Source organism: Bordetella parapertussis (genome assembly GCF_020735925.1).
Classification (GTDB): domain Bacteria; phylum Pseudomonadota; class Gammaproteobacteria; order Burkholderiales; family Burkholderiaceae_B; genus Bordetella; species Bordetella pertussis.
In genome coordinates this window covers 3,635,559-3,748,208 of the sequence record NZ_CP085971.1, presented here as the reverse complement: position 1 = coordinate 3,748,208, position 112,650 = coordinate 3,635,559, and the positions used below count along the sequence as shown (strand labels likewise).

Sequence of the window (112,650 nt, the reverse complement as noted above, 5' to 3'; positions counted from 1 at the left end):
ACCACGGTCTTGCGTTCGCGGCGCAGGATGTCCACCACCTCGTCCGAGATCGCCAGGCGCGTCTGCGAGTCCAGCGCCGAGAACGGCTCGTCGAGCAGGATGACGTCGGGCTCGGTCACCAGCGTGCGCGCCAGCGCGGCGCGCTGGCGCATGCCGCCCGACAGCTGGCGCGGCGTGTGCTCCAGGAACGCGCCCAGCCCGCATTTCTCCAGCAGGTGCACGGCGCGCGCCTCGCTGCGGGCGTCGCGCCGGCCCTGAATCTCGGCGCCCAGCATGACGTTGTCCAGGATGGTGCGCCACTCGAAGAGATAGTCCTGCTGCAGCATGTAGCCGATGCGCGGCGAGGGCCGCGTGACCGGCGTTCCGTCGACCAGCACGGCGCCCGAGGTCGGCGGGATCAGCCCGGCGATCAGTGACAGCAGCGTGCTCTTGCCGCAGCCGCTCTGGCCTATCAGGCTGACGAATTCGCCTGGCGCGAGCGAGAACGACACCTTGGACAGGGCCTCGGTCTCGCCCTCGGGCGTGAAGTAGCTCAGGCTGACCTCGCGCAGTTCGATCTTGGCCGCGGCCGGCGCCGGCATCAGGTTGTGCACGACCGCGCTCATGGCTTGGCCTGCCTGGCGAACTCGGGCATCACCACGTCTTCGTACTTGACGCGCGCCGCGTCCTTCATCACCGCGCTGGCGATCAGCATGTCCTGCAATTGGTTCATGGCTTCGGGCGTCACCAGCGGCGTGGTCTTCCAGATCTGGTATTGCTTGTAGCGCTCGATGGCATCGATGATGCCCTGCTGCTCCAGGCCCGGGAAGAAGCTGGCGATCTGCGGCGCCAGCGTGGCCGCCGGCGTGTCCTGCACGTATTTCTCGGCGCGCGCCACCACGTTGGTCCAGGCCTGGATCACCTTGGGGTTGTCGCGGATGTACTTGTCGGTGGAGGTGAACACGGTGTAGTCGACCTGGCCGACTTCGTGCCCGACCGAGGCCACGATATGGCCCTTGCCGTTGCGCACCAGCTCGCCCGCCTCGGGCTCAAGGAAGATGCCGTACTCGCCCTGGCCGGCCATCCAGGCGCCGGCGCGCGCCGGAATGCCGATCTGGTTCAGCAGCTTGACGTCCTTCTGCGGATCGATGCCGTGCTTGCGCAGCACGGTCTCCAGGAAGACCAGCGGGTTGGACCCTTCGGAAGCCGATGATTTCCTTGCCCTTGACCATCGACCAGTCGAACTTGTCGATGGGCTTGCGCGACAGCAGGAAAAAGCCGTCGGTGGCGGTCAGGCCGGCGAATATCTTGGGCTTGACCGGCGATTCGCTGTTCTGCACGTAGATCGACGCTTCCGGGCCGATCAGCACGATGTCGGCGCTGCCCGAGAGCAGGGCGGTCATGCCCTTGTCGGTGCCCTGCGACGTCTTCATCGAGACGTCCAGCCCGGCGTCCTTGAAATAGCCCTGCGAGAGGGCCACGTACTTGGGCACGTACAGGATGGAGCGCACCACTTCTTCGTAGCGGACTTTGACCGGCGGATTCAGCGGCTGGGCGGCGGCCAGGCCGGACCCGAGCAGGCCGGCCAGCATGCCGGCGGCAAGCAGCCGGCGCGTGAAAGGCGAGAATGGGGATTTCACGGGCACTTCCTCCTACGTTCTGACAGCCATGCCCGGAGTCGGCGCATGGCCATACGGGGTAGAGGGATGAAACAGGAAGGCCTGGGACCGCTACTGAAGTAGGCCTGACTACATTTTGGATACTATATTCAAAAATGGCGGGCCCACAAGTGTTTTGGGATTAGCGTTTTCCTCTATGGAAACAGTCTACGTCTCTCGATGGAGGGACGGAGCAGTATTTCTTACTGTATACAGTTCTGGTTCAGCGCAGCACTTCCCGCAAGAACGCGCCGATGTCGGCGACTTCTTCCAGGCAGACCGAATGCGGCATGGGGTAGGTGTGCCAGCGCACGTCGTAGCCCAGCGCCTGCAGGTGCGCGCGCGAGGCGTCGACGCGCTCGGGCGCGACGACCGGGTCGTACAGGCCGTGGGCCAGGAAGATGGGCGTGGTCGCGTTGGCGGGATGGCGCTCGGCGGCGGCGCTGTCGAGCAGCGGCAGATAGCCGGACAGGCCCATCATGCCCGCCAGTTGCTGGTCCAGCCGCAGGCCCGTGTGCAGCGTCATGGCGCAGCCTTGCGAAAAGCCGGCCAGCACGATCTTCGAGGCGGGAATGCCGCGCTCGTTCTCGCGCGCGATCAGGGCGCGCACCGCGGCCTCCGAGGCGCGGATGCCCGCGGCGTCCTCGCGGCGCACCAGGTCCGTCACCAGGATGTCGTACCACGAGCGCATCGCCATGCCGCCGTTGATGGTGACCGGCTGCACGGGGGCGTTGGGGAACACGAAGCGCACGGCCAGGCCATCGAGCCGCAGCTCGGGCACGATGGGCACGAAATCGTTGCCGTCGGCGCCCAGGCCATGCAGCCAGATCACGGCATGGGTGGGGTTGGGCGCGGTTTCGAGTTCGATGCAGTCCAGGAGATCGGTTTGGGCGGTCATGGGTCGGGGCGGCTCAGGCCGAAAGGTTCTTGAGGGCCTGGAACAGGGCCCGGTACTGTTTGCGCTGCGGTTCCTGGCCCTGCGACAGGGCGGCGTTGGCGGCGGCTTCCTTGCGGGCGGCGCGGATCAGCGCGCGCAGGTGCTGGATGTCGGCGTCGGGGTTGCGCTGCAGCACGGCGGTCAGGGCGTCGTCGTCCTTGAGCAGCCGCTCGCGCAGCGCTTCCAGGCGGTGCATGGCGGCGGTTTCCTCGCGCGAGCCATTGCGCCAGGTATCGAGCTGGGCGCGGATGGCCTCGGCCGGCGCGCTGCGCATCAGCTTGCCCACGAAGTGGATCTGGCGCCGGCGGCCTTCGCGGCCGGTGGTGCGCTGGGCTTCGCGGATCGCCTCGTACAGCCGTTCTTCGAGCGGCAGCTGGCGCAGCCGTTCGGGCGAGAGCTCGACCAGCTCCTTGCCGAGGTCCAGCAGCGCGTGCATTTCGCGCTTGACCTGGGATTTGCTGGGGCGGTCGTATTCGGAATCGTCGAAATTTTCTTCGCCGACGGGTTCTTGGGAATGGGAACTCATGGGAAACTGCGTAGAGACGGACTTGGCTATGATAACCGTCTCAGCAAACTGGACAGCAATGGTCAATTCTTCAAACTCCTTGCCGATCGCGGCGAACCACGCGCGATTCTCCGAACTGGTCGAGCAGGTGCTCGCCTATGCCCGCCAAGCCGGCGCCAGCGACGCCGCGGCCGAAGTCTCCGAAAGCCTGGGGCTGTCGGTTTCCGTGCGCAAGAACGATATCGAGACGGTCGAGCAGACGCGCGACCGCTCGCTCGACCTGACCGTCTACGCCGGCCAGAGCCGCGGCTCGGCCTCGACCTCGGATTTCTCCGAGCAGGCCCTGCGCGAAACAGTCGAGGCCGCCTGGCACATCGCCCGCCATACCGCGGCCGATCCGGCCGCCGGCCTGCCCGACGCCGACCTGCTGGCCACCGAGTTCCCGGACCTGGGCCTGCACTATCCGTGGCCAGTCACCACCGAAGAGGCGGCCGAGCTGGCGCTGCGCGCCGAGCGCGCGGCCCGCGAAGTCGATGCGCGCATCACCAATACCGACGGCGCGTCGGTGGCCTCGTACGAAGGCCAGTTCGTCATGGGCAACACCCGCGGCTTCCTGGGCGGCTACCCCTATTCGCGCCACAGCCTGTCGGTGGCGCCGATCGCCGGGCGCGGCAACAACATGCAGCGCGACTACTGGTACACCTCCGACCGCAACCCCAACCGGCTGGCCGCGCCCGAAGTGGTCGGCCGCTATGCGGCCGAGCGCACGCTGTCGCGTCTGTCGGCGCGCCGCCTGCGCACCGGCAAGTTCCCGGTGCTGTTCGAGGCCCCGCTGGCGCTGGGCCTGCTGGGCGCCTTCACCCAGGCCGCCAACGGCGGCGCGCTGTATCGCAAGGCCACCTTCCTGGTCGATGCGCTGGGCAAGCCGATCTTCGCCGACCATATCGACGTGTCCGAGAACCCGCACATTCCGGGCGCCATGGGCAGTTCGCCGTTCGACGACGAGGGCGTGCGCACGCGCGCGCGCAGCGTGGTCAGCGCCGGCGTGCTCGAAGGCTATTTCCTGTCGTCCTATACGGCGCGCAAGCTGGGCCTGGCCACCACGGGCAACGCCGGCGGCTCGCACAACCTGACGCTGTCCTCGCGCCTGACGCGGCCCGGCGACGACTTCGAGGCCATGCTGCGCAAGCTGGGCACCGGCCTGCTGGTCACCGAGCTGATCGGCCAGGGGGTGAACTACGTGTCGGGCGACTACTCGCGCGGCGCGTTCGGCTATTGGGTCGAGAACGGCAAGATCCAGCATGCCGTGCAGGAAATCACGATCGCCGGCAACCTGGTCGACATGTTCCGCCATATCGTCGCCGTGGGGGCCGACGCGATCTCGCGCGGCACCAAGACCACGGGGTCCATCCTGATCGAGCAAATGTCGGTGGCGGGCACCTGACCGTCCTCCAGCGGCGCCGGCAGGGTGCCTGTCCCCGTGGGGACAGGCACTGTCTTGGCAGGCGTATGACGGGGTGCCTGTCCCGGCGGGGACAGGCACCCTCGCCATGCGGGGGCAGGCTTCTCGTCATGCGCAGGCGGGCTCCTGTCGTTCCCGCGCCATTCACGGCGCGCCCGCCCGGCGGAGAGACGGATTTTTGCGGCGCAGCATCGACGCGGCCTCGGCGGCGCAAGGCCGGCATCTTGATAAAACCCCATCAACAGGACGTATGACAACGTGTAATATCCGGCGGGTATTGCTTATTTCTCAAAATCCGTAGCATCAGGAGGAGCCTGAAGATGCAACGTCGTTCATTTCTCAAGCACGCCGGTCTCGGCGCGGTCGCAGGCAGCGCCGCGGTCGCCGCGCCGGTCTTCGCGCAGGACGCGCCCACGCTCAACTGGCGCATGGCGTCCAGCTTCCCGCGCAGCCTGGACACCCTGTTCGGCACGGGCGAAATCTTCGTCAAGTTCGTGTCCGAGGCCACCGGCGGCAAGTTCAATATCCGCCAGTTCCCCGGCGGCGAAATCGTCCCGGCCCTGCAGGTGATGGACGCGGTGTCGAACAACACCATCGAATGCGGCCACACCGTCTCGTACTACTACTACGGCAAGGATCCGGCCTACTGCTTCGACTCGGCCGTGCCGTTCGGCCTGAACGCGCGCCAGATGAATGCCTGGATGTTCGACGGCGACGGCATGAAGCTGACCCGCGAAATGTTCAAGCCGCTGAAGATCGTCAACTTCCCGATGGGCAATACCGGCGTGCAGATGGGCGGCTGGTATCGCAAGGAAATCAAGTCGCCGGACGACCTCAAGGGCCTGAAGATGCGCACCGCCGGCTTTGCCGGCGAGGTGCTCTCGCGCATGGGCGTGGTGCCGCAGCAGCTGGCCGGCGGCGACGTGTACCCGTCGCTGGAGAAGGGCACGTTGGACGCGGTCGAGTTCGTCGGCCCGTACGACGACGAGAAGCTGGGCTTCAACAAGGTCGCCAAGTACTACTACTACCCGGGTTGGTGGGAAGGCGGTCCGCAGGTGTCGCTGTACCTGAACGAAGGCGCCTGGGAAGGCCTGCCCAAGAACTACCAGGCCATCGTCGAGGCCGCCAGCCGCGTCGCCCACGTGGCCATGACCTCGCGCTACGACGCGCTCAACCCGCCCGCGCTGCGCAAGCTGATCGCCGGCGGCGCCGAGCTGCGCGCGTTCCCGCGCTCGGTCATGGACGCGTCCTATGAGGCCGCCCTGACCGTGTACAAGGAGTTCTCGGACAAGGACCCGAAGTTCAAGGCCATCTACGAGAACTACATGGGTTTCCGCGACAGCGTGGTGCCCTGGTTCCGTCTCGCCGAAGGGTCGTACGACCAATATCTCGGCGTGGCGATGGCCGGCAGGAAGTAAGCCGGCCGCCGTTTCGGTCCGGCCAGGGGCCGCCCTTCGGGGCGGCCCCTGCTGTTTGGGCGCAACGCCTGCGGCGCGCTTGCCCATTATTTGAGCAGCTGTGCTAGAATGGCCGACTTTCCCTTTGTTTGACTTTTTGCACGGGCGGGTAATAACGCTTAGGCGGGAAGGGCATGCGGCAGGGCCTTGGAGGGTTTGCGGGTGTTTCCCGGCAAACATTTCCGGCATCTGGCGATTTGGGAAAAAACTTTGCCGGATGTCCTGGCAAAGCAAATATTTTTATCTAGGAACCATCATGAAGACCTTTGTGGCCAAGCCGCATGAAGTCAAGCGTGACTGGTTTGTGATCGACGCCAAGGGCAAGGTCCTCGGTCGTGTGGCCAGCGAAGTCGCACACCGTCTGCGTGGCAAGCACAAACCCGAATTCACGCCGCACGTTGATACCGGCGATTACATCGTCATCATCAACGCTGCCGATATCGTTGTCACGGGCAACAAGGCGCAAGACAAGAAGTACTTCCGCCACACCACCTACCCCGGTGGCATCCGTGAAACGAACTTCGAGAAAATGCAGCAGCGTTTTCCCGGCCGCGCTATCCAGAAGGCTGTCAAGGGCATGCTGCCCAAGGGTCCGCTGGGCTACGCCATGATCAAGAAACTCAAGGTGTACGCCGGTGCCGAGCACCCGCACACTGCTCAGCAGCCCAAGCCGCTGGAATTCTAAGGAAACGCCATGATCGGTAACTGGAACTACGGAACCGGCCGTCGCAAAACCTCGGTGGCTCGTGTTTTCATCAAGAAGGGTTCGGGCAAGATCGTCGTCAACGGCAAGCCTGTCGACGAGTTCTTCGCTCGCGAAACCGGCCGCATGATCGTGTGCCAGCCGCTCGAACTGACCGGCCATCTCGAGTCGTTCGACATCAAGGTCAACGTGCACGGTGGCGGTGAAACCGGCCAGGCCGGCGCGGTGCGTCACGGCATCACGCGCGCCCTGATCGACTACGACGCGGCGCTCAAGCCCGCGCTGTCGCAAGCTGGTTTCGTCACGCGAGACGCGCGAGAAGTCGAACGCAAGAAAGTCGGCTTCCGCAAGGCACGTCGGCGCAAGCAGTTCAGCAAGCGCTAATGTCCCGCAAAAAGGCCGCGAAAGCGGCCTTTTTGCTTATGGCGCCCCGGTTTCGGGCGTCTTGCAGTGCGGCGCGGAACTCCGCGCCGGTCGTCCGGTCGGAAACGGGGTGGCGGCGCGTACCCATTGCGCGGCCTGTCTCCGTTTTTTGAGCGATACAATCGTTCTACGTTTTACGGAACCTCACCATGGCCCAAGCATCGAATTCGCGCATCAAGGTTGGCATCGTCGGCGGCACCGGGTATACCGGCGTCGAGCTGCTGCGCCTGCTGTCGCAGCATCCCCACGTAGCGTTGACCGCCATCACGTCCCGCAAGGAAGACGGGCTGCCGGTGGCCGACATGTATCCCAACCTGCGCGGCCGCGTGAAGCTGGCCTTCTCGGCGCCCGAGAAAGCCTCGCTGACCGATTGCGACGTGGTGTTCTTCGCAACCCCGCATGGCGTGGCCATGGCGCAGGCGGCCGAACTGCTGGCCGCCGGCACCCGCGTCATCGATCTTGCCGCCGATTTCCGCCTGCAGGACACGGCCGTGTTCGAGCGCTGGTACAAGATTCCGCATACCTGCCCCGACATCCTGGCCGACTCCGTCTATGGCCTGGTCGAGCTCAACCGCGAGGCCATCTCCAAGGCGCGGGTGATCGGCAACCCGGGCTGCTATCCCACCACGGTGCTGCTGGGCCTGGCTCCGTTGATCGAGGGCGGCAAGCAACTGGTCGACGTCCAGACCCTGATCGCCGACTGCAAGTCGGGCGTGTCGGGCGCCGGCCGCAAGGCCGAGGTGGGTTCGCTGTTCTCCGAGGCGAGCGACAACTTCAAGGCCTATGGCGTGGCCGGCCACCGCCATCAGCCGGAAATCGTCGCCCAGCTCGAGAAGCTGGCCGGCGGCAAGGTGGGGCTGACGTTCGTGCCGCACCTGGTGCCCATGATCCGCGGCATGTTCTCCACGCTGTACGCCCGCATCCTGCCGCAGGCTCGCGACACCGATTTCCAGGCGCTGTTCGAGGCCCGCTATGCCGACGAGCCGTTCGTCGATGTCATGCCGGCCGGCAGCCTGCCGGAAACCCGTTCGGTGCGCGCCTCCAACAACCTGCGCATCTCGGTGCAACGGCCGGGCGGCGGCGACCAGCTGGTCATCCTCGTGGTCCAGGACAACCTGGTCAAGGGCGCGTCCGGCCAGGCCGTGCAGAACATGAACCTCATGTTCGGCCTGCCCGAATCCGCCGGCCTGGACCAGGTCGCCATCCTGCCGTAACACCCAGGCCGGGCCGTGAGGCCCGGCCGTGCAGTCATGCCTGACGATTCCGCCTCCGCCCAGCCCCGCGCACCCGTTGCGCGGCCGCAGGGCCGCGCCCGGGCCTGGCTGGCCCTGGCGGCGGGCCTGGTGGTGGGCGCGGTGGCCGGTTGGCGCTACGGCCTGGCGCACCAGGGCCCGGATGACGCCGTCGTGCTGACCCGCCAGCAAGTGGCCGCGCAGGAAGCCGCCATGCAGCAGCGGGAAGCCGAGGCGCGCTTCCTGCGCGCCCAGCTCGATACGGCCGATGGCGAGATTGCCGTCGAGCGGGCGGCCCGCGCCGAGCTCGAGACCCAGTTGCAAAGCGCCCAGTCGGAAGTGGGGCGGGTACGCGACCAGCTGGCTTTCTACGAGCAATTGCTGCCGCCCGGGCCGGCCGGCTCGGTCGATATCCGCGGCGTGGCCTTCGAGCGTGAAGGCCAGGGCCTGCGCTACAAGGTGCTGCTGATGCGCAGCGGACGCGGCGAAACGCCGTTTTCCGGCGCGCTGCGGTTCCAGGCCACCGGCACGCTCAAGGGCGAGACGGTCACGCGCGACCTGGAGCCGCTGACGGTCAAGGCGGAAGGCGGGGGCGCCACCGTGCCCGAAGCCGGCGCCAGCCTGCTGGCCTTGCAGTTCGACCAATACTAGCGCAGCCAGGGCCTGCTTGATCTGCCCGATGGCTTTGTCCCCGAAACCGTGACGGTCAGTGTGCTGGAAGACACGACCGTTCGTGCGACGCGCACCGTGAAACTGGAATTTTGAGTCCTGTCGCGGCTGCGCTATAGTGATCTTATCCGGGCGGTATCGCTCCGCCCACTGGAATTCGGCCGCGATGGCCAGGAGTCAACCATGAATGCTGTTACCGAAACCGTCGATCTGCAGGCTCCGCCGCCCGTGCCGCTGGTCTTCACCGACTCGGCGGCCGCCAAGGTCAAGGATCTGTTGGCCGAAGAGGGCAACCCCGAACTGAAGCTGCGCGTGTTCGTGCAAGGCGGCGGCTGTTCCGGCTTCCAGTACGGCTTCACGTTCGATGAAGTGGTCAACGACGACGACACCGTGCTGGACAAGGCGGGCGTGCAGCTGCTGGTCGACCCGATGAGCTTCCAGTACCTGGTCGGCGCCGAGATCGACTACAAGGAAGACCTCGAAGGCGCGCAGTTCGTCATTCGCAATCCCAACGCGTCCACCACCTGCGGCTGCGGTTCGTCGTTCTCGGTGTAAGCGGCGCGCGGTCCGGTCCGCGATCGAGGCCCTTCGGCATGCGCCGGAGGGCCTTTTCGTTTGGGCGCTTCAGGCAGGATAGAGGGCGCCCAGCACGCGCGCGGCGCGCGCGCCGGTGACCGTGGGCAGGCCGGCAGGAATGCGGTCCAGGCAGGCCTGGGCCAGCCAGGCGAAGGCCAGCGCCTCGACCCACTGTGCCGGCACGCCGGCATCGTCGGTGGGGTGTACCGGGCGCTGCAGGCAATAGGCCAGCTCGCGCATCAGGCCCGGATTGCGGGCTCCGCCGCCGCAGACCAGCACATCGCGCGGCGCGGCCGCGCTGGCGTCGATGGCATTGGCGACCGTGCGCGCCGTCAGGCGCTGCAGCGTGGCCTGCACGTCCTGCGGTTGGGGCGCCGGGCCATCGAATGCCTGCAGCCGTGCCAGCAGCCAATCCAGGTTGAACAGGTCGCGTCCGGTCGATTTGGGCGGCGCCAGGGCGAACCACGGCTCGCTGGCGATCAGGTGTTCGAGCAGGCCGGCCAGCACCTGGCCTTGCGCGGCGAACCGGCCGTCGGCGTCGTAAGGCTGGCCGGTGTGGCGCTGGCACCATGCGTCCAGCAGGACGTTGGCCGGCCCGGTGTCGAAGCCGCGCGGCGGCCGGCCGGGTTCGAGCAGCGTGACATTGGCGATGCCGCCCAGGTTGAGCACGGCGCGCGCCTGGCCGCCGGCAAACAACGCGGCATGGAAAGGCGGCACCAGCGGCGCGCCCTGGCCGCCGGCGGCCACGTCGCGGCTGCGGAAATCGGCCACCACGTCGATGCCGGCCAGCTCGGCCAGCAGGGCCGGCGCGTTCAGCTGCAGGGTATAGCCCAGGTCGGGGCGGTGCCTGACGGTCTGGCCGTGGGCGCCGATCGCCGCCACGTCGCCGGGCTGCAGTCCGGCCTGATCCAGCAACTGGCGCACGGCCCGGGCATACAGGCGCGCCAGGCCGTTGGCGGCCAGCGCGGCGCGCTCCAGCTCGTTGGCGCCGGCATGGTTGAGCGCGAACAGCTCGTCGCGCAGGGCGGCGGGCATGGGCAGGCTGGCGCTGGCCAGTACCTCCGGCCGCGGCCCGTCCAGCCGTACCAGCACGCCGTCGGCGCCGTCCATGCTGGTGCCGGACATCAGGCCGATGAACAAACGGCCCGGCACATGGGTGCGCGGGCCGTGCGTCGTGCTGTCCATGCGGGTCAGCGGCTGGCCACGGTGGCCGAGCCTTCCGGCAGGGTCTGCTGGAACTCGGTCAGCAGCTTGATCTGCTGCTTGTACGGCTGCACCGCCTGCGTGAAGGCGCGCAGTTCGGCGGGTTCCAGCTTGCGGGCCACCGGCAGGTCGACCGCGAGCGGATCGATCGGCTGGTTGTTCACGCGGAACTCGTAGTGCAGGTGCGGGCCGGTGGCCCAGCCGGTCGAGCCGACGTAGCCGACCAGTTCGCCCTGGGCGATTTTCTGGCCTTTCTTGAGGCCGGCGGCGATGCGGCTCTGGTGGGCGTACAGCGTCGAGTACTTGCCGTGGTGCTTGATGATGACCACATTGCCGTAGCCGTTCTGCCAGCCCGCGAACTCCACCGTGCCGTCGGCCGTGGCGTGGATCGGGGTGCCCGTGGGGGCCGCGTAATCGACGCCCTTGTGGCCGGTCCAGGTCTTGTGGATGGGATGCATGCGCATGCCGAAGGTCGAGCTGATGCGGCTGAACTTCAGGGCGGTACGCAGGAAGGCGCCGCGCAGGCTGGTTCCGTCGAAGTCGTAGTAGGAGCCGCTCTTGCCGTCCGGGCTGAACCAGACGGCGTTATAGGTCTTGTCGCCGTTGATGAATTCCAGCGCCTGCACGCGGCCGGCGCCTGCATAGCGGCCTTCGTGGGTGCGGACCTCGTACACCACGCGGAACTGGTCGCCCTGGCGCAGGTCGCGCAGGAAGTCGATCTTGGAGCTGAGGATGTCGGCCATCTGCATGGTGACCGAGTCGGGGATGCCCGCCGCGTCGGTGGCGCCGAACAGCGAGGAGCGGATGGTGCCGACCGCGACGCGGGTCTGTTGTTCGGTGCCCTGGGTGACTTCCTCGGCCTTGTAGCCGTTGGCGCCGTCGGGCGCCACGTGCAGCAGCCGCGTGACCACCTGCCCGCCGGATTCGTTGCCGGGGGTGTGGATATAGCGCAGCCAGACCAGGTCGCCGTTCTCGTTGGTGGCGGCCTGTACCGAGCGGCCCGGGTACAGCTTGTAGATGCTGCGCGCGCTGGCGTCGTGGGTCAGGAAGTTCTGCAGCCGGGGGCTGTCGATGTCCAGGCGCTGGAGCACGGCGGCCAGGGTGTCGCCGGCGCGGATGCGGGTTTCGCTGATATACGGGGCGTTGCTCGCGTCGCTGACCTGCATCTGGCCCGCCTCGAGCGGCAGGACGCTGTCGATCAGGCGCAAGGGGGGCAGTTCGGAGCGGTCGGGCTGTTGAACCATGCCCAGCGCGGCGGCGCCGGCGAACAGGCCGAGCGCGGAGACTGTCAGGGTGCGGCGGAGCAGGGCGCCGCCACGCGAGGTAGGTTCGACAGGAGGGGCGAACAGGGCGGCAACTTTGCGTTTGAAGCTGCGCACCAAACTGTTGGGGCCACGATTCATCGTGAAAAAACCTTTCAGCCTGCGTGAGATTCAAGCAAACGCTGCGCGTGCGCGCCCTCCGGCACGTTCCGGTGCGAGGGGCATACGCCTGCTAGCGTATTTCGTGAAACAAACGGGTGGATTTAGCCGGGACAGCAACCGTACGATGACAGTTGCGTATGATTAGGGCAGTATCCTAGCGGATTCGGCTAAAATTTTCGACTTATTTCAGTAGTTTTTACACCTTTTTTTAGCCAAGATTCATCCATTTAGCCCATTGACATGTCTCACCCCGAAGCCCCAATCACTCCTGAAGTCGAGGCCGACCTGGCCATCGCACGCCGCGGCTGCGACGAATTGCTGGTGGAATCCGAGTTTGCCCGCAAGCTGGCCCGCAGCCGCGCGACCGGAGTGCCGCTGCGCATCAAGCTGGGGCTGGACCCCACCGCGCCGGACATCCACCTGGGGCACACGGTGGTGCTCAACAAGATGCGCCAGTTGCAGGACCTGGGCCACAACGTCATTTTCCTGATCGGCGATTTCACCTCGACGATCGGCGACCCCAGCGGCCGCAATTCGACCCGCCCGCCGCTGACGCGCGAGCAGATCGAGACCAACGCCAAGACCTATTACGCCCAGGCCAGCCTGGTGCTGGACCCGGCCCGCACCGAGATCCGCTACAACTCGGAATGGTGCGATCCGCTGGGCGCGCGCGGCATGATCCAGCTGGCCTCGCGCTATACCGTGGCCCGCATGATGGAGCGCGAGGATTTCACCAGGCGCTTCAAGGGCGGCGTGCCGATCGCGGTGCACGAATTCCTGTATCCGCTGCTGCAGGGCTATGACTCGGTCGCCCTGAAGGCCGACCTGGAGCTGGGCGGCACCGACCAGAAGTTCAACCTGCTGGTGGGCCGCGAACTGCAGAAGGAATACGGCCAGGAGCAGCAATGCATCCTGACCATGCCGCTGCTGGTGGGCACCGACGGCGTCGAGAAGATGTCTAAGTCCAAGGGCAACTACATCGGCATCTCGGAAGCGCCCGAATCGATGTTCGGCAAGCTGATGTCGATCTCCGACATGCTCATGTGGCGTTACTACGAACTGCTGTCGTTCCGTTCGCTGGCCGACATCGCGGCGCTGAAGGCCGAGATCGACGGCGGCCGCAACCCGCGCGACGCCAAGGTCGCGCTGGCGCAGGAGATCGTGGCGCGCTTTCACTCGCCGCAGGCCGCCGAGGCGGCGCTGGCCGCGTTCGAGGCGCGCTTTCGCGACGGCGCCATTCCCGAGGACATGCCCGAGGTGACCGTGGGCGGCGCTCCCCAGGGTATCCTGCGCATCCTGCGCGAGGCCGGGCTGGTTGCCTCCGGTTCCGAGGCCCAGCGCAACGTCGAGCAGGGCGGGGTGCGCGTCAACGGCGACCGGGTCGAAGACAAATCGTTGCAATTGTCCGCCGGCACCTATGTCGTACAGGTGGGCAAGCGCAAGTTTGCGCGTGTTAAGTTGGTGGGGTAGCCTCTTATCGAGGGGCCCACTTCCAGGAGCACGACATGAACTTATCGAGTCTGTCATTTTCCGATAACGAGTCGATCCCCGAGCGGTATGCATTCGGCAGGATCGACGCGCAATCGCACGTCGCGCTGGCTGACAACTTCAACCCCCAGTTTTCGTGGGACGACGTGCCCGACGGCACCCTGTCGTTCGCGCTGATCTGCCACGATCCGGACGTGCCCTCCCAACCCGACGACGTCAACCAGGAGGGCCGCACGGTGCCGGCCGACCTGCCGCGCGTCGATTTCTTCCACTGGGTGCTGGTCGACCTGGCGGCGGACATGCGCGAAATCCAGGAAGGCGCCTTCTCCGACGGCATCACGCCGCGCGGCAAGGGCGGGCCGCTGGCGCCCAACAACGCGCGCCAGGGCGTCAACGACTACACCGGCTGGTTTGCCGCCGACCGCGACATGAACGGCGACTACTTCGGCTACGACGGTCCGTGCCCGCCCTGGAACGACGAGCGCGTGCACCATTATGTGTTCACGCTGTACGCGCTGGATGTCCCCTCGCTGAACCTGCAAGGGTCGTTCACCGGCCTGGACGCGCTCAAGGCCATGCAAGGGCACGTGCTGGCCCAGGCGTCGCTGACCGGCACCTATACCCTCAATCCGGACCTGGCGCCGCGCCAGATCGGCGCCACCACCAGTTCGTGACCGCGGCAGCCGGGCTTGCTTGAGCCTGGCTCATGCTGACTTGAGGCATTTTTGCGGTAGACGGGAGGTTGCGCGGTTTTTGTGTTCCGAAGCGCGAATTTGGCCCGTTTCGGGGCGTCCGCGCCCCGGCGGGGGGGCGCTGTCGCTGTACACTAGCGCAATCGCAGCATCACGGCTGCCCTTGTTTTCCCTACCTACCCGCACCAGGAACTCCATGTTCAACCGCAACCTGACCCTCGACCAGGTGGATCCCGACGTCTGGGCCGCCATCCAGAAAGAAGACGTACGCCAGGAACAGCACATCGAGCTGATCGCGTCCGAGAACTACGCCAGCCCGGCCGTGATGCAGGCCCAGGGCACGCAACTGACCAACAAGTATGCGGAAGGCTACCCGGGCAAGCGCTACTACGGCGGCTGCGAGTACGTCGACGTGGTCGAGCAGCTGGCCATCGACCGCCTGAAGCAGATTTTCGGCGCCGAGGCCGCCAACGTGCAGCCGAACTCCGGCTCGCAGGCCAACCAGGGCGTGTACATGGCGGTGCTCAAGCCGGGCGATACCGTGCTGGGCATGAGCCTGGCCGAAGGCGGCCACCTGACGCACGGCGCGTCGGTCAACGCCTCGGGCAAGCTGTACAACTTCGTGCCCTACGGCCTGGACGCCGACGAGGTGCTGGATTACGCCCAGGTCGAGCGGCTGACCAAGGAACACAAGCCCAAGCTGATCGTGGCCGGCGCCTCCGCGTACGCGCTGCACATCGACTTCGAGCGCATGGCGCGCATCGCCCACGACAACGGCGCGCTGTTCATGGTGGACATCGCCCACTATGCCGGCCTGGTGGCCGGCGGCGCCTATCCCAACCCGGTGCCGCACGCCGATTTCGTCACCTCCACCACGCACAAGTCGCTGCGCGGCCCGCGCGGCGGCGTCATCATGATGAAGGCCGAGGTCGAGAAGGCCGTCAATTCGGCCATCTTCCCGGGCATCCAGGGCGGCCCGCTGATGCACGTCATCGCGGCCAAGGCCGTGGCCTTCAAGGAAGCGCTGTCGCCCGAGTTCCAGGATTACGCCCAGCAGGTCGTCAAGAACGCCAAGGTGCTGGCCGATACGCTGGTCAAGCGCGGCCTGCGCATCGTGTCGGGCAGGACCGAAAGCCACGTCATGCTGGTGGACCTGCGTCCCAAGGGCATCACCGGCAAGGAAGCGGAAGCAGTGCTGGGCCAGGCCCACATCACGGTCAACAAGAACGCCATCCCCAACGACCCGGAAAAGCCCTTCGTGACCAGCGGCATCCGCCTGGGCACCCCGGCCATGACCACCCGCGGCTTCAAGGAGGCCGAGGCCGAGCTGACCGCCAACCTGATCGCCGACGTGCTGGACAATCCCCGCGACGAGGCGAACATCGCCGCGGTGCGCGCGCGGGTCAATGAACTGACCGCCCGCCTGCCCGTCTACGGCAACTGACGCGGCCGGGCGCAGGCCGCCCGCCGCCGGCAAGACAGGCCCGTCAGGGCCTGTCTTTTTTTCATCGATGGGCGGAATTACCACGGTTTTGGCGCCGGTACGCCCGATGCGGGCCGCGCGTTATTACAATATCCGCATCATCCGTACGGGGAGCGCGCATGAGGTGTCCATTCTGCGGCAACGCCGATACCCAGGTTGTCGACAGCAGGGTTTCGGAAGAGGGTGACACTATCCGGCGTCGCCGCCGTTGCCTGTCCTGCGACAAACGCTTCACCACCTACGAGCGCGTCGAACTGGCCATGCCGTCGGTGGTCAAGCGCGACGGCAGCCGCACCGAGTATGACGCCGGCAAGGTGCGCGGCAGCCTGTCCCTGGCCTTGCGCAAGCGGCCGGTGAGCACCGACGAGGTCGACAGCGCCGTGGCGCGCATCGAGGAAACCCTGCTGGCCAGCGGCATGCGCGAAGTGCCCAGCGAGCAGATCGGCGAACTGGTCATGGGCGAGCTCAAGCGCCTGGACAAGGTGGCCTACGTACGCTATGCCTCGGTCTACAAGAGCTTCGAGGACATCGGCGAGTTCGTCGAGGCGATCCGCGAGATGCAAGGGCCCTTGCTGCCGGGCAAGAAACTGCGCAAGGACTAGGGCGCCGCGGCGTCAGGCGGGGTGCCGGGCGGCGCCGGGCGAGCCCGATTCGTGGCGGCGCCAGACCCGCCGCATATGGTGGGCCGAGCCGAATCCGGCGCGCTCGGCCACGTGTTCGAGGTCCAGCCGCGTTTCGCGGATCAGTTCGCGCGCCAGCGCCAGCCGCACTCGGTACAGGTAATCCATGGGCGTGTAGCCCGCGTGCTCGGCAAACAGGCGGCTGAGATGGCGCGCGCTGGTATGGGCCTGCGCCGCCAGGGTTTGCGGCGTCCAGGCCGCCGCGGGGTTGTGCACGATGGCGTCCTGCACCCGGTGCACGCCGGGATGCATGTGGTTGCGGCCGTCCAGCCAGGGCGAGATGGCCGGGTCGGTGCCGGCGCGGCGCAGGTAGACCACCAGGTCGCGCGCCACGGCGCTGGCCACGCGCGGCCCGCACGCGCGGCTTACCAGGTAGAGCGCCAGGTCGATGCCGGCGGTGACGCCGGCGCTGGTCCAGATGCCGTCATCCTCCACAAAAATGCGATTGTCGTGAATGCGCGCGGTAGGCTCGAGCCGCGCCAGGCCGGACAGGCAATGGTGGTGGCTGGTGCACTCGCGATGGGCCAGCAGCCCGGCCGCGGCGGCGAGCAGCGCGCCCGAGCAAACCGACATCAGGTCGAAGCGGCCCTGCGCGCGGCAGCGCGCCAGCCAGTCCACCACGGCGCGCAGCGGCGGGCGGTCGAGCTGGAAGGCGGCGTCGACCACGCCGGGCACCACCACCAGCGCCTGGGCCGGCAGGCTGGCGGGCAGAGGGGCGAGCCGGCTCAGGTGCAGCCCGGCCAGCCCGCATTCCACCTCGGGTTCGGGACCGCAGTAATGCAGCGCGAACGAGCCGGGGCGCAGCTTGTTGGCGATGCGGAATGCTTCGGCGGGCCCGGCCAGGTCCAGCAGGACCAGGCCCGCGGGCACCACGAAATAGACCGGGACCATGGCGCGCCGCGCTCAGGCGGCCAGCGCGGCGGCGGCCGGCAGGACTTGCGCGAAGCGGTCCTGCAGCACCAGCTCGGTGCGTTCCCGGATCTCGGCCGGCGTGTAGGTCTTGCCCGATGCGGCGCGCATGGCGAAGGTCAGCGTGGCGTCCAGCGCGAAACGGACCTTGAAGCCGGCGTCCGAGGCGTGGCGGGTGGTGGTTTCGCAGCATTGCTCGGTGCGGATGCCGCAGACGATGATCTCGCCGACGCCATGCTCGAGCAGCCAGTCGTGCAGGCTGTGGCCGGCCTCGTCCCGGGCGTACAGGGATGAGTGCACCGTCTTGTGGAACACGGCGGTCGGGGCGATGCGCAGTTCGCGCAGGGCGACCACGTGCCCCGAGGCCGGCGCGAACGGCGAGGCGGGGTCGTTGGCGGCGTTGACATGGAACACTTGCAGTACGGGGATATCGCGTTGCCGGCAGCCGTCGATCAGCGCCTGGACTTGCGCCAGGAATGCCGGCAGTTCGCTATCGTCCCAAAACGGACGGTGACGGAAGGATTCCTGGACATCGATGACGATCAGCGCTTGTTTCATGGCGAGGCTCCTGGGTAGCGGTTTTGGCGTGGCTGAAGCGCTATTCTGCGCGCCGGGCCGAGGCCGGGCGAGAACCGCCATGGACCTTCACCGGACCGATACGGACATGATTTTCCGCTGCGTGCTACTGTAGCCGGAAGCGCGCCTGCCCGCGCATACAATCTCGATCGTGAATACCTCCACGCCCACCGACGACGTTTCCTGGATGCGGCGCGCCCTGGCACTGGCGCGTTCGGTCATGTACAGCACGGCCCCCAATCCGCGCGTGGGCTGCGTCATCGTGCGCGACGGGCAGGTGCTGGGCGAGGGCGCCACGCAGCCGCCAGGCGGTCCGCACGCCGAGGTGTGCGCGCTGCGCGAGGCCGCCGCGCGCGGCGCTTCGCTGGCCGGCGCCACCGTGTACGTGACGCTGGAGCCATGCAGCCATTTCGGCCGCACGCCGCCGTGCGTCGATGCCCTGGCGGCGGCGGCGCCGGCGCGCGTGGTGGTCGCCATGGGCGACCCCAATCCGCGCGTCAACGGCCAGGGCCTGGCGCGGCTGCGCGCCGCCGGCATCGCGGTGACCGAGGACGTGTGCCGCGACGAGGCGCTGGAACTGAACGCGGGCTTCGCGGCGCGCATGAGCCGCGGCCTGCCGTGGGTCTGGCTGAAGCTGGCCGCCTCGCTGGACGGGCGCAGCGCCCTGCACAACGGCGTGTCGCAGTGGATGACCGGCGAAGCCGCGCGCGCCGATGGCCACCACTGGCGCGCCCGCAGCGGCGTGGTGCTGACCGGCATGGGCACGGTGCTCAAGGACGATCCGCAATTGAATGCGCGCGCGGTGCAGACCAGCCATCCGCCGCGCAAGGCGGTCATCGATGGCCGCTTCGAAATCCCCGAGGACGCGCGCCTGTTCGACGACGGGGCGCAAGTGCTGGTTTTCACGGCCCGCTCCGATGCGGCCAAGGCGCGCCGCATGGCCGACCGCAACGTGCGCGTGATCGAACTGCCGGGCGTGCGCCCGGACCGCGTCGACCTGCCCGCCGTGATGCGTTGGCTGGCCAGCCAGGAAATCAACGAAGTGCACGTGGAAGCGGGGGCCGGATTGTCAGGCGCGCTGCTTGCTGAGGATTGCGTGGACGAGTTGCTGGTGTATCTGGCGCCCGTCCTGCTGGGCGACGCGGCGGGCATGGTACGACTGCCCTTGCTCGAACATCTCGATGGGGCGCGCCGCTTCGAATTCGCCGAACTGGCTCCGGTAGGCACCGATGTGCGCCTGCGAGCCCGGGTGGCGTCGCGCTGGCGCGCGCTGCAAGACAGCGTGAGCGCCGCGTCGCGACAGCGCGGATAAACCATGCGCCCATCATGGCGGGCGCAATGAATTGTCCAAATGTGCAAAGGCGTTGCGCAATTGGAGCGCCGTGCGCGTGGTGCGCGTCTATCCGATGGGTTGTTAGCACTCGACGCTGGTCGCTGCCAGGCTCGCCATTGATGGCTAGAGCGCATGGCGGAGTGGAAATTTGGCGATATGCGGAACTTGTGCGCAGCGATGCAAGCCTAAACCTTACAGGGTCTGGTATCCCGTCTATTGTGTGTGGCGAAAGTACTACGTCAATATGCTGTGGTCACGCGATTTGCAAGTAATTCTGGCATGTGCGCGTCGCCGGGCACACAATGAACCAACCCGACCTGTTTAGTAGTACGTCAGGCACTGTAGGAGGGTTAGCCGTGCAAAGCATCCTCGAAGGCTTCAAGTCGCACTACGCGAGGGACCAGGAAACCGAACTTTCGCTGGCCAAGCAAGACCCCATGGCTTATGCCAGTCCCGCCGAACGCATGCTGGCGGCCATCGGCGAGCCGGAACTCATCGATACCCGCAACGATCCCCGGCTTTCGCGGTTGTTCTCCAACCGCCTGGTCCGGCGCTATCCGGCGTTCAAGGAGTTCTACGGCCTGGAGGATGTGATCGATCAGATCGTCGCGTTCTTCAAGCACGCCGCGCAGGGGCTGGAAGAGCGCAAGCAGATTCTCTATCTGCTGGGGCCGGTGGGCGGCGGCAAGTCCTCGATCGCCGAGCGGCTGAAGGTGCTGATGGAGGCCTACCCCATCTATGCGCTGAAGGGTTCGCCCGTCAACGAATCGCCGCTGGGCCTGTTCCATCCCGATCGCTTCGGCGATACGCTGGAGCAGGAGTACGGCATCGCGCGCCGCTACCTGAGCGGCATCATGTCGCCCTGGGCGGTCAAGCGCCTGCGCGAATTCGACGGAGACATCTCGCAGTTCCGCGTTGTGCGGCTCAACCCCTCCGTGCTGCGCCAGGTGGCCATCGCCAAGACCGAGCCGGGCGACGAGAACAACCAGGACATTTCCTCGCTGGTGGGCAAGGTCGACATCCGCAAGCTGGAGCGCTACGCCCAGGACGACCCCGACGCCTACAGCTACTCGGGCGGCCTGTGCCTGGCCAACCAGGGCCTGCTGGAATTCGTCGAGATGTTCAAGGCGCCGATCAAGATGCTGCACCCCTTGCTGACCGCCACGCAGGAAGGCAACTTCAAGGGCACCGAGGGGTTCTCGGCCATTCCGTTCAACGGCATGATCCTGGCGCACTCGAACGAATCCGAGTGGCAGACCTTCCGCAACAACAAGCACAACGAAGCCTTCCTCGACCGTATCTACATCGTCAAGGTGCCGTACTGCCTGCAGGTGTCGGAAGAGGTGTGCATCTACGAAAAGCTGCTGCGCCACAGTTCGCTGGCGCAGGCGCCGTGCGCGCCGGGAACGCTGGACATGATGGCCCAGTTCTCGGTGCTGACGCGCCTGAAGGAGCCCGAGAACTCCAGCATCTACTCCAAGCTGCGGGTCTACGACGGCGAAAGCCTCAAGGACGTGGACCCCAAGGCCAAGGCCCTGCAGGAGTACAAGGATTATGCCGGCACCGACGAGGGCATGACCGGCGTGTCCACCCGGTTCGCGTACAAGATCCTGTCGAGCGTCTTCAACTATGACCAGACCGAGGTGGCGGCCAACCCCGTGCACCTGATGTACGTGCTTGAGCAACGCATCGCCCGCGAAGACTTCCCCGAGGAAACCCGCCGGCGCTACCTGGAATTCATCAAGGGCTATCTGGCTCCGCGCTATGCCGAATTCATCGGCAAGGAAATCCAGACGGCCTACCTGGAGTCGTATTCGGAATACGGACAGAACATTTTCGACCGGTACGTAACATTTGCCGATTGCTGGATCCAGGACGAAGAGTTCCGCGACCCGGAAACCGGCGAGAGCTTCGATCGCTCCGCGCTCAACGACGAGCTGGAAAAAATCGAGAAACCGGCCGGCATCGCCAATCCGAAGGACTTCCGCAACGAGATCGTCAATTTCGTGCTGCGCGCGCGGGCCAACAACGCCGGGCGCAATCCCAACTGGACCAGCTACGAGAAGTTGCGCGAAGTCATCGAGAAGAAGATGTTCTCGAACACCGAAGACCTGTTGCCCGTGATCTCGTTCAACGCCAAGGCGTCGGCCGAAGACCGCAGCAAGCACCAGAGCTTCGTAGATCGTATGGTGGATAAGGGCTACACCGAAAAACAGGTTCGGCTTCTGTGCGAGTGGTATCTTAGAGTGAGGAAGTCTTCCTGAGCGAGGTGAATCATGAATTCGCTCATTGATCGGCGGCTCAACGGCCGCAACAAAAGCGCTGTCAACCGTGAGCGCTTTCTAAGGCGGTACAAGGACCAGATCCGCAAGGCAGTACAGGACCTGATCCGCGAGCGGTCCATCTCGGACATGGACCAGGGCGGGGAAATCAACCTTCCCGCGCGCGATATCTCCGAGCCGAGCTTCCGGCACGGGGAGGGGGGCGATCGCGAGATCGTCCACCCCGGCAACCGCGAGTTCGCCAAGGGCGATACCTTCGATCGCCCGCAAGGCGGCGACGGCGGTTCCGGCTCGCAGCCCGGCGAGGGCGAATCGGTGGATCAGTTCACCTTCAGCCTGTCGCGCGCCGAGTTCCTGAACCTGTTCTTCGAGGATCTGGAGCTGCCGCACCTGGCGCGCACGCAACTGGGCGATGTCAAGCAGCAGCGCTGGCATCGCGCCGGCTACACCACCACCGGCTCGCCCAGCATGCTGAGCGTCAACCGCACGCTGAAGGCGTCGCTGTCGCGGCGCGTGGCGCTGGGGGTGGGCGCGCGCGCGGCGCTGGATGCGGCCGAACAGGAACTGGAAGCGGCGCGCGACGCCGGCGCACCGCAGGCCGAGCTGGACCGGCTGCTGGCCGAAGTCGAGAAGTGCGCCGCGCGGGTGGCGCGCGTGCCCTTCCTGGACGACCTCGACCTGCGCTACCGCAACCGCGTGGCGGTGGCGGTGCCCATGGCGCGCGCCGTCATGTTCTGCCTGATGGACGTGTCCGGGTCGATGGACGAAATGAAGAAGGACCTGGCCAAGCGCTTCTTCACGCTGCTGTACATGTTCCTGTCGCGCAAGTACGAGCATGTGGACGTGATCTTCATCCGCCATACCGACAACGCCGAGGAGGTGGACGAGCAGACGTTCTTCTACGATCCCAAGAGCGGCGGCACCATCGTGCTGTCCGCCCTGGAGCTGATGCACGAGATCGTGCAGAAGCGCTATTCGCCGGCGACGTGGAACATCTACGCGGCGCAGGCCAGCGACGGCGACTCGTTTGGCGCCGATGCGGGCAAGAGCGCGCGCTTTCTGGCCGAGAACCTGCTGCCGGCCACGCGCTATTTCGCCTATATCGAGGTTCCCGACTCGCAGGAGGCGCGCAAGAGCAGCCTGTGGGCCGAATACGAACAAGAGTCGGCGTCGCATTTCGTGATGCGGCGCATATGCGAACGCGGGGAGATCTTCCCGGTGTTCCATGACCTGTTCAAGAAGGAAACCGTATGAATGCGATCACCGGTGGCGGCGAACTGCATGCGGTCGGCCGCGCGCAACCCATTTCGGAAGGCTCGGAATGGACCTTCGAGCTGATCCAGCGCTACGACGAGGCGATCTCGGAGATCGCCCGCGAGTACCGCCTGGACACCTATCCCAACCAGATCGAAGTCATCACCTCCGAGCAGATGCTCGACGCCTATGCCTCGGCCGGGCTGCCCATCGGCTATCCGCACTGGTCGTACGGCAAGGAGTTCATCCGCAACGAGCAGTACTACCGCAAGGGCATGCAGGGCCTGGCGTACGAGATCGTCATCAATTCCAGCCCATGTATTGCCTACCTGATGGAGGAGAACTCCATGGCGATGCAGGCGCTGGTGATCGCGCACGCCTGCTACGGCCACAATTCCTTCTTCAAGGGCAATTACCTGTTCCGGCAATGGACCGACGCCGACAGCATCCTCGACTACCTGGTTTTCGCGCGCAAGTACGTGATGGACTGCGAAGACCGCTACGGCATCGAGGCCGTCGAGGCGATCCTGGATTCCTGCCATGCGCTGGCGGCGCATGGCGTGGACCGCTACAAGCGGCCCACCCCCATCTCGTACCGTGAGGAGGCGCAGCGCCAGGCCGAGCGCGAGGAGCACGCGCGCCGGCAGTACAACGACCTGTGGCGCACCGTGCCGCGCCAGGAGTCCCCGGCCGGCGCCGGCGAGCGGCGCGCCGTGTTCCCGCCCGAACCCGAGGAAAACCTGCTGTACTTCATCGAGAAGTACGCGCCCAAGCTGGAGCCCTGGCAGAAGGAGCTGGTGCGCATCGTGCGCAAGATCGCCCAGTACTTCTACCCGCAGGGCCAGACCAAGGTCATGAACGAAGGCTGGGCCACGTTCTGGCACTACACCTTGCTCAACCGGCTGCACCAGAAAGGGCGGGTGACCGACGGTTTCATGATCGAGGTGCTGCAGAGCCACACCAACGTGGTCAGCCAGCGCGGTTTCGACGAGCGCGGCTATGGCGGCGTCAACCCGTACGCGCTGGGGTTTTCGATGATGCAGGACATCCGGCGCATCTGCGAGCGGCCGGACGAGGAAGACCGCCGCTGGTTCCCGGACATCGCCGGCAGCGACTGGCTGACGACGCTGGACTTCGCCATGCGCAACTTCAAGGACGAGTCCTTCATTTCGCAGTACCTGTCGCCGCGGCTGATCCGCGAGTTCCGCTTCTTCGCGATCGCCGACCACCAGGCCAACCCCAAGCTGGAGGTCGCCGCCATTCACGACGACGAGGGCTACCGGCAGATCCGCAAGCTGCTGGCTGCCCAGCACAATCGCGACAACCAGGTGCCCGATATCCAGGTGGTGCGCTATTTCCGCGAGTCCGACCGCGCGCTGGTGCTGCGCCACCAGCAAAGCCGCGGCCGCCCGCTGGCGGGCGAGGACGCCGACAAGGTCATGAAGCACCTGGCCAGGCTGTGGGGCTTTCGCGTGCGCCTGGAAGAGGCGGCGCCCGACGGCACGGTGCTGTCGTACCGCCAGATCGAGCCTTAGCGCGGCGCGGGACGCCAGCCGCCGGCGCCGGCCCACGCCACGCCGATGATCGGCCCGGCCGCCAGCACGGCCATGACATACGGCGCCGGCAGGGCGCCGGCCAGCGCGTCGAGCAGCTGGATGCTGACCACCGTGATGGCAAAGCCGATGGCGTTGACCAGGGTCACGATGCTGCCGACCTGGGCTGGCGGCGACTCCTGCGCCACCAGGGCCGCGAACTGCGGCGAATCGCCCACCACCACGATGCCCCAGAACAGCAGGAAGGCCAGGAAGGCGGGCGTGGGCAGGGCAAAGCACAGTGGCGAGAGCACGCAGCACAGGCCCGACAATGACAGTTGGGTCAACGCCACCGGCCGGCTGCCCAGCCGGCGCGACACGAAGCCGCCGTCCACGCAGCCCAGCGCGCCCAGGCCGATGATGGCGAACGCCCACAGGGAAACCGTCGGCGCCGCCATGGGTGCGCCCAGCGCCGCGGCGTGCGCGGCCACGTAGAAGGGCACGAAGGTCCAGAATGCGTACAGTTCCCACATGTGCCCGAAGTAGCCGATGGCCGCGGCCCGCAGGCCGGGCAGGCTGCGCCAGGCCTGGGCCAGCGTGCCGCCGCCGGAGGATGGGGCGCGGCGCGCGTAGGGGCCGTCCGGCACCCAGGCCAGCATGGCCGCGCCGCCCAGCACCGCGATGGCCGAGGCGCTGGCCAGCACCAGGCTGCCGTCGATCCGCGCGCCCAGGGCCCGCATCAAGTGGGGAAACGAGGTGCCCAGCACCAGCGCGCCGGTCAGGAAGCCCAGCGCGTGCCCCAGTCCGGCCTGGAACCAGCTCGCCGCGGCGCGGATGCCGACGGGATAGATGCCGGCCAGCGCCACGCCCACCAGGAACCGCAGGATCAGCACCGCCGCGTCGGGTTGCGGCAGCGTCGCCAGGGCGAGCATGGTCAGCGGATAGTTGCAGGCCGCGCCCAGCAGGCACGAGCCGAAGAACAGCCGGGAGGCCGCGTAGCGGTCGGCGATCCGCAGCCAGGCCGAGCACAGCGTGCCGACGATGAAGCCCAGCTGCACCGCGCTGGCTACATACGCCACGCTGTCGCCCATGCCCAGGTCGGCGCTGGTGGCGTTGCCGGTGAACCAGAGCGAGGTGCCGCAGAACTGCGCCAGTACGATGATGGGCAGGATGCGCCGCGGACGGGGTTCGCTCACGCCGCGCCGCCGGTGGCCGGTACCGTTACGGCCAGGGCGTGCAGGCCGGGCGCCGCGTCCAGGTCCAGGATGGCGTCGCGCAGCCGCCCGGCCGCGCCCACGCCGATCACCGGCGCGGCCAGGGCGTGGAACTTGGCCTGCAGGCAGGCGGCTTCGTCATCGATGCTGCCGGCCGGCACACCCGCGTCATGGCGCGCCTGCATGGCCGAGCCATCGTGGTGCTCGATCAGCATGCGCGATTCTATCATGGCGAGATCGTCGTGGAATTCGACCCGCATGCGGTCGCGCAGCTCGGCGATGGCGGGATCGGCCAGGCGGGCCGGCGTGTAGGCGTCGATGGCGCTGGCGTCCAGCCCGAGCAGGCCGAATGCGGCGTTCATGCGCAGGCTGAAGCGGGCTTCGTTGGCGGTGCGGGGCGTGGCGATATTGCACATGTTTTCGCTGCCGGGATGGGCATGCAGGGTGATCCGGGCGATGTCCTGCACGCGTGCGCCACGTTCACGCAGCATCCGGCCGCATTCGATCACGGCGTGGGTGCCATAGCAGGATGCATGGTACTTGAAGAGACGTCCGCCGAGGAAGAGTCCGCCGGGCGGCGTGGCGGTGGCCGCGGGCCAGTCGGGCGCCGGGCTCAGCACGGCCGCGAAACCCTGCGCCGCTTCCAGGCCCTGCTGGCCCGCGCCCAGTCCGCGCGCGGCCAGCCGGGCGGCCATCAGCCCGTTGCGCGCGGCCAGGCCGGCGTGCAGCGGCTTGGCCATGGTGCCGAACAGGGCTTTCAGGCCGGCGGCCTGCGTGCCGGCCAAGCACAGCGCGGAAGCGGTCTGCGCGGTGGACAGGCGCATCAGCCGGGCGCACGCCGCGGCCACCGCGCCGGCCGTGGCGGTGGCGTGATAGCCATGGCGGTAGTGGACGTCGCCCAGCCAGCGCCCCACGCGGCAGGCCGTTTCGTAGCCGGCCGCGAAGGCGGCCATCACTTCGCGCGCCGTGCTTCCGCGCGCCAGCGCCAGCGGCAGCAGGGCCGAGTACACGACCGCGGTCGGATGGCCGGTGATGGCCAGGTTGACGTCGTCGTAGTCCAGCCAGTGCGCCGCGGTGCCCTGGATCAGCGCCGCGGCGCCTTGCGAGACGCCGGCGGCGTGGCCGATCACCGGCGAGGCGCCGCCCGCGCCTTCCTCGAGCGCATCGTCGACCAGTGCGGCGACGGCGGGTTCGCGGCAGGCCGCCAGCGTGACCGCGTACCAGTCGAGGATGCAGTGGCGGACGATGCGCCGCGCATCGGCGGGCAGCATGTCGTAGTCGAATCCCAGGGCGTGCTCGGCCAGCCAGCGGGTGGCTGGCGGCTGGCTGGTGGCGTGGGCGGCGGGCATGACGGTCCCTCTCAATCGCCGGGCTGGATGCCGGCCTGTTTCATGACCTGGCCATAGCGGCCCAGTTCGTCCTTGATGAGCACGGCGAACTCGCTGCCGGGCATGCCGGAGATGTCGGTGCCCTGCGCCTGCAGCTTTTCCTTGACGTCGGGCATTTTCAGCACCGCGCCGACGTCGGCCTGGATCCTGGCCACGACCGCCTCGGGCGTGCCGGCCGGCGCCAGCAGGCCGATCCAGGCCGCCATTTCATAGCCAGGCAGGCCCGCCTCGCGCATGGTGGGCACGTCGGGCAGGGACGAGGAGCGCCGGGTGGTGGTGACCGCCAGCGGGCGCAGCTTGCCGGCCTTCAGGTGCGGCAGCGACAGCGCCACGGTGTCGAACATGATGTCGACCTGGCCGCCGAGCAGGTCGGCCACCGCCGGCGCGGCTCCCTTGTAGGGCACGTGCACCATGTCCACGCCCGCCTGCTCCTTGAACATTTCGCCGGCCAGGTGGATGGAACTGCCGGTGCCCGACGAGGCGAAGGTGTACTTGCCCGGGTTCTTCTTCAGCAAGGCGATCAGTTCCTGGACCGATTTCGCCGGCACCGAGGGGTTGACCTCCAGGACGTTGGGCGCCCAGGCCAGCAGCGTCACCGGCGCGAAGCTGCTTACCGGATCCCAGGGCAGCCTGGAGGAAAGATTGGGGCCCATGGTGTGGCTGCTGGTGGTGGCGACTAGCAGCGTGTGGCCGTCCGGCGCCGAGCGCGCGACGTAGGTGGACCCGATCGAGCCGGTGGCGCCGGCGCGGTTCTCGACCACCACCGACTGGCCCCATTTGTCGCTCAGCTTCTGGGCCACGGTGCGGGCGATGATGTCGGTGGCCGCGCCGGGCGGGAACGGCACCACCATGGTGACCGGGCGGTCCGGGAAGGAGGCGGAATCGGCGGCGGCCGCCGCCTGCGGCAGCGCGGCCGCGCCGGCCGTCAGGGCGGCGAGCGCCAGGCGGGCGGCGAGGCGGGCGCCTCGGGAGTGTAGTCGTGCATGCATGGTCTTGGTTTTCCCCTGTGGTGGTGGTCCATGGTCGCGGCCGTCCCGGCGCAGGGCCGGGCAGCGGCTCAGCGTTTGCTCAAGGTGCGGCTGATTTCGTTGGTCATGATCATCAGGCCTTCGTCGAAGCCCAGGCCAGGCTTGGTCAGCATGCGCCAGACGCCGAACGCCAGGCCCACGTGGATGGAGGCGCGCGACGAGATGTCGGTTTCGTTGCAGCTGCCGCCCAGGTAGGCCAGTGTGCCGTGCTCCTGGCAGCCCTGGATGGCGTCGATGGTGGTCAGCAGCGAGCCGTTGTCCGGCATCTTGATCTGCACGGCATGGGCCGCGCCCGATGCGGCGAACGCCCGCACGTTGCCCGGCCCGTTGGCCCATTCGTCGGCGATCAGGCGGGCATTGGGCAGGCGCGCATCCAGCTTGGCGCGCAGCGAGCCCATCCGCTCGCGGGCCTCGGCGGCGCTGCCCGACAGCATGGGATCCTCGAAGAAGACGGTCAGCCCGGCCGCGCGCTCGCAGATGGTGGCCAGATAGCCGAGGACGCGGTCCTCGTCGTTGTCCAGCATCCGTCCCAGCGAGGAATGGAAATCGAAATGCAGGTCGGGCCGGTAGCCCGCGGCGCCCAGCTTGCGGATGCGCCCGGCGATCCAGGCGGCGTAATCCGGCAGGCGTTCGCACTCGGCGCGGCTCTGGATGGCCGATTGCGGGAACATGTCCAGGCCGCGCACGATGGCCTTGTCCACATTGGCCTCCCACGCGCCGCCGCATGATCCGGCAAAACCCGGCCCGCGGGTGGGGCCGGGGCGGCCGAATTCGCGGCACAGCACGTCCACCATCCGGGTGCGGCTGGCCAGCGCCGCCGCTTCCAGCAGCGCCTGGCTCACGCCGTACTCGACCGGCAGGCGCAGCGTATCGGCCAGCGGCATGGCGTCCAGGGCGCCGGCGGCCTCGCGGAAACCGGCGAAGCTGCGCCCGGCCAGGCTTTCCTGCAGCACGGCCTGCACGGCCTGGACATCCTCGCGCCGCAGGGGCAGGGGGCGCCCGGCATAGCCGGCGTTGGCCACCGTGGTGCAGTCGCCATGGGCCGTCTGCCCGTCGGCGAGGTCCAGGCTGACCAGGTAGGCCACGCTGGGCGAGCGCACCGCCGGAAAGGCCGTCGAGCTGGTCGGGCCCTCGAAGAAGTAGCCGTCGGCCGTGGCGCCGGTCTGCACCGCCATCTGGTCGTTGATCCAGTGGCCGCCAATGCCCGCCGTCACGCGCACGGCTTCGATACGGATGGGGGGAACGTCCTGCTGCATGGGTTTCATTGCATCCTGCGTAAGGGAAGGGCTGGGAGGGGGCGGCGGCTCCGGCCGTCGGCCTAGTGATACGCTTATGAATCGTTTTCAGTACAAAGACTAGTTGACTATGCAACATGCGTCAAGCGCCGGGCGCCGACCCGCCGTGCCTGTCTATCTCAAGATCCGCAACGCCATCCGCGACGCGATCAGCAACGCCGCGTACGCGCCGGGCGACCTGCTGCCGTCGGAAACCGAGCTCGCCAAGCGCTACGCCACCACGCGCGCGACGGTGGTGCACGCGATCCAGCAACTGGTGTTCGAAGGCCTGGTCGAGCGCAAGCGCGGCGTGGGCAGCTTCGTCGCGCAGCCCAAGCTGTCGTCCACGGTGGACACGCACCGGGTGGCCTATTTCGAGCAGGATGCCTTCGCGCGCGATCTCACCTATGAGGTGATCGGCTACGGCAAGGCCGTGGTCGAAGACCACGTGCGCGATACGCTGCGGCTTGGGCGCGGCGAGCCGGTCTACCGGTTGCAGCGCCTGCGCCTACTTTTGGGCAAGCCGATCGCCTTCGAGCTGCGCTACCTGCCCGCGCTGGTGGGCGCGCGGCTGACCGCCGAGATGCTGGCGCGGCGCTCGGTCCAGTCGCTGCTGGACGAGGAGGTCGGCATGCCGATCACGCGCTTTCTCAATGCGGTGCGCGTCGCGCTGGTGCCGGCGGCGGTGGCCAGGCACCTGCAGCTGGAGAAGGGCCGGCCGGTCATGGTGCGCACGCATACCTTCCTGGACGCGGCCGACACGCCGCTGCTGTGGGGCGAGACCCTGTACCGCGAGGAGTACCAGATCAACTACGTCCTGACGGCCATGCAAGCGCCCGACGAAGCCGTGGGCGGGCGACCGCGCAAGGGTGCCGGCCGCGCGTAGCGGCGCGGCCACACGAGCCGGGACAAGCCCGCCCGAATCCTGCTAGAATCGCAAATTCGCTTTTCCCGCGTGCCTTGCCGCGCGGGCAAGTCGCGAATCCAGATCAGGACAGGTGGCCGAGTGGTTGAAGGCGCACGCCTGGAAAGCGTGTATACGTGATAAGCGTATCGGGGGTTCGAATCCCCCTCTGTCCGCCAGAAATTTATTCTACCGAAGCCGGTAGCGCCCCGGAAAGCCCGCATAAACTTCAGGTTTTGCGGGCTTTTCTCATCTGGACGCCCCGAAGGCCGCGAGCGCATGGCGCCGTTGCGGCAGCCGCCCCGCTGAAGACGCCGATGCCTGCATCGCCTTTTACCAACGGAGGAGCAAATGAAAGTCGAAGGTCGATGCCACTGTGGCGCGATTGCGTATGAAGCCGAGGTCGAGCCGGGCACCATTACGGTTTGCCATTGTGCCGATTGCCAGATGCAGTCGGGCTCTGTCTTTCGTGCAAACATTTCCGCGCCGGCGGATACGTTCGTGCTTCTGCAGGGAACGCCCAAAGAGTATTTGAAAATTGCCGCAAGCGGCGCCAGGCGCATGCATGCGTTTTGCGGCAATTGCGGCGGCCCGATCTATTCCTGCGCGGCGGAGAATCCGCAAAGCTATTCGCTGCGCGTCGGCGCGCTCGAGCAGCGCCATGCGTTGGGCAGGCCATTGCGGCAGATCTGGGCCAGGCGCCGGTTTTCCTGGTTGTCCTCGTTGGGCGACGTCGAGGAGTTCGACGGCCAGCCGTAGCTGAAGAACGCGTCAGCGAAGGCGGGCGCTATTGCATCGAGCCGTCACATCGCGCCACGCCCTAGCGTGTCTCCTTGGCGTGGTTGACCGTGTACTTGGGGATTTCGATGGTCAGGTCCTCGCCAGCCACGATAGCCTGGCAGCTCAGGCGCGAATGCGCCTCCAGCCCCCAGGCGCGGTCCAGCAGGTCGTCCTCGCACTCCCTGGCCTCATCGAGGGAGTCGAAGCCCTCGCGCACGATGCAGTGGCAGGTCGTGCACGCGCAGCTCATGTCGCATGCGTGCTCAATCTCGATGCCATGGGCGAGCAAGGCCTCGGAAATCGAGGTGCCGGACGGCACCTCCAGCACGGCGCCGTCGGGCGCCAGGTCGGCGTGCGGAAGAACGGTGATCCTTGGCATATCGGGTTCCAGGTGTTCAATAGGACAGCGTGCGCTTGGCCAGGCGCTTGACGTCGGCGCTCTGGCGCGACTGGGGGTTCCACGGATTCAATAAATCGCCGCTCTCGGCCACCGAGCAGCCGAGGTCGCGGGTGCGGCGGATGAAATGCAGCTGGTGCATGTCGGCATGGCCATAGGCGCGGTGGTCCGACGCGGTGCGTTGCGCCGCGGCGATCAGGCCGATCTGCTCGCAGCAGCGGATCATCTTGGCCGAGACCTTGGACGCCTTGGATGCCTCACCGATGTTCATGGCAGTTTCCCTTTTCAATGGAAGGGAAGCCTGAGGCTTGCCATTGTGGGAAGGTCAAACGTCTTGCCGTCATCCGGAGACGCCCGAGGCAGTCTGCCGCGGTGGTGTGCGACCGCATCGCGTGCATGTTCGGCGCATATGGTGCAATCGGCGGATCCCCCAGGGTGGCATGACCCAGGGCGGGCGGCACGCGGTTGCGTCGGCCACGATTTATTATTCGGATGGTAATAAAGAAACAGCGGCGGAGCAGGAATTTCGAATAATCGATATTGCAAATAATGGCGTATTGCGCGCCATTGCAGGAAGTAGGCGGCATATATTGCGCAGATTCGCCTATCCGACTGAAAACAATGAGTTTTTGCCGGCCTTGGTAGGCCTGCGGGTGACGGAATGAATGCCCTGGGTATTGTGATACCATGCAACGGTTACGTCATTTTGCATGCTTGCGGGAATATATTCAAAGGTTATGGGGCCGTTGTTTTTTCAGGTTTTGCCTTGGATGAGTTCTTGCCTGTTTTCTGCATTAATGACCGAGCCCGCGGCGGCACAGCCCGCGGGCGCGGCTGGCGCGGACGGCTGCCATGTCTGAGACCCTGGATCAGTGGCGCGCGGGCTTGACGCTGGGCTTCGCGCCCGGCCACGCGGGCCGCACCGTGCTGCGCGAGCGCGCGCACTACGGGCCCATGCTGGTGCAGCGGGCGCTGTATCCGGAAGGGCCGCAAGTCTGCCACGTCGCCATTCTTCATCCCCCTTCGGGCATCGCGGGCGGGGACGCGCTCGAGATCCGCGTCGACGTGGCCGGCGGCGCCCGCGCGGCGCTTACCACGCCCGGCGCCACGCGCTGGTACAAGTCGAACGGCCGCCAGGCCTCGCAGGACGTGCATTTGCGCGTGGCAGCGGGGGGCCGGCTCGATTGGCTGCCCCTCGAGAGCATTTTCTTCGAAGAGGCCGATGCCCTGGCGCGCAATCGGATCCAGCTTGAGTCGGGCGCGGCTGCCATCGGCTGGGACCTGATCCAGCTCGGGCGGGTGAACCAGTCCGGCCATTGGAGCCAGGGCCGCCTGCATACCGCCACCGAGCTGTACGTGGACGGCCGGCTGCTGTGGGTGGACCAGGGGCTGGTCGGCGCGCAGGACGACGTCCGGCGCCAGGTCTCGGGCCTGGCGGGCTTTCCGGTCCATGCCGCGCTGTGGTCCTTCGGCCCCCGCCTGGACGCGGAGCAGAACGAGGAGCTGGCCGGCCTGATGCCCTGGAGCGACACGCTGCGCGGCGCGGCCACCACGATGCCGTACGACGCGACGCAGTCGCTGTGCCTGGTGCGCTGCCTGGGCGTGCACATGGAGGATGTCAGGGCCGTGATGACCGATGCCTGGGCCTATTTGCGCCCGCGCGTGCTCGATACGCCCGCCGTCGTGCCCCGGCTCTGGGCCACCTGATACGCCGCGCGAGGGGCCGCGGACCAGCCATGCGGCGCTCGCTCGCGCGCCGGCCGGGCATGAACCGCCCCTGGTATGCATACACAAAGGAAGAACCGCCATGGAACTGACTCCACGGGAAAAAGACAAGCTGCTCATTTTCACCGCGGCCCTGCTGGCCGAGCGCCGGCGCGCGCGCGGCCTGAAGCTGAACTATCCGGAGACGGTGGCGCTGATCACGGCCGCGTTGATGGAAGGCGCGCGCGACGGCAAGACGGTCGCCGAGCTCATGAGCGAAGGCACGCGGATCCTGGGGCGCGATGAGGTCATGGAAGGGGTGCCGGAGATGATTTCCAACATCCAGGTGGAAGTCACGTTTCCCGATGGCACCAAGCTGATTACCGTCCACAACCCGGTTGTCTGAGCTCCGGGTCGGGATTTTCGTCATTCATGAATTGGGAGATTCGCATGAAAGCAATGTCTAAGCGCGCGATGCTGGGCTCGGGCGCGGCCGCCCTGATGCTGTTCTCGGGCGCCGCCCTGGCGCATCCGGGCCATCTCGGCCACGAGCTGCCGGGCAGCATGTTCGCGGCGGGCTTCTGGCATCCGCTGACCGGGTTCGACCACCTGCTGGCGATGCTGGCGGTCGGCATGTGGAGCGCGCTGACGCACCATACGGCGCGCCAGGCGGTGTGGCTGCCGGTCATGTTTCTCGCGCTGCTGTTCGCCGGCGCGATGATGGGCATGGCCGGCGTGCGCCTGCCTGCCGTCGAGCCGGTCATCATGGTCTCGCTGCTGGTGCTGGGCCTGCTGGTGGCCAGCCGCAAGGCCGTGCAGGGCTGGGCGGGTTTCGCGCTGGTGGGGGGATTCGCCCTGTTCCACGGCCTGGCCCACGGGATGGAGCTGCCCGGCAGCGAAGGCGCGCTGGGCTTCGTGGCGGGTTTCATGCTCGCCACCCTGGGGCTGCACCTGGCCGGCCTGTTCGCGGGGTTTCGCCTCAAGCACTGGAACCTGTGGCTGTCGCGGGCGCTGGGCGTGGGCATCGCCGGTTACGGCGCGCTGCTGTTCGTCGGCGCTCGGGTCTGACCAGGGAGGTGTCATCATGATTCCGGGAGAAATACTGACCGAACCGGGCCAGATCGAGCTCAACGTGGGCCGGCCGACCTTGACGATCGCCGTGGTCAACGAGGGCGACCGGCCGATCCAGGTGGGTTCGCACTATCACTTCGCCGAGGCGAACAACGCCCTGGTCTTCGACCGCGAGCTGGCAACCGGCTACCGGCTGAACATTCCGGCCGGCAACGCGGTGCGTTTCGAGCCGGGCATGCGCCGCACCGTCGAGCTGGTGGCGGTCGGCGGCGAGCGCCGCATTTTCGGTTTCCAGGGCAAGGTGATGGGGGCGCTGAAATGACCAGGATTTCGCGTTCGGCATATGCCGAGATTTACGGGCCGACCGTGGTCGGCGGCGTCGGCGACCGGGTGCGCCTGGCCGACACGCTGCTGCTGGCCGAGGTCGAGAAGGACCACACCATCTTCGGCGAGGAGGTGAAGTTTGGCGGCGGCAAGGTCATCCGCGACGGCATGGGGCAGAGCCAGCGCCTGGCCACCGATTGCGTCGACACGGTGATCACCAACGCGCTGATCATCGACGCGGTGACCGGCATCGTCAAGGCCGACATCGGCATCAAGGACGGGCTGATCAGCGGCATCGGCAAGGCGGGCAACCCGGACACCCAGCCGGGCGTGACCATCATCATCGGCGCTTCGACCGAGGTGGTGGCCGGCGAGGGGCTGATCGTGACGGCCGGCGCCATCGATACGCATATCCATTTCATCTGTCCGCAGCAGATCGAGGAGGCCCTGGCCACCGGCACGACCACCATGATAGGCGGCGGCACCGGGCCGGCCACCGGATCGCTGGCCACCACCAGCACCTCGGGCCCCTGGCATATGGCCGCCATGCTGCAGGCGCTGGACGCCTTTCCGGTGAACGTGGGCCTGTTCGGCAAGGGCAGTTCGAGCTCGCACGGCGCGCTGCTGGAACAGGTGCGGGCCGGCGCCATGGGTCTGAAGATCCACGAGGACTGGGCCAGCACGCCGGCTTCCATCGATACCTGCCTGAACGTGGCCGAGGAAACCGACATCCAGGTCGCGATCCACAGCGACACGCTCAACGAGTCGGGCTTCGTGGAGGACACGTTCGCCGCGTTCAAGGGCCGCACCATCCATTCCTTCCATACGGAAGGCGCCGGCGGCGGCCACGCGCCGGACATCATCCGGGCCGCCGGCATGCCCAACGTGCTGCCGGCCTCGACCAACCCGACCATGCCGTTCACGCGCAACACGATCGACGAGCACCTGGACATGGTCATGGTGTGCCATCACCTGGATCCATCCATCGCCGAGGACCTGGCTTTCGCCGAAAGCCGGATCCGGCGCGAGACCATCGCGGCCGAGGACATCCTGCACGACCTGGGGGCGTTCTCCATCATGAGCTCGGACTCGCAGGCCATGGGGCGCGTGGGCGAGATCGTCCTGCGCACCTGGCAGACCGCGCACAAGATGAAGCTGCAGCGCGGCCCGCTGCAAGGCGACAGCGAGCGCTCGGACAATGAGCGCATCAAGCGCTACATCGCCAAGTACACCATCAACCCGGCCGTGGCGCATGGCATCGCGCACCTGGTGGGCTCGGTGGAAGTGGGCAAGCTGGCCGACCTGGTGCTGTGGAAGCCCGCCTTTTTCGGCGTCAAGGTCAACATGGTGCTCAAGAGCGGCATGGCCGTCAGCGCCAGCATCGGCGACATGGGCGCCTCGATCTCGACGCCGCAGCCGGTGCAGATCCGCCCCATGTGGGGCAGCCACGGCAAGGCGCTGCGCACCTCGGTGGCCTTCGTCTCGCAGGTCAGCCTGAGCAATCCGGCGGTCAGCGAACTGGAGCTGAACAAGCGCCTGGAGGCGGTGCGCGGATGCCGCGGCGTGACCAAGCACGACATGGTGCGCAACAACTGGCTGCCGGCGATCTCGGTCGACCCGCAGACCTACCAAGTCTATGCCGATGGGCAATTGCTCAGATGCGAGGCGCTTGCCGAGCTGCCCATGGCGCAACGCTATTTCCTGTTCTGATCATGAAAATCGCCAACACTTTCATCAAACGCGGCGCCGCCGGCGGCCTGGACCTGAGCCAGGCGCCCGGCGTGACGCTGACCCTGGCCGAACGCCGCCGCAGCCGCCAGCGCCTGGACCTGGACGAGGGCCGCGGCGAGCTCGGCATGGCGATCGAACGCGGCCAGACCTTGCGCGACGGCGATGTCCTGGTTGCCGAGGACGGGACATACGTGGTGGTGCGGGCCGCGCTGGAAGACGTGGCCCGCGTGACGGCCGCCACGCCCTGGCAGCTGGCGCGGGCGGCCTATCACCTGGGCAACCGCCACGTGCTGCTGGAGATCGCCGAGCAGCATCTGCAGTTCGAGTACGACGCCGTGCTGATCGACATGCTGGCCCAGCTGGGCGGCGTGACCGCGATGCGCCTGCGCGCGGTGTTCGAGCCGGACGTGGGCGCCTACGGCGGCGGCCATCGCCATGGCCACGACGAGAGTTTCGGCGACGACTACGCGCTGGCGCAGGCGGCTTACCACGCACACGAGGCACACCCCCATGCGCACTCCCATGCCGGCGGACACGGCCACGTTCATTCCGGTCATGGCCACGGCGGCAAGCACGGCGAGCATGACGCCGAGTCTTGACGCCGGACAGCTGGCCGCGCTGTTGCATCTGTCTTCGCCGGCGCTGCCGATCGGCGGCTTCAGCTATTCGCAGGGCCTGGAGGCGGCCATCGAGCTGGGATTGGTGCACGACGAGGCCAGCACCCTGGCGTGGATAGAAAGCCAGCTCGTCACGGTGATGGCGCGCGCCGAGGCGCCGCTGTGGTGCCTGCTGTTCGAGGCCTGGCGCGCCGGCGACGACGCGGCGGCGCATGGCTGGAACCAGTGGTTCCACGCTTCGCGCGAGACCCGCGAGCTGCGCCAGGAAACCGAGCAGATGGGGCGCTCGCTGGCCAGACTGGCCCAGGAGCTCGGCTGGGGCACGGCGGCGACGAGGGCGGCCGTGGCGGCGCTGCGGCCGGCCACGCTGCCCGCCGTGCATGCCTGCGCCTGCGCGATGTGGGCGCTGCCGCGCGAGGCCGGGCTGGGCGCCTATGTCTTTTCGTGGCTGGAGAACCAGGTGGCCGCGGCCATCAAGGGCGTGCCGCTCGGACAGATGGCGGGCCAGCGCATGCTCGAGCGGCTGCGCGCGGGGCTGCCGGCCGTGCTGGCCGACGCCCGGGCGCGCGCCGGCGCGACCCCGCCCCGGCTCGACACGTTCGCGCCGCAGTACGCCCTGGTTTCAGCGCGCCATGAAACCCAGTTCTCCCGTCTTTTCCGTTCCTGACCTTGCCTGATTGGTGTAGACGCCATGCACGATATCTCTTCATTGACCACCCGTACCAAGACCCTGCCCCCCTTGCGCGTCGGCGTGGGCGGCCCGGTGGGGTCCGGCAAAACCACCTTGCTCGAAATGGTGTGCAAGGCGATGTACCCGCAGTTCGACCTGATCGCGATCACCAACGACATCTACACCAAGGAAGACCAGCGCCTGCTGACGCTGTCGGGGGCCTTGCCGCCCGAGCGCATCCTGGGGGTGGAGACCGGCGGCTGTCCGCACACGGCGATCCGCGAGGACGCATCCATCAACCTGATCGCCATCGACCAGATGCTGGAGCAGTTTCCCGATGCCGATATCGTGTTCGTCGAGTCCGGCGGCGACAACCTGGCCGCGACCTTCAGCCCCGAACTCTCGGACCTGACGCTTTACATCATCGACGTCGCCAGCGGAGAGAAGATTCCGCGCAAGGGCGGGCCTGGCATCACCAAGTCCGACCTGTTCATCATCAACAAGACGGACCTGGCGCCGTACGTGGGCGCGGACCTCGCGGTGATGGAGGCCGATACCCGCCGCATGCGCGGCGACAAGCCCTTTGTGATGTGCAACCTGAAGACCGGCGATGGATTGGACCAGGTGATTGCCTTCCTGAAGACGGAAGGCTTGTTCCGCGGCTGAGCCTGCCGCGTCCCGTGCCGGCCGGACCGCTGTGCGCGTTCCGGCCGCGCCAGCCCTTGCTTGCCGAAGATTCCCGCGCACGCGCTTGCTCGGTGCGGGCCGGCGCGCCTGCCGTTATATATAGAGGACCATAGTTTTCGTCGGACGTAGCCGAAAAACGGCGGAAATTCATCCGGAAACTGGCTAAAAAGAAATATATGGTTTCAAAATCGACGTAAAATCCCGCGTTGACTCTAGTTCTATATAGGACTATAGTTATCTCCATGGCAGCTCGCTAACAAGGGTTTTGGGTCATGGAAAATCTGGGATATCCCGCTCGGCTGGAGCTCTATGTCGCCGGCCAGTGGCGCGGCGTCGAAGGCCGCCGGACGCAGGTCGTCGTCAACCCGTCGACGCAGCAGCCGCTAGGCGAGCTGCCGCTGGCCTCGGCGGAAGACATCGACGACGCGCTGGCCGCCGCCGACCAGGCCTTTGGCGACTGGGCGCGGACCACTGCCTGGGAACGGGCCGACATCCTGCAGCGCGCGGCCGCGCTCATCGAAGCGCGGCGCGACCGCCTGGCGGTCGTGCTGACCCTGGAGAACGGCAAGCCGCTGGCCGACTCGCACGGCGAACTGGACCGCGTGGTCGAGACCATCCTGTGGTGCGCGGAGGAAGGCAAGCGGACCTACGGCCGCGTGCTGCCGGCGCGGGCGCAACGGTTGTCGCAGTCGTCTCTCAAGCGGCCGGTCGGCCCGGTGGCCGCGTTCGTGCCGTGGAATTTTCCCGCCGCGCTGGCGGCCCGCAAGCTGGCCGCCGCCATGGCGGCCGGCTGTACGGTCGTGCTCAAGCCGGCCGAGGAGACGCCGGCCATCTGCATCGAACTGGTGCGCGCCTTCGTCGACGCCGGCACGCCGGCCGGTGTGGTCAACCTGCTGTACGGCGTGCCCGCGCAGGTGTCCGAACGCCTCATCGCCTCGCCCATCATCCGCAAGGTCTCGTTCACGGGCTCCGTCGCCGTGGGCCGCCTGCTGGCGTCGATGGCCGCCGGGCATCTCAAGCCGGCCACCATGGAGCTGGGCGGGCACGCGCCGGTGGTGGTGTTCGACGACGTCGACGCCGACCGCGTGGCGAAGATGTGCGTGGGCTTCAAGTACCGCAACGCCGGGCAGGTGTGCCTGTCGCCCAGCCGCTTCTACGTGCACGAACGCATCGCCGATCGGTTTGCCGAATCCTTCGTCCGCCACGCGGGCCTGCTGCGCGTGGGCGACGGCATGGAAGAGGGCGTGCAGATGGGGCCGCTGAACAACGTCCTCCGGCTGCAGGCCGCCGAGCGGCTGGTCGAGCAGGCGGTGGGCGCGGGCGCCAGCCTGGCGCTGGGCGGGCGCCGTATCGGCCAGCGCGGCTATTTCTACCCGCCCACGGTGCTGGAGGGCGTGCCGGACGCTGCCGACATCCTGGCCGAAGAGCCGTTCTGCCCGGTGGCGCCCATCATGCGCTTCGGGTCGATGGACGAGGTCATCGGCCGCGCCAATCATCCCAGCCTGGGCCTGGCGGCCTATGCCTTCACCAACCGCATGGCGACCTCGGCCGAGTTCGCCGAGCGCATCGAGGCGGGCTGGATCGGCATCAACAATTTCGTGCCCGCGCTGGCCGACGCGCCCATCGGCGGCATGAAGGACAGCGGCCTGGGCTACGAAGGCGGGCCCGAAGGGCTGGACGCCTACCTGCATGCGCGCTTCGTCAGCCAGCTGAACGTCGAAGTCTAGCGGCGCGCGCGCCATTCGAAGTTGTCGTGACGCAAATCGGAACCTACACCGGAGGAGATCAACATGAGCACCACCAATGCCGCGTCCACGGAGCAGCCCTTGAAATTCGCCGGCTATCGCAAGCGCGACATGCCGGCCCACGACGCCGAACTGACCAGCACCATGCCGGGCACCCCGATGGGCGAATACATGCGCCAGTACTGGCAGCCGGTCTGTCTGTCCGAGGAGCTGCGGGACGTGCCCAAGGCGATCCGCATCCTGGGCGAGAACCTGGTGGCGTTTCGCGACAAGAGCGGCAACATCGGCGTGATGCACCGCCATTGCGCGCACCGCGGCGCCTCGCTCGAGTTCGGCGTGATCCAGCAGCATGGCATCCGCTGCTGTTACCACGGCTGGCACTACGGGGTGGACGGCACGCTGCTGGAGGCGCCGTGCGAGCACGACGACACGCGGCTGCGCCAGACGGTCTGCCAGGGCGCCTACCCGGCCTTCGAGCGCGATGGCCTGGTGTTCGCCTACATGGGGCCGCCGGAGAACCAGCCGCCGTTCCCCGAGTACGACACCTATACCCTGCCCAAGGGCACGAAGCTGGTGCCGTTCTCCAACGTGTACCCGTGCAACTGGCTGCAGGTCCATGAAAACATCATGGACCACATGCACACCGCGGTGCTGCACAACCACATGGTGGTCGAGGGCGTGGATGCCGAGGTCTCGGCCGGCGTGACGCTGGAGGGCTTTGGCGATATGCCGGTGATGCAGTGGCATCCCACGCGCAGCGGCAACGGCATCGTGTTCGTGGCCGGCCGCCGCCTGCCGCAGGACCGGGTGTGGGTGCGCATTACCGAGATGAACCTGCCCAACTACCTGCAGATCGGCTCGCTGGTGCCCACCGCCGCCCGCGAGCGCCATTCGACCTCGGGCTGCACGCGCTGGCACGTTCCGGTGGACGACACCAACATGATCATCTTCGGCTGGCGCCATTTCAACGCGGAAGTGGACCCCGACGGCATGGGCTGCGAAGCCGATTGCGGCGTCGACAAGATCGACTTCCTGGTCGGCCAGACGGGCAACCGCAGCTACGACGAGGCGCAGCGCGCGCCGGGCGACTGGGAAGCCCTGACCAGCCAGCGTCCCATCGCCGTGCACGCGCTGGAGAACCCCGGCGCCTCGGACGTGGGCGTGTACATGTTCCGCAAGCTGCTGCGCGACGCCCTGCACGGCAAGACCAAGCCCGACCCCGCCTATGCGCAGCTGCTGGCCAGCGGCCAATCGCTGCCGCTCTATGCGCAGGACTCGGTGCTGTATGCGAAGCAGCGCGAGGACACCGCCGAGGACCGCAAGCTGATCAACGAGCTGGGCAGGAAGGTGCTGGACATCATGCGCGCGGCCGACGGCCTGGCGGCCGCCGAGCGCGACGCGTTCGTGCGCGCCGAGCTCGACAGGATCGACGACGGCGTGGGCAAGCAGATCGTCGCCCAGGCGCTGGCGATGGAAGCCTGAGGCGGGAGCGCGGCCATGCTGAATCTATGCGTCCGATCGATTACCTATGAGGCCGAGGGCATCCGTTCGTTCGAGCTGGTGCATCCTCTCGGCAAGGATCTGCCTCCCTTCGAAGCCGGCGCGCATATCGATGTCAGCATTCCCGGCGGCTTCACGCGGCAGTACTCCCTGTGCGATCCCTCCTGGCAGCGCAAGCACTACCGCATCGCGGTGCTGGAGGATCGCGGCGGGCGCGGCGGCTCGGTGGCGCTGCACACGGCGCTGCGCGCCGGCGAGATGATCGAAGTCTCCGAGCCGCGCAATCTGTTTCCCCTGGACAGCGGCGCCGGCCACAAGGTGCTGCTGGCCGGCGGCATCGGCATCACGCCGGTGCTGGCCATGGCCGAGGCCTTGCAGCGCAGCGGCCACAGTTTCGAGCTGCATTACTGCACGCGTTCGCCCGAGCGCACGGCGTTTCGCGAACGGCTGCAGACGCTGGCGGCGCAGGACAAGGCGTTCTTTCACCACGACATGGGCGACCCCGCGCGCGGCCTGGACATCGCCGCCTTGCTGGCGCGGCCCGAACCGGGCAGCCAGCTGTACTTCTGCGGCCCGCCGGGTTTCATGAAGGCGGTGCAGGCGGCCTCGGCGCACTGGCCGCAGGGCTCGGTGCACTACGAGTATTTCGGCGTCAACCCGGCGCTGACGGAAAAGCTGGCCGGCACTGGCCAGGTGGCCGGCGAGGTGCGTCTGGCCAAATCCGACAGGATCCTGGCGGTGCGGCCCGGCCAGACCCTGCTGCAGGCCATCCGCGAGGCGGGCGTGGCTTGCGAGTCGTCGTGCGAGTCGGGCGTGTGCGGCACGTGCAAGGTGCGTTACTTCAGTGGCCAGCCGGAGCACAACGACTATGTGCTGTCGGACGAAGAGCGCACGGAATTCGTGCTGGTCTGTTGCGCGGGGGCGGGTCCGCAGGCCCTGCTGCTCGATCTGTAAAACACATTCGGATATGGACATGCGTACTTTCGACTACATCGTGGTGGGGGCGGGTTCCGCCGGTTGCGCGCTGGCGGCGCGGCTGGTGGAAAGAAAGGCCGGTTCGGTGCTGCTGCTGGAGGCCGGTCCGCCCGACCGCAACATGTGGATCCATATCCCGATCGGCTATGGCAAGACCATGTTCGACCCGCGCAACAACTGGCAGTTCTATTCCGAGCCGGAGCCGGAGCTCAACGGGCGCAAGATCTACCAGCCGCGCGGCAAGACGCTGGGCGGGTCGAGCTCGATCAACGGCCTGGTCTATATCCGCGGGCAGGCCGAGGACTTCGACGACTGGGCGCGGCTGGGCAATCCCGGCTGGGCCTGGCAGGACGTGCTGCCCCTGTTCAAGCGCGCCGAGCGCAACGAGCGCGGCGACAGCGAGTTCCACGGCGGCGCCGGCCGCCTGGGCGTATCGGACATACGCGGCAGGCACGAGCTGGTCGAGGCGTTCATCCAGGCGGGGCAGGAAAACGGCATCGCCCGCACCAACGATTTCAACGGGGCGAGCCAGGAGGGCGTGGGGTACTTCCAGCTGACCACGCGCGGCGGCTTGCGCTGTTCGGCGGCCAAGGGGTACCTGGGGCCGCTCAAGGGCGATGCGAATCTCGCCATCGAGACCGATGCGCAGGCCACCGGTGTGATTTTCGAGGGCCGCCGCGCCGTCGGCGTGCGCTATCGCCAGCGCGGCGCCGCCTTCGAGGCGCGCGCCGCCAAGGAGGTCATCCTCGCGGCGGGCGCGTTCCAGTCGCCGCAGCTGCTGATGCTGGCCGGCATCGGCGACGGCGCGCAATTGCAGGCGCACGGCATCCCGGTGCTGCACCACCTGCCCGAGGTGGGCATGAACCTGCAGGATCACCTGCAGGTCCGCCTGATCTACAAATGCACGCGGCCCATCACGACCAACGACCAGCTGCGCACGCTGTGGGGCCGCGCGGCCATCGGCATGCGCTGGATCTTCCGCCGCGCCGGGCCGGTGGCGGCCGGGATCCAGCTGGGCGCCATGTTCGCGCGCGCCTGTCCCGGCGCCACCCGGCCGGACGTGCAATTCCACTTCGGCACGATCAGCGCCGACATGGCGGCCGGCAAGCCGCACGATTTCTCCGGCTTCACGATCTCGATGTGCCAGCTGCGCCCCAGGAGCCGCGGGCAGGTCAGCCTGAAGTCGGCCAATCCGCTGGAGGCGCCGCGCATCCAGCCCAATTATTTCTCCGCGCAGGAAGACCGCGACACCATGGTGGCCGGCCTGCGGCTGACGCGCCGCCTGACGCGCTCCCGGCCGCTGGCCGCCTATATCGCCGAGGAGTACCACCCCGGCCCGCGGATGGAGACGGAAGAGGACATGGTGCGCTTCGTGCGCGAAAGCGGCACCACGATCTTCCACCCGGTCGGCACCTGCCGCATGGGCGGCGACGAGGCCTCGGTGGTCGACCCCAGCCTGCGCGTGCGCGGCGTGCAGGGGCTGCGCGTGGCCGACGCGTCGATCATGCCGCTGCTGCTGTCGGGCAATACCAACGCCGGGGCCATCATGATCGGCGAGAAGGCGGCGGACCTGATTACGCAGGCAAGGCCCTAGGCGCCTGTCCCCAAGGGGCAGGCGCCACCAACGGCGTGCCGGACCGGCAGGCCACAGACACCAGGCGCCTGCCCCGTCGGGACAGGCGCCGCCACCGGCGGCCGCAAGCGCACGCCGTATCGATGCAGAGAGGAAGAGCATGAAAGTCACTCCACAGAACATGGTCGTCATCATGTCGGACGAGCACCAGTCCCGGGCCCTGGGCTGCTACGGGCACGAGTTCGTCCACACGCCCAACCTCGACGCGCTGGCCGCGCGCGGCACGCGGTTCGCCTCGGCCTATTGCACCAGTCCGGTGTGCATTCCGGCGCGGGCCTCGTTCGCGACCGGCAAGTACATCAACCAGATCGGCTTCTGGGACAACGCCGACGCCTACGACGGCTCGGTACCGAGCTGGCACCACATGCTGCGCGACCGCGACCACCAGGTGGTGTCGATCGGCAAGCTGCATTTCCGCGACTACGGGGGCGACCACGGCTTCAGCGAAGAGATCATCCCCATGCACATCGTGGGCGGCAAGGGCGACCTGATGGGGCTGGTGCGCAGCGACCTGCCGGTGCGCAAGGGCGCCTACAAGATGGCCCAGATGGCCGGCCCGGGCGAGAGCCAGTACACCTTCTACGACCGCGAGATCGTCTCGCGCGCGCAGATCTGGCTGCGCGAACAGGCGCCGCGCCATGCCGACAAGCCGTGGGTGCTGTTCGTCTCGTTCGTCAGCCCGCACTTCCCGCTGACCGCGCCGCCCGAGCACTACTACCGCTACTACAACCGCGATCTGCCCCTGCCCAAGCTGTACGACAGGAGCCAGCGTCCGGATCACCCCTACCAGCAGGACTACCGCGGCAGCTTCAACTATGACGATTACTTCGATCCCGGCCTGGTGAAAAAGGCGCAGGCGGGCTACTACGGCCTGTGCTCGTTCCTCGACGAGAACATCGGCAAGCTGCTCGGCACGCTGGACGACCTGGACATCCTGGACAGCACGCGCGTGGTCTATACCTCCGACCACGGCGACAACCTGGGCGCGCGCGGCATGTGGGGCAAGTCGAACATGTTCGAGGAGGCGGCCGCGGTGCCGCTGATCATCGCCGGCAGGGACATCCCGTCCGGCGTCACCGTCAACACGCCGGTCAGCCATGTCGATGTCGCGCCGTTCATCTACGACGCCGTGGGCGAGACCAGCCCGGGGCTGAAGGAAGGCCTGCCCGGCGTGTCGCTGTTCCAGCTGGCCCGCGGCGAGACGCCGCAGCGCAACGTCATGGCCGAGTACCACGGCATGGGCTCGGCGACCGGCGCCTTCATGATCCGCGAAGGCCGGTACAAGTACATCTTCTACGTGCACTATCCGCACCAGCTGTTCGACCTGGAGGCCGACCCCGAGGAGCTGGAAGACCTGGCCGGCCGTCCCGACTACGCGGACGTGGTGGCGCTGTGCAAGCAGAAGCTGTGGCAGCTGTGCGATCCTGTCGAGGTCGACCGGCGCGCCCGCGCGCGCCAGGCCGAGCTGCTCGAGCACAACGGCGGGCGCGAGGCCGTGATCGCGCGCGGCGACCTGGGTTTCAGCCCCGCGCCCGGGGCCGTGCACAAGTTCGATTGACGGCATCCACGGCGCGGCCGCGTTCCCGCGTGGCCGCGCCGATCCGACACGCCATGCAGACGCAAACAGGCTTGCCGGCGGCGTTGCCGCCGGCCGGCGCCACGTTCCTGGCCGGCTTTCCGGTTTCCATGTTCGCCTCGGTGCTCGGCCTGTCGGGCCTGGGCATGGCGTGGCGCAAGGCCCATCAGGTCTGGGGCCTGCCCTTGCAGGTCGCGCTGGCCATCCAGGTGGCGGTGGCGGCGGTGTATGGCGTGCTGCTGGCGCTGTTCCTGCTGCGGCTGCTGCGTCATCCGGACGAGATCGCGCGCGAATGGAACCACCCCGTGCAGCTGGCGTTTTTCTCGGCGATTTCGCTGGGCGTGGTGCTGATCGGCACGGCCTGGGCGGACGACGCGCCGCGCGCCGCCGCGGCGCTGTGGTGGCTGGGCGCGACCGTGCACCTGGGGTTCACGCTGGTCATCGTGCGCAGCTGGATCTTCCATACCCACTACCAGCTCGACCACGTCAATCCATCGTGGTTCGTGCCGGTCGTCGGCAACATCGTCATTCCGATCGCGGGCGTGCGTTTCGCGCCAGCCGAATGCGCCTGGTTCTTCTTCAGCCTGGGCATCGTGTTCTGGATCGTGCTCAAGGCCATCATCCTGTACCGCCTGATGTTCGGCGCGCCGCTGGCCCGTGCGCTCACGCCCACGCTGTTCATCATGATCGCGCCGCCGGCGGTGGCCTTCCTGGCGTACATGGCGTTGACCGGCTCGCTGGACGGTTTCGCCCGGGTGCTGTACTACATCTCGCTGTTCTGGACGCTGCTGCTGTCTACCGCGGCGCCGCGCTTCGCGCGCCTGCCTTTCAGCCTGGCGGCCTGGTCGTATTCCTTTCCGCTGGCCGCGATTACGCTGGCCACGTTCTCGTTCGCCGAGCACAGCGGGCACGCCCTCGCGTTCCACACCCTGGCCGGTTTCCTGGTGGCGGTGCTCAGTACGGTCCTGGTCCTGCTGACGGGCGCGACGGTGCGCGGGCTGCTCAATGGCGCGCTGGCCGATGCACGCGGGGGCGCATAAGATAATATGAGGGCTAGCCGTCCGACGCCCTTTCGTCGGGGATATCCAGATATGTGCTTATGAATACGAGTCTTCGACGTTCTACGCCGGCCGGCGGGCAGATCGTGGTGAATGCCGAGCGGCCCGCGGTGTTCGACCAGTTGCACCGCCCCAACTACAGCGGCATACCCAAGTACCGGCTGGTCCTGAATGCGATTGCCGAAGGCATCGAATCCGGGCACTGGAAGCCGGGCGAGCGCCTGCCCACCGAGGACGACCTGGTCCAGATGACCTCCTACAGCCTGGGGACGGTGCAGCGTGCCCTGCGCATCCTGGTCGACCAGGGGCTGGTGGTGCGCGAGCATGGCCTGGGCACCTTCGTCGCGCAGCAGCAGCTGCGCATCCAGGATCCCTGGCATTGCCGCTTCCTGGCCGATGACGGCGTCGGTTTCCTGCCGGTCTACTCCACCATCATCAGCCGCGACTACGCCAGCGGCGAGGGCGAATGGCAGCGTTATTTCGATACCGCGGCCGGCGCGCAGGTGATCCTGATCGAGCGCACCATCAACGTCGGCAACGAGTTCGAGGTGTTCACGCGCTTCTATGTCGACCGCAACGTTTTCCCGTCGCTGTGGGATACGCCGATGGAGAAGCTCAACGGCCTGAACTTCAAGAAGCAGATCACGCAGGAACTGAACGTCCCGGTCACCAAGATCGACCACTTCGTCGCGATGGAGCCGTTCGACCCCACCGTGGCGGGCTACACCAAGACGCCGCCCTACGCGGCGGGCATCGCCCTGCAGGTGGTGGCCTGCATGGGGCAGGAACGCTGCATCTACTACCAGAAGTTCTTCATCCCGCCGACCAAGCGGGTGCTCAGCATCCCCGACCAGCTGACCGACTGAGCGCCGGCGCGCTCAGTCCATCTGTATCCCGCTCTTGCGCTGCACGGTCTCGTAGCGCGCCTTCTCGCCGGCAAGGAACCGGACGAACTCGGGCGTGGTGTTGCCGATCGGCTCCACGCCCTGCTCGGCCAGCTGGGCCTTGATGGCATCGCGGTGCACCGACGCGTGGATCAGCGCCGCGAGCCTGTCCCCGACGGCCGCGGGCGTATTGCCGGGCACATAGACGCCGAACCAGTTGGTGTAGCGGTAGTCCGCCACGCCCAGCTCCTCGGCCACGGTGGGTACGTCCGGCAAGGCGGCGATGCGCTGGCTGCCGGTGACCGCGAGAATCCTCAGCTTGCCGCTCTTGTGGTGCGCCACCAGCGGCGGGACGCCGACGATGGCCACCGGGATCTGGTTGCCCAGCAGGTCGGCGATGGCGGGCGCCGCGCCCCGGTACGGGACGTGCAGCATCTTGATGCCGGCCGCGAGGTTCAGGGCCTCGCCGGCGAACTGCATGGTGCTGCCGGTGCCCGGCGTGCCGTAGGAGATGGCGGACGGGTCTTTCCTGGCCAGCGCGACCAGTTCGGCCAGCGTGCGGGCCGGCACCGCCGGGTTGACCACGACGGCCAGCGGCGTTTCGCCGGCCAATGTGACCGGCTGCAGGTCTTTGCCGGCGTCGTACGAGGTTTTCTGGCCGGCGATGCGGCTGACCAGGACTTCGGCGGGCGAGGCGAACAGCACGGTGTTGCCGTCGGCGGTGCTTTGCACCACGGCCTGCGCGCCTATGGTGCCGGCCGCGCCGGTGCGGTTTTCCACGATGAAGTTCTGTCCGGTCTGCTTGCTCAGGTCCGACGCGATCAGCCGGGCGGCGAAGTCGACGCCGCCGCCGGCGGGGTAGGGCACGATCAGCCGGACCGGACGGTCGGGCCAGGTTTCGGCGGCGTGCAGCGGCGCGGCGGCGGCGATGCCGGCCAGGCCGAGGACGGCGAGGGCACGCCGCAGGTGCAGGGAAATGGATCGCATGGTGATATATACCTATATAGGATGAATGGGGTGCCTGTCCCCCTGGGGACAGATACCGTCTTGGCCGTCAACCGTTCATGGCGTAGAGCGGTGTGCCTGTCCCAGTGGGGACAGGCACACCTCGCCGCGGATGCCAGCCCCGGTCGGGACAGGCACCCGGTTCCTGCGGGGACAGGCGCCGCGAGGAGCCGAGCCGGTTCTGCATACATCCCATCTTAGGCCGGCGCGCCCGCCCGTATCCAAGCGTTTTGCAAGCGGCTGTTGCAGCTTGTGCCGCCTATAATCGGGGCGCGACGCTTCCGGTCGCCCGCCGCCTGCGCCGTGGCGGCGCCACGCCTCCCGTATCCCATTCCCATCGCCTTGACCGACGCACTCGACAGATCCGTTTCCGCCGAATTGGTAGCCGTCCTGGTGGCGGTGACGCAAGGAGAGCCGCGCGTGCTCACCACCGAGGATGCCCGCGCGCTGCCGGCCGGCCCGTTCGAACTGGCGCACCGTTCGCTGCAGGCCGGCCTGCGCGCCTGGGTGGAGACCCAGACGCATCACCCGCTGGGCTATGTCGAACAGCTTTACACCTTTGCCGACAGCGACCGTTCCAACGAGGCCGGAGCGCGCGTTATTTCGGTCAGCTACCTGGGCCTGACGCGCGAGGCCGGCGCCACCGGCGTGGCGCAGGTGGGCTGGCAGCACTGGTATCGCTACTTTCCATGGGAAGACTGGCGCGCCGGCCGGCCGGCCATCATCGCCGACGAGATCGCGCCCCGCCTGCTGGCCTGGGCCGGGGCGGGCGCCGACGCCGCGGCCCGGGCGCAGCGCCGCCAGCGCGTCGCCCTGACCTTCGGGCTGGATGGCGCGGGCTGGAACGAGGACATGGTCCTGCAGCGCTACGAGCTGCTGTTCGAGGCCGGGCTGGTGCCCGAGTCGCGCCACCCGGACGCCTCGGGCCTGCCGGTGGCGGGGCAGTCGATGCGGCACGACCATCGCCGCATCCTGGCCACCGGCATTGCGCGCCTGCGCGCCAAGATCAAGTACCGGCCGGTGGTGTTCGAACTGATGCCGCCCGAATTCACGCTGCTGCAGCTGCAGATGGCCGTCGAGGCCCTGGCCGGCCGCGGCCTGCACAAGCAGAACTTCCGCCGCCTCATCGAACAGCAGGAACTGGTCGAGGAAACCGGCGGCATGGCCAGCGGCGCGGCGGGGCGCCCGGCCAAGCTGTTCCGGTTCCGCCGCGACGTGCTGCTCGAGCGCGCCATCGCCGGCAGCAAACTGCCGCTGGCGCGGCAATTCTAGGCGGCGGGGGGGCGAAAAATGCTTGACAGCGCTTTATGCTCAGGAATAGCATAATTAAACACAGCCCCTGTGGTCATTTTTTTGACCCTTAAATACTCATTATGAGCATAAATATCGGGCAGGCGGCCCCTCTCGCCATCGACGCCGCGCCGACGCTCCGTACGGCGCCCGCTCCCTTGCCGCAGGTCATGCTCGAGCCGCTGGTGCGCGCGGCGCTGCTGGAGGACCTGGGCCGTGCCGGCGACATCACGACCGACGCCATCGTGCCGGCGCAGGCGCGCGCGCAGACCCGCCTGGTGGCGCGCCAGGCCGGGGTGCTGGCGGGGCTGGACCTGGCGCGCGTGGCGTTTCGCCTGGTCGACCCGGAAATCGAATTCCATGCCTTGCTGCCCGACGGCGCGCAGTTGCAGCCCGGCGCCGAGATCGCGCTGATCCGCGGCCCGGCGCGCGGCATGCTGACGGCCGAGCGCACGGCCCTGAATTTTCTCTGCCACCTCAGCGGCGTGGCCTCGGCCACCGCGTCCATCGTGGCGGCCATCGGCGCCGGCCATACCAAGGTGACCTGCACCCGCAAGACCATGCCGGGCCTGCGCGCGGTGCAGAAATACGCCGTGCGCGTGGGCGGCGGCAGCAACCACCGCTACGGGCTGGACGATGCCGTGCTGATCAAGGACAACCACGTGGCGATCGCCGGCGGCATCGACGCCGCCGTGCAGCGCGCGCGGGCGGCCATCGGCCACATGGTCAAGATCGAGGTCGAGGTCGACACGCTGGAGCAATTGCGCGTCGCGCTGCGCCTGGGCGTGGACGTGGTCCTGCTGGACAACATGGACCTGGACACCTTGCGCGAAGCGGTGGCGCTGGTCGACGGGCGCGCGGTCACCGAGGCATCGGGCCGCATCACGCCCGAGACCGCGCCGGCGGTGGCCGCCACCGGGGTGGACCTGATGGCGATCGGCTGGCTGACCCATAGCGCCCGGGTACTGGATATCGGCCTGGACAGCTAGCCAGTTCCCGGGGCCGCGGCCCTTTCCTGTTCCGTTTTCTCAACCACGGCGCCCCGCCATGCGGGGCGTTGCGACCCGTTGCACCCATGACGACCATGAAATCACGAGTCTCGATCCTGTTGGCCGGCTGCCTGCTCGGCGCCGGCGTGGCCGCGGCGCAAGCGCCGGCCACCTATCCCGACCACGCCATCACCATTGTCGTGACCTTCCCGCCCGGCGGTGGCACCGACCTGCTGGCCCGCAAGCTGGGCGCCGCCATGCAGCAGCGGCTGGGCCAGCCGGTGGTGGTGGAAAACCGTCCGGGCGCCAGCGGCAATATCGGCGCGCGCGCCGTGGCCGAGGCGCGGCCCGACGGCTATACGCTGCTGATGGTCAACAGCTCGTTCGCCGTCAACCCCGGGGTGTTCCGCAACCTGGATTTCTCGCCCACGCGCGATTTCACGGCGGTGATCAACGTCGCATATGTGCCCTCGGTGATCGTGACCGCCGAGCCGGCCGGCGATGCCGGCCTGCCGGAGCGGCTGCGCCAGGCGGACACGCAGAGCCGCACGCTGGCGTTCGCCTCGTGCGGCAACGGCACGCCGCAGCACCTGGCCGGCGAAATGCTGCGCCAGGCCAGCGGCGCCTGGTTGCAGCACGTGCCGTATCGAGGTTGCGGCCCGGCGCTGACGGACGTGCTGTCGCGGCAGGTGCCGCTGGGCATCGTGACCGCGTCCAGCGCGGCGCCGTTCATTCATGCGGGCAAGTTGCGCGCGCTGGCGGTGACCTCGGCGCAGCGCTCGCCGCTGCTGCCGGACGTGCCCACCGTGGCCGAGCAGGGCGCGCCGGGCTATGAGCTGGACCAGTGGCATGGCCTGCTGGCGCCGGCCGGCACGCCGCCGGCGGTGATCCAGCGCCTGTACGAGGCGCTGTCGGCCATCGTGGCCGAACCCGCCATGCGCCGGGAGCTCGAATCGCTGGGCTTCAACCCGGTCAGCGAAGGCCCGGAACGCTTCGAGGCGCTGGTGCAGGCCGACATCGCCCGCTTTGCCGCCTTGACGGCGCGCATGGGGCTGCGCGCCGACTGAAGGCTCAGGCCGCGGCCGGTACCTGCGCCTCGAGCTGCTGCTTGAGTTCGGCGGGCAGCTTGAGCTGGCGCGCCAGCTCGTCCAGGTAGGCGCGCTCCATGAAGCTCTGCTCGTCGGCCACCAGCAGGCTGGCCAGGTACATTTCGGCTCCCATTTCCGGCGTGCGTGCCTGCTGGGCGATGACGGCCGGGTCGAGCGGGCGGGCCAGTTCGGCCTCCAGCCAGGCACGGTCGCCGGCGTCGCCGGACAGCTTGGCCAGTTCGGTTTCGAGTAACTGGCGCTCGTCGGGGCCGATGTGGCCGTCGGCCTTGGCCGCGCCTATCATGGCCACCAGCACGGCGTTGCTGTGCTGCTCGGCCTGGGCGGGCGGCAGGCGGTCCAGGGTCTGCGGCGCCGGGGCAGCCGCGCCGCCGGCCTGGTTGCGCTGGTACTGGTCGTAGGCGCGATAGGCCAGTGCGCCCAGCGCCGCCATGCCGCCGTACATGGCGACCTTGCCGCCGATCTTGCGGGCCTTCTTGCTGCCCAGCAGCAGGCCCAGGGCGCCCGCGCCCAGCGCGCCGCCGCCCAGGCCGGCCAGGAACGTACCCTTGTCGCCCTGGGTGGCCTGCTGCGCTTGCGCGCCGGCGCCCTGCATCAGGCTCTGGCCGGACTGCAACAACTGATCGAGTAATTGACGGGCGCTCAATGCGGACTCCTGTGTCTTGCGTGGAATTACCGTCTGACTGGCGGTCGGCCAAATAGTTCAGCCGGTTGTCAGGCGGCGCCCATGGTACAAAACCTGGACGCGCAGCCAGCGGGGCCGCGCCTGAACGGAGACATCCCATGACGATCCAAGTGCGCGCCAACACCCCCGGCGGACTGCAGTACACCGCCATCGCCGAAGGCCACGAACTGCCGCTGGCCATGCCGCAACCGCAGGGCGAAGGGCCGGACCCGCACGACTATTTCGACACCGCGCTGGGCGGCTGCAAGGCGTTGACGCTGATGGTGTACGCCCAGCGCAAGGGGCTGCCGCTGCAAGCGGTGGACGTGGATGTGGTGCGCGACGCCAGCGAAGAGCGCAAGGGCATCTACCGCCTGACCGCCAAGCTGAAACTGCATGGCGACCTGGACGACGCGCAGATCGACGAACTGCTCAAGGTGGCCGACAAGTGCCCCCTGCACAAACTCATGACCGCCACCGACATCCAGGTGTCGACGATCGTGGTGGAGTAGGGGGGACAGATACCGTCTTGGCCGTCAAGCGTCGATGGCGTACAGCAGTGTGCCTGTCCCGGCGGGGACAGGCACCCTCCCTGCGGGGACAGGCACCCTCCCTGCGGGGACAGGCACCCTCCCTGCGGGGACAGGCACCGGAGGTCGGATTTGGCCGGTGCCAGTCCCCCTGCGGGGACAGGCACCGGAGGGATCAGTTTTCCATTCCCGGGACGACGGTCGAGAAGCCGGCGTCGACGTGGGTGATTTCGCCGGTGATGCCGGCGGCGAGGTCGGACAGCATGAAGGCGGCGACGTTGCTGACGTCTTCGATGGTGACGTTGCGGCGCAGCGGGGCGTTGGCTTCGACGAACTTCAGGATCGACGAGAAGTCCTTGATGCCGCTGGCGGCCAGCGTCTTGATGGGGCCGGCCGAGATGGCGTTGGCGCGGATGCCGCGCGGGCCGAGGGCGGTGGCCAGGTAGCGCACGCTGGCTTCCAGCGAGGCCTTGGCCAGGCCCATGGTGTTGTAGTTGGCGACCACGCGCTCGGAGCCCAGGTAGCTCAGGGTCAGGACCGAGCCCTTGCGGCCTTCCATCAGCGGCAGCGCCGCCTTGGCCATGGCCGGGAAGCTGTAGGCCGAGATATCGTGCGCGATACGGAAGTTCTCGCGCGACAGGCCGTCGAGGAAGTCGCCGGCGATCGCTTCGCGCGGCGCGAAGCCGATGGCGTGCACCAGGCCGTCCAGGCCGTCCCAGCGCTTGCCCAGTTCGGCGAAGGCGGCGTCGATCTGGCTGTCCTCGGCCACGTCGCAGGGCAGCACGATGTCGCTGCCGAACGAGGCGGCGAATTCGGTGATGCGTTCCTTGAAGCGGTCGCCCACGTAGGTGAACGCCAGGTCGGCGCCCTGGTCGCGGCAGGCGCGCGCGATGCCGTAGGCGATGGATCGGTTGGAAAGCACCCCGGTCATGAGGATGCGCTTGCCGGCGAGAAAGCCCATGTTGATGTCCTTTGATTGCCTTGCGGAAAGGCCGCTATTGTAGGAATTTTAGCGGCTTGGCGGACGCGCGCCGGCGCGGGGCCGGCGCGCCTGGTCAGCCGCGCGTGCCGGTGCCCGGGATGCGCAATTGCGAGCCCAGCTTCAGGTTGTTGCCCTTGAGGTTGTTCAGGGCGCGCAGCGCACCGACCGAGGTGCCGTATTTGCGCGCCAGGCCGAACAGGGTGTCGCCCGAGCTGACCTTGTGGGTGCGCACGTTGGGGCGCGCGCCGGCCACGCGCGCCGGCGCCTTGCCGCGCGGCGCCGCAGCGGCGCGCGGTTCGCCCACGTTGTCCAGCGCGCCCACCGGCGGCGACAGCGACGCCAGCTGGATATTGGCGGCGCCGTCTCCGCTGGGCACGCCCGGGATCAGCAGCGCCTGGCCGGCGGCCACCTTCCGTTTCGAGCTGATGTCGTTGTTGGCGCGCAGCTTGGCCTCGCTGATGCCGAAGCGCTTGGCGATGGCGGCATAGCTTTCGCCGCGGCGCGTATGGTAGACCTTCCAGGAACTCAGGTCGCCCTTGTAGTTCTGCAGGTTGGCGTTGAAGCGGTCGGCCCGGTCGGCCGGCAGCAGCAGGGTGGGGGCATGCTCGCCGCGGATCAGGGGACGCTTGAACGCGGGGTTGAGCGCCTTGAATTCGTCCAGCGGCATTTCGGCCAGCCTGGCCGCCAGCTCGATGTCGATGTCGCGGTTCTTCTGCACCGCGACGAAATACGGGGTGTTCTCGACCGGCGGCAATACCACCGCGAACTTGCGCGGGTTGGCGATGATGTTCTTGATGGCCTGCAGCTTGGGCACGTAGTTGCGGGTCTCGTCGGGCATGTTCAGCGACAGGTAGTCGGTGCCCAGGCCGGCCGCCTCGTTCTTGGCCATGGCGCGTTGCACCGAGCCCTCGCCCCAGTTGTACGAGGCCAGCGCCAGGTACCAGTCGCCCTGCATCTCGAACAGCTTTTCCAGGTAGTTGAGCGCGGCGTAGGTCGAGGCGATCGGGTCGCGGCGCTCGTCGCGCCACCAGTCCTGCTTGAGGTTGAAATGCTGGCCGGTGGTGGGAATGAACTGCCACAGGCCCGAGGCTTGCGAGCGCGACAGGGCGGTGGGGTTATAGGCGCTTTCGACGAAGGGCAGCAGCGCCAGCTCGGTGGGCAGGCCGCGGCGGTTGATTTCGTCGACGATGAAGTACAGGTACTTGCCGGCCCGCTCGGCCATGCGCTGCACCGACTCGGGGTGCGACGCGTAGTAGTCGGTCCACTCCTGGGCCAGGTCGGTGTTCAGGTTGGGGATGGCGAAGCCGCGGCGGATGCGGTCCCAGGCGTCGCTGGGGGGGCTGGTGAGATCGACGGTGCGGGAGGTGTCTTGGGCGATGTAGCGGTTGCTGGAGGGACCGGCGGCCTGGTTCTGTTTTGCGGTGCCAGCGCAGCCGGCAAGTACGGCGAGGAACAGGGGTAGCAGGAGGCGGAGAAATCTCATGGGCGGTGGATCACTTGAAATTGTTCTTCCATTGGCGCAAAGCCGCAAAGACTTCCACGGGCGTTGCCAGGGAACGTCCGGACCAGACAGCAGCAGCGTGAGCAACGGCGGCATGCGGTGTGCGCAGGAAAGGATTGGTCTCGCGCTCCTGGCCGATCGTCGACGGCAAGGTGGGCGTCCCTTCGTTGCGCAGCTCCTGGGCCCGCTGGTACCACTGTTGCAGGGTGCGGTTGGCGGGTTCGACCGCCAGCGCCCAGCGCAAGTTCGCTAGAGTGTACTCGTGCGCACAGCAAACCTGTGTATCTGCCGGTAAGGCAGATAATTTCTCCAATGAATCAAGCATTTGCGCCGGGGTTCCCTCGAACAGCCGGCCACAGCCGCCGGCAAACAGGGTGTCGCCACAGAAAAGCACGCGCTCGACGCCGGCCGCGCGGCCGGTGTAGGCGATGTGGCCGGCCGTGTGGCCGGGCACGTCCAGGACCTCCAGCGCCAGCGCCAGTTCGGGCAGCGTCACGCGGTCGCCCTCGGCCAGCCGCACGTCGCAGTGCGGCAGGGTTTCGCCGGCCGGGCCGTACACCGTCGCGCCGGTGGCCTGCACCAATTCCAGCACGCCGCCCACGTGGTCGGGGTGATGATGCGTGAGTAGAATGGCGCACAGCGTGGCGCCGGTTGCGCGCAGCCAGCGCAGCACCGGCGCGGCGTCGCCGGGATCGACCACGGCGGCCTGGCCCTCATGGGCCAGGGCCCAGATATAGTTATCGGAAAAGGCCGGCAAGGGCACGACGGCGGACAGGGGGGGCGCGGTTTGCATATTGGAAAGGGATCGACAGCGTGGCAGAAGAAACTCCGCCGATTGTAGAACTGGCCGAATGGTTCCAGACGCCGCCGGGGCAGTACGTCCTGGCCTGGGAGCAGGCCCAGTTCGACGAGGCGGTGGCTGACATCTTCGGATATTACGCTTGGCAGGTGGGGCTGGCCGAGCCCAACCTGCTGCGCGCCAACCGCATGCCGTTCAAGGCCTGGGTGGGGGCCGGCGTGCCGCCGCCCGAGCTGGCGCAAGGCTGGCAGGCCTGCGTGGCGGCCGCGCCCGAGGCGCTGCCGTTCGAGTCGCAGAGCGTGGATCTGCTGGTGCTGCCGCACGCCTTCGAATGCGCCGAGGCGCCCCATCTGGTGCTGCGCGAGGTCGAGCGCGTGCTGGTGCCCGAAGGGCGGGTGGTGATTTCCGGCTTCAACCCCTGGAGCCTGTGGGGGGCGCGCAATCTCATGCCCGGCATGGAGGCCTGGCTGCCGCTGCCCCTGTCGGCGCAGGTCGCGCTGCCGCGCCTGAAGGACTGGTTCAAGCTGCTGTCGTTCGAGGTCGAGCGCGGGCGGTTCGGCTGCTACGCGCCCGCCTGCCGCACCGACAAGTGGCTGCGCCGCTGGCGCTTCATGGAGCGCTACGGCCAGCGCTGGTGGGGCCTGGGCGGCGCCGTGTACGTGGTGACCGCCACCAAGAAGGTCGCCGCCATGCGCCTGATCGGCCCGGCCTGGAAGACGCGCCGCAAGCGCGCCCAGGCCGCCTCGGTGGCGGTCAATCGCCAGGCCGACGATCCGGGCCGGTGATAATGCCGTACTTTCATTCCGGCGCGCCCCGATACGGACACTATGCAGAATCTAGAAGGTAGCGGCGACGGCCAGCAGGTGGAAATGTGGACCGACGGCGCATGCAAGGGCAATCCCGGCCCGGGCGGATGGGGCGTGCTGATGCGCGCCGGCCAGCACGAGAAAACCATGCACGGCGGCGAACGCCAGACCACCAACAACCGCATGGAGCTGATGGCCGTCATCGAGGGCCTGCGGGCGCTGAAACGGCCGTGCCGCGTCACCATCCACACCGATTCCCAATATGTCATGAAAGGCATGACGGAATGGCTGGCGAACTGGAAGCGGCGCGGCTGGCGCACGGCCGACAAGAAACCGGTCAAGAACGTCGAGCTGTGGCAGGCCCTGGACGAGCAGGTCGGCCGGCACCAGGTGCAGTGGCGCTGGGTGCGCGGGCACGCCGGCGATCCGGGCAACGAGCGCGCCGACGCCCTGGCCAACCAGGGGGTGGAGGCCGCGCGGGGCCGCTAGCGCACCAGGGATATCCCTAAACGGGCGGCATTGCATGGCACGGCGGGTCCGAATTCCGCGAAACTGCAGGGTAGTGCTGTGCCAAGATGTAAACGCGGGTGCTACAGTGCCAGACTTCCCAATTTGCTGCCGCATCGCCCGGTCGGTGCGGCCTTGCCACGTTTTCGCATGAAGAAAGCCGCATCGATTGCCGCAGTCGCCGCCGGGCTGGCCGCGGGGGCTGCCCTGGGCCTCTATGTGCCGCGCTGGCTCTCCAATTCCGGCGCGCCGGTGACGCCGCTGGCCCAGCCCGGCGTGACGCCGGCGGCCGTCCGGGTCGAAACCGCCAAGGTGGTGGAGACGCCGTTCGCGCGCGGGATCGCCGCCGTGGGCAGCCTGCGCTCTGACGAGTCGGTGGTGCTGCGCCCCGAAGTGGCGGGCCGCATCCAGCACATCGATTTCAAGGAAGGCGAGGCGGTGCGGGCCGGGCAGACCCTGGTGCGGCTGGACGACTCGGTGCCGCGCGCCGAGCTGGACCAGGCGCGCGCCAACCTGGCGCTGGCGCAAAGCCAGTTCCGGCGCGCCCAGGACCTGCAGGGCCGCGGCTTTGTCAGCCAGCAGGCGCGCGACGAGGCGGCCAGCTCGCTGAAGGTGCAGCAGGCCGCGGCCGCGCTGGCCCAGGCCCGGCTGGACAAGATGACGATACGCGCGCCGTTTGCCGGCATCGTGGGACTGCGCGACGTGTCCGTGGGCGACTACGTCAACCAGGGGCAGGACCTCGCGCCGCTGGAGGCGATCGATCCGCTCAAGGTCGATTTCCGCGTGCCCGAGATGTATTTCAGCAAGGTAGGCGTGGGCCAGACGCTCAGCGTGCGGCTCGATGCCCTGCCCGGCGAGCAGCGCCAGGGCGTGGTGTACGCCGTCAGCCCGCTGGTCGACGCGGGCGGCCGCTCGATCCTGCTGCGCGCCACCGTGGCCAACCCCGACAGCGTGCTGCGTCCGGGCATGTTCGCGCGCGTGCAGCTGCTGTTCGGCCAGGAAAAGGCGCTGGCGGTGCCCGAGGCGGCGTTGTCGCCGTCGGGCCAGACCCAGTATGTGTTCCGCGTGCGCGATGGCGTGGCGCAGCGGGTCGAGGTGACGGTGGGCGAGCGGCGCGAAGGCCGGGTCGAGCTGCTGACCGGCGTGGGCGCCGGCGACGAGGTGGTGGTGGCCAGCCTGCAGCGCCTGACCGATGGCGCGCCGGTCACGATCATCGCCAACGGTTCGTAGGCGGGGCGCGCCATGGTGCTCTCGGAAATCTGCATCCGCCGGCCGGTCTTCGCGTCGGTGCTCTCGCTGATCATCGTCCTGATCGGCCTTATTTCGTATACGCGCCTGAGTGTGCGCGAATATCCCAAGATCGACGAGCCCATCGTCTCGGTCGACACCACCTACAAGGGCGCCTCGCCCGAGGTGATCGAGTCGCAGGTCACCAAGCCCCTGGAAGACCAGCTGGCGGGCATCGAGGGCGTGGACGTGATGACCTCGCGCAGCCGCTCCGAGCGCAGCCTGATCAACATCAAGTTCAGCCTCTCGCGCGATCCGGACGCCGCGGCCGCCGAAGTGCGCGACAAGGTATCGCGGGCGCGCCGCTTCCTGCCCGACGAGATCGACGAGCCCATCATCGGCAAGGTCGAGGCCGATTCCCAGCCCATCATCTACATCGCGGTCGAATCCGGCTCGTACTCGGCCATCCAGACCTCGGACTACATCAACCGCTATATCAAGACCCGCCTGTCGGTGCTGCCGGGCGCGGCCGAGGTGCGCGTGTTCGGCGAGCGCCTGCCGTCGATGCGCATCTACGTGGACCGCGACAAGCTGGCGGCCTACGGGCTGACGGTGCAGGACGTGGAGGCGGCGCTGCGCAGCCAGAACGTGGAGATCCCGGCCGGGCGCATCGAATCGCGCGCGCGCGAATTCTCGGTGGTGTCCTCGACCGACCTGCAGACGCCGGCCCAGTTCGAGGATGTGGTGGTGGCCAACGTCAAGGGCTATCCGGTGCGCCTGCGCGACGTGGCCAAGGTGGAGATCGGCGCGGCCAATGATCGCGTGCTGTCGCGCTACAACGGGCGTTCGGCCATCAATATCGGCCTGACGCGCCAGTCCACCGCCAATCCGCTGGAGCTCTCCAAGGCGGTGCGCGCCGAGATCGTGCAGCTCAACCAGAGCCTGCCGGCCGGAATGAAGCTGAACATCGCCTATGACTCGTCGGTGTTTATCGAGCGCTCGATCGACTCGGTGTTCAAGACTATCGGCGAAGCCATCATCCTGGTGGTGCTGGTGATCTTCTTCTTCCTGCGCAACCTGCGCGCCAGCATCATCCCCATCGTCACCATCCCGGTATCGCTGGTGGGCGCCTGCGCCCTGATGTACCTGTTCGGCTTTTCGATCAACACCCTGACCCTGCTCGCGATGGTGCTGGCCATCGGGCTGGTGGTCGACGACGCCATCGTGGTGCTGGAGAACATCTTCCGGCACATCGAGGAAGGCATGCCGCGCAAGCAGGCGGCGTTCCAGGGGTCGCGCGAGATCGGCTTCGCGGTGGTGGCGATGACCCTGACCCTGGTCACGGTGTACGCGCCGCTGGCGTTCGCCACCGGCCGCACCGGGCGGCTGTTCATCGAATTCGCGCTGGCGCTGGCGGGCGCCGTGCTGGTGTCGGGCTTCGTGGCGCTGACGCTTACCCCCATGATGTGCTCGGTGCTGCTGCGGCACCAGCACAGCCACAATCGCTGGTACAACCTGATCGAGGGCTGGCTGGAAGCGCTGGGGCGCGGCTACCGGCGCGCGCTGGAGCTGGCCTTGCGCCATCGCTGGACGGTGGTGGGCGTGGGCGCCGTGGTGGCGGCCGCCAGCGGGGTGCTGTTCTCGGTGGTCAAGAGCGAACTGGCCCCGATCGAGGACCGCGGCGTCGTGTTCGGCATCGTCAGCGCGCCCGAAGGCGCCACGCTGAACTACACGCTCGACAGCATGCTGGGCATCGAACAGTTCTACGCCGCCATCCCGGAGGCCGCCACCGCCCAGGTGACGGTGGGCTTTCCGACGGTCACCGACGGCACGGCCATCCTGCGCCTGACGCCCTGGGAGGAGCGCACCCGGCGCCAGCAGCAGATCGCCCAGGAGCTGCAGCCCAAGTTCGCGTCGCTGCCGGGCGTGCGGGTGTTCCCGACCAATCCGCCCTCGCTGGGGCAGTCGGCCCGTTCCAAGCCGGTGGAATTCATCATCATGAGCCAGGCCTCGTATCCCGAGCTGGCCAAGCTGGTCGGCGTGTTCACCAATGCGCTGCGCGACTATCCCGGCCTGCAGAACATCGATACCGACCTGCGCCTGAACACCCCCGAACTGCGCGTGCACGTCGATCGCGACAAGATGGCCGACGTGGGGGCCAGCGTCGAAGTGGTCGGGCGCACCCTGGAATCCATGCTGGGGGGGCGGCAGGTCACGCGCTACAAGGACCAGGGCGAACAGTACGACGTGATCGTGCAGGTGGTGCAGGGCGACCGCGCCACGCCCGCCGACATCTCGGGCATTTACGTGCGGGCGCGCGATGGCAGCATGGTGCAGCTGGACAACCTGCTGTCGGTGCGCGAAAGCGTGTCGCCGCAGTCGCTCAACCACTTCAACCGCTTGCGCGCGGTCAAGGTCGACGCGGCGGTGGCGCCGGGCTATGCGCTGGGCGAAGTGCTCGACCACATGCACCGGGTGGCGCGCGACGTGCTGCCCAATACGGTGATCACCGACCTCGATGGCCAGTCGCGCGAGTTCCGCGACTCGTCGGGCAGCATCTACCTGGTGTTTGCCATGGCGCTGGCCTTCATCTACCTGGTGCTGGCGGCACAGTTCGAGAGCTGGCGCAATCCCTTCATCATCATGCTGTCGGTGCCGCTGTCGATGACCGGGGCGTTGCTGGCGCTGTGGCTGACCGGCGGCACGCTGTCCATCTACAGCCAGATCGGCCTGATCACCCTGGTGGGGCTGATCACCAAGCACGGCATCCTGATCGTCGAATTCGCCAACCAGCTGCGCGACCAGGGCAAGGCCATGCACGAGGCCGTGGTCGAGGCCAGCGTGCTGCGCCTGCGTCCCATCCTGATGACGACCGGCGCCATGGTGCTGGGCACCGTGCCGCTGGCGCTGGCGCAGGGCGCGGGCGCCGAATCGCGCCAGCAGATCGGCTGGGTGCTGGTCGGCGGGCTGATGCTGGGTACACTACTGACTTTGTTCGTGGTGCCGGTGGCGTATTCGATGATCGCCGCGGCGCGCCCGCAAGGGCAGCGCACCGGCGCCAGCCATACCGGGCCGGCCGTCGCGCCGCCCGCCTCGGAGTAGCACCGCTTATGCGCCAGATCATTTTCGATACGGAAACCACCGGCCTGGACCCGGCCCAGGGCCATCGCATCGTCGAAATCGGTTGCGTCGAGATCGTCAACCGGATGGTCACGGGCAACAATCTGCACCTCTACCTGAACCCCGACCGCGATAGCGACCCCGAGGCGCTGGCGGTGCACGGCCTGACCACCGAGTTCCTGGCCGACAAGCCGCGCTTTGCCGAAGTGGCCGAGCAATTCCTGGCTTTCATCGCCGACGCCGAGCTGATCGCCCACAACGCCGCGTTCGACGTCAAGTTCTTCAACGCCGAGCTGCAGCGCATCGGCCGCGATCCGCTGAACACCCACTGCGAGAACATTGTCGATTCGCTGCTGCATGCGCGCAGCCTGCACCCCGGCAAGCGCAACTCGCTCGACGCGCTGTGCGACCGCTACGGCATCTCCAACGCCCACCGGACCCTGCACGGCGCCTTGCTCGACTCGCAGCTGCTGGCCGAGGTCTGGCTGGCGATGACGCGCGGCCAGGACGCCTTGCTGATCGACGTCGATGACCAGGGCGCGAACGCCAACGGCGCGTTGGTGCTGGGCAAGTTCGATGCCTCGGTGCTGACCGTGCTGGCCGCCAGCGAAGCGGAATTGGCCGAGCATGCGGCCTATCTGCAGGCGCTGGACAAGGCGGTCGGCGGGGCCTGCGCCTGGCGCGCGATCGAGCCGCTGCCCGCGGAATCCGGGCAGCCTGGCTGAGCCTGCGGGCGGTCGTTTGCACACAATGTTTTTTTCGTGCTAGAATTTCGCCTCTTTCGGGGTGGTTAGCTCAGTGGTAGAGCACTGCCTTCACACGGCAGGGGTCACAAGTTCGAAACTTGTACCACCCACCAGCATCCCAGAAGGGCCGGTCGCTTGCAAAAGCACCGGCCCTTCTTCATTTCCGCTTCCTTTTTTCTACCTTTGCGCGAGCGCGTGCTGCGTCTTGTGGCGCGGGCGGGCCGTCGCCGTTGATTTGGCGCAAGCCTGCGCCATGCGGTAGAGTCCGCAAGGCAGGCACGGCAGCTAAGATGGGGCGGGGTTGCCGTTTTGGGGAGGCGCCGGTGGCGCGCGCGGGCCGCATCGTCGCGGGGCGGCCGCGGCCAGGTCAACCAGGGAGAACAAAAGCATGCACCCGGATACGAACACGATGCTGATCATCATCGCGGCGGCCGTCGCCTTGATGATCGTGGGCTTCGGCCTGCGCGACCGCAACCTTGGCCTGGGCCTGCTGGGCATCGGCCTGATCGCCGCGCTCGCGACGATCGCCTACAAGGCATACATTACCTTCAACTCTTTCTACTACTGAGCCGGCCGCGGGGCCGGCACGCGCGGCATGTTAGGATGCGCCGCGTGCGGACGGCCGGGTGCTGTCTGTGCGCATCCCCGGGCCTGCGCGCCAGGCCTGGGCTATCGTCGAACAACGACCATGGCTTGCGCGCCGCCCGTTCATTATCCATGGACCTCCGTGGCGCCTGGCCAGCCAACAGGAGGATGATGTGTTCAAACTGATGTCTCGTTCAGCCGTGAAAATGGTTGAGCGCTATTTGCCCGACCCTTACGTATTCGTGGTGCTGCTGACGCTGGTCGCCGCCGGCGCGGCCATGATCATCGAGGGCCAGACCCCCATGGCCGTCGTGCGCTGGTGGGGCAACGGCTTCTGGGGGCTGCTGACTTTCGCGATGCAGATGCTGCTGGTGCTGGTCACCGGCTACATGCTGGCCAGCACGCCGCTGGTCAAGCGGATGCTGGCGCGGCTGGCCAGCCTGGCCACCAGCGCCGGCGGGGCGATCATCCTGGTCAGCGTGGTGTCGCTGGCCGCCAGCTGGATCAACTGGGGCTTCGGGCTGGTGGTGGGCGCGCTGTTCGCCAAGCAGATCGCCCGCCAGGTGCGGGTCGATTACCGGCTGCTGGTGGCCAGCGCCTATTCCGGCTTCATCATCTGGCACGGCGGTCTGGCCGGCTCGATTCCGCTGACCATCGCGACCGAGGGGCATTTCTCCGCCGACAAGATCGGCATCATTCCCACCGGCGATACGATTTTCGCGGTATTCAACCTGGTGATCGTGGTGGCGATGTTCATCCTCGTGCCGCTGGTCAACCGGCTGATGCTGCCCGACGAGAAGGAAAGCGTCTATGTCGATCCGGCGCGCCTGGAAGAGGCCTCGGTGCCGGCCTCGGACGACGACAAGCGTCCGGCCGCGCGCCTGGAGAACAGCAGGCTGCTGGCCTGGCTGATCGCCGCGGGCGGGCTGGCCTACATGTTCGACTACTACGTCGTGCGCGGCGCCGGCTTGAACCTCAATGTCATCAACTTCAGCTTCCTGATCCTGGCCATCCTGCTGCACGGCACGCCGCGCCGCCTGCTGACCAGCCTGGACGAAGCCATCAAGGGAGGCGCGGGCATCGTGATCCAGTTCCCGTTCTATGCGGGAATCATGGCCATCATGATGGACTCGGGGCTGGCCGCCACCTTGTCCGAGTGGTTCGTGTCGATCGCCTCGGCCGCCACGCTGCCGTTCTGGACCTTCATCAGCGCCGGCATCGTGAACATCTTCATTCCGTCGGGCGGCGGGCAATGGGCGGTGCAAAGCCCCATCGTGATCAGCGCGGCGCAGGCGCTCGGCGCGGATATGCCGAGGGTGGCGATGGCCGTTGCCTGGGGCGACGCCTGGACCAACATGCTCCAGCCGTTCTGGGCCTTGCCGGTGCTGGCGATTGCCGGCCTGAAGGCCAAGGACATCATGGGCTATTGCATCATCCAGCTGCTGGTGACCGGCGTCATCATTTCGGTGGGACTGAGCTTCTTCTAGCCCGGCGCCAGCCGCCTACCTGCCCTCGGGCAGGGGCGGCGCGCCCAGTTTCTCGAAGGCTTCCACGGCGCCGTCGTGCAGGGGAATGCTCAATCCGCGCCCGGCGTTGGCCGCGGATACCTGCGCGCCCTGCGCGGACCCGGCGGCCAGCAGGTCCTGCCCGGCCCGGTATACCACGTCCACCATATGCGCGGCCTCGTCGCGCGTCAGATCGGCCGTGGTGACCAGCAGCGCCGCCATGCCCACCGTGGGGATGGCCGCGGCCTGGCTGGGGTAGGTGTTGGCCGGGATGTCCAGCGCCATCAGGGTCGGATCGGCCTGCACCAGCTTGTCGATCGCAGCCCGGTCCAGCGGCAGCAGCGCTAGGCGCGCCTGGGTCAGCGCCGCGCGCAAGGGCGCGGCCGGCGTACCGATGACCTGCGCCACCGCGTCGACCCGTCCTTCGCTCAGCTGCGGCAGGGCCGCGGCGGCCGGCGTGTCGATGACTGCATAGTCGCGCCCCGGCTGCAGCCCATGGGCTGCCAGCACGGTCTCCAGCGTGGTGCGTACCGCCGAGCCCGCCGGGCCCAGGGCAATCTTCTTGCCGCGCAGCGCGCCCACCGTGGCGATGCCATCGCCCTGGCGCACCACGATGTGCACCAGCTCCGGATACAGGCTGCCCAGCGCGCGCAACCCGGAGAACGGTCCCTGGCTTTCGAACGGCCCCTTGCCCTCGTAGGCCAGTTGCGCGATGTCGGCCTGCGACAGGGCGGCCACCGCCGCGCCGCTGCGCAGCATGGCCATGTTGTCCGCGCTGCCGCCGGTAATGAGGGGAATGACGCGCACCTGCTCGTTGCGCCCGATCGCGGCCAGCGCCTGGCCGAACGCCAGGTACTCGCCCTTGTCGGGGCCGGTCGCCAGCGGGTAGCCCTTTTGCAGGCGGGCAAGCCGGCCATTGATGCGCGCCACCGAGCGCTTCAGCTCCTGTTGCACCACGTGCTGGGCGGTGCTGGAGGCGCTGTAGGGCACGGAACGCGTGATCTGCTCCAGCGTCTGGAGCAGCTGGCGCGTCACCGGCGGCGGCGCGCCGGTGTCCAGCGAGGGCGCTTCGGCGGCCGTGAAGCTGGCCGGGGCGACGTGCACCCATTGGTCTGCGTCGCGCTGGTAGATGGCGCTGGCGTGGGCGACGATCTGGTCGCCGGCGGCATTGCCGCTGGATTTCACCCCCGAGATGCTGCGCGGCCCGGCGCCCAGCAGGCTGACCAGCGCGGCGGCGCCGGGCTGGTCCCAGGCGCCCAGGGTGAGGTCCTTCTTCAGGCCCAGCACCACATCGTAATAGACCACCCGGCGCGTCTGGCCCGGCGGGGCCGTGCTGTCGGTGGCCGAGCCCATGCGGCGCAGCGCGACGATGTCGAACAGGTCCGGGCCGTACGTGGCGGCCAGGGTCTGGCCGACATCGCGCTGCAGGATCTCGGTATCGGGAGCGCGGCTGCAGGCGGCCAGCAGCAGGCAGGCGGAGAGAATGAGCCAGCGGATGAACATGGTCACATGCCTCCCACGAACGGCAGGGCGATCAGCGAGGTCAGGACGATCACGTTCAGGATGTCGACCAGGAACGCGCCGGTGACCGGCACCACGATGAACGATTCGGGCGCCGGGCCGTGGCGCCGCGTCAGCGCCTGCATATTGGCGATGGCCGTCGCGGTGGCGCCCATGGCGAAGCCGCAGAACGCCGCCGCCATGACGGCCGCCTCGTAGTCGCGCTTGAGCATCCGGAACACCGCCCAGCCGGCATACAGCGCGCACACCAGCGCCTGCGCCACCAGCATCAGCGCCAGCGGGCCGGCCAGCCGCACCACGCTGGACAGGTCCAGCGTCATCATGGTCAGGCCCAGGAACAGCGACAGCGAGATCGATCCGATGATTTCCGAGACCCGGTCGTCCAGCCGTATGCCGACGTATCCGCCGAAGTTGCGGATGATCGCGCCGGTGGCCAGGCACCACAGGAAATTCGGCAGGCTGATCGGGGCGTCCTCGACCAGGCCCGCCAGGTAGCTGCCGACCACGACCGTCACGAATACCGCCGTCAGCGAGGTGATGAACGACGTGGCGGTGGGCGCCTCGGCGGTGGTCTCGACTTCGGGCAGTACCTGGTTGGCGTCCTTGCCGGCCATGCGCGGGTCCAGCTTGTGCCGGCGGATCAGCCATTCGGCCACCGGGCCGCCGATGATGCCGCCGAGCACCAGGCCGATCGTGGCGGCGGTCATGGCCAGCGCCATGACGTCCTGGATATTGTTGATGTCGGCAAAGCGCGCCGCGTAGGCGGCGCCGGTGCCGTGCCCGCCCACCAGGGTGATGGTGCCGCCGATCAGCCCCATCAGCGGATGCATGTCCAGCAGCCAGGCCAGGCCCAGGCCGACGGCGTTCTGCAGCACCAGGAAGGGAATCAGCGCCAGCAGGAAGGCGATCAGGCGCGGCCCGCCGCGCGCCAGCAGCTTGAGGTCGGCGGTCAGGCCGATGCAGCCGAAGAAGATCAGCAGCAGGGTGGGTTTGATGTTGGTCTCGAGCGAGATCTGGATCCCGCCCCAGGTGCCCAGGGCGGTGGCCAGGACCGCGAACAGCAGGCCGCCGACGATGGGGTCGGGAATGCTGTAGCGCGACAGCACGCCGATGCGCGTGGTCAGAATGCGGCCTGCGACCAGCACCAGGCAGCAGGCCAGAAGCGACTGAACGGGCGTGAGGGAAATCATGCGAGCCTTTGGCCCTCCAGGGCCGGTTGAAACCTCAGGACGAACTAGCGCTGCGCGAAAGCCGTGGCCGGGCGCAACGGCGCGTGCGCCTGGCCGGCTGCTCCATGACCGGCCTGTCCGCTGGCCGGATTTCCGGGCGGCGGGCAGTCTCGCTGATGGCCTATTGTGGGCCAGTTGACCGCCGGGCTCAATATTTCAGCCGGCCAGGTCGGCGCGCACCATGTAGCGGGCCCCGTCGCCATAGCCGGCCAGCTTGGCGCGCAGCGCGTCCGAATCCGCCAGGGGCTGGTAGCCATGCCGCAGCCAGTAGCCGACGGCCGGGGCCAGCGCCACCAGGCTGGCGCGCCGCAGGCCCAGGCGCCGCGCCTGCGCGCGTCCGCCGGCCAGCAAGGCCGCGGCCACGCCGCCGCCCTGGGCGGCGGGCAGCACGGCGCAATCATGGACGAACCAGGTATCGGCGGCGCCCGGCAGGCGCTCGAGCGATCGGTCCAGGGCCGGCGGCAGGCCGGCGTCCCAGGGATAGGCGATCAGGTAACCGATGAGATCCTGGCCGTCCAGCGCGACCTGGCAGGTGGCTGGCGCGATCTCGATCCGGTTCTGGAACAGGGCGGCGCTCTCGAGCAGGCTGGCCGGGTACACAGCGGCCTGGACTCGCAGCACTGCCTCCACGTCGGCCGGCCGCATTGTTCGCACAATGTAACTTTGGGGCACGTACTTCTCCGTTCGGGGTGCGGCGATTTTACCGAAGCCCGGCGAACGCTCCCAACGGCAGCGGATTTGATGAAAATTTGATGGGGCTTCACGAATACTGGCGGCCGTTCCCGTCAATTTCGCCGTGGTGTGTTCATGTATACCGAATTCCGATCCCAGCTGCTTGCCGGCGCCGGCACGTCCGCCGCCGGGCAGTCCGCGCGCATGGCGGTGCTGGCGGGGGACGGCGCCACCGGCGTGCAGGTCAGCTGCGTGGTGCCGGGCCTGAACGAGGCGGCCAACCTGCGGGTGCTGGTGCCGGCCCTGCGCGCCTGCCTGGAGCAATGGTGTGCCAGCTGGGAAATCATCGTCGTCGACGACGGCAGCACCGACGATACCGCCGAGCTGATGGCGCAATGGTCCGCGGTCGAGGGCATCCGCTACGTGCAGCTGTCGCGCAATTTCGGCAAGGAGGCCGCCCTGACGGCCGGCCTGGAAGCCGCGGACGGCGACGCCGTCATCTGTCTGGACGCCGACATGCAGCATCCGCCCGAACTGATAGGCGACATGCTGGCGGCCTGGCGCAACGGCGCCGACATGGTCTACGCGGTGCGGCGCCAGCGCGACGACGAGCCGTGGTTCAAGCGTGTCGGCGCCCGCGCGTTCTACCGCCTGCTGAGCACGGCGCGCGGCGTCGAGGTGCCGCCGCACGCGGGCGACTTCCGCCTGATGGACCGCCGCGTGGTCGAGGCCCTGGTGGCGCTGCCCGAACGCACCCGCTTCATGAAGGGGCTGTATGCCTGGGTGGGCTTCAAGTCGCAGGCCGTGCCCTACACCCCGCAAGCGCGCCGCCATGGCGCCAGCCACTTCAGCGCCTGGAAGCTGTTTCGCCTGGCCTGCGACGGCCTGACCGCCTTCACCACCTGGCCGCTGCGGCTGGTCAGCCTCATCGGCGTGCTGTTCGCGCTGCTGTCGCTGTCCTACGGCGGTTACCTGGTGGCCGACTATCTCATCAGCGGCAACGCGGTGTCCGGCTGGACCACCATCGTCACCGCGCTGCTGTTCTTTGCCGGCATCAACCTGATTTCGCTGGGCGTGGTGGGCGAGTACGTGGCCCGGATCTTCGACGAAGTGAAAGGCCGGCCCCTGTTCATCGCCCGTCAACGCCGCGGGCGCGCCAAGCGCGCGGCCAAGGCGCGTTCCCAATGACTCTCGCTACCCGATCCATGCAACCCCATGCGGTTTCCCCTGGCCAGGCCAGGTCCTGGCCCCTGCCCGCGGCGGGCTGGCTGCTTCTCGCGGTCGGCGTCTGGCTGGCCTTCCTGTCCTGGATGCGGCCCCTGGCGCTGCCCGACGAAGGGCGCTACGCCGGCGTGGCCTGGGACATGCTGCGCAACGGCTCGTTCGCGGTGCCGCTCATCGACGGCATGCCGTATTTCCACAAGCCGCCGCTGTACTACTGGCTGGCCGAGCTGTCGTTCCGCCTGTTCGGCGTCAACGAATGGGCGGTGCGCCTGCCCTCGGCGCTGGCCGCCTGGGCCAGCGCCGTCGCGCTGTACCTGTTCGTGCGCCGCCATCGCGACGCCGCGTCCGCGACGCTCTGCGTGCTGGTGCTGGCCACGCTGCCGCTGTTTTTCGGCGGCGCCCAGTACGCCAACATGGACATGCTGGTGGCCGGCATGATCACGCTGTGCGTGCTGGCCGGCGCCGACACGGCGCTGCGTGTCCGCGGCGGGCAGGCCTGGCGCGCCATGGCGCTGGCCACCGGCGTGTGCGCCGCGCTGGCCATGCTGGCCAAGGGGCTGATCGGGCTGGTGCTGCCGGGCGCGATCCTGCTGGCCTGGCTGGCGTGGCGGCGCGACTGGCGCGGCCTGCGGGCCTTGCTGTGGCCGCCCGCCATCCTGGCGTTCGCGGTGGTGGCCGTGCCCTGGTTCTGGCTGATGCAGGTACGCTACCCGGGCTTTTTCCAGTACTTCTTCGTCCACCAGCATTTCGAGCGTTTCGCGCAGACCGGCTTCAACAATGTGCAGCCGTTCTGGTTCTACCTGCCCGTCATCGCGGGCCTGGCATTGCCGTGGTCGTTGTGGGCCGGCGGCTTGCTGCGCAAGCAATTCTGGGCCGCCGACGCCGACCCGGACGGCTTGCGCCGCCTGGCGCTGGTCTGGCTGGCGGTCATCGTGGCGTTTTTCTCCATGCCGCAGTCCAAGCTGGTCGGCTACATCATGCCGGTGCTGCCGCCGCTGGCCTTCCTGCTGGCCGAAGTGGTGATGGGCGCCTTGCGCGACCCGGCGGTGGCGCGGGCCACGCGCCGCATGGCGCGCGTCAGCGCCCTGGTGGCGGTGGCCATCTGCGTGACCGCGGTGTTCGTGGCGTCGTTCAACGCCCGCGGCAGTTCGCGCGAGCTGGCCCTGTCGCTGCGCGGCGAGCTGCGGCCGGACGACACGCTGGTGGCCCTGCATACCTATCCGTTCGACCTGCAGCTGTATGCCCATGCGGCCCGGCCGATGTGGGTGGTCGACGACTGGAGCAACCCCGAAATTCCCAAGCGCGACAATTGGCGCAGGGAGCTCTACGACGCGGTCCAGTTCGAGCCGGCCCTGGGCGAGCGGCTGCTGGTCTCGGCAGATACTTTCCAGCAGCGCCTGTGCCAGGCGCCGGAGGGCAGCCGTTACTGGGTCTGGGGCACGGCGGCCGACGAAGAGGCGTACGCGCCGCTGCGCGGCCAGGCGGCGCGCTTTGCCGACGCGCGGCGCAGCCTCTGGCTGGTGCTGGTGGACGAAGCCTTCAAGGGGCGTGTCTGTGACGGAACGCCCACAGGCGGCTAGCGACGAATGTCAGGAAGGCCAGCCCGATCAACACCAGGGCCAGCAGCACGTCATAGGGCAGCGACGTGGCGTGCAGCAGCCAGGCATATGACAACTCATTGATGGCGAAACCCAGGGCTGACACAAGGAAGAAACGCCGGGCGGCTATGGTCCAGGATGCCGCAAGGTGGCGGAAAGTGAGTCTGAAATGACCAGTGAACGATACGACGAAGGCCAACAGCCAGCCCACCACGTTGGCCCCCAGCGGGGGCAGGCCGGCCCATTCCACGCAGGCGACCGCGACGGCCCAATGGGTGGCGGCCGCGGCGCATCCGACGGCAATGAACCAGGCAATCTGTCGCAGCAGGCCGCGCATGTCGAAGAGGTGTCTCCCTTGAGGAACCAGGCCGGCGATGTCCGTTGCCGGCGCATCGCGGTGTGCGGCGATGATTTTGGCATGAACGAGGCCATCGATGGCGCGCTGATCGAATTGGCCGGCGCGGGACGCCTGAGCGCGGTCAGCTGCATGCCGTTGGCGCCGGCGTTCGCCGCCGATGCGCCGGCGCTGGCGCGCCTGGACGTCGACCTGGGCGTCCATGTCGATTTCACCGAAGCCTTTGCCGGCGCCGCCCCGGCCGCGCCCGGGCTGGCGGCCCTGCTGTGGCGCGCCTACGCCGGCCAGCTGGATCCGGACTGGATCGATGCGCGGCTGGCCAGCCAGTTCGACGCGTTCGAACGGGCATTCGGCCGCGCGCCCGACTACGTCGACGGCCACCAGCACGTGCATCAGCTGCCCGGCATCCTGCCGCGCTTGCGCGCCCTGCTCAAGCGGCGCTACGCCGGGCAGCGCATCTGGCTGCGGCATACCGCACCCGGCCTGCAGTTCGGGCTGCCGCTGGCCGAAGCCGCCAAGGCGCGGCTGATCGGCGCGCTGGGCGCCGGGGCGCTGGCGCGCGCCGCCGGCCAGGAGGGCTGGCAGACCAACCGGCGCATGCTGGGCGTCTACGGTTTCACGGGCGGGCCGCGGCGTTACGCCGGCCTGCTGCATCATTGGCTGATGAATGCACGCGATGGCGATCTGCTGATGTGCCATCCGGGCTGGCCGCAGGTCCACGGCGCGGCGCACGCCTCCCAGCGCGCCGCCGAATACGAGGTGCTGGCGCACCCCGAACTGGGCACCTGGCTGGCGCGCAACGGCTTGCGCATCGTGCGCCTGAGCCAGGTCCGTGGCCGGCAGGCGAGCCAGGAATCGGGTAAGGTCCGGAATGTTCCGCATTCCGGCAGCTTCCGGCGCCTGGCAAGCCGTTTATGAGTTCTTCCTCGAAACAAACCCCCAAAACCATCAAGGAACGCTTCCTGCACGCGTTCTTCTTCGAAATCATCGCCATCGGCCTGAGCGCGCCCGTCGCCGCCTGGGCCATGGACCAGCCGCTGTTCGACATGGGCGTGCTGACCGCCGTCATCGCCTGGATCGCGCTGCTGTGGAACATGGTCTACAACGCCGGCTTCGAACGGCTGGAGCGCCGCTTCGGCGTGGTCCGTACCATGCCGGTGCGCGTGGCGCATGCGGTGGGCTTCGAGCTGGGCCTGGTGCTGATCATCGTGCTGCTGGCCGCCTGGTGGCTGGCCATCAGCTTCTGGGAAGCCTTCATGCTGGACATCGGCCTGCTGATGTTCTACCTGCCCTACGCCTTCTTCTACAACCTGGCCTATGACAAGCTGCGCGCGCGCTGGTGGGGCCGGATCGAGCCGGCCGGCGCCTGAGCCGCTCAGGTACCGGGCCGAGAGGCCGTGAGCGGGGTCGGGGCGCCCTGGCGGCCGGCATAGCCGCGGCCGGCGTCGCGTACGAAGTCGGCCACGGCATCTTCATAGATGCGTCCGCTGCGGATCGCGCCCGAGTGCGACGCGCCTTCGATCTTCACCAGCCGCTTGAGGTCGGCGGGCACCTGTTGCGCGGCGCGATAGAGTTCGTCGCTCATGGTGTGCGGCACCACCCGGTCGGCCGTGCCATGCAGCAGCAACATGAGAGTGGTCAGCGCGGCCAGCTTGTCCACCGAGGCGAACGGTTGCGTGACCAGCAGCGTGGCGCCGGGCACCCAGCCCCATTTCATCGTGCCGAGCATGGCCCCGATGCTGGTGAAGCTGGATTCGACGATCAGCCCCGCGAACGGCGGCAGATCGGGCCGCGCCGCCAGGTCGATGGCGATGGCGCCGCCCAGGCTGTGGCCGTAGATGAAGCGGCGCGCCGGATCGGGCTGGCGGCGCGCCAGTTCCTGCAGCGCCGCGGCGGCGTCCTGCGAGGCGCTTTGCTCCGAGGGCAGCAGCGGCGTCGACTGGCCGAAGCCGCGATAATCGATCGCCAGCATCGAGTAGCCCATGCCGGTCCAGCCCTCCATGCGGAACGCGCTGCCGTTGAGGTTCCAGCGCGCGCCGTGCAGGTACAGCACGGTCGGCGCGTCGCGGCGCGGGCTCTGCCAGTACCAGGCATGCACCTTGTCGCCGTTGGGCAGCGCCAGGTCGAACACCTCGGTGCCTGCCGGCGGTTCGCGCCACCAGCGCTGCTGATCGGTTTGCGGCGAGAAAATGGCCTGGCGCTGCCAGGCGTCGAGCTGGTTGAAGCCCAGCGCGCCGGCCGCCAATAGCAGCACGGCCGCCATGCGGCGCCACGAGAGTCTGAAGGGCAGGCAAACCATGTAACCGGAGCTTGTTCGTATTCGAGGGCGCGCGCGGCGGCGCCCGCCTTCTGCTCAGACCATGCGGCGTGCCCGCCAGTTCCCTGGCGTCAGCCGGTATACAGCGCCAGCAGGTCCAGGCCCACCGGATACAGCGACACCACCAGCAGCACGGCCATGCCGACATTGAAGGCGCGCACCGCGGCCGGGCGGTGCAGCCAGCGGCGCAGCGCCATGCCGAAGGCGGCCCAGACGCCCACGCTGGGCAGGTTGACCACGCCGCACACCAGGGTCGCAATGATCAGGTTGGCGAAATAGCCATGCTGCGGCGTATAGGTCGCCACCACGCTGACGATCATGACCCAGGCCTTGGGGTTGACCCACTGGAACAGCGCGGCCTGGATGAAGGTCAGCGGCTTGCCGCGTTCGGCGCCGCTTTCCATCGGGCCGGAGGTGGCGATTTTCCAGGCCAGGTACAGCAGATAGGCGGCGCCGCCGTATTTCAGCGTCGAGTACAGCCAGGGCAGGCGCTCCAGCGTGGCGCCCAGCCCCAGGCCGACCATCAGCAGCATGATCGAAAAGCCGACCGAGATCCCCAGCAGGTGGGGGATCGTGCGGCGAAAGCCGAAGGTCAGCCCCGAGGAGGCCAGCATCACGTTGTTCGGCCCGGGCGTCAGCGAGTTGACCAGCGTGAACAGCACCAGCGGCATCAATACCGACAGCGAGGCCAGGGGCGCCTGGTCGAGGGAGGACAGGTCGGAGCCGATCATGCTTTTCGCACCATGGCGCGCCGGCCGCCGGCGATGACCAGCACCACCGCCACGGCAAACACATAGGTAATGGGTTCGACCTGCTCATTGAACAGCAGGGCGGCTGCGACAACCGTAAGAAACGGTTGCAGCAGCTGGATCTGCCCGACCCGCGCGATACCGCCTATGGCCAGGCCGCGATACCAGGCGAAAAATCCCAGGAACATCGAGCCGAAGGCCAGGTAGGCAAACGCGCCGGCCACCGGCAGGCTGGGCCAGGCCGCGTCGTGCGCCAGCCACAGCACGGCCGGCAGCAGCGCCGGCACGCTGACCACCAGCGCCCAGCAGATGGTGCGCCAGCCGCCCAGCGTGCGGCTGGCCCGGGCGCCTTCGGCGTAGCCCATGCCGCCCAGCACCACCGCCAGCAGCAGCCACAGGTCGCCCGGCTGCAGGGCGCCGTGGCCCTGCCGCAACGCATAGCCCGCCACCAGGACGGCGCCCAGCACCGCGAAGCTCCAGAACGCCGGCGAGGGGCGTTCGCCGCTGCGCCAGGCGGCGAATACCGCCGTCGACAGCGGCAGCAGGCCGTTGAACACCGCGCCGTGCGCGGCCGGCACCGACGCCATGGCCAGCGTCGAGGCGACCGGCCAGCCCACCACGATGCCGACGGCGGCCAGCACGATGCCGGACCATTCGGCCCGGTCGGGACGCCGGCTGCGTGTCAGCCACAGCAGCGCGGCAGCCGGCACGGCCGCCAGCAGGGCGCGGCCCAGTCCGACCAGCAGCGGGGAGAGCTCGCCGACGGCAAGCCGGGTCATGGGCAGGGTCAGGGCGAAGACCAGGACGCCGATCAATCCGTAGCCATAGCCTTCCCAGCTCGGGGCGTGGGGGGAGGCGGACGGTGCCGATGCTTGCGCGCTAGGAGGTGACATGGGAAAGATTTGCCTCTGGATGGGGGAAAGCGGCCGGCCGGGCTTGCCGTGCCGGCGCATTGGTGTCACTCTACGCATAGATATCGGTACAGTACCGGTACACTTTTTCATGTCACTTTAATCACTGGCCTGGTAAAACCACCATGACAGTTGCGACTTCTTCCCCCTCCGGCGCCGGGTGGCAGCCGGTGCGGCAGGCCGATGCCACCCTGGTGACGCAATTGGCCGATGACCTGGCGCGGCGCATCGACGAGCACGGCCTGCGGCCGGGCACCCGGCTGCCGTCCATACGTCGGATGGCCGAGCAAAGCGGTGTCAGCCGCTTCACCGTGGTCGAGGCCTATGACCGGCTGGTGGCGCGCGGGCTGGTGCAATCCCGGCGCGGCGCCGGATTCTTCGTGCGGGCCCGCAGCGCCTCCCTGACCGCCCTGGCGAGCGCACGGGTGCCGCAGGCCGCGCCCGAAACCCCGGTGCGGGTGGACGTGAGCTGGCTGCTGCGCAACATGTTCCGCGAAACCGCCGCCGGCATGCCGGGCGGCGCCGGCCTGCTGCCGCCCGAGTGGCTCGACCCCGACATGGTGGCCGCGGCGGTGCGGGCGGTGGGCCGCACGGTGCGCGGCAACCTGGTGTCGTACGGCAGCCCGCAAGGCTACGCGCCGCTGCGCCAGCAGCTGGCTTCCATGCTGCAGGCCGATGGCGTGCCGGCCCATCCGGAGCGCAATCTGCTCACCACCAATGGCGTGACGCATGGCCTGGACATCGTGGCGCGCCATCTGATCAAGCCAGGCGACACGGTGCTGGTCGAAGACCCGGCGTGGTTCGTCATCTTCGGGCGCCTGGCTGCATTCGGCGCGCGTCCCGTCGGGGTGCCGCGCGGCCCCGATGGCCCGGACCTGGCCATGCTCGACCGCCTGGCGGCCGAGCACAAGCCGCGCCTGTACATCATCAACGGCGCGGTCCACAATCCCACCGGCCATACCTTGTCGGCCGGCGCGGCCTACGACATCCTGCGCCTGGCCGAGCGCCATGATTTCATGGTGGTCGAGGACGACACCTATGCCGACCTGCACCCGGGCGGCGCCATGAAGCTGGCCGCGCTCGACCGCCTCGAGCGCGTGATCCTGGTGGGCGGCTTTTCCAAGATGCTGGCGGCCAGCCTGCGCGTGGGCTATATCGCGGCCGGGGCCGAGACGCTGCAGCGCCTGACCGACCTGAAAATGCTGGCCGGGCTGACCTCGCCGGAGCTGGGCGAGCGGGTGGTGCACCGGGTGCTGGTCGAAGGGCAATACCGGCGCCACATCGAGCGCGTGCGCGCGCGCGTCAACGAAGCGCGCCTGCGCAGCATCCAGGCCCTGCAGCAGCTCGGGCTGTCCGTCCCGCACGAGCCGCACGCCGGCATGTTCGTCTGGGCCGACTGCGGCCGCGATTCCGAGCCGGTGGCGCGCAACGCGGCCGAGCGCGGCATGCTGCTGGCGCCGGGCACCCTGTTCTCGCCCAGCGGCGCGCCGTCGACCATGCTGCGGTTCTCGGTCGCCATGGTCGATACGCCGGGCATCTGGCAATCGATCGCCGCGGTGATGGCGCAATAGGGCCGACGAAGCCGCGCCGGGCATACGCCGATCCGCAGAACTGAATATACTTTCCACAGATCCCGCCTGTCCGGCGTTTCACCATTCGAGGTTGCAACCATGTCCGCCGCTATCAAGCCCCTTACCGAGAATTTCGCCGTCGCGCCCCAGCTGGGGCCGGCCGACATGGCCGATGTGGCCGCCGCGGGTTACAAGAGCGTCATCATCAACCGGCCCGATTTCGAAGGCGGCCCCGACCAGCCGACCGCCGCCGATGTGTCGCAGGCCGCCCAGGCGCTGGGTTTGCAGGTCGAGTACCAGCCGGTGGTCGGCAGCGCGATGACCGCCGCCGACGTCGCGCGCTTCGCCGAGCTGTTGCGCACGATGCCGGGCCCTGTGCTCGCCTACTGCCGTACCGGCACCCGTTGCACCAACCTGTTCGCGGCCGCCCAGCAACTGGGTTGACGCGGGTCAAGGGCGGGTCTCCCCCGGGGTGCGTCGACGGGTGGTTTTCCGTTAGCATGGAGTCTCTTACCAGACAGGAGCAGGCAGCATGTTCAAGAAGATCCTGATTCCCACGGACGGTTCCCCGCTGTCCGCGCAAGCAGCCAATGCGGGCATTTGCTTTGCCCGCTCCACCGGCGCCGAAGTCGTCGCGCTGCATGTCACGCAGCCGTTTGCCGCCACCATCGGGTTCGATGGCATGGCCGCCGCCTACGCCATTACCGACGAAGACTACGAAAAGGCCTCGGCCGAACAGGCTGAGAAATACCTCAAGCTGATCCTCGACCGGGCCGAAACCGCCGGGGTCAAGGCCGAGTCGCGCGCGGTGTCCAATTTCAACGTGGCCGACGGCATCGTCCAGGCCGCCGGCGAGGCCGGCTGCGACCTGATCTTCATCGGCAGCCACGGCCGCAGCGGCCTGTCGCGCCTGCTGCTGGGCAGCGTGACCGCCAAGGTGCTGTCGCTGGCCCACACGGCCGTGCTGGTGTACCGGGTCAAGGAAGACAAGGACAAGAAATAGCGCCGGCAGTCCCGGCGCCGTACACGCCCCGCTGGCCGCAGGCCGCGGGGCTTTTTTTCGGTTCATCGCGCAATAGCGTGGAGGGGTTTGGCAAGTTTTCGTATTCTTGACGGCAGGTATTTGCCATCAGGAGTGCAGGGAGATGCTGGATCGCAAGTTGCTGGAGTCGCTGGGAGGCTGGCAGGGCTATGGCGTCGAACGCGTGGAATGGCCCGAAGACCCAGGGCGCACGCTGTCGATCTATTTGAAGCCAACGGCCAAGGTGATGCTGTGCGAGCAGTGCGGCGCGCGGTGTCGCCAGGTGCATGAGACCACGGTTCGACGGGTGCGAGATCTGCCGTTATTCGAGTATCGGGTCGTTCTGCACGTGCCGCGCCGACGCTTGTGGTGTGAGCAATGCGGCGGCCCGCGCCTGGAGCGGCTTGCCTGGCTGGGGCGATATCAACGGGTGACGGATCGGCTGGCGCAGGCCTGCAGCCAATTGCTGCAATCGAGCAACGTGCAGGCGGTGGCGAGGTTCTTCGAGCTGGGTTGGCATACCGTCAAGACGCTGGACAAGGCTCGGCTGCGTGCGTCGGTGCGCGAACCGGATTGGTCCAAGATCGAGTATTTGGCGATGGACGAGTTTGCCCTGCACAAAGGGCATCGCTACGCGACAGTGGTGGTCGATCCGATCGGCAGGCAGGTGCTGTGGATTGGCCCAGGACGCTCACGCGAGACGGCCCGGGCGTTCTTCGAACAATTGCCGCCTGGGGCCGCCCAACGCATCAAGGCCGTTGCCATCGACATGACCACCGCCTACGAGTTGGAGATCCAGGCCCACAGCCCACAGGCGGAGATCGTCTATGACTTGTTCCATGTCGTGGCCAAGTATGGACGAGAGGTCATTGATCGGGTGCGCGTGGATCAGGCCAATCAACTACGCCAGGATCGTCCCGCACGCAGGATCATCAAATCGAGTCGCTGGCTGCTGCTGCGCAACCGTGACAACCTGGATCGGCAGCAGGCCGTCCGGCTCGACGAATTGCTGCAAGCCAACCAGCCGCTGCTGACGGTCTATGTCCTGCGTGACGAACTCAAACGGCTCTGGTTCTACCAAAGACCTGCCTGGGCAAGACAAGCCTGGAACCACTGGTACGAGCAGGCCGAGCAAAGCGGAATAGCCGCCTTGAACACCTTCGCTCAGCGCTTGAAAGGCTATCTGCACGGCATCCTGGCCAGATGCCGACATCCCCTGAACACCAGCATTGTCGAGGGCATCAACAACACTATCAAGGTCATCAAGCGGCGCGCTTACGGCTACCGCGACCAGGAATACTTCTTCCTCAAAATCCGTGCCGCCTTCCCCGGCAATGCGCGATGAACCTTTTTTCGGCCTGTCGTCGATGGCGTACGACAGTGTGCCTGTCCCGGCGGGGACAGGCACGCCCGCACAGCGGGCGCAGCGTGGGGGTTTTCCTGGGCCCGGGTGCCTGTCCCGGCGGGGACAGGCACCTCCGGCGACAGGACGGGACAGGCGCGGGAGATGTCCCGCGCCTTGCGGCAAGCCACCCCGGCGACGCCAGGGATATCTGCCATGGGCGGCGCCAGTCGTAGTATTGTCTGCAATAGCGCATCGGCGCCAGATCCAGCCACAGCCGATTGCAGCGCAGGTGCGCAAGGCGGCGCGGACGACCTCCGCGACGCGTGGAAAAACCACGATCCCTTGCCATCAAGAGGCCATCATGACTCGCAGGACGAGCATCGAACGCTACCGCAACATCGGCATCAGCGCCCATATCGACGCGGGCAAGACCACCACCACCGAGCGCATCCTTTTCTACACCGGCATCACCCACAAGCTGGGCGAGGTGCACGAAGGCGCGGCGACCATGGACTGGATGGAGCAGGAGCGCGGCATCACCATCACGTCGGCCGCCACCACGGCGTTCTGGCGTGGCATGGCCGGCAACTATCCCGAACACCGCATCAACATCATCGACACCCCGGGGCACGTGGACTTCACCATCGAGGTCGAGCGCTCGATGCGGGTGCTCGACGGCGCCTGCATGGTCTACGACTCGGTGGGCGGCGTGCAGCCGCAGTCCGAGACGGTCTGGCGCCAGGCCAACAAGTATGGCGTGCCGCGCATCGCCTTCGTCAACAAGATGGACCGTGTCGGGGCCGACTTCTTCCGCGTGCAGCGCCAGATCGTCGAGCGCCTCAAGGGCGACGCCGTGCCGATACAGATCCCGGTCGGCGCCGAGGACCATTTCGAGGGAGTGGTGGACCTGGTCAAGATGAAGGCCATCATCTGGGACGACGCCAGCCAGGGCGTGCGTTTCGAATACCGCGACATTCCGCCCGAGCTCCAGGCGCAGGCCGAGCAGTGGCGCGAGAAAATGATCGAAAAGGCGGCCGAGGCCAACGAAGCCCTGCTCGAAAAATACCTGTCGGGCCAGCCGCTGAGCGAGGACGAAATCAAGAGCGGCCTGCGCGCCCGCACCGTCGCCAACGAGATCGTGCCCATGCTGTGCGGCAGCGCGTTCAAGAACAAGGGCGTGCAGGCCATGCTGGACGCGGTCATCGACTACCTGCCCTCGCCGGCGGACGTGCCGGCCATCATCGGCCACGACGAGCGCGACCGCGAGATCGAGCGCCATCCCGCCGACGACGAGCCGTTCTCGGCGCTGGCGTTCAAGATCATGACCGACCCCTTCGTGGGCCAGCTGGTTTTCTTCCGGGTCTACTCGGGCGTGGTCAAGTCGGGCGATTCGGTGCTCAACCCGCTCAAGAGCAAGAAAGAGCGGCTGGGCCGCATCCTGCAGATGCACGCCAACGAACGGCGCGAAATCAGCGAGGTCTACGCCGGCGACATCGCCGCCGCGGTCGGCATCAAGGAAATCACCACCGGCGACACGCTGACCGACCCGGCGCACGTCATCATCCTCGAGCGCATGACCTTCCCCGAACCGGTGATTTCGCAGGCCGTCGAGCCCCGCACCAAGGCCGACCAGGAGAAAATGGGCATTGCGCTCAACCGGCTGGCGCAGGAGGATCCGTCGTTCCGGGTGCGGACCGACGAGGAGTCCGGCCAGACCATTATTTCGGGCATGGGCGAGCTGCACCTGGAAATCCTGGTCGATCGCATGAAGCGCGAGTTCGGGGTCGAGGCCAACGTGGGCAAGCCACAGGTCGCCTACCGCGAGACCATCCGGTCCACCGTCACCGACGTCGAGGGCAAGTTCGTCAAGCAGTCGGGCGGGCGCGGCCAGTACGGTCATGTGGTGCTCAAGCTGGAGCCGCAGGAGCAGGGCAAGGGCTACGAGTTCGTCGACGCCATCAAGGGCGGCGTGGTGCCGCGCGAGTTCATCCCCGCGGTCGACCGCGGGGTGCGCGAGACGCTGAACACCGGCGTGCTGGCGGGCTATCCGGTGGTCGACGTCAAGGTCACGCTGGTGTTCGGCTCGTACCACGACGTGGACTCGAACGAGAATGCGTTCCGCATGGCGGCGTCGATGGCCTTCAAGGAGGGCATGCGGCGCGCCAAGCCGGTGCTGCTCGAACCCATGATGCACGTGGAGGTCGAGACGCCGGAGGATTTCACGGGCAACGTGATGGGCGACCTGTCGTCGCGGCGCGGCATGGTGCAGGGCATGGAGGACATCGCCGGCGGAGGCGGCAAGCTGGTGCGCGCCGAGGTGCCCCTGGCCGAGATGTTCGGCTACTCCACGTCGCTGCGTTCGCTGACGCAGGGGCGCGCCACCTACAGCATGGAGTTCAAGCATTACGCCGAGGCGCCGCGCCAGGTGGCCGAGCAGATCATCGCTGCCCGCGGTTCGGGGGCGGCGGCGCGGGGCTAGGGCGGCGGCTGCGCGACGACCCGCTTGTCGTCGCGGGCCGCGATGCGCTTTTCCAGGTGGCGCAGCGCCGCCAGGACGAACAGGGCGATCAGCGTGCTGGCCAGCGCGGTGGCCTCGCGCCCCATGCCGGCGGCCACGCCGATTGCGGCGGTCAGCCAGATGCCGGCCGAGGTGGTCAGGCCGCGGATCTCGCCCTCGTTGCCCAGCTTGATGATGGCGCCCGCGCCCAGGAAGCCGATGCCGGCGATCACGCCCTGCAGCACGCGGCTGAGGTCGCCGACCTCCATGCCGCCTTGCAGCGGCACCAGGACGAACAGCGCCGCGCCCAGGGCCACCAGCATGTGGGTGCGCAGCCCGGCCGCCTTGCCGCTGCGCTCCCGCTCGTAGCCCAGCAGTCCGCCCAGCGCCACCGCCATGCCCAGGCGCAGCACGATGCGGGTGGCCTCGGCGACATCCGGAATGTCGGCGAATTCGTTGCGCACGGTGGTCCAGATTTCCATCCAGACAGTGTCCATGGCTGCGTGCTCCCGGAAAAGGGAATTCCAGCATAGCAGGGCCACGCGGCGCTGTGCACGGCGGCCGGGGGTCGTTATGATCGGCAAACCCGCCTGCGTTGGAGACGCCGATGGACTATCTTGTTTCGCTGGCCCAGCAACCCGCCGCCTGGGCAGCCCTGGCTACCCTCATCGCCATGGAAGTCGTGCTGGGCATCGACAACCTCATATTCATCTCCATACTCACCAACAAGCTGCCGCCCCAGCACCAGACCAAGGCGCGGCGCATCGGGATCGGCATGGCGCTGATCCTGCGGCTGGCGCTGCTGGGCACGGTGGCGTTCATCGTGCAGCTGACGCAGCCGGTGTTCGAACTGTTCGGCCACGGGTTTTCGTGGCGCGACGTCATCCTGGTGGCCGGCGGCCTGTTCCTGGTGTGGAAGGCCACCAAGGAAATCCACCACCATGTCGATCCCAACCCGGGCGACGACATGTTCGGCGGCAAGGCCGCCACGCTCGGCTTTGCCGCGGCGGTGGCGCAGATCCTGATGCTGGATCTGGTGTTCTCGATCGACAGCATCATCACCGCCGTGGGCATGACCGAGCACATTCCCATCATGTTCGTGGCGGTGATCGTCGCGGTGGCCGTCATGCTGCTGGCGGCCGAGCCGCTGGCGCGCTTCATCGAACGCAATCCGACCGTGGTCATGCTGGCGCTGGCCTTCCTGATGATGATAGGCATGACGCTGATTGCCGAAGGGTTCGGCGCGCATGTGCCCAAGGGCTATATCTACGCCGCGATGGCGTTCTCGGCCCTGGTCGAGGGGCTGAACATGATGGCGCGCCGCGCCCGCGAAGGGCGTGGCGCGGGGGCCGCCGGCGGATGACGCCGCGGCCGCGCGGCGGCAATACCTGCGATGTATCGGCCGACCCAAATATAGTATTTCCGCGGCGCGCCCTTCTTGCCTAGGATGTTCGCAAAGAACATCCTGGGCAGGAGTCGTGATGCAAGAAGGCAATACAGGAAAGCGCATGGCCGGGCGCCCCGCGCGCGCCGGAGCGGGGCATGGAGGAGGCGGCGCATGAGCGGCCCCTTGGAGGGCGTACGCATCCTCGACGTCACGACCGTGTTGATGGGGCCGTACGCGACGCAGATACTGGGCGACCTGGGCGCCGACGTCATCAAGGTCGAACCGCCCGCCGGCGACAATGTGCGCGGTATCGGGCCCGGCCGCCACGCGGACATGGGCGGCATCTTCCTGCACGCCAACCGCAGCAAGCGCAGCATTGCCCTGGACCTGAAAAACCCCGCCGGCCGGGAGGCGCTGCTCAAGGTGGCCGCCACCTGCGACGTGCTGGTCTACAACGTGCGTCCCCAGGCGATGGCGCGGTTGGGGCTGTCGTACGCCGAAGTGGCGCAGGCCAATCCGTCGATCCTGTATGTCGGCATGTACGGCTACGACCAGCGCGGCCCCTACGCCGCCCGGGCGGCCTATGACGACCTGATCCAGGGGGCCGTGGGGATTCCGTCGCTGTCGGTCGAGGCGGGCAGCGACATACCGCGCTACGCGCCCAGCGCCATGGTCGACCGCATCGTCGGCATCAGCGCCGCCAACGCCGTCACCGCCGGCCTGTACCACCGCGCCCGCACGGGCCAGGGGCAGGCCATCGACGTGCCCATGTTCGAGACCATGGCGCACCTTATCCTGGGCGACCACATGATGGGCCAGACCTTCGAGCCGCCCCTGGGGCCGCCCGGCTATCCACGCATCCTGAACGCCGACCGGCGGCCCTACGCCACCCGAAACGGCCACATCTGCGTCCTGCTCTATGCGGACAAGCACTGGAAGGCGTTCTTCGAGCTCATCGGCCAGCCTGGCCGCGACGCGGCCGACCCGCGGTTTCGCGACATCGGTACCCGCACCCAGCACATCCACGCCATTTATCGCCTGGTGTCGGACGCCATCGCCAGCCGCACCACCGAGGAGTGGCTGGCCGCGTTCGAGGCCGCCGATATCCCGGCCATGCCCGTGCACACCATGGCCTCGCTGCTGCGCGACCCGCATCTGGAGGCCATCGGTTTCTTCGGCATGGTGGACCATCCCAGCGAAGGCGCGGTGCGCATGATGGCGGTGCCGTCGCGGTGGTCCGGCACGCCGCCCCAGCCGCGCGGCCATGCGCCGCGCCTGGGCGAACACAGCGTCGACGTGCTGAAAGAAGCGGGATACGACGACGAGGCCATTGCCGCGCTGGTGCGGAACGGGGCGGGCCATCGCCGCGGCCCGCCAGCTTCCGGAGGGAACCGATCATGACTGATTTCCTGCGCCACGAACGGCACGGCGGCGTGCTGCTGTTGACCATGGACCGCGAACGCACCCGCAACGCCCTGTCCGATGCCGACGCGGTCGAGGCGCTGGTCCAGGCCTGCGCGCGGATCGGCGCCGACCTGTCGGTGCGGGCCGTGGTGCTGACAGGCTCGCATGGCGTGTTCTCGTCCGGCGGCAATCTCAAGACGCTGTCCGATACGGTGGGCGCCGGGCTGGGCGAGCCGGTGCACAGCCGCCAGGCCTATCGCAGCGGCATCCAGCGTATCCCGCTGGCGCTGTACAACCTGGAGGTCCCGACCATTGCCGCGGTCAATGGGCCGGCCATCGGCGCCGGCTGCGACCTGGCCTGCATGTGCGATATCCGGCTGGCCGCCCGCCAAGCCAGCTTTGCCGAGAGTTTCGTCAAGCTGGGCCTGACGCCGGGCGACGGCGGCGCCTGGCTGTTGCCGCGCATCGTCGGCATGTCGCGCGCTTGCGAGCTGGCGTTCACGGGCCGCAGCATCGACGCCGCGCGCGCCCGCGAACTGGGGTTGGTCCCGGAGGTGTTCGACGCCGACGCGCTGCTGCCGGCGGCGCTGGCGCTGGCCCAGGAGATTGCCCAGCATTCCGGCCATGCGCTGCGCCTGACCAAGCGGCTGTTGCGCGAGGGCCAGCATACGCGGCTGGATACCTTGCTGGAGCTGTCGGCGGGCTTCCAGGCGCTGGCGCATCACACGCAGGAGCATGCCGGCGCGCTCGACGCCCATCTGAGCCGCAAGCGAGGCTGACGCGGCTGCGCGCCGGCCTTGCGGCCGCCGCGGCATCCGACAAGCACCAACAGAACGGAGACGACCATGCATTCCAGGACCCTGGCCCTTGCGCTATTGTCCGTCGCGGCGTTGGCGCAGGGTGGCAGCGCCCGCGCGGCGTCCGACTATCCCGCGCATCCGGTGAAGATCATCGTGTCCCTGCCGCCGGGCAGCGGCGCGGACACGACCGCGCGGTTCCTGTCCAAGCATCTGGCGGAGCGTTTCAAGCAGCCTTTCGTGGTGGAAAACCGGCCCGGCGGCAACAGCTTCATTGCCGCCCAGGCCGTGGCTACCGCGCCGCCCGATGGCTACACCCTGTTCGTCGCCAGCAATTCGCCCATGACGACCAACGCGGCTGTCTTCAAGAACCTGCCCTACGACGCGGTCAAGGACTTTGCCCCGGTCGCGCCGATCGCGCGCTTTCCGATGGCCCTGGTCGTGCCGGCCAATTCGCCCTACCGCAGCGTTGCCGATCTGGTGGCCGCCGCGCGGGCGGCGCCCGGCCAGCTGAACTTTGCCAGCGGCACCGCGACCTACCAGGTCGTGCTGGAGCTGTTTCACGAGCAGAACGGAATCAAGGCCACCCACGTGCCGTACAAGGGTACGTCGGCCGCGCTGGCCGACGTGGCCGGGGGCGTCGTGCAATACAGCGTGGCCGACGTCAGCGCCGCCTTGCCGTTGATCCGCGGCGGCAAATTGCGGCCGCTGGCGGTGACCAGCACACGGCGCATCAAGGACCTGCCCGACGTTCCCACCATGCAGGAAAGCGGCAACAAGGGGTTCGAAGCCTATGCCTGGACCGCCGCCTTCTTTCCCGCGAAGGTCGATCCGGCCATCGTCGCGCGCGTGTCCGACGCCGTCCAGGCGCTGGTGCGCAGCCAGGAAGGCAAGGCGTTCATGGAGCAATTGGGCGGCGAGCCCTTCGTCGGCGGCCCCGATACCCTGGCGGCGTTCCAGCGCGACGAGCTGGCGTCCATGCGGCGCATCGCCAAACTGGCCAATATCCAGCAGGAATAGCGATCGGGGCTCAGCGCGCCTGGCCGGCGGCCGGCTCGGTCTGCATCAGGCGGCACGCCATGTCGACGAAGTTGGCGGTGGTCGGCGTGGCGTTGTCGGGATGCACGGCCAGGGCGATGCCGACCTTGATGGTTTCGGCCAGTTGCGGCACATTGACCAGCCGCACGCCGCTGCCGGCCTGCCGGCATGCCACCTTGGGCACGATGGCCAGGCCCAGCCCGCTTTCCACCAGGCTCAGGATGGTCTGCACCTGGATCGCCTCCTGCGCGATGTGAGGCACGACGCCATACTGTTGGAACGCGTACATGATCAACGCGTGCATGCCCGGCACGTGCGTGCGCGAATAGCCGATGAACGGTTCGTCCGCCAGCTCGTCGAGCGCGACGTCGTCGCGCTGCGCGTAGCGGCTGCCGGCCGGCACCGCCAGCATCAGATGATCGGCCTGCAGCAGCGTGATGCGGGCCGTCGACGGTTCCAGCACCGGAAAGCGCACCAACGCGACGTCCAGGGTGTGTGCATCCAGGCGGCGCAGCAGGTCCACCGTGGTGGACTCCTCGATGACCAGGTCCACGCGCGGGTAGTCCTTGCGGAACGCCGACAGCAGCTGCGGCATCAGCGAGTAGATCGACGAGCCGACAAAGCCCACCTTGAGCATGCCCTGCTTGCCGCTGGCGCCTTCCTGGGCAGCGCGCTGGATTTCATCGGCGTAGAACAGCGTGGCGCGCGCATAGCGCAATACCACCTCGGCCGCCGGCGTGGGTTGCAGGCCCGCGGGCAGCCGCTCGAACAGCTGTACGCCCAGTTCCTGTTCCAGTTTCTTGATCGCGGTGGAAAGGGGCGGTTGCGCCATATGAAGCCGCTCGGCCGCCCGATGGAAATTGAGCGTTTCGGACAGGACCAACAATTGCTTGAGCTGGCGTAGCTCCACGGCGCGCCTCTAGTGATGCGCCGGGCTGGCGATATGCACGATGTATTGCCCGGTCCACATCTAATATTAGACCGTGATATGGGCTGCGTGTAGATTGTCGTGATGCCCGCGCAGCCGCGCGGGCCATGGGTTTCACGGCATCTTCAAGAACCGGCGCGCGTGCGCGGTGCCGTGCCGCCGCACGTATGGGAGCCATCTTGGGCACGATCATCGAGGCGCTGCAGCTTGCCGCCATTCCCGCGCACGACGAGGCCCTGCGTCCGGCCGTGCGCGCCTTCCTGGACGAGGCGCTGCGGGAAATGCCGGCGGATCGGCGGGCGCGCTCCTGGATGGGGCATGACGCCGAATTCAGCCGCGCGCTGGCGCGGCAGGGCTGGCTGGGCCTGACGCTGCCCGTCGAGTACGGCGGCGCGGGCCGCAGCAATTTCGCGCGCTTCGTGCTCAGCGAAGAACTGCTGGCCGCCGGCGCGCCGGTGTCGGCGCACTGGATCGCCGATCGCCAGACCGCGCCATTGATCCTGCGCTTCGGTTCGCCGGCGCAGCGCGCGTTCTACCTGCCCAGGATCATCCGCGGCGAGGCCTTCTTCGCCATCGGCATGAGCGAACCCGACACCGGGTCGGACCTGGCCAGCGTGCGCACGCGCGCCACGCCCGTCGCCGACGGCTGGTTGCTGAACGGACGCAAGATCTGGACGACGAACGCCCACCGTTCGCACTACATGTGCGCGCTGGTGCGCACCTCCGGCGCGTCGGAAGATCGCCACCGCGGGCTGTCGCAGATGATCTTCGACCTTGCCCTGCCGGGCATCGAGATCCGGCCCATCCGCGACATCGCCGGCGATGCGCATTTCTGCGAGGTGCTGTTCGACAACGTGCTGCTGCCGCACGATGCGCTGGTGGGCGAGGAAGGCAGCGGCTGGCGGCAGGTGATGGCCGAGCTGGCGCTCGAACGCAGCGGTCCGGAGCGCATCTACTCCAGCATGGTCCTGCTCGATGGCTGGCTGGCCCATCTGCGCCGCGACGCCGCGCCCCAGCGGGCGCAGGTCTGCCTGGCGGGCCGCCTGGCCGCGCGGCTCGCGGTGCTGCGCTCGATGTCGCTGGCGGTATCGCAGCGGCTGGAGCAGGGCGCCGACGCCAGTCTCGCCGCCGTATTGGTGAAAGACCTGGGCACCGAGTTCGAGCAGGCGGTTCCCGAGCTGATAGGGCAGGCGCTGCACGCCAGTCCGCAGCCGGCGCCCGACGATGTGCTGATGCGTACGCTGGCCTACCTGACGCTGATCAATCCGACATTTTCCTTGCGCGGCGGAACGCGCCATATCCTGCGCGGCATCATCGCGCGCGAGCTCGGGCTGCGCTGAGGCGGACCTACATCGAGGGGGAGTACATGGTGTCCACCATGCAGCAGGATCTATACGAAACGTTTGCCCGGGCGCTGGCCGGCCTGTGTCCGCTGGAGCGGGTGCGCGAGCTCGAAGCCGCGGCCGATCCGCGCGCCGGCGCCGCGCGCGCCTGGAACGAGGTGGATGCCCTGGGCTATGGCGACGCCTTGTCGCCCGCCGAACACGGCGGCGCCGGCCTGTCGCTTGCCGATGCCGAAGGCTTGCTGCGGGCCGCCGGGGCCATGGCCTTGCCGTTTCCGTTTGCCGACACCTTGCTGGCGCGCGCCCTGCTGCGCGCCGCCGGGCAGGCCGTGCCGGACGGGCCGATCGCCCTGGGCGTGGCGCTGCCCCATGGCGCCGGCTGGCGCTGCGCGCCCATCGCGGGCGTGGCGCTGGCGCAGGCCGTGGCGGTCGAGCACGATGGTTGCCTGGCGCTGTGGCCGGCGCCGGACGCGGTCCAGCCCGGTTTGTTCCGGCCGCGCGCCAGCGGCGCGCCTGCCTGGCGCGGGACGCCGGCGCAAGCCGGCCGCGCCGGGGCGCCCGCCGGCGCCGTGCAGGCCTGGCGCAACGCGGCCGACGCCGCGGGCATGGCAGGGGCCATGCAGGCGGTGCTGGATCGCTGCGTGGCCTATGTGCAGGAGCGGCAGCAGTTCGGCCGGGCCCTGGGGCGGTTTCAGGCGGTCCAGCAGGACATCAGCATGCTGGCCGAGCAAGTGGCGGCCGTGGCCATGGCCGCGCGGCTGGCATGCGCCAGCGGCGCGCTGTTTCCCGATCCCGCGCTTGCCGCCTGTGCCCGGCTCAGGGCCTGCGAGGCCGTGCCCGTTGTCTGCGCGCTGGCGCATGCGGTGCATGGCGCCATCGGTATCACCGAGGAATTGCCGCTCGGCCTGTACACGGCGCGGCTGCACGAGTGGCGCGCCACCGGGATGAGCGAAGACGATTGCGCCGAGCTGCTTGGCCGGCGCGTGCTGGCCGATGGCGAGCGGACGCTGCTGGACGTGGTGCGCGGGATGGTGTCCGCCGCCCACGCCTAGCGTCGTCCGCACGCCGCGCCGCCGGCGCAGCGATTTTTCCCCTTGTCTCCTTTCCGAGGTCCATCATGTCCGTCCATCCAGATCCCGTAGTCATCGTCGCGGCGCGGCGCACACCCATCGGCGCGTTCCAGGGCGCGCTGGCGCACTACAGCGCGCCGCAACTGGGCGCCCATGCGCTGGCCGCCGCGGTGCGGCAGGCGGGCCTGCAGCCCGACGCGGCGCAGGAGGCGCTGATGGGATGCTGCCTGTTCGCCGGGCTGGGGCAGGCGCCAGCCCGCCAGGCCGTGCTCGGCGCAGGGCTGCCGACCGACGTGCAGGCCACCACCCTGAGCAAGATGTGCGGCTCGGGCATGAAGGCCGCCATGCTGGCGCATGACATGTTGCGCGCCGGATCGGCCGATGTGGTGCTGGCCGGCGGCATGGAGTCGATGAGCAATGCGCCGCATCTGATCCCCAAGGCGCGCCAGGGATATCGGCTCGGTGACGGCCAGTTGCTCGACCACATGTACCGCGACGGCCTGCAGGATGCCTACGAAGGCCGGCTGATGGGGCATTACGCCGACCTGGCCGCGCGCGAATACGGCTTCTCCCGCGAACAGCAGGACGCGTACGCGCACGAGAGCGTCCTGCGGGCGCAACGCAGCGTCGCCGAAGGCGAATTCGCCGAGGAAATCGCGCCCATAGCCGGCCTGGCGCGCCGTGGCGCGCCGGCCGCCATGGTCGCTGTCGACGAGACGCCCGGCCTGTGCGACGTGTCGCGGCTGGCCAGCCTCAAGCCGGTCTTCAATGCCGACGGCACGGTGACTGCCGGCAACGCCTCTTCGATCTCCGACGGCGCGGCCGCCCTGGTGCTGACGCGGCAGGCGCACGCCGAGCGCCTGGGGCTGGCTCCCCAGGCGCGCATCGTCGGCCATGCCACCGCGGCGCTGCCACCGGGCCAGTTTCCGGCCGCGCCCGTGCGCGCCATCGCGCGGCTGTTCGAGCGGGTGGGCTGGGACCGCGACTCGGTCGACCTGTTCGAGATCAACGAGGCTTTCGCGGTCGTGACGATGATCGCCTTGCGCGAACTGGGCCTGCCGGCCGAACGGGTCAATGTCAACGGCGGCGCCTGCGCCTTGGGGCATCCGGTCGGCGCCACGGGCGCGCGCCTGATCGTCACGCTGATGCACGCGCTGCGGCGGCGCGGCCTGCGTCGCGGCGTGGCCTGCCTGTGCCTGGGCGGCGGCGAAGCGACGGCGATCGCCATCGAGCGCGCCTGAGGCCGCGGCCGCCCGCCGGCCCGCTTGCCGGGCGGCGGGCGCGGCGCGCTACGCCCTGGCGCTTGCGCGCGAGACGACGATACCCGCCGCCTCGCGGTCCCACAGCGGAGATGGCCGCTGCTCGGCGCGCTGCTTGAGCTTGAACTTCTCGATCTTGCCGGATTCGGTCAGCGGCAACGCATCGACGAATTCCAGGAAGCGCGGCACCATGTAGTAGCTCATGTTTTCCACGCAATACCGGGTCAGGTCCTGGTAGCTCAGCGCGCTGCCCGGGCGCAGCAGCACCGAGGCGCCGACTTCATCCTCGGGCAGATCGCCGCGTACGGGGTAGACCGCGGCATTGACGACTTCGGGATGCGACATGAGGACGGCCTCGACTTCCTGCGAGGAAATATTCTCGCCGCGCCGCCGTATGGAGTCCTTCTTGCGGTCGACGAAGTACAGATAGCCGTCCGCGTCCAGGTAGCCCCGGTCGCCCGTGTGGAACAGGAAGTTGCGCCGCGCCTGCAGCGTCGCCTCGGGCATCTTGTAGTAGCCCGAGGCCGTGCTCCAGGTTTCGTGGCTGCGCAACGCGATCTCTCCGGTCTGGCCGGCGGGCAGTTCGATGTCGTTGTCGTCGACGATGCGCAGGTCGATGCCCGGGCGCGGCTTGCCGCAACTGAAGGCCTTCTCGGCGGGATCGTCCAGCCGGGTGGAGGCCGCCAGGCAATAGTCGCTGAGCCCGTAGCCGGTGAAAACCTTGACGCCGAAGCGGGCCTCGAACTCGTGCACATAGGGCGGGACGGGCGCCATCGAGCACAGCCGGACCTTGTGGTCGCGGTCCTGCGGCGTGGGCGGCTGGGTCCACAGGAAATTGACGATCGCGCCCAGCGAGTTGAAACGGGTGGCGCCGCACTGGCGGATCTCGCTCCAGAAGCGCGTGGTCGAGTAGCGGTCCGTCAACGCCACGGTGGCGCCCGCCACGAACGCCGTCCAGGTACTGTTGAGCAAGGCGTTGGCATGGAACAGCGGCAGGCAGACATACTCCACGTCGTCATGGGCGACCCAGCGGGCCATGGCGTTCTGCGCCGCCCACACATTCACCCCCGCCTGCGGCCACATGACGGCCTTGGACGGCCCCGTCGTGCCCGACGTGAATAGCAGCGCGCCAAGCTGCCAGGGGTCGGCGTCGAACGCCTGGTCCTCGCGGCCATCCTGCTCCAGCGCGGCGTAGCGGATGGCCCGGGGGGCCTGCTGCGCGGCATGTCCGGATCCATCGTCGACGACGACGATCCGCTGCAGCCTGGGAAGTTCGTGCAGGCACGCCGCGATCAGGGCCAAATACTTCTCGTGCACGATCAGCGTCGTGATGTCGGCGAAATCCAGGTAATAGACCAGCAGCTTTCCCTTGGCCGCGGTATTGATCGGCACCCACACCGCGCCGATCTTGGCCAGCGCGAATACCGCCAGGATCATCTCCGGGCAATTGTCGAGAATCAGCCCGACATGCGCGCCGGCCTGCACGCCATGGGCTTTCAGGCCCCGGCCGACGGCGCTGCTGCGCCGGTCGAACCCGGCATAGCTGATCCTTTCGTCGCGCGGCAGGAAATGAAGAAAGGTCTTTTCGCCATGCCGCCGCGCCTGCATCGCGGTGATTTCCGCCATGCTGCGTTGCTTGATATCGTCCAGCGTGAAGTCTGCCATGTGGGCCTTGATGTCGTTGCCGCCGTGCACATTCGGTGCGGAGAGCGCCGCGCGCCGGGGTTGCCCGGTCGGCGTGGCGCCGGCCGGGTGATGGGCTCGTCTAGTCGACCTTGATGTCCGCCGCGTCGGCGATCTTCTTCCACATGGCTTTCTCCGATTCCATGAAGGCCTGGAATTGCTCGCCGACCAGCGGCTCGGGAAGAATGCTGAGCCCGAACCCCGAAAACTGCTCCCTGACCTCCGGCAGGCTGGCGATCGAGGCGAGTTCGCGTTCCAGCCGCGCCATCACTTCCGGCGGGGTCTTGGCTGGCGCCACGATGCCGATCCACGAGTTGAGCGCCACTTGCGGATAGCCGGACTCGACGAAGGTCGGCACCGAGGCCAGGTCGGGCCAGCGCTGCGCGTTGGTCACGCCCAGTATCCTGACCGACCCTGCCTCGACGACCGGGGCCATGTTCTTGAGCGTGTCCACGCTGAACAGCACCCGTCCGGCGACCAGGTCGGGCAGCATGGCGGTGCCGCCCTTGTAGGCGACGTGTGTCATGCGGATGCCGGTCGACTGTGCGATCAGCTCGGCCATCAGGTGCCCGCCCGAACCCACGCCGCCGGAGCCGAACGTCACTTTGTCCGGGTTCTCTTTGGCCCAGGCGACGAATTCCTCGATGCTCCTGGGCGGCGCTACCGCGCTGGCGACGAAAACGTTGCGCGCGACGCCCAGGTGCGCGATGCCCTTGAGCTCCTGCAGGGGATCGAACGGCATGTTCCGGTGGATGCTGGGGTTGGCCACATGCGAGACGCTGACGCCCAGCAGGGTATGGCCGTCCGGCGCCGACTGGGCGACGAACTTCGTCGCGATCAGGCCATTGGCGCCCGGCTTGTTCTCCACGATGACGCTGGCGTTGTTGCCGAACCGCTGCTCCAGCTGCTTGGCGACGACGCGCATGGCGGCGTCCAACGGTCCTCCGGGCGGCGTCTGCACCACGATGTTGACCGGCCGGGAGGGGTAGGTGGCTTGCGCGCAAACCGGTGCCGCGAATGCGCACAGCATCGCCCCGACGGCCGAGGCAAGATACGGCCGTGTTCTCTTGTGAATCGCCATGTTGCTGCTCCCCCTTGATTGCCTGAGGCTGTTGTCGATTGTTCTGTCGGCGGCATGGCGCGGATCGGGAACGTTCCGCGCGGCATGCCGCGTCCTGGTGCAACAGCTGGCAATGCTATGTAGGGTGCGGCGGTCTCCACAAATACTTTATTTGTCTCGGCCAATACGGTCGGCGTATCGGGGGCGCGCAGCCCGCGCGGCAAGGGGCTGCGCGGTGCCGGCCTAGGCGAGGAAGGCTTCGATCGCGCCGTTGAAGGCGCGCGGATTGCCCAGGTTCATGCCGTGCGACGAGCCGGCGATGGCCGTGCGCTCGGCGTGGGGCCAGGTGCCTTCGAGCAGGTCCAGCACCTCGGGGTAGGGGGCGGGGCTGAGCGCGCCGCCGATCAGCAGCGTCGGCAGCGCCAGCGTGCGCAGGGTTTGCGGCGTCAGCGCGCCTGGCTGTTCGCGCGCCTGGCCCAGCAGGGTATTGGCGTTGTCGCGCACCATGTCCTTGAACCAGGGCACCATGCGGCGCCAGGTGTCCGGTCCGGTCACCGTATCGATGAACAGCGCCAGGCCCGCGTCGGTGTCGCCGTCGCGGATCAGCGCCAGCGCGCGTTGGCGGAATCCGCCGCGCGAGTCGTCGCCGCCGGGCAGCGGCAGGCCCGGATCGGCCAGCACCAGCGAGCGGGCCAGGTCGGGGCGGCGCAGCGCCGTCTCCAGCGCGACGCGGCCGCCGCGCGAATGGCCCACCAGGTGCGCGGGCTCGCCGCACACGTTTTCGATGAATTCGACGATGTCCTGCGCGTGGCGGACGACCGAGAAATCGTCGCCGGCGCCATCCCAGGTTTCGGGCCAGTAGTGGCGCAGCGACGGCGCCAGCACGCGAAAAGATCGGCCCAGCGGTCCGAGCTGCGGCTTCCAGTAGCGGCAATCGCACAGCGAGCCATGGATCAGCACCATGGGCGCGCCCTGGCCGGCCTCGGCGTAGGCGATGGGGTAGCCGTCGATGGCGGCGGTCTGCAGGGAAAGTTGAGGTTCTGAGCGCATGGCAGGTCTGGCGCGCCGCGACGGCCCGCAGGGCGTGATTCTAGCCCGGACGGCGCGGGCGGGCTGATACACTCGTGGCCGATCGCCTTGCCGATGACTTCCCGAAGGATCCGCTACCCATGGCCGAAGACCAACCGAATTCCCTGCCCGAGTCGGCGCTGCGCGTGGCGCGGCTGCTGCGCGAGATAGGCCATGACAGGCCGGTGATCATGCTGCCCGAGACCGGCAAGACCTCGGCCGAGGCGGCCGCGGGGCTGGGCTGCGAAGTGGCGCAGATCGCCAAGTCCATCATCTTCCGGCGCGCGGCCGACGACGCTCCGGTGCTGGTCATCGCCAGCGGCGTCAACCGGGTCGACGAGGCCAAGGTCGCCGCGCGGGTGGGCGGGCTGGCCAAGGCCGACGCCAAGTTCGTGCGCGCCATGACGGGTTACGCCATCGGCGGCGTCTGCCCCATCGGCCATGCCGTGCGGCCGGTGATGCTGCTCGACGAAGACCTGTTCCGGTACGACAGCCTGTGGGCGGCGGCCGGCCATCCGCACGCGGTGTTCAACCTGACGCCGCGCCAATTGGCGGACATGACCGGCGCGCCGGTCGCCGATGTGGCGCAACGCGCCGCATAACGGCGCCTTGCATCAACCGAAGCGGGCGGGCGAATAGGGCGCGGCGTCGACCACGGTCGGCGCGCCGTCCACCAGTTCGGCCAGCAGCCGGCCGCTGACCGGCCCCAGCGTAAAGCCCTGGTGCCCGTGGCCGAGGTTGAACCACAGGCCGGGGTGGCGCGGCGCCGCGCCGATCACCGGCAGCATGTCCACCGTGCAGGGGCGGCTGCCCATCCAGAAGTCCGGCTCGGCCGGTTCTCCCAGCGCGTACAGGTCGCGCGCGGCCGTTTCGGCGCGCGCCAGCTGCACGGGCGTGGGCGGCGCGTCCTGGCGCGCCAGCTCGGCGCCGGTGGCCAGGCGCAGGCCGCGCTGCATGGGGCTGAGCACGAAGCCGCAATCGGCATCCTGCACCGGCATGCTGGGTATGGCGGCGCATTGGTAGTGGCGGTGGTAGCCGCGCTTGACGAACAGGGGCAGCCGGTAGCCGAAACGCCGCAGCAGGCCATCCGACCAGGGGCCGAGCGCCACCACGGCGTGGCCGGCTTCGCGCCGGGCCGGCCCGGCCGGCTCGTCGACCTGTACGGACCAGCCGGCGCCGGTGCGCTGCAGCGTGCCGGCATCGCCGCACAGCACCGTCCCGCCTTCGGCCTGGAAGCGCTCGGCATAGGCGGCCACCAGCGCGCCGGGGTCGGCCACGCTCCAGGGCTCCTGCCAATGGATGGCGCCGGCGCTCACGCCGGGCCGCAAGGCCGGTTCGGCCTGCTCGAGGTCGGACGCCGATTCGATCTTCAGCGCCACGCCGCATTCGTCGGCCAGGCGCCGCGCCTCGCGGGTAGCCGCGCCGAAGCCGGTCGCGCCGCGAAACAGCGAACGAAAGCCGGTGCGCCGGATCAGGTCGCCGCAGCCCGACGCATCGATCAGCGCCTGGTGCTCGTCCGTGCAATGGGCGATGATCTGGCCGTACGCCAGGGCGATGGGCCGGTAGCGGCGCGGCGCGCTGGCGGCGTAGTAGGCCGCCAGGCGCGGCAGCAGCGCGGGCAGGGCGCCCCAGTGGTAGCGGATGTCGAAGCCGCGGCGCAGCGCCACGCGCAGCAAGGTGGCCAGGCCGCGCGGGAAGGCATAGGGTTCGACCGCCTCGCGCTGGATGATGCCGGCATTGCCGTACGAGGTCTCCAGCCCCGGTTCGCGCCGGTCCACCAGCGTGACGCGGTGGCCGCGGCGCTGCAGGTGCAGGGCCGCGCACACGCCCACCATGCCCGCGCCCAGCACGATGATTTCCTTGCTCATCGATCCCATCTCCATGATGCGCGCCGCGCGCCAGCCGGGCGCGAGGCGTTCTGTATACTCGGGCCTGCCTGACGCCCGCCATTTCCATTCCGCTCAGGGTTCAGCATGGACAAATCCACCCAGGCGGCATCCCGCCTGCTTGCCTTTCGCTTCCTGTCGACCAGTCAACTGCTGTACCGCAGCCTCGAGCTCATGATGGGGCGCGAGCTCGGCCTGTCGGTGCGGCAATGGCGCGTCATGTTCTTCCTGGCCAACGACGGCGTCGGTTCGGTGCAGGAGATCGCCGATTTCTGCCGCTACGACAAAAGCCAGGTCAGCCGGGCCTTGCAGGAACTCACCGACAAAGCCTACGTGAACCGCGTGCCCGGCGTCCATGACCGCCGCAAGGTGCTGGCCTCGCTGACGCCTGCCGGCATCGAAGTGTACCGGCAGGGTCTGCGCATCAGTCTGGCGCGCGACGAGCGCATGAAGCGCGCCCTGTCCGCCGACGAACTGGCCGCCTTCAATGCCACGCTCGACAAGCTGGCCGAGCAGGCGCAGGCCATCATGGACGAACTCTGAGGCGCCGCGTTCAGAGCGCGCTGGCCTGTCCATCCTTGCGGTGGTCCGACGCGCCGAGGTAGCCGCCCTCGATGCGCATGATGGCTTGCGAGCCGCCAAACTCATCCGAGAAGCGCGGCGCCACGGTCACCGCGTGGCCGCGCTCGCGCAGGCCCGCCACGGCGGCGTCGGGGAAGTTCCATTCCACCATGACGGTGCGGTTGTCCTCCAGGATGCGCCAGCGCGGCGCGTCGACGATGGCCTGCGGGTTCTGTCCGGCGGCCGTGCGCACCGTCACCTGTACGTGGCCCTGCGCCTGCAGCGAGCCGCCCATCACGCCGAAGCTCATCAGCGGCTCGCCGTCGCGCATCAGGAAGCCCGGGATGATGGTGTGGAACGGCCGTTTGCCGGGTCCGACCATCGTTGGGATGGCCTTCGATCAGGTTGAAGCCCCAGCCGCGATTGTGCAGGGCGATGCCGGTGCCAGGCACCACCACGCCGGAGCCGAAGCCCTTGAAGTTGGACTGGATCAGCGACACCATCATGCCGTCGGCGTCGGCGGCCGTCAGGTACGTCGTGCCGCCGTTGTGGGGTTTGCCGGGGCCCGGGTAGCGCGCCTCGGCGGGGTCGATCGCGCCGGCGCGCGTGGCCAGGTAGGCGCGGTCGAGCAGCATCTCGGCCGAGACCTCGCGCATCGAGGCGGGGTCGGCCACATAGCGGTTGATGTCGGCGAAGGCCAGTTTCATGGCCTCGATCTGGTAGTGATAGAAGTCCGTGCTGTCGGGCTGGCCCAGCTTGCCCGACAGGCCGTCGAGCATGCCCAGCGCCATCAGCGCGCCGATGCCCTGGCCGCTGGGGCCGATTTCGTGCAGCGTCAGTTCGCCGTACTGCGCGCCGATCGGGTCCACCCAATCCGCCTGGTGCGCGGCCAGGTCAGCCTCGGTCAGTGCCCCGCCGGTCTCGCGCGCGAACGCGGCGATGCGGGCGGCCAGCGCGCCGCGGTAGAACGATTCGCCGTGCGTGTCCGCGATATCCTGCAGCGTATCGGCTTGCCCAGGGCAGATGAACCGTTCGCCGGGCTGGGGCGTGCGGCCGTTGGGGGCGAAGGCATCGCGAAAGCCGGGGCCCTGCATGATCGGCTCGGCCTGGTCCGCCCACTGGCGCGCGGTGATGGGCGTGACCAGGAAGCCGTGGCGCGCGTAGTGCAGGGCCGGCTCGAACAGGCGGGCGAAATCCAGCTTGCCGAATTTGCGCGACAGCGCCACCCATCCCGACACGGCGCCCGGCACCGTCACGGCGTCCCAGCCGCGCGCGGGCATGGCGTCATGGCGCGAGAAGTATTCCCGCGTCCAGGCCTGCGGCGCCCGTCCCGAGGCATTCAGGCCATGCAGCTGGCGTCCGTCCCAGATGATGGCGAACAGATCGCCGCCGATGCCGTTCATGCACGGGCCCACCACCGTCATGGTGATGGCCGCCGCGATCGCCGCGTCGACGGCGTTGCCGCCAGCCGCCAGCATGCGCATGGCGGCCTGGTTGGCCAGCGGCTGCTCGGTGCAGACCATGTTCTCGCCCAGCGCGGGCATGCGCTGCGATACGTACGGGAAAGTCCAGTCCAGGGGGAGGGGGGCGGTCATGCGATTACTCCTTCTTGGCGCCGACGCGGCGCGCCATTCCGGGCCAGAACGCTAGGTCCTCGGCGGCGATGCGGGCGATATCCTTGGGCGGCTGGAACGCCGGCACCATGCCGGCGCGCGTCAACGTCTCGATGATCTTGGGGTCTGCCAGCGCGGTGCGCACCGCATCGGTCAGCACCGCGATCACCGCCGGCGGCGTGCCGGCCGGGGCGACGAACGCGAATGGGTTGTCGGCCTTCAGGTCGGCGATGCCCAGTTCCGCCATCGTGGGGGCATCGGGAAACTGCGGCACGCGGCCGCTGGCGCTGGTGCCCAGGGCCACCAGCTTGCCGGCCGCCACGTGGGTGCGTACCGATGCGACGCTGTCGAACATGAACGCGGTCTCGCCGCTCATCAGGCCGGGCAGGGCTTCGGCGCTGCCCTTGTACGGGACGTGCTCGGCCTGCGCCTTCGATCCGTCCAGGAACAGCGCCGACTCCAGGTGCGACAGCGAGCCCACGCCCTGCGAAGCGTAGTTGTAGCGGCCGGGCGCGGCCTTCAGCCGGGCGACGAGTTCGGCCACGGTGGCCGACTGATGGCTGGCCGGCGCCACCAGCATGTGCGGGGCGTTGACCACGCCGGCCACATACGAGAAGTCCTTCTCCAGGCTGGGGACGTTGTCGTACATGGTGGTGGCGATGGCCACGCCCGTGACCGGCAGCAGCGCCATGGTGTAGCCGTCGGGCTGGTCGCGCACGACGGCGCGCAGGCCCAGCAGCGTGGCCGCGCCGGGGCGGTTTTCCACGATGACCGGCTGGCCCAGCTTGGCGCCCATGCCTTCGGCGATGGCGCGCGCGCTGATGTCGCCCGCGCCGCCCGGCGGCGCCGGCACGACCAGCTTGATCGGACGGCTGGGAAAATCCGCGGCGCTGGCGGGCGCGGCGGCCAGCGCTGAGGCCGCGAAGACGGGCGCGATCAGGCGCGCCAGCGTAAAACAGCGGAAACCGGACATGAATGCATCTCCTGGGCGGATATGGGCGGGGGAAGTCAGCGGAAAACGCGCCGCGGCCGGGCTGGCGGCGGGCGAGGTGCTCATCCTATGAGCATATAGTTGCTATGTCAACGTTTTGTGCCGCCGTGTACGGCCGGCCATGCGTCACCGATGGCGCTGGGGTTGCTTCTACCTGACGGGGCCGGCCACGCCGTCCACCAGCACATGGGGGTGGCCGCGCGAGCAGCGTTCCACGCGCGCCTGGATGCCGTAGACACGCGCCAGCATCGGCGCGTCGATCACGGCGGCCGGCTCGCCGGCCGCCGCCAGCTCTCCGGCGCGGATCAGCAGCGCCTGGTCGGCATGGCGCAGGGCGATATTGATATCGTGCAGCGCCGCGATGGTGATCAAGCCATGGTCGCGGGTTTCCTGGCACAGCAGGTCCATCACATGGAACTGGTAGTTCGGGTCCAGCGCCGATAGCGGCTCGTCGAGCAGCAGCACGCGCGGGCGCCGGATCAGCGCCTGCGCCAGGCCCACCAGCTGCTTCTGTCCGCCGGACAGTTCGTCGAGGAATTGCAGCGCCAGATGGCCGATGCCCAGCCGTTCGAGCAGGGCGGCGATGGCCGGCGGCCCGATTTGTCCGGCCGCCTCGCCACCATGCGCGCGCGCCGCGACCAGCACCGATTCGAACACGCGCAAGTGGACATCGGCCGGCAGGCCTTGCGGCAGATAGGCGACCTGCTGCGCCCGCTGCGCCAGGTCGGCCTGGTCCAGCCTCTGCCCGTCCAGGGCGATCGCGCCGCCGCGCGCGGGCAGCAGTCCCGCCACCGCCTTGAGCAGGGTGGATTTGCCGCTGCCGTTGGGGCCCAGCAGCGCGGTGAGCGTGCCATGCGGCAAGGGCCCCAGGCTCAGCCCGGCGATGACCGTGCGCGCGCCATAGGCCACGCCCAGGCCTTCGATGGCCAGTCCTGGCGCGTTCACAGGCTTTGCGGGCGGCGCAGCAGCACCGCCACGAAAAAGGGAATGCCCACCAGCGAGGTCACGATGCCCACCGGCACGATCACCCCCGGCACCAGGCTCTTGGACACCGAGGCGGCCAGCGACAGGATCAGCGCGCCGGTCAGCGCGCTGCCAGGCAGGTAGAAGCGGTGATCCTCGCCGAACAGGCGGCGGGCGATGTGGGGCGCCACCAGCCCGATGAAGCCGATCGTGCCGGCGAATGCCACCGCCAGCGCCGCCAGCAGGCTGATGCGGCACAGGGCGGCCAGGCGCAGCCGGCGCACGTCCACGCCGAAGCTGGCCGCGCGCGTTTCGCCCAGCCGCAGGGCGGTCAGCCGCCAGGCGTGGCGCAGCGCCAGCGGCAGGGCCAGCGCGCAGGCGAGCGCCAGGATGCCCACGCTGGCCCAATCGGCGCGCGCCATGCTGCCCATGGTCCAGAACACCAGATTCTGCAGCGCCTGGGCGCTGGCGGTGAACTGGATCAGCGAGATCAGCGCATTGAAGGTGAAGACCAGCGCGATGCCGAACAGCACGATGGCCGGCGCGCCGATCGCACGGTGCCGCGCCACCTGGTCCAGCAGCAGGCCGGCCAGCGCGGCGAACAGGAAAGCGTAAAGCGGCACCAGCCAGGGCGCGGCCACGCCGGGCACGCCGACGTGCAGCACGATGGCCAGCGAAGCGCCCAGCGCCGCCGCGGAGGAAACGCCAAGCGTGAACGGACTGGCCAGCGGATTGTTCAGGATGGTCTGCATCTCGGCCCCCGCCAGGCCCAGCGCCATGCCGACGATGGCGGCCATGGCGGCCTGCGGCAGGCGGATGTCCCAGACGATGACGCGGGCCGCCGTATCGGCGGCGCCGGGTTGCAGCAGGGTGCGCCAGAGGTCGGCCAGGGTCAGGCCGGCGGGACCCAGCGCGGCGTCGGCGGCCAGGGCCGCGCAGGCCGCCGCCGCCAGGGCGGCCATCAGCCACCGGCGGCGCCGCAGCAGGCGGCCGTAGGCCCGCACCGCGTCGGGAGCGGCCTCGGCCATTACTGCAGCAGTTGCAGGCGGCTCTTGGCCGTGTTGGCGGCCGGCGTGGTGGGATAGTCGCGCACGATGCGCTGCAGCGTGGCCTTGGCGCCGGCGCGGTTGTTCAGCTCGATCTGGCTGCCGGCGATCACCAGCAGGGCGTCGGGGGCGCGGGCGTTGGTCGGCGCGTTCTGCACCAGATTGTTGAGCTGCTCGATCGCGCCCTTGAAATCCTTCATGGCGTAGCGGCTGCTGCCCAGGTAGAACTGCGCCGTCGGCGCCAGCTGGCTGTTCGGGTACAGCGCGATGAAGGCGGCCAGCGATTCGGCGGCGTCCTTGTACTGGCCCTTGCGGAACAGATCGATCGCGCCGTCATAGGCGGCCTGTTCCTGCTGGTCGACCGCGGTCACGCCGGGCGGGTTGCCGGCGTGCTGGGGCTGGCCGCCCTGGGCATTGGGCTGCTGGCGCGAAATCAGTTCCAACTGGTCGCGCAATTGGGCGATTTCCTGTTGCATGGCCTGCAACTGATCGGCCAATTGCAGCCGCGCGCGCTGGTTCTGCTCATTCTGCTGTTGCACCTGCTGGCGCAGATCCAGGATGGCGCGGCGCGCTTCATCGTCGGCAAAGGCATGGGCGGGGGCTGCCATGGCCGCAAGGGCCAGGCTGGCGGTAATGACCAGAGTACGCAGGGGCAGGGCTTGATCGCGCATGAAAATATCCAGGTCTGAAACGAAAACGTCGGGGCGGCCGGATGACCGTCCCGACGCGTGGTGGGGCTGCTTGGTGTCGCGAGGACTTAGCGCTGATAAACGATATCGGCGCGGCGGTTCTCGGCGAAATCAGCCTCGCTCGAACCCGTCGCCTTCGGCTTTTCCTTGCCGAAACTAATGGTTTCGATCTGGTTGTCCGACACACCCAGCAGGGTCATCATGCGACGGACAGCGTCGGCACGGCGTTGGCCCAGTGCGAGGTTGTACTCGGCGCCGCCGCGTTCGTCGGTATTGCCTTCGATCTTGATGCGCTGCTGGTTGTTCGAAGCCAGGTAGCGGGCGTGGGTTTCGACCAGGCCGCGATACTGTTCCGACACCGTATAGCTGTCGAAGTCAAAGTACACCGAGCGCTGTTGCGCCAGAATGCTTTGCGGGTTGAAGGGATCCAGGATCTGGCCGGAGGCCGAACCCTGGCCGGAGCCTCCAGCTTGACCTGCCTTGTCGTCGAGAGGGACGGAACTGCAGGCTGCCAGCGTGGCGGCCAGCGCAGCTATGGTTAGGCTTTTGGCAATGCGCGACTTCATGATAGTTCCTTTGCAAAGAGAGTCACACGTGTTAACGGGTAAAAGGGCCCCACGTTGGTTCACGTATTTCCCCGTTCAGGACGGACAAGGTCTGCCGCACGCGCCTATCGCTCGAGACACCGGCAAGCACGCTACGACCATTCTGGATTGCGGCGTAGAGCACTTGCATGCCGTTGGGCGCGAAACTGGGAGACTGATCGTCACGACCGTCAGTCAGCAGCGTTTCGGATCCTGAGGACAGGTTGAGCGAAGCGATACGAAACGCGCCGTCGCGTCTTGCAACGTACAGCAGCGTCGATCCATCGGGGGAAATTCGGGGTGAAATGTTGTAACCACCATTAAACGTCAGGCGGCGGGCATCTCCACCATCCAGGCCGGTCTGGTAGATTTGCGGCCCACCACTGCGGTCACTGGTAAAGATAATGGAACGGCCGTCGGGCGTAAAGTTCGGCTCGGTGTCGATGCCCGGAGAGCGCGTAATACGGCGCATATTCGAGCCGCCACCGGCGCTAACGATGTAAATTTGCGACAAACCATCGCGGGTCAGCGCCACCGCCAGCTGGCTGCCATCGGGCGACCACGCGGGCGCGCTGTTGTTGCCCTTGAAGTTGGCCACCGGAATGCGCGCGCTGGTCGCCAGCGTGTGCACGTAGACCACCGGCTTGCCCGACTCGAAACTCACGTAGGCCAGCCGCGAGCCATCGGGCGACCAGCTGGGCGAAATGATGGGCTCGCGCGAGCGCAGGGCGACCTGCGGATTCTGGCCGTCGGCGTCGGCGACCTGCAGCTCGTAGGTGCTGCCGCGCTTGAGCACGTAGGCGATGCGGGTCGAGAACACGCCGCGCACGCCGGTGATCTTCTCGTAGATGCGGTCGGCGATCTGGTGCGCCACGCGGCGCAGCTCCTGCTCCGTCCCCGAGAACGCCACGCCGTCGAGCTGGCCTTTCTTGACCGTGTCGGCCAGGCGGTAGCGCACGTCGTAGCGGCCGTCGGGGCCGCGGGTGATGCTGCCGTAGGCCAGGAAGTCGGCGCCCTTGGCGCGCCAGTCGTCGTGGGCGACCTGCGAGTCCACATTCAGGCCGGAGTCGGCCGCGTTGATCAGGCGGAACTGGCCGGTGCGGGTCAGGTCGGCGCGGATCACTTCGGCAAGCGCGCGCCCGTGCGTGTCGTCGACCGCGAAGTCGGCGATCGCCACCGGGTACTGCGTGGCGCCGGTGCCGGAAATGTCCACGCGCAACTGCGCCTGGGCGGGTTGCCAGGCCAGCATCGCTGCCAGCAGCAGAATGAGCGCAGCGCCGTAGGTGCGCAGGAACCCCGTCAGGTCTGCGCGGCGGAAGGCGGGTGTCATAGCGGGCAATCTCCTGTCAATCGTACATGCGGTACACAACATCGATAATGGGCTCGTAGCGGCCGGTCGATGGTTTGGGGAAAGGGTTGCAGCGGCGGATGCCGGTTTCGACCGCCCGGTCGAAACCCGGGTTGCCCGAAGAACTGGTCAGCGTGACACCATTGACCTTCCCATCAGAACCCAACTGTACCCGGTATTGTGCCGTGGGATTGGCCGAGCCGGCGCGCGGCGGCGGCGGATAGGCCACGCCTGGCTGCACGCAGGCGCGCACCTTGGCGCCATAGCCGCTGTCGCGTCCGCCGCCGGCCTGGTTGCGGTCGGCCGTGCCGCCCGGGATGCCGGCCGCGCCCAGGGCGTCGTTGCGGAAGGCATCGCGCAGGGCCTTGTCGGCGGCGGCCTTCTTGGCGGCCTCTTCCTTGGCTTTCTTCTCGGCGGCCGCCTTCTCGGCAGCGGCTTTCTCGGCAGCCGCCTTCTTGGCCGCTTCTTCCTTGGCCTTTTTCTCGGCCTCGGCTTTCTTCTCGGCTTCGGCCTTCTTGGCGGCCTCTTCCTTGGCCTTCTTTTCGGCGGCCTGCTTCTCGGCCGCGGCCTTTTCGGCGGCGGCCTTCTCCGCCGCGGCTTTCTCGGCCGCGCGGCGCTCCTGTTCGAGGCGCTGCTTTTCCTTCAGCTCGGCCTGGCGGCGCTCTTCTTCCAGGCGCGCCTTTTCCTTGGCGGCCTCGGCGGCCTGGCGGGCCTTTTCTTCCTGCTCGCGCTTCTTGCGCGCTTCTTCCAGCGCGATCTCCGGGTCCGGCTGTTCCTTGGGCTGGACTTCCGGCTGCGGCGGAGGGGGCGGCGGCGGGGGCGGCGGCGGTTCGGGCTCCGGCTCGGGTTCGGGCTGCGGTTTCGGTTCTGGCTCCGGCTGCGGTTCCGGCTTGGGCTGCGGCTTGACTTCGTCGGGCGGCGGGTTGACTGGCGAGTCGCCGTCGGCCCACAGTTCGACCTGCACCGGCCCGGGGTTTTCCGAACGCCAGTTCACGCCGAAGATCAGCACCAGCAACAGCAGCAGGTGCACCAGTACCGCCAGGCCCAGGGCCTTGCGGTTGTCCTGGGTGGCGGGCGAGGGAGGCGCCGAACGGTCGCTTCGAATAAGGGGTGGGGTCATGTGTCTTGCTGTGCCGGCTTGTCCGCAAGCGGCGCGTTAGCGTTTCCGGGCAGGTTGCTGCGTCTCGGCGCCGGCGCCCTGATCGACCAGCAGGCCCAGGCGCGTGATGCCGCTGGAACGCAATTCGTCCATGACTTTCACTACCGACTCGTACGGCACCTTGCCGTCGGCGGCGATCACCACCGGCGTTTCGGCGGTAATGCGCGAACGGACCTGGTTGATCAGCTCGGTGCGCGCGATGTCCTGGGGCGTGGCGCCCGGCTCGCGCATGCGCAAGGCAATCTTGCCGTCTTCCGAAATCTGCACTTCCAGCGGCTTGGCCGGCACATCGGCGGCCTGCCCCACCGAGGGCAGCTCGATCAGCCCCGGCGTGATCAGGGGCGCGGTGACCATGAAGATCACCAGCAGCACCAGCATGACGTCGATATAGGGCACGACGTTGATGTCGGCCTTCATGCGGCGGCCGGCCCGGCCGTTGGAGCGTACCGAAGGCATTAGCGCACCTGCCGCTGCAGAATGTTCAGGAACTCGTCGACGAAGCTGTCGAACCGGATCGACAGGCGGTCGATGTCGTTGGTGAAGCGGTTATAGGCCACCACGGCGGGGATGGCCGCGAACAGGCCGATGGCCGTGGCGATCAGGGCCTCGGCGATGCCGGGCGCCACCGCGGCCAGCGTGGCCTGCTGCATGTTCGACAGGCCGATGAAGGCGTGCATGATGCCCCACACCGTGCCCAGCAGGCCGATGTACGGGCTGACCGAGCCCGCCGAGGCGAGGAAGTTCAGGTGCGATTCGAGAGAGTCCATTTCGCGCTGGTAGGCCGCGCGCATGGCCCGGCGCGGGCCATCGAGCACCGCGTTGACGTCGCCGGCGGCGCTGGTGCGGCGCGCCTTGAGGAATTCGGTCATGCCGGCGTCGAAAATGCGCGCCAGGGCGCCCTGCTCGTCGCGGCGGGTGGCCACCGCCTGTTGCAGCATGGCCAGGTCGCCGCCCGACCAGAAGTCGTCCTCGAAGCGGCGGGTCTGCTGGTGCGCCCGCTTGATTGCCAGGCGCTTGGCGAAAATATAGGTCCAGGACATGATCGAGATGCCCAGCAGCAGCAGCATGATCAACTGAACCGGCACGCTGGCGTGGGAGACCAGCGAAAGCAACGACATGTCGTTGGTGACTTGCATGTTTATTCCTGAATCTGGATGAATTTCAGTTTTGCGCGAATATCGTCCGGCAGTTCGGCCGGACGCATACGGATCGAATCGACGCAGCAGATTTGGATGTTGCCCTGGGCAAGCAGTTCCGCATTGCGCTCGGCGCGCTGCGCGAAGTGTATCGAAGCCCGGCCGATTCGTGTAATCCGGCTGCGTATGGTAATCAGGTCGTCCAGCCGGGCGGGCTTGCGGTAGGACATGTCCAGCGAGTGGACAACGAACAGGCGGTGCTCGCGCTCGGCGAGGTCCGACTGGTTCACGCCCAGGCCCCGCAGCCATTCGGTGCGGGCCCGCTCCAGGAACTTCAGGTAGTTGGCGTAGAAGACGACTCCGCCGGCGTCCGTGTCTTCATAGTAGACACGGATATCCAGCACGGATTCGGAGAACTTCGGGTCGGTCACGATCGATAGGAGCCCTGTGGCTGCCGGGGCGGGCTGGCGCCCGCCCTGGGGACTATAGCAAGTCGAGTTTGGCCAGCGTCTGCGCCAGGGCCTGGTCCACCGGGACCTTGGCCGCCTCGGCTTCGCGGCGGGCCTGCAATTCCACCACACCCTCGTTCAGGCCGCGTTCTCCAACTGTTACGCGCAGGGGCACGCCGATCAGCTCCCATTCGGCGAACATGACGCCCGGACGGCTGTCGCGGTCGTCGAGCATGACGTCCACGCCGCGCGCGCGCAGCGCCTCGTACAGCGCCAGCGCGGTGTCACGAACAGTTTCACTTTTGCCCCAGCCCACCGGGCAGATCACCACCTCGTAGGGGGCGATGGCGCGCGGCCAGATGATGCCGCGGGCGTCGTGGTTCTGCTCGATGGCCGCGCCCACGATGCGGGTGACGCCGATCCCGTAGCAGCCCATCTGCAGCACGGCCGGCTTGCCGTTGTCGTCCAGGAAAGTGGCCTTGAGCGCTTCCGAGTACTTGGTGCCCAGGAAGAACACATGGCCGACCTCGATGCCGCGCTGGATGGACAGGGCGCCCTTGCCGTCGGGCGAGGGGTCGCCCTCGACCACGTTGCGCAGGTCCGCGACCAGCTCGGGTTCGGGCAGGTCGCGGCCCCAGTTGGCGCCCTGGTAGTGGTAGTCCTCGCGGTTGGCGCCACAGACGAAATCGGCCATGTTGGCGACTGTGCGGTCGGCCACCACGTGCACCGGCCTGGCCGTCTTGATCGGGCCCAGGTAACCGGGCTTGCAGCCGAAATGGTCGACGATTTCCGTCTCGGTGGCGAAGCGGAAGCCGGCCAGCCCGGGCAGCTTGCCCGCCTTGATTTCGTTGAGTTCGTGATCGCCGCGCAGCAGCAACAGCCAGACCTGCGCCGGCCCCTCGGGCTGGTCGACGGCCAGCACGATGGATTTGATGGTGCGCGCCAGCGGCAGGCCCAGCAGCTTGGCCACGTCCTCGCACTTGGCCGCGCCGGGCGTGGGCACCGCCTCCAGGTCCTGGGCGGGAGCGGCGCGGGCGGCCAGCAGGGCGGGCGCTTCGGCCAGCTCGATATTGGCGGCGTAGTCCGACTCGGGGTTGTACACGATCAGGTCCTCGCCGGTGTCGGCGATGACCTGGAACTCATGGCTGCGCGATCCGCCGATCGAGCCGGTGTCGGCCGCCACGGCGCGGAACTCCAGGCTCAGGCGCTGGAAAATGCGCTGGTAGGCGGCGTACATGATGTCGTAGCTGCGCTGGGCGCCGGCCTCGTCGCGGTCGAACGAGTAGGCGTCCTTCATGGTGAACTCGCGCCCGCGCATCAACCCGAAGCGGGGGCGGCGTTCGTCGCGGAACTTGGTCTGGATATGGTAGAAGTTCAGCGGCAGCTGGCGGTAGCTCTGGATCTCGTTGCGCGCGATGTCCGTGATCACTTCTTCCGAGGTCGGCTGCAGGACGAAATCGCGCTGGTGGCGGTCCTTGATGCGCAGCAGCTCCGCGCCGTACTGTTCCCAGCGGCCGGACTCCATCCAGAGTTCGGCCGGCTGCACCACCGGCATCAGCAGCTCGATCGCGCCGGCTGCGTTCATTTCCTCGCGGACAATGCCCTCGATCTTGCGGATGACCTTCAGCCCCAGCGGCATGTAGGTGTAGATTCCGCCCGCCAGCTTGCGAATCATGCCGGCCCGCGTCATCAACTGGTGGCTGGCGATCTCGGCCTCGGCAGGGGCTTCTTTCAGAGTGTTCAGGTGGTACTTGGAGGCGCGCATAGTTAAAGGTGGCAGCAGATACGTATAATCGACCGTAATTGTATTGAATTCGGTGGGGGTGGCCCATGCTTGATCGCGAAGGCTACCGTCCCAATGTCGGCATCATTCTCGTAAACGGTAAAAACGAGGTCTTCTGGGGCAAGCGAATCCGGGAACATGCCTGGCAGTTCCCGCAAGGTGGCATCAAGTACGGCGAAAGCCCGGTGCAGGCCATGTATCGCGAACTCCATGAAGAGGTGGGCTTGAAGCCCGAGCATGTCCGCATTTTGGGGCGTACACGTGATTGGTTGCGTTATAACGTACCGGATCACTTCGTCCGGCGAGAGTGGCGTGGCCACTATAAAGGACAAAAGCAGATCTGGTTCCTGTTGCGCCTGGTAGGGCGCGACAGCGACGTATGCCTGCGCGCCACGCAGCACCCGGAATTCGACGCCTGGCGCTGGAGCCAGTATTGGGTGCCCCTGGACGCGGTCATCGAGTTCAAGCGCGACGTCTATACGCAGGCTCTGAACGAGCTGGCTGTCATTCTATTCCGCCGGCACCACGAAACGCGCTATCTGCGCCAGCGGGTGCATGGGCCGCGTTCGACCGACAACCCGTCCTCCGAGACGGATGGCCATGCGCATATTGCTGGTTGAAGACGAGCGCGACATGGCGGCCTGGCTGATGCGGGCGCTGGCGCAGAGCGGGTTCATGCCCGACCACGCGCCGGACGCCCGTACGGCCGAAGGCCTGATGGCAGGCAACGAATATGATGCGGTGGTCATGGACCTGCGCCTGCCCGACAAGCACGGGCTGGTGCTGCTGCGCGAAATGCGCAACCGGGACGATCGTACCCCGGTGCTGCTGCTGACCGCCCAGGGCGCGCTGCAGGACCGGGTGCGCGGGCTCAATCTCGGCGCCGACGATTTCCTGACCAAGCCGTTCGCGCTCGAAGAGCTGGAGGCCCGCCTGACCGCCCTGGTGCGGCGCAGCCGCGGCCGGCAGCCCCCCCGCCTGCAATGCGGCTCGCTGTCGTACGACGGCGAAAGCCGCGCCTTCACCCTGGACGGTGCGTTGCTGTTCCTGACGCCGCGCGAGCATGCCGCCCTGGCGGCGCTGCTGACCCGCAGCGGCTATCCGGTCGACAAGTCGCAGCTTTTCGGCAAAGTGTTCACGCACGAAAGCGAGGCCAATCCCGACGCCATCGAAGTGGTGCTGCACCGCCTGCGCAAGAAACTGACGGGCAGCGACGTGCGCATCGTCACGGTGCGCGGCCTGGGATACATGCTGGAAAGCACCGTCAGTGAATCCTCCGAAAGCTGAGCGTTCGCGCGCATCGTCGCGCACGCCGCTGGTGGGCATCCGGGCGCTGCTCATCTCGCTGTTGCTGCCGGGCGTGGTGGTATTGCTGGTCATCGACAGCTGGAACGACTACCGCACCCTGGCGGCCATCACCAACGAAGCCTATGACTCGGCGCTGCTGGAGCCGGCGCGCGTGCTGGAGAGCAGCCTGGAGTTCGCGGCCGACGGCACGCTGCAGGTGGCGACGCCGCTGTACGCCCAGGTCATGCTCGAGTCCAAGGCCGGGATGCGAAAGTATTACCGCATCGAGGAAATCGACCCCCCCTGGCCCGAAAACCTGCCCGGCATGCCGCGCGAGCCCGGCCGGGCGCTGTCGGGCATGCCGGAGATGCCGCGTCCTCCGTACTGGCCGCGCAGCAACGGGCAGCCGGTCTTCTTCGACGCGGTGTATCGCAACGATCCGGTGCGCGCCGTGGCCGTGGTGCGCGACCTCTACTACCGCAACCAGCATCGCCAGGTACTGGTCGTGGTGGCCGAAAGCATCGGCAAGCGCGTCGAGGCCGAGGCCAGCGCGCAGCGCCAGGAGGTCTTGCGCGATACCCGCATGCTGGCGCTGGTGGCCCTGCTGGTCTGGTGGGGGGTGAACTGGGCCCTGCGGCCGCTGGTGCGCCTGCGCAACGATATCCGCACCCGCCGGCCCGACGACCTGACGCCGCTGGACGCCACGCGGGTGCCCAGCGAGGTCGCGCCGCTGGTCGAGGCCGTCAATCACCACATTGCCCGTCATCGCCGCGTGCTGGACGAACAGTCGCAGTTCCTGGCCGACGCGTCGCACCAGTTGCGCACGCCCTTGGCCATCATGCTGACCCAGGCGCAATACGCCTTGCGCGAGCGCGATCCGGTGCGCGTCCAGGAGGGGTTGCGCGCCATCGTCGACCAGCTTGGCCGCACCCGCCGCCTGACCGAGCAGCTGCTGTCGCTGGCGCATGCCAGCCAGGCCGATGCGCCACCGCGCCAGGAGCTCGACCTCAACGACGTGGCGCGCGACGTGGTGCTGCAGTACCTGCCGCTGGCCCACGAGAAGCAGCAGGATCTGGGCTGGGTCGACGCCCGCGGCGACGAGGCCGAAGGCGCCAGCGACACCGCCGTGGTGCCGGTCTGGGGCAGCGAGGTCGAACTGCACGAGGCCCTGTCCAACCTGGTGCACAACGCCATCAACTATGCCCCGGCGGGGGCGCACATCACGGTATCGGTCGTGCGCTACCCCGGCCGCGCCGAGGTGCAGGTCGCCGACGATGGCCCCGGCATCGAGCCGCTATTGCGCGCTCGGGCGTTTGCCCGGTTCGACCGCATGGCGGGCGACCGCCATGCGTCGTCGTCGGGATCGGGGCTGGGGCTGTCGATCGCCCGTGCCTATGCGCGGCGCAACGATGGCGATATCGAATTGCGCGACGGCGAGCCCAACGCCCAGGGCGGGATCGGATTGTGCGCCGTGTTCTGGATTCCCCTGTACGACCAGAGCGCGCCGGCCGACGAGGCCGAGGCGTCCCGGCGCAGCGGCTGAGCGCCCCGCCCCGAACGCCTCGCCGTCATGCGCGCAGATTCAGCGCCGTGATCTTGATGTCGTGGCTGAGGTCCGCGCCCGTTCCCACCAAGGCCATTTGTGCCGCCAGGCCGGCCGCCGCCTGGGCGCCGTCGCCCGCAAACCCGTCCACCTTGCGGATCCGGTGTTCGACCCCGGCGCTGTTCAGTGCATCCAGTTTGTGGCTGGTCGCGTCGATGTGCGATTGCAGGCTGGCCGCCAGGCGGTTGAGCTGGCTTTCGTTGCCGCTGGTCTTGGCGTCATGGTCGAGCTGGCTGGCGCGTAAGGCGTCAAAGCGCGCCATGGCCGCCGAGGCCAGTTCGTAGGCGTAGGCGGTCGAAGCGTTGACGTCGACCTTGCTGTTCCAGCCGATATTGCCGCCCACGCCGAGCGTGGTGCCGACCTCGCCGCCCATTTCGAACTGGCCGGGGCTGGCCACCAGCTTGCCCTCGGCCGTGGCTCCCAGTCCGACATTGGCGCTGCCGGTGACCGAGGCGGTCAGCCCGTGCGCCTCGGCATACTTGCTGTGCAGCAGGTTGGCCGTCAACGTTCCTTCGGCCTTCAGGCC

107 protein-coding genes, 2 tRNA genes and 3 pseudogenes (2 of these 112 running past the window's edge) are annotated in these 112,650 nt (G+C 68.1%); 67 read left to right on the top strand and 45 right to left on the bottom strand.

Going from position 1 to position 112,650, the window contains the following annotated elements:
- The 4 genes and pseudogenes from LK409_RS17675 to yjgA form a co-directional block, all read right to left on the bottom strand.
- Positions 1-605: the 5' portion of an ABC transporter ATP-binding protein gene (locus tag LK409_RS17675; RefSeq protein WP_003814902.1), read on the bottom strand. It extends 205 nt beyond the left edge of the window; the window shows 605 of its 810 coding nt (coding positions 1-605); it begins with the start codon at positions 603-605; the stop codon falls past the left edge of the window.
- Positions 602-1,571: pseudogene (locus LK409_RS17670) on the bottom strand (ABC transporter substrate-binding protein). The gene LK409_RS17675 and the pseudogene LK409_RS17670 overlap by 4 nt, the downstream one beginning before the upstream one ends.
- A 289-nt stretch (positions 1,572-1,860) precedes the next feature.
- Positions 1,861-2,535 (bottom strand): alpha/beta hydrolase, encoded by a 675-nt coding sequence (locus LK409_RS17665; protein WP_010929296.1) that lies wholly within the window; start codon positions 2,533-2,535, stop codon positions 1,861-1,863.
- 13 nt (positions 2,536-2,548) lie between these two features.
- Positions 2,549-3,100: a ribosome biogenesis factor YjgA gene (gene yjgA / locus LK409_RS17660; RefSeq protein WP_010927107.1), complete on the bottom strand. Its 552-nt coding sequence runs from the start codon at positions 3,098-3,100 to the stop codon at positions 2,549-2,551.
- 58 nt (positions 3,101-3,158) lie between these two features.
- Between yjgA and pmbA the strand changes: the two genes are divergently transcribed.
- The 7 genes and pseudogenes from pmbA (at position 3,159) to erpA (ending at position 9,580) form a co-directional block, all read left to right on the top strand.
- Entirely contained in the window at positions 3,159-4,523 is a 1,365-nt protein-coding gene (gene pmbA / locus LK409_RS17655) for a metalloprotease PmbA (RefSeq protein WP_010929294.1), read from the top strand.
- A 338-nt stretch (positions 4,524-4,861) separates the two neighbouring features.
- Positions 4,862-5,959 (top strand): TRAP transporter substrate-binding protein, encoded by a 1,098-nt coding sequence (locus LK409_RS17650; protein ID WP_003814893.1) that lies wholly within the window; start codon positions 4,862-4,864, stop codon positions 5,957-5,959.
- Between the two features lie 295 nt (positions 5,960-6,254).
- Positions 6,255-6,683 carry a 50S ribosomal protein L13 gene (rplM, locus tag LK409_RS17645; RefSeq protein WP_010927106.1) on the top strand — a complete coding sequence of 143 codons (429 nt, stop codon included), beginning with the start codon at positions 6,255-6,257 and terminating at the stop codon, positions 6,681-6,683.
- Between the two features lie 9 nt (positions 6,684-6,692).
- Positions 6,693-7,085: a 30S ribosomal protein S9 gene (rpsI, locus tag LK409_RS17640; RefSeq protein WP_010929293.1), complete on the top strand. Its 393-nt coding sequence runs from the start codon at positions 6,693-6,695 to the stop codon at positions 7,083-7,085.
- Between the two features lie 188 nt (positions 7,086-7,273).
- Positions 7,274-8,338, top strand: coding sequence for an N-acetyl-gamma-glutamyl-phosphate reductase (gene argC, locus LK409_RS17635; RefSeq protein WP_003814887.1), 1,065 nt, complete (start codon positions 7,274-7,276; stop codon positions 8,336-8,338).
- Positions 8,339-8,374: 36 nt separating this feature from the next.
- Positions 8,375-9,121: pseudogene (locus LK409_RS17630) on the top strand (DUF6776 family protein).
- Positions 9,122-9,208: 87 nt separating this feature from the next.
- On the top strand, positions 9,209-9,580 hold the full coding sequence (gene erpA / locus LK409_RS17625; protein ID WP_003814883.1) for an iron-sulfur cluster insertion protein ErpA: 372 nt from the start codon (positions 9,209-9,211) through the stop codon (positions 9,578-9,580).
- Positions 9,581-9,649: 69 nt separating this feature from the next.
- Here the strand turns inward: erpA and LK409_RS17620 are convergent, their stop codons facing one another.
- The gene (locus tag LK409_RS17620; RefSeq protein ID WP_003814881.1) at positions 9,650-10,786 is read right to left on the bottom strand and encodes an anhydro-N-acetylmuramic acid kinase; all 1,137 of its coding nucleotides are present in this window, start codon (positions 10,784-10,786) and stop codon (positions 9,650-9,652) included.
- A 5-nt stretch (positions 10,787-10,791) separates the two neighbouring features.
- Complete coding sequence (locus LK409_RS17615; RefSeq protein ID WP_003814879.1) at positions 10,792-12,207, bottom strand: M23 family metallopeptidase; 1,416 nt, start codon at positions 12,205-12,207, stop codon at positions 10,792-10,794.
- Between the two features lie 261 nt (positions 12,208-12,468).
- Here LK409_RS17615 and tyrS point away from each other — a divergent pair, with 261 nt between their 5' ends.
- The 4 genes from tyrS (at position 12,469) to nrdR (ending at position 16,493) form a co-directional block, all read left to right on the top strand.
- Positions 12,469-13,698, top strand: a complete 1,230-nt coding sequence (tyrS, locus tag LK409_RS17610; RefSeq protein ID WP_010929291.1) for a tyrosine--tRNA ligase — start codon at positions 12,469-12,471, stop codon at positions 13,696-13,698.
- A 35-nt stretch (positions 13,699-13,733) separates the two neighbouring features.
- A complete protein-coding gene (locus LK409_RS17605) occupies positions 13,734-14,390 on the top strand; it encodes a YbhB/YbcL family Raf kinase inhibitor-like protein (RefSeq protein WP_003814875.1) in 657 nt (218 codons plus the stop codon).
- A 214-nt stretch (positions 14,391-14,604) separates the two neighbouring features.
- Positions 14,605-15,852, top strand: a complete 1,248-nt coding sequence (gene glyA / locus LK409_RS17600) for a serine hydroxymethyltransferase (protein WP_010929290.1) — start codon at positions 14,605-14,607, stop codon at positions 15,850-15,852.
- A gap of 158 nt (positions 15,853-16,010) precedes the next feature.
- Positions 16,011-16,493, top strand: a complete 483-nt coding sequence (nrdR, locus tag LK409_RS17595) for a transcriptional regulator NrdR (protein WP_003814871.1) — start codon at positions 16,011-16,013, stop codon at positions 16,491-16,493.
- 12 nt (positions 16,494-16,505) lie between these two features.
- On the opposite strand, the gene LK409_RS17590 is transcribed toward nrdR, so the two are convergent.
- Together LK409_RS17590 and LK409_RS17585 are read right to left on the bottom strand one after the other, a co-directional pair.
- Complete coding sequence (locus LK409_RS17590; RefSeq protein WP_010929289.1) at positions 16,506-17,462, bottom strand: GlxA family transcriptional regulator; 957 nt, start codon at positions 17,460-17,462, stop codon at positions 16,506-16,508.
- A gap of 12 nt (positions 17,463-17,474) precedes the next feature.
- Positions 17,475-18,038, bottom strand: a complete 564-nt coding sequence (locus LK409_RS17585) for a cysteine hydrolase family protein (RefSeq protein WP_003814867.1) — start codon at positions 18,036-18,038, stop codon at positions 17,475-17,477.
- Positions 18,039-18,243: 205 nt separating this feature from the next.
- Between LK409_RS17585 and ribD the strand changes: the two genes are divergently transcribed.
- From ribD to LK409_RS17565, 4 genes are all read left to right on the top strand, one after another.
- Entirely contained in the window at positions 18,244-19,368 is a 1,125-nt protein-coding gene (ribD, locus tag LK409_RS17580; protein ID WP_049788775.1) for a bifunctional diaminohydroxyphosphoribosylaminopyrimidine deaminase/5-amino-6-(5-phosphoribosylamino)uracil reductase RibD, read from the top strand.
- A gap of 377 nt (positions 19,369-19,745) precedes the next feature.
- Positions 19,746-21,653, top strand: a complete 1,908-nt coding sequence (locus LK409_RS17575) for a PrkA family serine protein kinase (RefSeq protein WP_041937299.1) — start codon at positions 19,746-19,748, stop codon at positions 21,651-21,653.
- 12 nt (positions 21,654-21,665) lie between these two features.
- Positions 21,666-22,925, top strand: a complete 1,260-nt coding sequence (locus LK409_RS17570) for a YeaH/YhbH family protein (RefSeq protein WP_003814861.1) — start codon at positions 21,666-21,668, stop codon at positions 22,923-22,925.
- A complete protein-coding gene (locus LK409_RS17565) occupies positions 22,922-24,460 on the top strand; it encodes a SpoVR family protein (RefSeq protein WP_003814858.1) in 1,539 nt (512 codons plus the stop codon). Before LK409_RS17570 ends, LK409_RS17565 begins: the two co-directional genes overlap by 4 nt.
- Here the strand turns inward: LK409_RS17565 and LK409_RS17560 are convergent.
- From LK409_RS17560 to LK409_RS17545, 4 genes are all read right to left on the bottom strand, one after another.
- Positions 24,457-25,653 (bottom strand): MFS transporter, encoded by a 1,197-nt coding sequence (locus LK409_RS17560; RefSeq protein WP_010929286.1) that lies wholly within the window; start codon positions 25,651-25,653, stop codon positions 24,457-24,459. The two genes, LK409_RS17565 and LK409_RS17560, sit on opposite strands and share 4 nt — an antisense overlap.
- Positions 25,650-27,020: an MmgE/PrpD family protein gene (locus LK409_RS17555; protein ID WP_041937298.1), complete on the bottom strand. Its 1,371-nt coding sequence runs from the start codon at positions 27,018-27,020 to the stop codon at positions 25,650-25,652. Before LK409_RS17555 ends, LK409_RS17560 begins: the two co-directional genes overlap by 4 nt.
- 11 nt (positions 27,021-27,031) lie before the next feature.
- Positions 27,032-28,048 (bottom strand): Bug family tripartite tricarboxylate transporter substrate binding protein, encoded by a 1,017-nt coding sequence (locus LK409_RS17550; RefSeq protein ID WP_003814852.1) that lies wholly within the window; start codon positions 28,046-28,048, stop codon positions 27,032-27,034.
- Between the two features lie 68 nt (positions 28,049-28,116).
- Entirely contained in the window at positions 28,117-29,352 is a 1,236-nt protein-coding gene (locus LK409_RS17545; RefSeq protein WP_010929284.1) for a methylaspartate ammonia-lyase, read from the bottom strand.
- Positions 29,353-29,452: 100 nt separating this feature from the next.
- On the opposite strand from LK409_RS17545, the gene LK409_RS17540 reads away from it, so the two are divergent.
- The 3 genes from LK409_RS17540 to LK409_RS17530 all read left to right on the top strand — a co-directional run bounded on the left by LK409_RS17540 (position 29,453) and on the right by LK409_RS17530 (position 31,024).
- Positions 29,453-30,247 (top strand): GntR family transcriptional regulator, encoded by a 795-nt coding sequence (locus LK409_RS17540; RefSeq protein ID WP_041937297.1) that lies wholly within the window; start codon positions 29,453-29,455, stop codon positions 30,245-30,247.
- A 106-nt stretch (positions 30,248-30,353) separates the two neighbouring features.
- Positions 30,354-30,444, top strand: a tRNA-Ser gene (locus LK409_RS17535).
- Positions 30,445-30,616: 172 nt separating this feature from the next.
- Positions 30,617-31,024, top strand: coding sequence for a GFA family protein (locus LK409_RS17530; protein WP_010929282.1), 408 nt, complete (start codon positions 30,617-30,619; stop codon positions 31,022-31,024).
- Positions 31,025-31,085: 61 nt separating this feature from the next.
- On the opposite strand, the gene fdx is transcribed toward LK409_RS17530, so the two are convergent.
- Both fdx and LK409_RS17520 read right to left on the bottom strand, forming a co-directional pair.
- A complete protein-coding gene (fdx, locus tag LK409_RS17525) occupies positions 31,086-31,424 on the bottom strand; it encodes an ISC system 2Fe-2S type ferredoxin (RefSeq protein ID WP_003820620.1) in 339 nt (112 codons plus the stop codon).
- A gap of 16 nt (positions 31,425-31,440) precedes the next feature.
- The gene (locus LK409_RS17520; protein ID WP_010929281.1) at positions 31,441-31,713 is read right to left on the bottom strand and encodes a MerR family DNA-binding transcriptional regulator; all 273 of its coding nucleotides are present in this window, start codon (positions 31,711-31,713) and stop codon (positions 31,441-31,443) included.
- Between the two features lie 169 nt (positions 31,714-31,882).
- On the opposite strand from LK409_RS17520, the gene LK409_RS17515 reads away from it, so the two are divergent.
- The 16 genes from LK409_RS17515 (at position 31,883) to LK409_RS17440 (ending at position 47,599) form a co-directional block, all read left to right on the top strand.
- Positions 31,883-32,107, top strand: coding sequence for a hypothetical protein (locus LK409_RS17515; protein WP_127806964.1), 225 nt, complete (start codon positions 31,883-31,885; stop codon positions 32,105-32,107).
- 187 nt (positions 32,108-32,294) lie between these two features.
- Positions 32,295-33,149, top strand: coding sequence for an urease accessory protein UreD (locus tag LK409_RS17510; RefSeq protein ID WP_003814832.1), 855 nt, complete (start codon positions 32,295-32,297; stop codon positions 33,147-33,149).
- A gap of 100 nt (positions 33,150-33,249) precedes the next feature.
- A complete protein-coding gene (locus LK409_RS17505) occupies positions 33,250-33,552 on the top strand; it encodes an urease subunit gamma (RefSeq protein WP_003814830.1) in 303 nt (100 codons plus the stop codon).
- Between the two features lie 44 nt (positions 33,553-33,596).
- On the top strand, positions 33,597-34,214 hold the full coding sequence (locus tag LK409_RS17500) for a HupE/UreJ family protein (RefSeq protein ID WP_003814828.1): 618 nt from the start codon (positions 33,597-33,599) through the stop codon (positions 34,212-34,214).
- A 16-nt stretch (positions 34,215-34,230) separates the two neighbouring features.
- Positions 34,231-34,539 carry an urease subunit beta gene (locus tag LK409_RS17495; RefSeq protein WP_003814827.1) on the top strand — a complete coding sequence of 103 codons (309 nt, stop codon included), beginning with the start codon at positions 34,231-34,233 and terminating at the stop codon, positions 34,537-34,539.
- Positions 34,536-36,251 carry an urease subunit alpha gene (gene ureC / locus LK409_RS17490; RefSeq protein WP_010929280.1) on the top strand — a complete coding sequence of 572 codons (1,716 nt, stop codon included), beginning with the start codon at positions 34,536-34,538 and terminating at the stop codon, positions 36,249-36,251. Before LK409_RS17495 ends, ureC begins: the two co-directional genes overlap by 4 nt.
- Before the next feature lie 2 nt (positions 36,252-36,253).
- Positions 36,254-36,871, top strand: a complete 618-nt coding sequence (ureE, locus tag LK409_RS17485; RefSeq protein ID WP_010929279.1) for an urease accessory protein UreE — start codon at positions 36,254-36,256, stop codon at positions 36,869-36,871.
- Positions 36,855-37,556, top strand: a complete 702-nt coding sequence (locus tag LK409_RS17480) for an urease accessory protein UreF (RefSeq protein ID WP_033446466.1) — start codon at positions 36,855-36,857, stop codon at positions 37,554-37,556. Before ureE ends, LK409_RS17480 begins: the two co-directional genes overlap by 17 nt.
- A 24-nt stretch (positions 37,557-37,580) precedes the next feature.
- On the top strand, positions 37,581-38,225 hold the full coding sequence (gene ureG / locus LK409_RS17475; RefSeq protein WP_003814817.1) for an urease accessory protein UreG: 645 nt from the start codon (positions 37,581-37,583) through the stop codon (positions 38,223-38,225).
- Between the two features lie 293 nt (positions 38,226-38,518).
- Entirely contained in the window at positions 38,519-39,973 is a 1,455-nt protein-coding gene (locus tag LK409_RS17470) for an NAD-dependent succinate-semialdehyde dehydrogenase (protein WP_010929277.1), read from the top strand.
- Between the two features lie 63 nt (positions 39,974-40,036).
- A complete protein-coding gene (locus LK409_RS17465; protein ID WP_010927098.1) occupies positions 40,037-41,473 on the top strand; it encodes a Rieske 2Fe-2S domain-containing protein in 1,437 nt (478 codons plus the stop codon).
- A gap of 15 nt (positions 41,474-41,488) precedes the next feature.
- Entirely contained in the window at positions 41,489-42,445 is a 957-nt protein-coding gene (locus LK409_RS17460) for a PDR/VanB family oxidoreductase (protein WP_010929276.1), read from the top strand.
- A 13-nt stretch (positions 42,446-42,458) separates the two neighbouring features.
- Positions 42,459-44,060 (top strand): GMC family oxidoreductase, encoded by a 1,602-nt coding sequence (locus tag LK409_RS17455; RefSeq protein ID WP_003814809.1) that lies wholly within the window; start codon positions 42,459-42,461, stop codon positions 44,058-44,060.
- 139 nt (positions 44,061-44,199) lie between these two features.
- On the top strand, positions 44,200-45,657 hold the full coding sequence (locus LK409_RS17450; protein ID WP_003814808.1) for a sulfatase-like hydrolase/transferase: 1,458 nt from the start codon (positions 44,200-44,202) through the stop codon (positions 45,655-45,657).
- A 53-nt stretch (positions 45,658-45,710) separates the two neighbouring features.
- Positions 45,711-46,715, top strand: a complete 1,005-nt coding sequence (locus tag LK409_RS17445; protein ID WP_049788774.1) for an SLAC1 anion channel family protein — start codon at positions 45,711-45,713, stop codon at positions 46,713-46,715.
- Positions 46,716-46,768: 53 nt separating this feature from the next.
- Positions 46,769-47,599 (top strand): GntR family transcriptional regulator, encoded by an 831-nt coding sequence (locus tag LK409_RS17440; RefSeq protein WP_003814804.1) that lies wholly within the window; start codon positions 46,769-46,771, stop codon positions 47,597-47,599.
- Between the two features lie 12 nt (positions 47,600-47,611).
- On the opposite strand, the gene LK409_RS17435 is transcribed toward LK409_RS17440, so the two are convergent.
- Positions 47,612-48,604, bottom strand: coding sequence for a Bug family tripartite tricarboxylate transporter substrate binding protein (locus LK409_RS17435; RefSeq protein ID WP_010929275.1), 993 nt, complete (start codon positions 48,602-48,604; stop codon positions 47,612-47,614).
- Between the two features lie 321 nt (positions 48,605-48,925).
- On the opposite strand from LK409_RS17435, the gene LK409_RS17430 reads away from it, so the two are divergent.
- From LK409_RS17430 to LK409_RS17420, 3 genes are all read left to right on the top strand, one after another.
- Positions 48,926-49,894: an NUDIX hydrolase gene (locus LK409_RS17430; protein WP_003814748.1), complete on the top strand. Its 969-nt coding sequence runs from the start codon at positions 48,926-48,928 to the stop codon at positions 49,892-49,894.
- A gap of 101 nt (positions 49,895-49,995) precedes the next feature.
- Positions 49,996-50,901: a carboxylating nicotinate-nucleotide diphosphorylase gene (nadC, locus tag LK409_RS17425; RefSeq protein ID WP_010929273.1), complete on the top strand. Its 906-nt coding sequence runs from the start codon at positions 49,996-49,998 to the stop codon at positions 50,899-50,901.
- A 95-nt stretch (positions 50,902-50,996) separates the two neighbouring features.
- On the top strand, positions 50,997-51,968 hold the full coding sequence (locus LK409_RS17420; protein WP_041937457.1) for a tripartite tricarboxylate transporter substrate binding protein: 972 nt from the start codon (positions 50,997-50,999) through the stop codon (positions 51,966-51,968).
- Between the two features lie 4 nt (positions 51,969-51,972).
- Here the strand turns inward: LK409_RS17420 and LK409_RS17415 are convergent, their stop codons facing one another.
- The gene (locus LK409_RS17415; protein ID WP_010929271.1) at positions 51,973-52,653 is read right to left on the bottom strand and encodes a tellurite resistance TerB family protein; all 681 of its coding nucleotides are present in this window, start codon (positions 52,651-52,653) and stop codon (positions 51,973-51,975) included.
- A 137-nt stretch (positions 52,654-52,790) separates the two neighbouring features.
- Between LK409_RS17415 and LK409_RS17410 the strand changes: the two genes are divergently transcribed.
- Positions 52,791-53,183 carry an OsmC family protein gene (locus LK409_RS17410; RefSeq protein ID WP_010929270.1) on the top strand — a complete coding sequence of 131 codons (393 nt, stop codon included), beginning with the start codon at positions 52,791-52,793 and terminating at the stop codon, positions 53,181-53,183.
- A gap of 193 nt (positions 53,184-53,376) precedes the next feature.
- Here the strand turns inward: LK409_RS17410 and fabI are convergent, their stop codons facing one another.
- The 3 genes from fabI to gloB all read right to left on the bottom strand — a co-directional run bounded on the left by fabI (position 53,377) and on the right by gloB (position 56,477).
- Positions 53,377-54,162: an enoyl-ACP reductase FabI gene (gene fabI, locus LK409_RS17405; RefSeq protein ID WP_010929269.1), complete on the bottom strand. Its 786-nt coding sequence runs from the start codon at positions 54,160-54,162 to the stop codon at positions 53,377-53,379.
- 94 nt (positions 54,163-54,256) lie between these two features.
- Entirely contained in the window at positions 54,257-55,666 is a 1,410-nt protein-coding gene (locus tag LK409_RS17400; RefSeq protein ID WP_010929268.1) for a transglycosylase SLT domain-containing protein, read from the bottom strand.
- Between the two features lie 10 nt (positions 55,667-55,676).
- On the bottom strand, positions 55,677-56,477 hold the full coding sequence (gene gloB / locus LK409_RS17395; RefSeq protein ID WP_010929267.1) for a hydroxyacylglutathione hydrolase: 801 nt from the start codon (positions 56,475-56,477) through the stop codon (positions 55,677-55,679).
- 20 nt (positions 56,478-56,497) lie between these two features.
- Here gloB and LK409_RS17390 point away from each other — a divergent pair, with 20 nt between their 5' ends.
- The 8 genes from LK409_RS17390 to LK409_RS17355 all read left to right on the top strand — a co-directional run bounded on the left by LK409_RS17390 (position 56,498) and on the right by LK409_RS17355 (position 64,961).
- On the top strand, positions 56,498-57,268 hold the full coding sequence (locus tag LK409_RS17390) for a class I SAM-dependent methyltransferase (protein WP_003814735.1): 771 nt from the start codon (positions 56,498-56,500) through the stop codon (positions 57,266-57,268).
- 42 nt (positions 57,269-57,310) lie between these two features.
- Complete coding sequence (rnhA, locus tag LK409_RS17385) at positions 57,311-57,778, top strand: ribonuclease HI (RefSeq protein WP_003814734.1); 468 nt, start codon at positions 57,311-57,313, stop codon at positions 57,776-57,778.
- A 168-nt stretch (positions 57,779-57,946) separates the two neighbouring features.
- On the top strand, positions 57,947-59,026 hold the full coding sequence (locus LK409_RS17380) for an efflux RND transporter periplasmic adaptor subunit (RefSeq protein WP_041937296.1): 1,080 nt from the start codon (positions 57,947-57,949) through the stop codon (positions 59,024-59,026).
- A gap of 12 nt (positions 59,027-59,038) precedes the next feature.
- Positions 59,039-62,125: an efflux RND transporter permease subunit gene (locus tag LK409_RS17375; RefSeq protein WP_010929265.1), complete on the top strand. Its 3,087-nt coding sequence runs from the start codon at positions 59,039-59,041 to the stop codon at positions 62,123-62,125.
- An 8-nt stretch (positions 62,126-62,133) separates the two neighbouring features.
- Positions 62,134-62,868, top strand: coding sequence for a DNA polymerase III subunit epsilon (dnaQ, locus tag LK409_RS17370; RefSeq protein ID WP_003814730.1), 735 nt, complete (start codon positions 62,134-62,136; stop codon positions 62,866-62,868).
- A gap of 59 nt (positions 62,869-62,927) precedes the next feature.
- A tRNA-Val gene (locus LK409_RS17365) sits at positions 62,928-63,002 on the top strand.
- A gap of 275 nt (positions 63,003-63,277) precedes the next feature.
- Positions 63,278-63,457 carry a hypothetical protein gene (locus tag LK409_RS17360; RefSeq protein WP_003814728.1) on the top strand — a complete coding sequence of 60 codons (180 nt, stop codon included), beginning with the start codon at positions 63,278-63,280 and terminating at the stop codon, positions 63,455-63,457.
- A gap of 190 nt (positions 63,458-63,647) precedes the next feature.
- The gene (locus tag LK409_RS17355) at positions 63,648-64,961 is read left to right on the top strand and encodes a short-chain fatty acid transporter (protein ID WP_041937295.1); all 1,314 of its coding nucleotides are present in this window, start codon (positions 63,648-63,650) and stop codon (positions 64,959-64,961) included.
- Between the two features lie 15 nt (positions 64,962-64,976).
- Here LK409_RS17355 and LK409_RS17350 read toward each other — a convergent pair whose 3' ends face one another.
- From LK409_RS17350 to LK409_RS17340, 3 genes are all read right to left on the bottom strand, one after another.
- Positions 64,977-66,488, bottom strand: a complete 1,512-nt coding sequence (locus tag LK409_RS17350; protein WP_010929263.1) for a TAXI family TRAP transporter solute-binding subunit — start codon at positions 66,486-66,488, stop codon at positions 64,977-64,979.
- Positions 66,485-67,690, bottom strand: coding sequence for a sodium/glutamate symporter (gene gltS / locus LK409_RS17345; RefSeq protein WP_003814723.1), 1,206 nt, complete (start codon positions 67,688-67,690; stop codon positions 66,485-66,487). The genes LK409_RS17350 and gltS overlap by 4 nt, the downstream gene beginning before the upstream one ends.
- 195 nt (positions 67,691-67,885) lie before the next feature.
- Entirely contained in the window at positions 67,886-68,401 is a 516-nt protein-coding gene (locus LK409_RS17340; RefSeq protein WP_003814722.1) for a GNAT family N-acetyltransferase, read from the bottom strand.
- 129 nt (positions 68,402-68,530) lie between these two features.
- On the opposite strand from LK409_RS17340, the gene LK409_RS17335 reads away from it, so the two are divergent.
- Both LK409_RS17335 and LK409_RS17330 read left to right on the top strand, forming a co-directional pair.
- Positions 68,531-69,589: a glycosyltransferase family 2 protein gene (locus LK409_RS17335; RefSeq protein ID WP_003814720.1), complete on the top strand. Its 1,059-nt coding sequence runs from the start codon at positions 68,531-68,533 to the stop codon at positions 69,587-69,589.
- Complete coding sequence (locus tag LK409_RS17330; RefSeq protein WP_010929262.1) at positions 69,586-71,205, top strand: ArnT family glycosyltransferase; 1,620 nt, start codon at positions 69,586-69,588, stop codon at positions 71,203-71,205. The genes LK409_RS17335 and LK409_RS17330 overlap by 4 nt, the downstream gene beginning before the upstream one ends.
- Here LK409_RS17330 and LK409_RS17325 read toward each other — a convergent pair.
- Positions 71,165-71,560 (bottom strand): GtrA family protein, encoded by a 396-nt coding sequence (locus tag LK409_RS17325; RefSeq protein WP_042962164.1) that lies wholly within the window; start codon positions 71,558-71,560, stop codon positions 71,165-71,167. The genes LK409_RS17330 and LK409_RS17325 overlap by 41 nt on opposite strands.
- Here LK409_RS17325 and LK409_RS17320 point away from each other — a divergent pair.
- On the top strand, positions 71,495-72,496 hold the full coding sequence (locus tag LK409_RS17320; protein WP_162835034.1) for a ChbG/HpnK family deacetylase: 1,002 nt from the start codon (positions 71,495-71,497) through the stop codon (positions 72,494-72,496). The two genes, LK409_RS17325 and LK409_RS17320, sit on opposite strands and share 66 nt — an antisense overlap.
- Positions 72,493-72,948: a multidrug/biocide efflux PACE transporter gene (locus LK409_RS17315; RefSeq protein ID WP_010929261.1), complete on the top strand. Its 456-nt coding sequence runs from the start codon at positions 72,493-72,495 to the stop codon at positions 72,946-72,948. The genes LK409_RS17320 and LK409_RS17315 overlap by 4 nt, the downstream gene beginning before the upstream one ends.
- 5 nt (positions 72,949-72,953) lie before the next feature.
- Here the strand turns inward: LK409_RS17315 and LK409_RS17310 are convergent, their stop codons facing one another.
- The 3 genes from LK409_RS17310 to LK409_RS17300 all read right to left on the bottom strand — a co-directional run bounded on the left by LK409_RS17310 (position 72,954) and on the right by LK409_RS17300 (position 75,537).
- Positions 72,954-73,877: an alpha/beta hydrolase gene (locus LK409_RS17310; protein ID WP_010929260.1), complete on the bottom strand. Its 924-nt coding sequence runs from the start codon at positions 73,875-73,877 to the stop codon at positions 72,954-72,956.
- Between the two features lie 89 nt (positions 73,878-73,966).
- Complete coding sequence (locus LK409_RS17305; RefSeq protein ID WP_010927085.1) at positions 73,967-74,626, bottom strand: LysE family translocator; 660 nt, start codon at positions 74,624-74,626, stop codon at positions 73,967-73,969.
- Complete coding sequence (locus LK409_RS17300) at positions 74,623-75,537, bottom strand: DMT family transporter (protein ID WP_003814706.1); 915 nt, start codon at positions 75,535-75,537, stop codon at positions 74,623-74,625. The genes LK409_RS17305 and LK409_RS17300 overlap by 4 nt, the downstream gene beginning before the upstream one ends.
- 188 nt (positions 75,538-75,725) lie before the next feature.
- Between LK409_RS17300 and LK409_RS17295 the strand changes: the two genes are divergently transcribed.
- From LK409_RS17295 to fusA, 5 genes are all read left to right on the top strand, one after another.
- Positions 75,726-77,126, top strand: coding sequence for an aminotransferase-like domain-containing protein (locus LK409_RS17295; protein ID WP_003814704.1), 1,401 nt, complete (start codon positions 75,726-75,728; stop codon positions 77,124-77,126).
- 99 nt (positions 77,127-77,225) lie between these two features.
- Entirely contained in the window at positions 77,226-77,570 is a 345-nt protein-coding gene (locus LK409_RS17290) for a TIGR01244 family sulfur transferase (RefSeq protein ID WP_003820700.1), read from the top strand.
- Positions 77,571-77,658: 88 nt separating this feature from the next.
- Positions 77,659-78,129, top strand: a complete 471-nt coding sequence (locus tag LK409_RS17285) for a universal stress protein (RefSeq protein WP_003814701.1) — start codon at positions 77,659-77,661, stop codon at positions 78,127-78,129.
- Between the two features lie 142 nt (positions 78,130-78,271).
- Positions 78,272-79,492: an ISL3-like element IS1001 family transposase gene (locus LK409_RS17280; RefSeq protein ID WP_010927279.1), complete on the top strand. Its 1,221-nt coding sequence runs from the start codon at positions 78,272-78,274 to the stop codon at positions 79,490-79,492.
- A 361-nt stretch (positions 79,493-79,853) separates the two neighbouring features.
- Positions 79,854-81,971 carry an elongation factor G gene (gene fusA / locus LK409_RS17275; protein ID WP_010929259.1) on the top strand — a complete coding sequence of 706 codons (2,118 nt, stop codon included), beginning with the start codon at positions 79,854-79,856 and terminating at the stop codon, positions 81,969-81,971.
- Here fusA and LK409_RS17270 read toward each other — a convergent pair.
- A complete protein-coding gene (locus tag LK409_RS17270) occupies positions 81,968-82,486 on the bottom strand; it encodes an MgtC/SapB family protein (protein ID WP_010929258.1) in 519 nt (172 codons plus the stop codon). The two genes, fusA and LK409_RS17270, sit on opposite strands and share 4 nt — an antisense overlap.
- 110 nt (positions 82,487-82,596) lie before the next feature.
- On the opposite strand from LK409_RS17270, the gene LK409_RS17265 reads away from it, so the two are divergent.
- The 4 genes from LK409_RS17265 (at position 82,597) to LK409_RS17250 (ending at position 86,597) form a co-directional block, all read left to right on the top strand.
- Positions 82,597-83,352 (top strand): TerC family protein, encoded by a 756-nt coding sequence (locus LK409_RS17265; protein ID WP_003814694.1) that lies wholly within the window; start codon positions 82,597-82,599, stop codon positions 83,350-83,352.
- A 195-nt stretch (positions 83,353-83,547) separates the two neighbouring features.
- Positions 83,548-84,777: a CaiB/BaiF CoA transferase family protein gene (locus LK409_RS17260; RefSeq protein WP_010929257.1), complete on the top strand. Its 1,230-nt coding sequence runs from the start codon at positions 83,548-83,550 to the stop codon at positions 84,775-84,777.
- Complete coding sequence (locus LK409_RS17255; protein WP_010929256.1) at positions 84,774-85,559, top strand: crotonase/enoyl-CoA hydratase family protein; 786 nt, start codon at positions 84,774-84,776, stop codon at positions 85,557-85,559. The genes LK409_RS17260 and LK409_RS17255 overlap by 4 nt, the downstream gene beginning before the upstream one ends.
- A gap of 66 nt (positions 85,560-85,625) precedes the next feature.
- The gene (locus LK409_RS17250; RefSeq protein WP_003814685.1) at positions 85,626-86,597 is read left to right on the top strand and encodes a Bug family tripartite tricarboxylate transporter substrate binding protein; all 972 of its coding nucleotides are present in this window, start codon (positions 85,626-85,628) and stop codon (positions 86,595-86,597) included.
- 10 nt (positions 86,598-86,607) lie between these two features.
- Here LK409_RS17250 and LK409_RS17245 read toward each other — a convergent pair whose 3' ends face one another.
- Positions 86,608-87,525 (bottom strand): LysR family transcriptional regulator, encoded by a 918-nt coding sequence (locus LK409_RS17245; protein ID WP_010929255.1) that lies wholly within the window; start codon positions 87,523-87,525, stop codon positions 86,608-86,610.
- 185 nt (positions 87,526-87,710) lie between these two features.
- Between LK409_RS17245 and LK409_RS17240 the strand changes: the two genes are divergently transcribed.
- From LK409_RS17240 to LK409_RS17230, 3 genes are all read left to right on the top strand, one after another.
- Entirely contained in the window at positions 87,711-88,883 is a 1,173-nt protein-coding gene (locus LK409_RS17240; RefSeq protein ID WP_041937294.1) for an acyl-CoA dehydrogenase family protein, read from the top strand.
- 26 nt (positions 88,884-88,909) lie between these two features.
- The gene (locus tag LK409_RS17235) at positions 88,910-89,938 is read left to right on the top strand and encodes an acyl-CoA dehydrogenase family protein (RefSeq protein ID WP_003814676.1); all 1,029 of its coding nucleotides are present in this window, start codon (positions 88,910-88,912) and stop codon (positions 89,936-89,938) included.
- 65 nt (positions 89,939-90,003) lie between these two features.
- Positions 90,004-91,197: an acetyl-CoA C-acyltransferase gene (locus tag LK409_RS17230; RefSeq protein WP_010929253.1), complete on the top strand. Its 1,194-nt coding sequence runs from the start codon at positions 90,004-90,006 to the stop codon at positions 91,195-91,197.
- A gap of 48 nt (positions 91,198-91,245) precedes the next feature.
- Here LK409_RS17230 and LK409_RS17225 read toward each other — a convergent pair whose 3' ends face one another.
- From LK409_RS17225 to LK409_RS17215, 3 genes are all read right to left on the bottom strand, one after another.
- On the bottom strand, positions 91,246-92,880 hold the full coding sequence (locus LK409_RS17225; protein ID WP_033471379.1) for an AMP-binding protein: 1,635 nt from the start codon (positions 92,878-92,880) through the stop codon (positions 91,246-91,248).
- A gap of 100 nt (positions 92,881-92,980) precedes the next feature.
- Entirely contained in the window at positions 92,981-93,979 is a 999-nt protein-coding gene (locus LK409_RS17220) for a Bug family tripartite tricarboxylate transporter substrate binding protein (protein WP_010929251.1), read from the bottom strand.
- A gap of 222 nt (positions 93,980-94,201) precedes the next feature.
- Positions 94,202-95,008 (bottom strand): alpha/beta fold hydrolase, encoded by an 807-nt coding sequence (locus LK409_RS17215; protein ID WP_010927079.1) that lies wholly within the window; start codon positions 95,006-95,008, stop codon positions 94,202-94,204.
- Between the two features lie 119 nt (positions 95,009-95,127).
- On the opposite strand from LK409_RS17215, the gene LK409_RS17210 reads away from it, so the two are divergent.
- The gene (locus LK409_RS17210; protein WP_010929250.1) at positions 95,128-95,628 is read left to right on the top strand and encodes a YbaK/EbsC family protein; all 501 of its coding nucleotides are present in this window, start codon (positions 95,128-95,130) and stop codon (positions 95,626-95,628) included.
- 12 nt (positions 95,629-95,640) lie between these two features.
- Here LK409_RS17210 and LK409_RS17205 read toward each other — a convergent pair whose 3' ends face one another.
- Positions 95,641-96,909, bottom strand: a complete 1,269-nt coding sequence (locus tag LK409_RS17205) for an NAD(P)/FAD-dependent oxidoreductase (protein ID WP_010929249.1) — start codon at positions 96,907-96,909, stop codon at positions 95,641-95,643.
- Between the two features lie 90 nt (positions 96,910-96,999).
- Here LK409_RS17205 and LK409_RS17200 point away from each other — a divergent pair, with 90 nt between their 5' ends.
- Positions 97,000-97,455, top strand: coding sequence for a MarR family winged helix-turn-helix transcriptional regulator (locus tag LK409_RS17200; RefSeq protein ID WP_003814663.1), 456 nt, complete (start codon positions 97,000-97,002; stop codon positions 97,453-97,455).
- A 10-nt stretch (positions 97,456-97,465) separates the two neighbouring features.
- Here the strand turns inward: LK409_RS17200 and LK409_RS17195 are convergent.
- The 12 genes and pseudogenes from LK409_RS17195 to LK409_RS17140 form a co-directional block, all read right to left on the bottom strand.
- Positions 97,466-99,068, bottom strand: a pseudogene (locus tag LK409_RS17195) (gamma-glutamyltransferase family protein).
- Between the two features lie 4 nt (positions 99,069-99,072).
- Positions 99,073-100,059, bottom strand: a complete 987-nt coding sequence (locus tag LK409_RS17190; RefSeq protein ID WP_010929248.1) for a tripartite tricarboxylate transporter substrate binding protein — start codon at positions 100,057-100,059, stop codon at positions 99,073-99,075.
- 168 nt (positions 100,060-100,227) lie between these two features.
- Positions 100,228-101,022 carry an ABC transporter ATP-binding protein gene (locus LK409_RS17185; protein ID WP_003814657.1) on the bottom strand — a complete coding sequence of 265 codons (795 nt, stop codon included), beginning with the start codon at positions 101,020-101,022 and terminating at the stop codon, positions 100,228-100,230.
- Positions 101,019-102,068, bottom strand: coding sequence for a FecCD family ABC transporter permease (locus tag LK409_RS17180; RefSeq protein ID WP_003814655.1), 1,050 nt, complete (start codon positions 102,066-102,068; stop codon positions 101,019-101,021). Before LK409_RS17180 ends, LK409_RS17185 begins: the two co-directional genes overlap by 4 nt.
- The gene (gene ybgF, locus LK409_RS17175; protein ID WP_003814652.1) at positions 102,068-102,757 is read right to left on the bottom strand and encodes a tol-pal system protein YbgF; all 690 of its coding nucleotides are present in this window, start codon (positions 102,755-102,757) and stop codon (positions 102,068-102,070) included. The genes LK409_RS17180 and ybgF overlap by 1 nt, the downstream gene beginning before the upstream one ends.
- 86 nt (positions 102,758-102,843) lie before the next feature.
- Positions 102,844-103,341 carry a peptidoglycan-associated lipoprotein Pal gene (pal, locus tag LK409_RS17170; protein ID WP_003814650.1) on the bottom strand — a complete coding sequence of 166 codons (498 nt, stop codon included), beginning with the start codon at positions 103,339-103,341 and terminating at the stop codon, positions 102,844-102,846.
- 31 nt (positions 103,342-103,372) lie between these two features.
- Complete coding sequence (gene tolB, locus LK409_RS17165; protein ID WP_041937293.1) at positions 103,373-104,689, bottom strand: Tol-Pal system beta propeller repeat protein TolB; 1,317 nt, start codon at positions 104,687-104,689, stop codon at positions 103,373-103,375.
- A 16-nt stretch (positions 104,690-104,705) separates the two neighbouring features.
- Positions 104,706-105,827, bottom strand: a complete 1,122-nt coding sequence (gene tolA, locus LK409_RS17160) for a cell envelope integrity protein TolA (protein ID WP_010929246.1) — start codon at positions 105,825-105,827, stop codon at positions 104,706-104,708.
- Between the two features lie 36 nt (positions 105,828-105,863).
- Positions 105,864-106,322 (bottom strand): protein TolR, encoded by a 459-nt coding sequence (gene tolR / locus LK409_RS17155; RefSeq protein ID WP_003820726.1) that lies wholly within the window; start codon positions 106,320-106,322, stop codon positions 105,864-105,866.
- Entirely contained in the window at positions 106,322-107,002 is a 681-nt protein-coding gene (gene tolQ, locus LK409_RS17150; protein WP_003820727.1) for a protein TolQ, read from the bottom strand. The genes tolR and tolQ overlap by 1 nt, the downstream gene beginning before the upstream one ends.
- A gap of 2 nt (positions 107,003-107,004) precedes the next feature.
- On the bottom strand, positions 107,005-107,433 hold the full coding sequence (gene ybgC, locus LK409_RS17145; protein ID WP_010929245.1) for a tol-pal system-associated acyl-CoA thioesterase: 429 nt from the start codon (positions 107,431-107,433) through the stop codon (positions 107,005-107,007).
- A 52-nt stretch (positions 107,434-107,485) separates the two neighbouring features.
- Entirely contained in the window at positions 107,486-109,216 is a 1,731-nt protein-coding gene (locus LK409_RS17140) for a proline--tRNA ligase (protein ID WP_010929244.1), read from the bottom strand.
- A 65-nt stretch (positions 109,217-109,281) separates the two neighbouring features.
- On the opposite strand from LK409_RS17140, the gene LK409_RS17135 reads away from it, so the two are divergent.
- The 3 genes from LK409_RS17135 to LK409_RS17125 are packed head-to-tail and all read left to right on the top strand — an operon-like array spanning position 109,282 to position 112,064.
- Positions 109,282-109,854 (top strand): RNA pyrophosphohydrolase, encoded by a 573-nt coding sequence (locus LK409_RS17135; RefSeq protein WP_003820729.1) that lies wholly within the window; start codon positions 109,282-109,284, stop codon positions 109,852-109,854.
- Entirely contained in the window at positions 109,835-110,521 is a 687-nt protein-coding gene (locus LK409_RS17130; protein ID WP_033450566.1) for a response regulator, read from the top strand. Before LK409_RS17135 ends, LK409_RS17130 begins: the two co-directional genes overlap by 20 nt.
- Before the next feature lie 31 nt (positions 110,522-110,552).
- Positions 110,553-112,064 carry a sensor histidine kinase gene (locus LK409_RS17125; RefSeq protein WP_010929243.1) on the top strand — a complete coding sequence of 504 codons (1,512 nt, stop codon included), beginning with the start codon at positions 110,553-110,555 and terminating at the stop codon, positions 112,062-112,064.
- A gap of 25 nt (positions 112,065-112,089) precedes the next feature.
- On the opposite strand, the gene bopC is transcribed toward LK409_RS17125, so the two are convergent.
- Positions 112,090-112,650: the 3' portion of a type III secretion system effector BopC gene (gene bopC / locus LK409_RS17120; RefSeq protein ID WP_010929242.1), read on the bottom strand. It continues 1,413 nt past the right edge of the window; only the last 561 of its 1,974 coding nucleotides appear in the window; its start codon lies beyond the right edge, outside the window; it ends in the stop codon at positions 112,090-112,092.

Coding starts and splice junctions, on each gene's coding strand:
- LK409_RS17665 (WP_010929296.1), bottom strand. CDS start 2,535: ATGACCGCCCAAACCGATCTCCTGGACTGCATCGAACTCGAAACCGCG.
- yjgA (WP_010927107.1), bottom strand. CDS start 3,100: ATGAGTTCCCATTCCCAAGAACCCGTCGGCGAAGAAAATTTCGACGAT.
- pmbA (WP_010929294.1), top strand. CDS start 3,159: ATGGTCAATTCTTCAAACTCCTTGCCGATCGCGGCGAACCACGCGCGA.
- LK409_RS17650 (WP_003814893.1), top strand. CDS start 4,862: ATGCAACGTCGTTCATTTCTCAAGCACGCCGGTCTCGGCGCGGTCGCA.
- rplM (WP_010927106.1), top strand. CDS start 6,255: ATGAAGACCTTTGTGGCCAAGCCGCATGAAGTCAAGCGTGACTGGTTT.
- rpsI (WP_010929293.1), top strand. CDS start 6,693: ATGATCGGTAACTGGAACTACGGAACCGGCCGTCGCAAAACCTCGGTG.
- argC (WP_003814887.1), top strand. CDS start 7,274: ATGGCCCAAGCATCGAATTCGCGCATCAAGGTTGGCATCGTCGGCGGC.
- erpA (WP_003814883.1), top strand. CDS start 9,209: ATGAATGCTGTTACCGAAACCGTCGATCTGCAGGCTCCGCCGCCCGTG.
- LK409_RS17620 (WP_003814881.1), bottom strand. CDS start 10,786: ATGGACAGCACGACGCACGGCCCGCGCACCCATGTGCCGGGCCGTTTG.
- LK409_RS17615 (WP_003814879.1), bottom strand. CDS start 12,207: ATGAATCGTGGCCCCAACAGTTTGGTGCGCAGCTTCAAACGCAAAGTT.
- tyrS (WP_010929291.1), top strand. CDS start 12,469: ATGTCTCACCCCGAAGCCCCAATCACTCCTGAAGTCGAGGCCGACCTG.
- LK409_RS17605 (WP_003814875.1), top strand. CDS start 13,734: ATGAACTTATCGAGTCTGTCATTTTCCGATAACGAGTCGATCCCCGAG.
- glyA (WP_010929290.1), top strand. CDS start 14,605: ATGTTCAACCGCAACCTGACCCTCGACCAGGTGGATCCCGACGTCTGG.
- nrdR (WP_003814871.1), top strand. CDS start 16,011: ATGAGGTGTCCATTCTGCGGCAACGCCGATACCCAGGTTGTCGACAGC.
- LK409_RS17590 (WP_010929289.1), bottom strand. CDS start 17,462: ATGGTCCCGGTCTATTTCGTGGTGCCCGCGGGCCTGGTCCTGCTGGAC.
- LK409_RS17585 (WP_003814867.1), bottom strand. CDS start 18,038: ATGAAACAAGCGCTGATCGTCATCGATGTCCAGGAATCCTTCCGTCAC.
- ribD (WP_049788775.1), top strand. CDS start 18,244: ATGCGGCGCGCCCTGGCACTGGCGCGTTCGGTCATGTACAGCACGGCC.
- LK409_RS17570 (WP_003814861.1), top strand. CDS start 21,666: ATGAATTCGCTCATTGATCGGCGGCTCAACGGCCGCAACAAAAGCGCT.
- LK409_RS17565 (WP_003814858.1), top strand. CDS start 22,922: ATGAATGCGATCACCGGTGGCGGCGAACTGCATGCGGTCGGCCGCGCG.
- LK409_RS17555 (WP_041937298.1), bottom strand. CDS start 27,020: ATGCCCGCCGCCCACGCCACCAGCCAGCCGCCAGCCACCCGCTGGCTG.
- LK409_RS17550 (WP_003814852.1), bottom strand. CDS start 28,048: ATGCATGCACGACTACACTCCCGAGGCGCCCGCCTCGCCGCCCGCCTG.
- LK409_RS17545 (WP_010929284.1), bottom strand. CDS start 29,352: ATGAAACCCATGCAGCAGGACGTTCCCCCCATCCGTATCGAAGCCGTG.
- LK409_RS17540 (WP_041937297.1), top strand. CDS start 29,453: ATGCAACATGCGTCAAGCGCCGGGCGCCGACCCGCCGTGCCTGTCTAT.
- LK409_RS17530 (WP_010929282.1), top strand. CDS start 30,617: ATGAAAGTCGAAGGTCGATGCCACTGTGGCGCGATTGCGTATGAAGCC.
- fdx (WP_003820620.1), bottom strand. CDS start 31,424: ATGCCAAGGATCACCGTTCTTCCGCACGCCGACCTGGCGCCCGACGGC.
- LK409_RS17520 (WP_010929281.1), bottom strand. CDS start 31,713: ATGAACATCGGTGAGGCATCCAAGGCGTCCAAGGTCTCGGCCAAGATG.
- LK409_RS17515 (WP_127806964.1), top strand. CDS start 31,883: ATGACCCAGGGCGGGCGGCACGCGGTTGCGTCGGCCACGATTTATTAT.
- LK409_RS17510 (WP_003814832.1), top strand. CDS start 32,295: ATGTCTGAGACCCTGGATCAGTGGCGCGCGGGCTTGACGCTGGGCTTC.
- LK409_RS17505 (WP_003814830.1), top strand. CDS start 33,250: ATGGAACTGACTCCACGGGAAAAAGACAAGCTGCTCATTTTCACCGCG.
- LK409_RS17500 (WP_003814828.1), top strand. CDS start 33,597: ATGAAAGCAATGTCTAAGCGCGCGATGCTGGGCTCGGGCGCGGCCGCC.
- LK409_RS17495 (WP_003814827.1), top strand. CDS start 34,231: ATGATTCCGGGAGAAATACTGACCGAACCGGGCCAGATCGAGCTCAAC.
- ureC (WP_010929280.1), top strand. CDS start 34,536: ATGACCAGGATTTCGCGTTCGGCATATGCCGAGATTTACGGGCCGACC.
- ureE (WP_010929279.1), top strand. CDS start 36,254: ATGAAAATCGCCAACACTTTCATCAAACGCGGCGCCGCCGGCGGCCTG.
- LK409_RS17480 (WP_033446466.1), top strand. CDS start 36,855: ATGACGCCGAGTCTTGACGCCGGACAGCTGGCCGCGCTGTTGCATCTG.
- ureG (WP_003814817.1), top strand. CDS start 37,581: ATGCACGATATCTCTTCATTGACCACCCGTACCAAGACCCTGCCCCCC.
- LK409_RS17470 (WP_010929277.1), top strand. CDS start 38,519: ATGGAAAATCTGGGATATCCCGCTCGGCTGGAGCTCTATGTCGCCGGC.
- LK409_RS17465 (WP_010927098.1), top strand. CDS start 40,037: ATGAGCACCACCAATGCCGCGTCCACGGAGCAGCCCTTGAAATTCGCC.
- LK409_RS17460 (WP_010929276.1), top strand. CDS start 41,489: ATGCTGAATCTATGCGTCCGATCGATTACCTATGAGGCCGAGGGCATC.
- LK409_RS17455 (WP_003814809.1), top strand. CDS start 42,459: ATGGACATGCGTACTTTCGACTACATCGTGGTGGGGGCGGGTTCCGCC.
- LK409_RS17450 (WP_003814808.1), top strand. CDS start 44,200: ATGAAAGTCACTCCACAGAACATGGTCGTCATCATGTCGGACGAGCAC.
- LK409_RS17445 (WP_049788774.1), top strand. CDS start 45,711: ATGCAGACGCAAACAGGCTTGCCGGCGGCGTTGCCGCCGGCCGGCGCC.
- LK409_RS17435 (WP_010929275.1), bottom strand. CDS start 48,604: ATGCGATCCATTTCCCTGCACCTGCGGCGTGCCCTCGCCGTCCTCGGC.
- nadC (WP_010929273.1), top strand. CDS start 49,996: ATGAGCATAAATATCGGGCAGGCGGCCCCTCTCGCCATCGACGCCGCG.
- LK409_RS17420 (WP_041937457.1), top strand. CDS start 50,997: ATGAAATCACGAGTCTCGATCCTGTTGGCCGGCTGCCTGCTCGGCGCC.
- LK409_RS17410 (WP_010929270.1), top strand. CDS start 52,791: ATGACGATCCAAGTGCGCGCCAACACCCCCGGCGGACTGCAGTACACC.
- fabI (WP_010929269.1), bottom strand. CDS start 54,162: ATGGGCTTTCTCGCCGGCAAGCGCATCCTCATGACCGGGGTGCTTTCC.
- LK409_RS17400 (WP_010929268.1), bottom strand. CDS start 55,666: ATGAGATTTCTCCGCCTCCTGCTACCCCTGTTCCTCGCCGTACTTGCC.
- gloB (WP_010929267.1), bottom strand. CDS start 56,477: ATGCAAACCGCGCCCCCCCTGTCCGCCGTCGTGCCCTTGCCGGCCTTT.
- rnhA (WP_003814734.1), top strand. CDS start 57,311: ATGCAGAATCTAGAAGGTAGCGGCGACGGCCAGCAGGTGGAAATGTGG.
- LK409_RS17380 (WP_041937296.1), top strand. CDS start 57,947: ATGAAGAAAGCCGCATCGATTGCCGCAGTCGCCGCCGGGCTGGCCGCG.
- LK409_RS17375 (WP_010929265.1), top strand. CDS start 59,039: ATGGTGCTCTCGGAAATCTGCATCCGCCGGCCGGTCTTCGCGTCGGTG.
- dnaQ (WP_003814730.1), top strand. CDS start 62,134: ATGCGCCAGATCATTTTCGATACGGAAACCACCGGCCTGGACCCGGCC.
- LK409_RS17360 (WP_003814728.1), top strand. CDS start 63,278: ATGCACCCGGATACGAACACGATGCTGATCATCATCGCGGCGGCCGTC.
- gltS (WP_003814723.1), bottom strand. CDS start 67,690: ATGATTTCCCTCACGCCCGTTCAGTCGCTTCTGGCCTGCTGCCTGGTG.
- LK409_RS17330 (WP_010929262.1), top strand. CDS start 69,586: ATGACTCTCGCTACCCGATCCATGCAACCCCATGCGGTTTCCCCTGGC.
- LK409_RS17320 (WP_162835034.1), top strand. CDS start 71,495: ATGGGTGGCGGCCGCGGCGCATCCGACGGCAATGAACCAGGCAATCTG.
- LK409_RS17325 (WP_042962164.1), bottom strand. CDS start 71,560: ATGCGCGGCCTGCTGCGACAGATTGCCTGGTTCATTGCCGTCGGATGC.
- LK409_RS17315 (WP_010929261.1), top strand. CDS start 72,493: ATGAGTTCTTCCTCGAAACAAACCCCCAAAACCATCAAGGAACGCTTC.
- LK409_RS17310 (WP_010929260.1), bottom strand. CDS start 73,877: ATGGTTTGCCTGCCCTTCAGACTCTCGTGGCGCCGCATGGCGGCCGTG.
- LK409_RS17305 (WP_010927085.1), bottom strand. CDS start 74,626: ATGATCGGCTCCGACCTGTCCTCCCTCGACCAGGCGCCCCTGGCCTCG.
- LK409_RS17300 (WP_003814706.1), bottom strand. CDS start 75,537: ATGTCACCTCCTAGCGCGCAAGCATCGGCACCGTCCGCCTCCCCCCAC.
- LK409_RS17290 (WP_003820700.1), top strand. CDS start 77,226: ATGTCCGCCGCTATCAAGCCCCTTACCGAGAATTTCGCCGTCGCGCCC.
- LK409_RS17285 (WP_003814701.1), top strand. CDS start 77,659: ATGTTCAAGAAGATCCTGATTCCCACGGACGGTTCCCCGCTGTCCGCG.
- LK409_RS17280 (WP_010927279.1), top strand. CDS start 78,272: ATGCTGGATCGCAAGTTGCTGGAGTCGCTGGGAGGCTGGCAGGGCTAT.
- fusA (WP_010929259.1), top strand. CDS start 79,854: ATGACTCGCAGGACGAGCATCGAACGCTACCGCAACATCGGCATCAGC.
- LK409_RS17270 (WP_010929258.1), bottom strand. CDS start 82,486: ATGGACACTGTCTGGATGGAAATCTGGACCACCGTGCGCAACGAATTC.
- LK409_RS17265 (WP_003814694.1), top strand. CDS start 82,597: ATGGACTATCTTGTTTCGCTGGCCCAGCAACCCGCCGCCTGGGCAGCC.
- LK409_RS17260 (WP_010929257.1), top strand. CDS start 83,548: ATGAGCGGCCCCTTGGAGGGCGTACGCATCCTCGACGTCACGACCGTG.
- LK409_RS17255 (WP_010929256.1), top strand. CDS start 84,774: ATGACTGATTTCCTGCGCCACGAACGGCACGGCGGCGTGCTGCTGTTG.
- LK409_RS17250 (WP_003814685.1), top strand. CDS start 85,626: ATGCATTCCAGGACCCTGGCCCTTGCGCTATTGTCCGTCGCGGCGTTG.
- LK409_RS17240 (WP_041937294.1), top strand. CDS start 87,711: ATGGGAGCCATCTTGGGCACGATCATCGAGGCGCTGCAGCTTGCCGCC.
- LK409_RS17235 (WP_003814676.1), top strand. CDS start 88,910: ATGGTGTCCACCATGCAGCAGGATCTATACGAAACGTTTGCCCGGGCG.
- LK409_RS17230 (WP_010929253.1), top strand. CDS start 90,004: ATGTCCGTCCATCCAGATCCCGTAGTCATCGTCGCGGCGCGGCGCACA.
- LK409_RS17225 (WP_033471379.1), bottom strand. CDS start 92,880: ATGGCAGACTTCACGCTGGACGATATCAAGCAACGCAGCATGGCGGAA.
- LK409_RS17220 (WP_010929251.1), bottom strand. CDS start 93,979: ATGGCGATTCACAAGAGAACACGGCCGTATCTTGCCTCGGCCGTCGGG.
- LK409_RS17215 (WP_010927079.1), bottom strand. CDS start 95,008: ATGCGCTCAGAACCTCAACTTTCCCTGCAGACCGCCGCCATCGACGGC.
- LK409_RS17210 (WP_010929250.1), top strand. CDS start 95,128: ATGGCCGAAGACCAACCGAATTCCCTGCCCGAGTCGGCGCTGCGCGTG.
- LK409_RS17205 (WP_010929249.1), bottom strand. CDS start 96,909: ATGGAGATGGGATCGATGAGCAAGGAAATCATCGTGCTGGGCGCGGGC.
- LK409_RS17200 (WP_003814663.1), top strand. CDS start 97,000: ATGGACAAATCCACCCAGGCGGCATCCCGCCTGCTTGCCTTTCGCTTC.
- LK409_RS17190 (WP_010929248.1), bottom strand. CDS start 100,059: ATGTCCGGTTTCCGCTGTTTTACGCTGGCGCGCCTGATCGCGCCCGTC.
- LK409_RS17180 (WP_003814655.1), bottom strand. CDS start 102,068: ATGGCCGAGGCCGCTCCCGACGCGGTGCGGGCCTACGGCCGCCTGCTG.
- ybgF (WP_003814652.1), bottom strand. CDS start 102,757: ATGCGCGATCAAGCCCTGCCCCTGCGTACTCTGGTCATTACCGCCAGC.
- pal (WP_003814650.1), bottom strand. CDS start 103,341: ATGAAGTCGCGCATTGCCAAAAGCCTAACCATAGCTGCGCTGGCCGCC.
- tolB (WP_041937293.1), bottom strand. CDS start 104,689: ATGACACCCGCCTTCCGCCGCGCAGACCTGACGGGGTTCCTGCGCACC.
- tolA (WP_010929246.1), bottom strand. CDS start 105,827: ATGACCCCACCCCTTATTCGAAGCGACCGTTCGGCGCCTCCCTCGCCC.
- tolR (WP_003820726.1), bottom strand. CDS start 106,322: ATGCCTTCGGTACGCTCCAACGGCCGGGCCGGCCGCCGCATGAAGGCC.
- tolQ (WP_003820727.1), bottom strand. CDS start 107,002: ATGCAAGTCACCAACGACATGTCGTTGCTTTCGCTGGTCTCCCACGCC.
- LK409_RS17140 (WP_010929244.1), bottom strand. CDS start 109,216: ATGCGCGCCTCCAAGTACCACCTGAACACTCTGAAAGAAGCCCCTGCC.
- LK409_RS17135 (WP_003820729.1), top strand. CDS start 109,282: ATGCTTGATCGCGAAGGCTACCGTCCCAATGTCGGCATCATTCTCGTA.
- LK409_RS17130 (WP_033450566.1), top strand. CDS start 109,835: ATGCGCATATTGCTGGTTGAAGACGAGCGCGACATGGCGGCCTGGCTG.